The 111594-nt window shown below is 73.5% G+C and carries 110 protein-coding genes, 1 tRNA gene and 6 pseudogenes (2 of these 117 only partly in view); 59 read left to right on the forward strand and 58 right to left on the reverse strand.

The genetic code is table 11. From position 1 onward, the window contains the following. Nucleotides 1-326, forward strand: partial view of an NAD(P)H-binding protein gene (locus CP968_RS33240; protein WP_150522289.1) — the final stretch only. The gene continues 553 nt to the left of window position 1, outside the view; 326 of the gene's 879 nt are visible here — the last part of the coding sequence; its start codon lies beyond the left edge, outside the window; its stop codon occupies nt 324-326. 49 nt (nt 327-375) lie between these two features. Here the strand turns inward: CP968_RS33240 and CP968_RS33245 are convergent, their stop codons facing one another. The 3 genes from CP968_RS33245 to CP968_RS33255 all read right to left on the reverse strand — a co-directional run bounded on the left by CP968_RS33245 (nt 376) and on the right by CP968_RS33255 (nt 2851). Then, complete coding sequence (locus CP968_RS33245; protein WP_150521500.1) at nt 376-972, reverse strand: cadmium resistance transporter; 597 nt, start codon at nt 970-972, stop codon at nt 376-378. A gap of 346 nt (nt 973-1318) precedes the next feature. Then, entirely contained in the window at nt 1319-1726 is a 408-nt protein-coding gene (locus CP968_RS33250; protein ID WP_150521501.1) for a PPOX class F420-dependent oxidoreductase, read from the reverse strand. A 270-nt stretch (nt 1727-1996) separates the two neighbouring features. After that, nucleotides 1997-2851 carry a DMT family transporter gene (locus tag CP968_RS33255; RefSeq protein ID WP_244330590.1) on the reverse strand — a complete coding sequence of 285 codons (855 nt, stop codon included), beginning with the start codon at nt 2849-2851 and terminating at the stop codon, nt 1997-1999. Nucleotides 2852-2952: 101 nt separating this feature from the next. Here CP968_RS33255 and CP968_RS33260 point away from each other — a divergent pair, with 101 nt between their 5' ends. Beyond that, nucleotides 2953-3801, forward strand: coding sequence for a MurR/RpiR family transcriptional regulator (locus CP968_RS33260; protein ID WP_150521503.1), 849 nt, complete (start codon nt 2953-2955; stop codon nt 3799-3801). Between the two features lie 34 nt (nt 3802-3835). On the opposite strand, the gene CP968_RS33265 is transcribed toward CP968_RS33260, so the two are convergent. Together CP968_RS33265 and CP968_RS33270 are read right to left on the reverse strand one after the other, a co-directional pair. Next, a complete protein-coding gene (locus tag CP968_RS33265) occupies nt 3836-4207 on the reverse strand; it encodes a hypothetical protein (RefSeq protein ID WP_150521504.1) in 372 nt (123 codons plus the stop codon). 124 nt (nt 4208-4331) lie between these two features. Continuing rightward, nucleotides 4332-4967, reverse strand: coding sequence for a TetR/AcrR family transcriptional regulator (locus tag CP968_RS33270; RefSeq protein ID WP_150521505.1), 636 nt, complete (start codon nt 4965-4967; stop codon nt 4332-4334). Nucleotides 4968-5059: 92 nt separating this feature from the next. On the opposite strand from CP968_RS33270, the gene CP968_RS33275 reads away from it, so the two are divergent. The 3 genes from CP968_RS33275 (at nt 5060) to CP968_RS33285 (ending at nt 8035) form a co-directional block, all read left to right on the forward strand. Beyond that, complete coding sequence (locus tag CP968_RS33275) at nt 5060-6667, forward strand: FAD-dependent monooxygenase (RefSeq protein WP_150521506.1); 1608 nt, start codon at nt 5060-5062, stop codon at nt 6665-6667. A 176-nt stretch (nt 6668-6843) separates the two neighbouring features. Further along, nucleotides 6844-7281 (forward strand): type III secretion system chaperone family protein, encoded by a 438-nt coding sequence (locus CP968_RS33280; RefSeq protein ID WP_150521507.1) that lies wholly within the window; start codon nt 6844-6846, stop codon nt 7279-7281. A 79-nt stretch (nt 7282-7360) separates the two neighbouring features. After that, nucleotides 7361-8035 carry a hypothetical protein gene (locus CP968_RS33285; protein ID WP_150521508.1) on the forward strand — a complete coding sequence of 225 codons (675 nt, stop codon included), beginning with the start codon at nt 7361-7363 and terminating at the stop codon, nt 8033-8035. Nucleotides 8036-8182: 147 nt separating this feature from the next. Here CP968_RS33285 and CP968_RS33290 read toward each other — a convergent pair whose 3' ends face one another. Continuing rightward, nucleotides 8183-9397: an ROK family transcriptional regulator gene (locus CP968_RS33290; RefSeq protein ID WP_150521509.1), complete on the reverse strand. Its 1215-nt coding sequence runs from the start codon at nt 9395-9397 to the stop codon at nt 8183-8185. Nucleotides 9398-10203: 806 nt separating this feature from the next. On the opposite strand from CP968_RS33290, the gene CP968_RS35475 reads away from it, so the two are divergent. Continuing rightward, a complete protein-coding gene (locus CP968_RS35475; protein ID WP_150521510.1) occupies nt 10204-11667 on the forward strand; it encodes a cellulose binding domain-containing protein in 1464 nt (487 codons plus the stop codon). A gap of 62 nt (nt 11668-11729) precedes the next feature. Here the strand turns inward: CP968_RS35475 and CP968_RS33300 are convergent, their stop codons facing one another. After that, nucleotides 11730-12017 (reverse strand): hypothetical protein, encoded by a 288-nt coding sequence (locus CP968_RS33300; protein ID WP_150521511.1) that lies wholly within the window; start codon nt 12015-12017, stop codon nt 11730-11732. Nucleotides 12018-12683: 666 nt separating this feature from the next. Continuing rightward, the gene (locus CP968_RS33310) at nt 12684-13058 is read right to left on the reverse strand and encodes a VOC family protein (RefSeq protein WP_150521513.1); all 375 of its coding nucleotides are present in this window, start codon (nt 13056-13058) and stop codon (nt 12684-12686) included. Between the two features lie 268 nt (nt 13059-13326). On the opposite strand from CP968_RS33310, the gene CP968_RS33315 reads away from it, so the two are divergent. Together CP968_RS33315 and CP968_RS33320 are read left to right on the forward strand one after the other, a co-directional pair. Next, nucleotides 13327-13590 (forward strand): UBP-type zinc finger domain-containing protein, encoded by a 264-nt coding sequence (locus tag CP968_RS33315; protein WP_150521514.1) that lies wholly within the window; start codon nt 13327-13329, stop codon nt 13588-13590. A gap of 219 nt (nt 13591-13809) precedes the next feature. Then, complete coding sequence (locus CP968_RS33320; RefSeq protein WP_150521515.1) at nt 13810-15027, forward strand: hypothetical protein; 1218 nt, start codon at nt 13810-13812, stop codon at nt 15025-15027. Nucleotides 15028-15111: 84 nt separating this feature from the next. Here CP968_RS33320 and CP968_RS33325 read toward each other — a convergent pair. Both CP968_RS33325 and CP968_RS33330 read right to left on the reverse strand, forming a co-directional pair. Beyond that, nucleotides 15112-15185 (reverse strand) — tRNA-Met (locus tag CP968_RS33325). Between the two features lie 61 nt (nt 15186-15246). Continuing rightward, nucleotides 15247-16143, reverse strand: coding sequence for an NmrA family NAD(P)-binding protein (locus CP968_RS33330; protein WP_150521516.1), 897 nt, complete (start codon nt 16141-16143; stop codon nt 15247-15249). Between the two features lie 134 nt (nt 16144-16277). On the opposite strand from CP968_RS33330, the gene CP968_RS33335 reads away from it, so the two are divergent. Then, a complete protein-coding gene (locus CP968_RS33335; RefSeq protein ID WP_150521517.1) occupies nt 16278-16853 on the forward strand; it encodes a TetR/AcrR family transcriptional regulator in 576 nt (191 codons plus the stop codon). A gap of 22 nt (nt 16854-16875) precedes the next feature. On the opposite strand, the gene CP968_RS33340 is transcribed toward CP968_RS33335, so the two are convergent. The 12 genes from CP968_RS33340 to CP968_RS33395 all read right to left on the reverse strand — a co-directional run bounded on the left by CP968_RS33340 (nt 16876) and on the right by CP968_RS33395 (nt 29106). Further along, entirely contained in the window at nt 16876-17907 is a 1032-nt protein-coding gene (locus CP968_RS33340; RefSeq protein ID WP_208836004.1) for an ABC transporter permease, read from the reverse strand. After that, nucleotides 17904-19508 carry a sugar ABC transporter ATP-binding protein gene (locus CP968_RS33345; protein WP_150521518.1) on the reverse strand — a complete coding sequence of 535 codons (1605 nt, stop codon included), beginning with the start codon at nt 19506-19508 and terminating at the stop codon, nt 17904-17906. The genes CP968_RS33340 and CP968_RS33345 overlap by 4 nt, the downstream gene beginning before the upstream one ends. A gap of 15 nt (nt 19509-19523) precedes the next feature. Then, nucleotides 19524-20495, reverse strand: a complete 972-nt coding sequence (locus tag CP968_RS33350) for a sugar ABC transporter substrate-binding protein (protein ID WP_150521519.1) — start codon at nt 20493-20495, stop codon at nt 19524-19526. Nucleotides 20496-20612: 117 nt separating this feature from the next. Beyond that, on the reverse strand, nt 20613-21002 hold the full coding sequence (gene rbsD / locus CP968_RS33355; protein WP_150521520.1) for a D-ribose pyranase: 390 nt from the start codon (nt 21000-21002) through the stop codon (nt 20613-20615). Next, nucleotides 20992-21939, reverse strand: coding sequence for a ribokinase (locus CP968_RS33360; protein WP_150521521.1), 948 nt, complete (start codon nt 21937-21939; stop codon nt 20992-20994). The genes rbsD and CP968_RS33360 overlap by 11 nt, the downstream gene beginning before the upstream one ends. After that, nucleotides 21932-23044, reverse strand: coding sequence for a LacI family DNA-binding transcriptional regulator (locus CP968_RS33365; RefSeq protein WP_150521522.1), 1113 nt, complete (start codon nt 23042-23044; stop codon nt 21932-21934). Before CP968_RS33365 ends, CP968_RS33360 begins: the two co-directional genes overlap by 8 nt. Nucleotides 23045-23185: 141 nt before the next feature. Continuing rightward, a complete protein-coding gene (locus tag CP968_RS33370) occupies nt 23186-24304 on the reverse strand; it encodes a nucleoside hydrolase (RefSeq protein ID WP_150521523.1) in 1119 nt (372 codons plus the stop codon). 123 nt (nt 24305-24427) lie between these two features. Then, nucleotides 24428-25072 carry a dihydrofolate reductase family protein gene (locus tag CP968_RS33375; RefSeq protein WP_150521524.1) on the reverse strand — a complete coding sequence of 215 codons (645 nt, stop codon included), beginning with the start codon at nt 25070-25072 and terminating at the stop codon, nt 24428-24430. 133 nt (nt 25073-25205) lie between these two features. After that, nucleotides 25206-25748, reverse strand: coding sequence for a heme-binding beta-barrel domain-containing protein (locus tag CP968_RS33380; protein WP_150521525.1), 543 nt, complete (start codon nt 25746-25748; stop codon nt 25206-25208). A gap of 177 nt (nt 25749-25925) precedes the next feature. Continuing rightward, on the reverse strand, nt 25926-27401 hold the full coding sequence (locus CP968_RS33385) for an MFS transporter (RefSeq protein ID WP_150521526.1): 1476 nt from the start codon (nt 27399-27401) through the stop codon (nt 25926-25928). 395 nt (nt 27402-27796) lie between these two features. Further along, on the reverse strand, nt 27797-28567 hold the full coding sequence (locus CP968_RS33390; protein WP_150521527.1) for a hypothetical protein: 771 nt from the start codon (nt 28565-28567) through the stop codon (nt 27797-27799). Beyond that, nucleotides 28564-29106 (reverse strand): hypothetical protein, encoded by a 543-nt coding sequence (locus CP968_RS33395; RefSeq protein WP_150521528.1) that lies wholly within the window; start codon nt 29104-29106, stop codon nt 28564-28566. Before CP968_RS33395 ends, CP968_RS33390 begins: the two co-directional genes overlap by 4 nt. 277 nt (nt 29107-29383) lie before the next feature. On the opposite strand from CP968_RS33395, the gene CP968_RS33400 reads away from it, so the two are divergent. The 3 genes from CP968_RS33400 to CP968_RS33410 all read left to right on the forward strand — a co-directional run bounded on the left by CP968_RS33400 (nt 29384) and on the right by CP968_RS33410 (nt 31446). Continuing rightward, a complete protein-coding gene (locus CP968_RS33400) occupies nt 29384-29887 on the forward strand; it encodes a hemerythrin domain-containing protein (protein WP_150521529.1) in 504 nt (167 codons plus the stop codon). Nucleotides 29888-30058: 171 nt separating this feature from the next. Further along, on the forward strand, nt 30059-30589 hold the full coding sequence (locus tag CP968_RS33405; protein ID WP_150521530.1) for a DUF4383 domain-containing protein: 531 nt from the start codon (nt 30059-30061) through the stop codon (nt 30587-30589). Continuing rightward, a complete protein-coding gene (locus CP968_RS33410) occupies nt 30586-31446 on the forward strand; it encodes an oxygenase MpaB family protein (RefSeq protein WP_150521531.1) in 861 nt (286 codons plus the stop codon). The genes CP968_RS33405 and CP968_RS33410 overlap by 4 nt, the downstream gene beginning before the upstream one ends. 9 nt (nt 31447-31455) lie before the next feature. On the opposite strand, the gene CP968_RS33415 is transcribed toward CP968_RS33410, so the two are convergent. Further along, the gene (locus CP968_RS33415) at nt 31456-32619 is read right to left on the reverse strand and encodes a carboxylate-amine ligase (RefSeq protein ID WP_150521532.1); all 1164 of its coding nucleotides are present in this window, start codon (nt 32617-32619) and stop codon (nt 31456-31458) included. 105 nt (nt 32620-32724) lie between these two features. After that, entirely contained in the window at nt 32725-33558 is an 834-nt protein-coding gene (locus CP968_RS33420) for a class II glutamine amidotransferase (RefSeq protein ID WP_150521533.1), read from the reverse strand. 321 nt (nt 33559-33879) lie between these two features. On the opposite strand from CP968_RS33420, the gene CP968_RS33425 reads away from it, so the two are divergent. Continuing rightward, nucleotides 33880-34176, forward strand: coding sequence for a hypothetical protein (locus CP968_RS33425; protein ID WP_167536906.1), 297 nt, complete (start codon nt 33880-33882; stop codon nt 34174-34176). Between the two features lie 12 nt (nt 34177-34188). On the opposite strand, the gene CP968_RS33430 is transcribed toward CP968_RS33425, so the two are convergent. The 9 genes and pseudogenes from CP968_RS33430 to CP968_RS33470 all read right to left on the reverse strand — a co-directional run bounded on the left by CP968_RS33430 (nt 34189) and on the right by CP968_RS33470 (nt 41417). Further along, nucleotides 34189-34854: a hypothetical protein gene (locus CP968_RS33430; RefSeq protein ID WP_306419924.1), complete on the reverse strand. Its 666-nt coding sequence runs from the start codon at nt 34852-34854 to the stop codon at nt 34189-34191. Between the two features lie 318 nt (nt 34855-35172). Continuing rightward, nucleotides 35173-35682 (reverse strand): hypothetical protein, encoded by a 510-nt coding sequence (locus CP968_RS33435; RefSeq protein WP_150521536.1) that lies wholly within the window; start codon nt 35680-35682, stop codon nt 35173-35175. 205 nt (nt 35683-35887) lie between these two features. Then, nucleotides 35888-37426: a glutamate synthase subunit beta gene (locus CP968_RS33440; RefSeq protein ID WP_150521537.1), complete on the reverse strand. Its 1539-nt coding sequence runs from the start codon at nt 37424-37426 to the stop codon at nt 35888-35890. A 179-nt stretch (nt 37427-37605) separates the two neighbouring features. Beyond that, nucleotides 37606-38031 carry a hypothetical protein gene (locus CP968_RS33445; RefSeq protein WP_229886716.1) on the reverse strand — a complete coding sequence of 142 codons (426 nt, stop codon included), beginning with the start codon at nt 38029-38031 and terminating at the stop codon, nt 37606-37608. A 417-nt stretch (nt 38032-38448) separates the two neighbouring features. Beyond that, nucleotides 38449-39213 (reverse strand): ABC transporter ATP-binding protein, encoded by a 765-nt coding sequence (locus CP968_RS33450; protein WP_150521539.1) that lies wholly within the window; start codon nt 39211-39213, stop codon nt 38449-38451. A gap of 145 nt (nt 39214-39358) precedes the next feature. After that, the gene (locus CP968_RS33455; protein WP_150521540.1) at nt 39359-39976 is read right to left on the reverse strand and encodes a dihydrofolate reductase family protein; all 618 of its coding nucleotides are present in this window, start codon (nt 39974-39976) and stop codon (nt 39359-39361) included. A gap of 104 nt (nt 39977-40080) precedes the next feature. Further along, nucleotides 40081-40338, reverse strand: a complete 258-nt coding sequence (locus CP968_RS33460) for a hypothetical protein (protein WP_150521541.1) — start codon at nt 40336-40338, stop codon at nt 40081-40083. Then, complete coding sequence (locus tag CP968_RS33465; protein ID WP_150521542.1) at nt 40325-40621, reverse strand: DUF6400 family protein; 297 nt, start codon at nt 40619-40621, stop codon at nt 40325-40327. Before CP968_RS33465 ends, CP968_RS33460 begins: the two co-directional genes overlap by 14 nt. 186 nt (nt 40622-40807) lie before the next feature. Next, a pseudogene (locus tag CP968_RS33470) lies at nt 40808-41417 on the reverse strand (sensor histidine kinase). A 140-nt stretch (nt 41418-41557) separates the two neighbouring features. On the opposite strand from CP968_RS33470, the gene CP968_RS33475 reads away from it, so the two are divergent. Together CP968_RS33475 and CP968_RS33480 are read left to right on the forward strand one after the other, a co-directional pair. Next, entirely contained in the window at nt 41558-42106 is a 549-nt protein-coding gene (locus CP968_RS33475; RefSeq protein ID WP_150521543.1) for a hypothetical protein, read from the forward strand. A 237-nt stretch (nt 42107-42343) separates the two neighbouring features. Further along, complete coding sequence (locus CP968_RS33480) at nt 42344-43042, forward strand: maltokinase N-terminal cap-like domain-containing protein (RefSeq protein ID WP_150521544.1); 699 nt, start codon at nt 42344-42346, stop codon at nt 43040-43042. A 35-nt stretch (nt 43043-43077) separates the two neighbouring features. Here the strand turns inward: CP968_RS33480 and CP968_RS33485 are convergent, their stop codons facing one another. The 4 genes from CP968_RS33485 to CP968_RS33495 form a co-directional block, all read right to left on the reverse strand. Continuing rightward, nucleotides 43078-44511: a CehA/McbA family metallohydrolase gene (locus CP968_RS33485; RefSeq protein ID WP_229886720.1), complete on the reverse strand. Its 1434-nt coding sequence runs from the start codon at nt 44509-44511 to the stop codon at nt 43078-43080. 202 nt (nt 44512-44713) lie between these two features. Beyond that, nucleotides 44714-44836 carry a hypothetical protein gene (locus CP968_RS35480; protein WP_268253295.1) on the reverse strand — a complete coding sequence of 41 codons (123 nt, stop codon included), beginning with the start codon at nt 44834-44836 and terminating at the stop codon, nt 44714-44716. A gap of 200 nt (nt 44837-45036) precedes the next feature. Then, on the reverse strand, nt 45037-45354 hold the full coding sequence (locus CP968_RS33490; RefSeq protein ID WP_150521546.1) for an SH3 domain-containing protein: 318 nt from the start codon (nt 45352-45354) through the stop codon (nt 45037-45039). Nucleotides 45355-45531: 177 nt separating this feature from the next. After that, nucleotides 45532-46878, reverse strand: coding sequence for a radical SAM protein (locus CP968_RS33495; RefSeq protein WP_150521547.1), 1347 nt, complete (start codon nt 46876-46878; stop codon nt 45532-45534). 188 nt (nt 46879-47066) lie between these two features. Here CP968_RS33495 and CP968_RS35485 point away from each other — a divergent pair, with 188 nt between their 5' ends. The 10 genes from CP968_RS35485 to CP968_RS33545 all read left to right on the forward strand — a co-directional run bounded on the left by CP968_RS35485 (nt 47067) and on the right by CP968_RS33545 (nt 57268). Continuing rightward, nucleotides 47067-48641, forward strand: coding sequence for a glycosyltransferase (locus CP968_RS35485; RefSeq protein ID WP_150521548.1), 1575 nt, complete (start codon nt 47067-47069; stop codon nt 48639-48641). Between the two features lie 80 nt (nt 48642-48721). Next, complete coding sequence (locus CP968_RS33505; RefSeq protein ID WP_150521549.1) at nt 48722-49273, forward strand: PadR family transcriptional regulator; 552 nt, start codon at nt 48722-48724, stop codon at nt 49271-49273. A 71-nt stretch (nt 49274-49344) separates the two neighbouring features. Further along, nucleotides 49345-51069, forward strand: coding sequence for an acyl-CoA dehydrogenase family protein (locus tag CP968_RS33510; protein ID WP_150521550.1), 1725 nt, complete (start codon nt 49345-49347; stop codon nt 51067-51069). 163 nt (nt 51070-51232) lie between these two features. Beyond that, the gene (locus tag CP968_RS33515; RefSeq protein WP_150521551.1) at nt 51233-51892 is read left to right on the forward strand and encodes a hypothetical protein; all 660 of its coding nucleotides are present in this window, start codon (nt 51233-51235) and stop codon (nt 51890-51892) included. Between the two features lie 136 nt (nt 51893-52028). Further along, the gene (locus tag CP968_RS33520) at nt 52029-52895 is read left to right on the forward strand and encodes an AraC family transcriptional regulator (protein WP_150521552.1); all 867 of its coding nucleotides are present in this window, start codon (nt 52029-52031) and stop codon (nt 52893-52895) included. Nucleotides 52896-53122: 227 nt separating this feature from the next. Continuing rightward, nucleotides 53123-53524 carry a DUF6153 family protein gene (locus CP968_RS33525; RefSeq protein WP_150522291.1) on the forward strand — a complete coding sequence of 134 codons (402 nt, stop codon included), beginning with the start codon at nt 53123-53125 and terminating at the stop codon, nt 53522-53524. A gap of 133 nt (nt 53525-53657) precedes the next feature. Beyond that, complete coding sequence (locus CP968_RS33530) at nt 53658-54290, forward strand: DUF305 domain-containing protein (protein WP_150521553.1); 633 nt, start codon at nt 53658-53660, stop codon at nt 54288-54290. Between the two features lie 238 nt (nt 54291-54528). After that, nucleotides 54529-55422 (forward strand): NAD(P)-dependent oxidoreductase, encoded by an 894-nt coding sequence (locus tag CP968_RS33535; RefSeq protein WP_150521554.1) that lies wholly within the window; start codon nt 54529-54531, stop codon nt 55420-55422. 62 nt (nt 55423-55484) lie between these two features. After that, nucleotides 55485-56318: an MEDS domain-containing protein gene (locus CP968_RS33540; protein ID WP_268253296.1), complete on the forward strand. Its 834-nt coding sequence runs from the start codon at nt 55485-55487 to the stop codon at nt 56316-56318. Next, complete coding sequence (locus CP968_RS33545) at nt 56315-57268, forward strand: sensor histidine kinase (RefSeq protein ID WP_150521555.1); 954 nt, start codon at nt 56315-56317, stop codon at nt 57266-57268. Before CP968_RS33540 ends, CP968_RS33545 begins: the two co-directional genes overlap by 4 nt. Before the next feature lie 117 nt (nt 57269-57385). Here the strand turns inward: CP968_RS33545 and CP968_RS33550 are convergent, their stop codons facing one another. Next, nucleotides 57386-58282 carry a SigB/SigF/SigG family RNA polymerase sigma factor gene (locus tag CP968_RS33550; protein ID WP_373304096.1) on the reverse strand — a complete coding sequence of 299 codons (897 nt, stop codon included), beginning with the start codon at nt 58280-58282 and terminating at the stop codon, nt 57386-57388. 314 nt (nt 58283-58596) lie between these two features. On the opposite strand from CP968_RS33550, the gene CP968_RS33555 reads away from it, so the two are divergent. Beyond that, nucleotides 58597-59100: a hypothetical protein gene (locus tag CP968_RS33555; RefSeq protein WP_150521557.1), complete on the forward strand. Its 504-nt coding sequence runs from the start codon at nt 58597-58599 to the stop codon at nt 59098-59100. Between the two features lie 118 nt (nt 59101-59218). Next, a complete protein-coding gene (locus CP968_RS33560; protein ID WP_150521558.1) occupies nt 59219-60064 on the forward strand; it encodes an alpha/beta fold hydrolase in 846 nt (281 codons plus the stop codon). Between the two features lie 32 nt (nt 60065-60096). On the opposite strand, the gene CP968_RS33565 is transcribed toward CP968_RS33560, so the two are convergent. The 3 genes from CP968_RS33565 to CP968_RS33575 all read right to left on the reverse strand — a co-directional run bounded on the left by CP968_RS33565 (nt 60097) and on the right by CP968_RS33575 (nt 62973). Continuing rightward, nucleotides 60097-60480, reverse strand: coding sequence for an STAS domain-containing protein (locus CP968_RS33565; RefSeq protein ID WP_150521559.1), 384 nt, complete (start codon nt 60478-60480; stop codon nt 60097-60099). Nucleotides 60481-60601: 121 nt separating this feature from the next. Then, nucleotides 60602-62287 carry a PP2C family protein-serine/threonine phosphatase gene (locus CP968_RS33570; protein WP_150521560.1) on the reverse strand — a complete coding sequence of 562 codons (1686 nt, stop codon included), beginning with the start codon at nt 62285-62287 and terminating at the stop codon, nt 60602-60604. Nucleotides 62288-62472: 185 nt separating this feature from the next. Further along, entirely contained in the window at nt 62473-62973 is a 501-nt protein-coding gene (locus tag CP968_RS33575) for a MarR family winged helix-turn-helix transcriptional regulator (protein ID WP_229886722.1), read from the reverse strand. Between the two features lie 103 nt (nt 62974-63076). On the opposite strand from CP968_RS33575, the gene CP968_RS33580 reads away from it, so the two are divergent. The 8 genes and pseudogenes from CP968_RS33580 to CP968_RS33615 all read left to right on the forward strand — a co-directional run. Further along, the gene (locus CP968_RS33580; protein ID WP_150521561.1) at nt 63077-64276 is read left to right on the forward strand and encodes a PP2C family protein-serine/threonine phosphatase; all 1200 of its coding nucleotides are present in this window, start codon (nt 63077-63079) and stop codon (nt 64274-64276) included. A 141-nt stretch (nt 64277-64417) separates the two neighbouring features. Then, a pseudogene (locus CP968_RS33585) lies at nt 64418-64858 on the forward strand (MarR family winged helix-turn-helix transcriptional regulator); the annotation flags it as partial. A gap of 381 nt (nt 64859-65239) precedes the next feature. Then, on the forward strand, nt 65240-66523 hold the full coding sequence (locus CP968_RS33590; RefSeq protein ID WP_150521562.1) for a PP2C family protein-serine/threonine phosphatase: 1284 nt from the start codon (nt 65240-65242) through the stop codon (nt 66521-66523). 134 nt (nt 66524-66657) lie between these two features. Further along, nucleotides 66658-68238, forward strand: a complete 1581-nt coding sequence (locus CP968_RS33595) for a sensor histidine kinase (protein WP_425282251.1) — start codon at nt 66658-66660, stop codon at nt 68236-68238. A gap of 2 nt (nt 68239-68240) precedes the next feature. Further along, nucleotides 68241-68693: a response regulator gene (locus CP968_RS33600; RefSeq protein WP_150522294.1), complete on the forward strand. Its 453-nt coding sequence runs from the start codon at nt 68241-68243 to the stop codon at nt 68691-68693. A gap of 29 nt (nt 68694-68722) precedes the next feature. Further along, nucleotides 68723-69085, forward strand: coding sequence for an STAS domain-containing protein (locus tag CP968_RS33605; protein ID WP_150521564.1), 363 nt, complete (start codon nt 68723-68725; stop codon nt 69083-69085). A gap of 212 nt (nt 69086-69297) precedes the next feature. After that, nucleotides 69298-69669 (forward strand): ATP-binding protein, encoded by a 372-nt coding sequence (locus CP968_RS33610; protein ID WP_229886726.1) that lies wholly within the window; start codon nt 69298-69300, stop codon nt 69667-69669. Between the two features lie 123 nt (nt 69670-69792). Then, a pseudogene (locus tag CP968_RS33615) lies at nt 69793-70071 on the forward strand (DUF4291 family protein); the annotation flags it as partial. 37 nt (nt 70072-70108) lie between these two features. On the opposite strand, the gene CP968_RS33620 reads toward CP968_RS33615, so the two are convergent. After that, complete coding sequence (locus CP968_RS33620) at nt 70109-71416, reverse strand: pyroglutamyl peptidase (protein WP_244330591.1); 1308 nt, start codon at nt 71414-71416, stop codon at nt 70109-70111. A gap of 427 nt (nt 71417-71843) precedes the next feature. Here CP968_RS33620 and CP968_RS33625 point away from each other — a divergent pair, with 427 nt between their 5' ends. Together CP968_RS33625 and CP968_RS33630 are read left to right on the forward strand one after the other, a co-directional pair. Next, entirely contained in the window at nt 71844-72299 is a 456-nt protein-coding gene (locus CP968_RS33625) for a DoxX family protein (protein ID WP_150521567.1), read from the forward strand. Between the two features lie 153 nt (nt 72300-72452). Further along, entirely contained in the window at nt 72453-73082 is a 630-nt protein-coding gene (locus CP968_RS33630; RefSeq protein ID WP_150521568.1) for a nucleoside/nucleotide kinase family protein, read from the forward strand. Nucleotides 73083-73122: 40 nt separating this feature from the next. Here CP968_RS33630 and CP968_RS33635 read toward each other — a convergent pair whose 3' ends face one another. Continuing rightward, nucleotides 73123-73971 carry an aldo/keto reductase gene (locus CP968_RS33635; protein ID WP_150521569.1) on the reverse strand — a complete coding sequence of 283 codons (849 nt, stop codon included), beginning with the start codon at nt 73969-73971 and terminating at the stop codon, nt 73123-73125. A 233-nt stretch (nt 73972-74204) separates the two neighbouring features. Beyond that, complete coding sequence (locus tag CP968_RS33640; protein ID WP_189828975.1) at nt 74205-74609, reverse strand: hypothetical protein; 405 nt, start codon at nt 74607-74609, stop codon at nt 74205-74207. A 318-nt stretch (nt 74610-74927) separates the two neighbouring features. Here CP968_RS33640 and CP968_RS33645 point away from each other — a divergent pair, with 318 nt between their 5' ends. The 3 genes from CP968_RS33645 to CP968_RS33655 all read left to right on the forward strand — a co-directional run bounded on the left by CP968_RS33645 (nt 74928) and on the right by CP968_RS33655 (nt 76816). Continuing rightward, on the forward strand, nt 74928-75659 hold the full coding sequence (locus CP968_RS33645; protein WP_150521570.1) for a dioxygenase family protein: 732 nt from the start codon (nt 74928-74930) through the stop codon (nt 75657-75659). A gap of 170 nt (nt 75660-75829) precedes the next feature. After that, a complete protein-coding gene (locus CP968_RS33650) occupies nt 75830-76204 on the forward strand; it encodes a hypothetical protein (RefSeq protein ID WP_150521571.1) in 375 nt (124 codons plus the stop codon). Between the two features lie 171 nt (nt 76205-76375). Further along, on the forward strand, nt 76376-76816 hold the full coding sequence (locus tag CP968_RS33655) for an ArsR/SmtB family transcription factor (RefSeq protein WP_150522296.1): 441 nt from the start codon (nt 76376-76378) through the stop codon (nt 76814-76816). A 117-nt stretch (nt 76817-76933) separates the two neighbouring features. Here CP968_RS33655 and CP968_RS33660 read toward each other — a convergent pair. Continuing rightward, nucleotides 76934-77236, reverse strand: a pseudogene (locus CP968_RS33660) (class II fructose-bisphosphate aldolase); the annotation flags it as partial. A 424-nt stretch (nt 77237-77660) separates the two neighbouring features. Between CP968_RS33660 and CP968_RS33670 the strand changes: the two are divergent. After that, entirely contained in the window at nt 77661-78461 is an 801-nt protein-coding gene (locus CP968_RS33670; protein ID WP_150521573.1) for a DeoR/GlpR family DNA-binding transcription regulator, read from the forward strand. A gap of 154 nt (nt 78462-78615) precedes the next feature. On the opposite strand, the pseudogene CP968_RS33675 reads toward CP968_RS33670, so the two are convergent. Continuing rightward, nucleotides 78616-79143, reverse strand: a pseudogene (locus CP968_RS33675) (cellulose binding domain-containing protein); the annotation flags it as partial. A gap of 282 nt (nt 79144-79425) precedes the next feature. After that, nucleotides 79426-79866, reverse strand: coding sequence for a MarR family winged helix-turn-helix transcriptional regulator (locus CP968_RS33680; RefSeq protein ID WP_150521575.1), 441 nt, complete (start codon nt 79864-79866; stop codon nt 79426-79428). A 67-nt stretch (nt 79867-79933) separates the two neighbouring features. On the opposite strand from CP968_RS33680, the gene CP968_RS33685 reads away from it, so the two are divergent. Both CP968_RS33685 and CP968_RS33690 read left to right on the forward strand, forming a co-directional pair. After that, nucleotides 79934-80308 carry a cupin domain-containing protein gene (locus CP968_RS33685; RefSeq protein ID WP_150521576.1) on the forward strand — a complete coding sequence of 125 codons (375 nt, stop codon included), beginning with the start codon at nt 79934-79936 and terminating at the stop codon, nt 80306-80308. Nucleotides 80309-81061: 753 nt separating this feature from the next. Then, complete coding sequence (locus CP968_RS33690) at nt 81062-81433, forward strand: DUF3592 domain-containing protein (RefSeq protein ID WP_150521577.1); 372 nt, start codon at nt 81062-81064, stop codon at nt 81431-81433. Nucleotides 81434-81643: 210 nt separating this feature from the next. On the opposite strand, the gene CP968_RS33695 is transcribed toward CP968_RS33690, so the two are convergent. From CP968_RS33695 to CP968_RS33730, 9 genes are all read right to left on the reverse strand, one after another. Beyond that, nucleotides 81644-81940, reverse strand: coding sequence for a DUF2188 domain-containing protein (locus CP968_RS33695; protein ID WP_150521578.1), 297 nt, complete (start codon nt 81938-81940; stop codon nt 81644-81646). 302 nt (nt 81941-82242) lie between these two features. Further along, the gene (locus CP968_RS34455; protein WP_208836006.1) at nt 82243-82947 is read right to left on the reverse strand and encodes a CocE/NonD family hydrolase C-terminal non-catalytic domain-containing protein; all 705 of its coding nucleotides are present in this window, start codon (nt 82945-82947) and stop codon (nt 82243-82245) included. Then, nucleotides 82908-83948 (reverse strand): CocE/NonD family hydrolase, encoded by a 1041-nt coding sequence (locus CP968_RS34460; protein WP_208836007.1) that lies wholly within the window; start codon nt 83946-83948, stop codon nt 82908-82910. The genes CP968_RS34455 and CP968_RS34460 overlap by 40 nt, the downstream gene beginning before the upstream one ends. Nucleotides 83949-84201: 253 nt before the next feature. Further along, nucleotides 84202-84483 carry a hypothetical protein gene (locus CP968_RS33705; RefSeq protein ID WP_150521579.1) on the reverse strand — a complete coding sequence of 94 codons (282 nt, stop codon included), beginning with the start codon at nt 84481-84483 and terminating at the stop codon, nt 84202-84204. A 356-nt stretch (nt 84484-84839) separates the two neighbouring features. After that, nucleotides 84840-87215 (reverse strand): FG-GAP-like repeat-containing protein, encoded by a 2376-nt coding sequence (locus CP968_RS33710; protein WP_167536908.1) that lies wholly within the window; start codon nt 87213-87215, stop codon nt 84840-84842. A gap of 50 nt (nt 87216-87265) precedes the next feature. After that, on the reverse strand, nt 87266-88273 hold the full coding sequence (locus CP968_RS33715) for an FG-GAP repeat domain-containing protein (RefSeq protein ID WP_150521581.1): 1008 nt from the start codon (nt 88271-88273) through the stop codon (nt 87266-87268). Nucleotides 88274-88710: 437 nt separating this feature from the next. Then, nucleotides 88711-89316, reverse strand: a complete 606-nt coding sequence (locus tag CP968_RS33720; protein WP_150521582.1) for a GNAT family N-acetyltransferase — start codon at nt 89314-89316, stop codon at nt 88711-88713. Continuing rightward, nucleotides 89313-90485: a ThiF family adenylyltransferase gene (locus CP968_RS33725; protein WP_189828976.1), complete on the reverse strand. Its 1173-nt coding sequence runs from the start codon at nt 90483-90485 to the stop codon at nt 89313-89315. Before CP968_RS33725 ends, CP968_RS33720 begins: the two co-directional genes overlap by 4 nt. A gap of 136 nt (nt 90486-90621) precedes the next feature. Beyond that, on the reverse strand, nt 90622-91302 hold the full coding sequence (locus CP968_RS33730) for a GntR family transcriptional regulator (protein ID WP_150521583.1): 681 nt from the start codon (nt 91300-91302) through the stop codon (nt 90622-90624). A 182-nt stretch (nt 91303-91484) separates the two neighbouring features. Between CP968_RS33730 and CP968_RS33735 the strand changes: the two genes are divergently transcribed. The 12 genes and pseudogenes from CP968_RS33735 to CP968_RS33790 all read left to right on the forward strand — a co-directional run bounded on the left by CP968_RS33735 (nt 91485) and on the right by CP968_RS33790 (nt 102763). Beyond that, on the forward strand, nt 91485-92462 hold the full coding sequence (locus tag CP968_RS33735) for a phosphoglycerate dehydrogenase (RefSeq protein WP_244330593.1): 978 nt from the start codon (nt 91485-91487) through the stop codon (nt 92460-92462). Next, nucleotides 92462-93289 (forward strand): hydroxypyruvate isomerase family protein, encoded by an 828-nt coding sequence (locus CP968_RS33740; RefSeq protein ID WP_150521585.1) that lies wholly within the window; start codon nt 92462-92464, stop codon nt 93287-93289. The genes CP968_RS33735 and CP968_RS33740 overlap by 1 nt, the downstream gene beginning before the upstream one ends. Further along, complete coding sequence (locus CP968_RS33745) at nt 93286-93984, forward strand: aspartate/glutamate racemase family protein (protein WP_150521586.1); 699 nt, start codon at nt 93286-93288, stop codon at nt 93982-93984. The genes CP968_RS33740 and CP968_RS33745 overlap by 4 nt, the downstream gene beginning before the upstream one ends. Beyond that, nucleotides 93981-95378, forward strand: a complete 1398-nt coding sequence (gene otnK / locus CP968_RS33750; RefSeq protein WP_150521587.1) for a 3-oxo-tetronate kinase — start codon at nt 93981-93983, stop codon at nt 95376-95378. The genes CP968_RS33745 and otnK overlap by 4 nt, the downstream gene beginning before the upstream one ends. Continuing rightward, the gene (locus CP968_RS33755) at nt 95375-96013 is read left to right on the forward strand and encodes a class II aldolase/adducin family protein (protein ID WP_150521588.1); all 639 of its coding nucleotides are present in this window, start codon (nt 95375-95377) and stop codon (nt 96011-96013) included. The genes otnK and CP968_RS33755 overlap by 4 nt, the downstream gene beginning before the upstream one ends. 93 nt (nt 96014-96106) lie before the next feature. Further along, nucleotides 96107-96820: a molybdate ABC transporter substrate-binding protein gene (locus CP968_RS33760; protein ID WP_150521589.1), complete on the forward strand. Its 714-nt coding sequence runs from the start codon at nt 96107-96109 to the stop codon at nt 96818-96820. Nucleotides 96821-96880: 60 nt separating this feature from the next. Continuing rightward, on the forward strand, nt 96881-98230 hold the full coding sequence (locus CP968_RS33765) for a TRAP transporter large permease subunit (RefSeq protein WP_150521590.1): 1350 nt from the start codon (nt 96881-96883) through the stop codon (nt 98228-98230). Then, nucleotides 98227-98481 carry a hypothetical protein gene (locus CP968_RS33770; protein WP_208836008.1) on the forward strand — a complete coding sequence of 85 codons (255 nt, stop codon included), beginning with the start codon at nt 98227-98229 and terminating at the stop codon, nt 98479-98481. Before CP968_RS33765 ends, CP968_RS33770 begins: the two co-directional genes overlap by 4 nt. A 441-nt stretch (nt 98482-98922) precedes the next feature. Further along, nucleotides 98923-99453, forward strand: coding sequence for a GNAT family N-acetyltransferase (locus CP968_RS33775; RefSeq protein ID WP_150521591.1), 531 nt, complete (start codon nt 98923-98925; stop codon nt 99451-99453). Nucleotides 99454-99700: 247 nt separating this feature from the next. After that, nucleotides 99701-100347, forward strand: a pseudogene (locus CP968_RS33780) (LysE family translocator). 883 nt (nt 100348-101230) lie between these two features. Further along, nucleotides 101231-102121: an SDR family NAD(P)-dependent oxidoreductase gene (locus CP968_RS33785; protein ID WP_150521592.1), complete on the forward strand. Its 891-nt coding sequence runs from the start codon at nt 101231-101233 to the stop codon at nt 102119-102121. A 63-nt stretch (nt 102122-102184) separates the two neighbouring features. Next, the gene (locus tag CP968_RS33790) at nt 102185-102763 is read left to right on the forward strand and encodes a TetR/AcrR family transcriptional regulator (protein WP_150521593.1); all 579 of its coding nucleotides are present in this window, start codon (nt 102185-102187) and stop codon (nt 102761-102763) included. A 541-nt stretch (nt 102764-103304) separates the two neighbouring features. Here CP968_RS33790 and CP968_RS33795 read toward each other — a convergent pair. After that, nucleotides 103305-104615 carry an MFS transporter gene (locus CP968_RS33795; protein ID WP_208836023.1) on the reverse strand — a complete coding sequence of 437 codons (1311 nt, stop codon included), beginning with the start codon at nt 104613-104615 and terminating at the stop codon, nt 103305-103307. Nucleotides 104616-104717: 102 nt separating this feature from the next. Here CP968_RS33795 and CP968_RS33800 point away from each other — a divergent pair, with 102 nt between their 5' ends. Beyond that, a complete protein-coding gene (locus tag CP968_RS33800) occupies nt 104718-105170 on the forward strand; it encodes a winged helix-turn-helix transcriptional regulator (protein ID WP_150521595.1) in 453 nt (150 codons plus the stop codon). Between the two features lie 912 nt (nt 105171-106082). Here CP968_RS33800 and CP968_RS35490 read toward each other — a convergent pair. Beyond that, nucleotides 106083-107051, reverse strand: coding sequence for a ScbA/BarX family gamma-butyrolactone biosynthesis protein (locus CP968_RS35490; RefSeq protein WP_229886923.1), 969 nt, complete (start codon nt 107049-107051; stop codon nt 106083-106085). Between the two features lie 520 nt (nt 107052-107571). Between CP968_RS35490 and CP968_RS35225 the strand changes: the two genes are divergently transcribed. From CP968_RS35225 to CP968_RS33820, 3 genes are all read left to right on the forward strand, one after another. Further along, nucleotides 107572-109497: a cytochrome P450 family protein gene (locus tag CP968_RS35225; RefSeq protein WP_268253313.1), complete on the forward strand. Its 1926-nt coding sequence runs from the start codon at nt 107572-107574 to the stop codon at nt 109495-109497. Between the two features lie 140 nt (nt 109498-109637). Next, nucleotides 109638-110354, forward strand: coding sequence for a ScbR family autoregulator-binding transcription factor (locus CP968_RS33815; protein WP_341873719.1), 717 nt, complete (start codon nt 109638-109640; stop codon nt 110352-110354). A gap of 440 nt (nt 110355-110794) precedes the next feature. Beyond that, on the forward strand, nt 110795-111594 hold the 5' portion of the coding sequence (locus CP968_RS33820) for a TetR/AcrR family transcriptional regulator (protein ID WP_189829168.1). Its footprint extends 211 nt past the window's final position; only the first 800 of its 1011 coding nucleotides appear in the window; it begins with the start codon at nt 110795-110797; its stop codon lies beyond the right edge, outside the window.

Consider the following 111594-nt stretch of genomic DNA (forward strand, 5'->3'; position numbering starts at 1 on the left):
CCCGCCTCCTCCTCGACGACTCCTGGAGCGGCCGGGAGACCGTCCCCGTGATCGGCCCCGACGACCTGACCCCCGAGGAGATGGCACAGGTCATGTCCGAGGTGCTGGAGCGCCCGGTCCGCGCCCGACAGGTCGCGCTGGAGGACTACGCGGCGACGATGGCCCGGTACGGGGCGAGCGGCGCCTGGGCCCGGGGACTGGCCGACATGGCCGCCGCCCAGAACGACGGCATCTACGACGCCGAACGGAAGGCCCTGGCCGCTCCCGCGCCCACCGGCTTCCGCCAGTGGTGCCGGGACGTCCTGAAGCCGGCCGTCCCCGGGTGAGCCCGCCCCCGGCCGCGCACCGGCCTCCCCGTCCGCTCGCCGGACGCCCTCACAGGCCGAACGCTCCGCCCTCGACCAGGATGAGCAGGCCGATCGCGATCAGCACGGCGGGCAGCAGCACGTGGCCCCAGCGGGCCAGGGCCGCGGCGACGACGGGCCGGGTGGCGAAGTACCGGCCGGCCGCGAGCCACACGGCGAGCAGGATCAGGAACACGACGGCGTACAGGCTCATGGCGCCGATGCCCGCCGTGGCGAAGACGGGGACGTACACCCCGATGTTGTCACCGCCGTTGGCGAAGGTGACCGCGGCGACCTCCAAGGCCGTCGGGCCGCCCCCGCGGGCGTCCTTCTCCTCCTCCGGGTCGTTGCGGTGTCCGAAGGCCTGCACGGCGGACTTGACGCCGAGCACGAGCGGCAGGAGGCCGAGGTACGGGACGGCCGAGGCGGGCAGGAACGTGGCGCCGAACGCCGCGGCCACCGCCACGGCGAGGACGGCCGTGAAGCCGAGGTACTGGCCGATGACGATCCGCCGCGCCGAGCCCCTGTCGCCCGCGCCCCGGGCGAAGAACAGGGCCAGGACGAGGACGTCGTCGACATTGGTGACGGCGAACAGCCCCACCGCCTGCCCGATGACGCCCAGGCTCATCCGCGGGCCGTCAGGTCGTGGTCGGCGCGCACCGGCGGCGGTGGGCACGGGTGAGGGGTGAGGCCGAGTATGCGGCCGTGCGGGCAGGTCATCGGCAGGTCCCGTGGGGTCGTGAGAACGAATCGATATCGGGAGGACGATATCGATCACCAGGACCTCGGAGGGGCCGACCGCAGCGCTCCGACGACGGCCACGGCGCACCGGCGACCGTGCGGTGCGCGCACGGTGCCGACGGGGACGGCGCCGGCCCTCGGCGGGTGGCGCCGGCGGGTGCGCGGGAGGGGGCGTGGCGGGCCGTGCCCGCGGGCCCCGTCCCGCGCGCGGCGCCGGCGGGCGACGAGGAGCGTCAGAGCGAGCCGACGACCTTGCGCGGAGTGACGCGGACGACGACGCGTTCGGCGTCGTCCTTCGACGCCGGGTTGAACTCCGCGTAGTCCTTGCCCGTGTACTTCCGTGACAGCGCGTCGATCAGTTCCTGCCCGCCCTCCGTGGTGAGCGTGGCCGAGCCGCGGACCTCGGCGTAGGTATAGGGCGCGTTCGCCGGGTTGATCATGACCGTGATCCGCGGGTCGGCCCGCAGGTTCTTCTCCTTGCGGCGGCCCACGGTCGTGGAGACCAGCAGGTCGTCCCCGTCCCGGGTGAGCCAGGTGATCGACAGCTGCGGGCTGCCGTCCGGCTGGATCGTGGCCACGGTCGCGAAGACCGGGCTGTCGTCGATGAGCTTCTTGAGGTCGTCGGAGAGTTCGGCGGACACGGAGCGGTTTCCTTCCCTCGGCGGACTGCCGTCCCCGGCCCGACTACCCGTCAGTGGGGACCGGCAACGGACAGCCTGCAAAACCGGGACCGTTCGCGGCAAGTCGTCGTGTCCGCGCGCGGCCGCGCCCGCCGGTGCCCGGTCGACGCCGATCGGGCCTCGTGGCCAGGCCCGGCCCGTTCCGTACGCGAGTGCGGCGCGCCCCGGCGGATGCACCCGTCCGGCCGAACCCGCGCACCTCCGCGTGCCTTCCGCGGCCCCGACCGGGAGTTACCGGCCGGTGAGCTGGAGCACCGCGATGCCCGCCAGGACGGCGGCGCTGGCGGTGATGCGGCGCCGGCCGAGGCGTTCGCGGAAGACGACCGCGCCGATCAGGGCGCCGAAGACGATGCTGGTCTCGCGCAGGGCGGCGATGGTGGACAGGCTGCCGCGGGACTGCGCCCACACGACGAGCCCGTACGCCAGCAGGGAGAGCAGTCCGCCGGCCAGCCCGCGGCCGCACAGCGGGCGCAGCGCGGTGAGCAGGGCCCGACCCCGGCGGGCCCAGGCGATCAGCGGAAGGACCAGGCCCTGGCAGAGGAAGAGCCAGGCGATGTAGCCGAAGACGCTGCCGGACACCCGTACGCCGCTGCCGTCGACGAGGGTGTAGGAGGCGATCATCACGCCGGTGCCGAGCGCGGCGGCGAGGGCGGGGAGCTGGGCGCGGCCGGGCAGGCCGTCGGCGAGGGCGAGACCGGCCAGGCCGCAGGAGATCACCGCGATGCCGAAGGCCTGGCCGACGGGCAGCGAGTGCCCGAGGAAGGCGGTGGAGACCAGGGCCACCACGACGGGCGACGTGCCGCGGGCGGTCGGGTACATCTGGCCGAAGTCGCCGAGCTGGTAGGCGCGCAGGAGCAGCAGCTGGTACGCGACCTGGAGCGCGGCGGAGACGGCTATGTACGGCCAGGCCGCCCGGTCGGGCAGCGGGGCGAAGCACACGAGGACGGCTCCGCACCCGGCCGAGGCGAGGCTGATCAGGGTGAAACCGGCCAGTTTGTCGCGCAGGCCGTGCGTGAGCGCGTTCCAGACGGCGTGCAGTACGGCCGAGGCGAGGACGACGGCGGGCACGGCGGCCCCGCCCGTCACGAAAGGCTCCCGGACACGTGCGCTCACGCTCCCTGCGCGGCGGCCCGCCCAGGGGGTGGCCGCCATGGGTGTGGAATGAATTTCCCCCGTACTCTAGTCCCATGGAAATTCATTCCGCAGCGGGGGTCGGGCTCGCCGCGCACATCCGGGCCCACCTGTCCGACCTGCGCGATACCGAGGCCCGCGTGGCCCGGGTCGTCCTGGACCAGGGCGCGCAGCTGGTGCACCTCAGCGTCAGCGACGTCGCCGTGCTCGCCGGAACCGCGCCCTCCTCGGTGGTGCGGGCGTGCCAGCGACTCGGGTTCCGCGGGTACCAGGAGCTGAAGATCGCCGCGGCCCGGCAGGCACCCGCGCCGGAACCCTCGCACGACCGGGACCCGGCCGCCCGCGCCCTGGCCGACACGGTCCGTGCCGCTCAGGAGGCGCTGAGCGGGCTCGCGGCCACGGTGACCCCGGAGCGGCTGCGGGCGGCGGCCGGACTGGTCGACGCGGCACCCCGGGTGCTGCTGGTCGGTGCCGGGCTGTCCGGCGCGGTCGCGCTGGACGCCGCCTACCGGCTGCGCGCGCTGGGCTGTGCGGTCGACGCCCCGGCCGACCCGCTGACCGCGCAACTGGCCGCCTCACAGCTGGGGTCCGCCGCCGTCTGCCTGGCCATCAGCCACACGGGCGCCACGCGCACCACGGTGGACACCGCGCGGTGTGCCCGGCGGGCCGGGGCCCAGGTGGTCGCCCTCACGAGCTACGCGCGCTCGCCGCTGAGCGAGACCAGCGACTGCACGCTGGTCGCGGGAGGGCAGGACCTGGTGTTCGGTCTGGAGACCGTCGCCAGTCGGCTGGCCCACCTCGCCGTGATCGACGCACTCACGCTGACCCTGCTGGGGCTGCGCGGGGCGCCGGCGGAGGAGGCGCTGCGGCTGTCGGCCGATGTGACGGTCGACCACTCGTACTGACCGGCGGGGCCGTCGGTACCGGGAGGGCCCGCGGTCACCCGCCGGTGGAGCCCCCGCCGGGTGACGCGCCGGCCCCGCCCTGTCCGGTGACCCGTTTCAGGGCGTCGTAGTAGGCCTGCAGGTAGGTGGCGTCCTCCAGTCCCTCGCAGCCCGCGGGCCGGGGTTCCGTCCGCAGTCGCCCGGGATCCTCCGCGGCCTGGCCGGCGATGACCGCGACGCACGCTTCCACCTGCCCGCTCGCACTCGCGCCGGTCCTCGGGCCCGTGCCCGCGGCCGGTGGGGTGCCGGGCGTCGCCGTCCGCGGTGGCGACGGTCGCGGTTTCGGATCGGAGCCGCTGCCGGAACAGCCGGACAGGGCCGCGGCCACGACGAATGCCGCGAGCAGGGTGCGTACTGCGGTGCGCATGGTCCCCCCAGGGGTCGGTGGGCGGCATCATGCCGTGCGCACGACCGGTCTGGCGAGAGCGCCGTGACCCCGCTTGCTCCTCACCCCTGCCGGGACGCCGTCCCACGGCGTCCCGGTGCGCGGCTCAGGAGGGCAGGGCGCCGGCCAGGCCCGTGCCGAGCAGCAGGAAGGCGCGGTCGGTCGCGGCGACGGCCTCGGGGTACACCTCGTCGGCCGGGCGGCCGTTCTGGACCTGGGCGCTGTTGCGCCGGGCCAGCGTCCGCAGCACGGAGACGATCTGGACGGCGGCGATCCGGGCCGTCAGTTCGTCCGCGCCCGCTTCCTCCAGAGCTTCGGCCAGGGCCGCGATGCCGCGGCCCTCGTAGCGCATCAGCCGCTCGGCCAGGCTGGGCGTCGAGCTGAGCAGGCGGGCGAAGTCCACGGCCTCAGGGTCGGAGGTGAGCCCGGTGACCGGGTCCCGCCGGGAGAGGGCGTCGAGCTCGTGCGCGTGCAGGGCGGTCAGCGGTCCGGTGCCGGCCGGCCGGGCGCGGACCACACGGGCCGCCTCGTCCTCGTGGTCGGCGAACCGGTCCAGGACCAGGTCCTCCTTGGTGGGGAAGTACGCGAACAGCGTGCGCTTGGAAACCTCCGCCGCCTCGGCGATCTCCACGATCGAGACGTCGTCGAAGCTCCGGCTGAGGAACAGCCGCAGCGCCGTGTCGGAGATCACCTGGCGGGTGCGCTGCTTCTTCCGTTCCCGCAATCCGAGTGGTTCAGCCATGGGGAACACCATACCAATTGGATACCCAGGAGAAAAATGCACCGAGTATAGTTATAGTCCTGGTGAACGATTCTTCTCGGGGAGGCTGCTCCATGAACACACACGTCGCCGACATCACCGCCGGGGCCGACGGGTCGACCGAGTCGGCCGAGGTCATCGTCGTCGGGGCGGGCGGCGCCGGGCTCACGCTCGCCGCCGAACTCGCCCTGGCCGGCGTGCGCGCCGTCGTGCTGGACCGGTTGCCCGGACGCAACCTCCAGTCCCGCGCCGGGGCCATCCAGCCGCGGACCGCCGAACTGCTGGACCTGCGCGGCCTGCTCGACGGCGCGATGGAACGGTCGATCGACTACCGACTGCTCGGCGGGCACTTCGCGGGTCTGCCGGTGCCGCTGGACTACGCGGCCTGGGACACCCGCTACCCGTACCCGGTCCTCCTCCCGCAGGACCAGCTGGAGGCGGTCCTGGAGGACCGGCTCACCGTGCTCGGCGGGCACGTACTGCGGGAGCACCGCCTCACGGACCTGCGCCAGGACGCCGACGGGGTCACGGTCACCGCGGTCGGACCGGCCGGCCCGCGGTCGTACCGGGGGCGCTACCTCGTGGCGTGCGACGGCGCGCACAGCAGCGTGCGCAAGCTCGTCGGCGCCGCCTTCCCCGGCCAGGCCGGCACCGTGCGCTGCGCCACCGCCGACCTCGTGCTGACCGGCTGCGCCGACCAGAGCACGACGGGCCACATCAGCACCAGGATCCGGACCTCGCCCCAGGGCCACTTCGCCATGCTCACGCCCCTGGCGAACGGGCTGCACAAGCTCATCTTCAGCGGCCCGCGGACCGCCTTCGCCGAACGGGACGCGCCGGTGACGGTCGAGGAGGTCCGGGAGGTGCTGCGCGCCACCCAGGACACCGAGCTCGACGTGGCCGAGATCCGCTACGCGTCCCGGTTCAGCGACGCCAGCCGACAGCTGGAGCACTACCGCCACGGCCGCGTCCTCTTCGCCGGCGACGCCGCCCACATCCACTCGCCGGCCGGCGGCCAAGGGCTCAACCTCGGCGTCCAGGACGCCTTCAACCTCGGCTGGAAGCTCGCCGGCGTCCTGCGCGACGGCACGGACGAGCAGGTGCTGGACACCTACCACGCCGAGCGCCACCCGGTCGCGGCCCGGGTCCTCACCCTCACCCGCGCCCAGGGCGTGATCATCGGACCGGCGCGCGACGGCGGACTCGCCGAGCTCCGCGACGTCCTCACCGACCTGCTCCGCCTGCCCGAGGCCAACCGCCACATGGCCGGCGCGATGTCCGGCCTCGACCTCCACCACCCCGCCCCCGACGCCGCCGCGCACCCCCTGCTCGGCCTGCGGATGCCCGACCTCGACCTGCACGTCGACGGCGGGACGGTCCGGTACGCCGAACTGGCCCGCACCGGCCGCGGCGTCCTGCTCGACCTCACCGGCGCCCCGCTCACCGCCGCCGACCCCTGGAACGGGCGCATCACGCGCGTGCGGGCCCGGGCGGAAGCCGGCGCGATCGACGCCGACGCCGTCCTCGTGCGCCCGGACGGACACATCTGCTGGGCCGGCGGCGCGGGCCTGAGCGAGACGCTGACCCGCTGGTTCGGCCCGGCCGAAGCCGGCCCGCGCACCGGACCCCGCCGGGCGGCGGCGGCCGTCGGCGGCCCGGGACCGGAGGCGTACCGGGCCTGAGCGCGCGCCCGTACGCGCAGGGGCGGCGCGACCCCCGGCACGGGGAGTTCCCGCCGGGCGGCGCCCCGGTACGGCGAAGGGGTGGAAAGCCCGTGCACCCTGATGGGATGGTGGGCCGGGGCTCCCGTACGGAGCCCCGCTGGCCAGTCCCAGCCTGCCGAGTGGAGGAACCGCGTATGCCGCAGAACCCGACCGTGCTGGCCCAAGGCCTGCTGAACCGGATGGGACTCGGCGCGGCCGGCGCCGAGCTCGACGCCGGCTCGCCGGTCACCCTCGCCGTCGGCGGGGACCGCCTGATCACGATCATGCGGGTGGAGGACACGCTCGTCCTCGGCGCGGCCTTCGCCGACCACGACGGGGAGGCCCTGCTGCGCGAGGCCGCCCCGCAGTTGCAGGAGATCGTCGAGAACACCCCGCTGCCCGCCGCCTTCGCCGCGGGCTCCCTCGTCCTGGACACGGACAGCAGGCCCCCGCGGCTCGGCGGGCACCTGGACCCCGAGGCCGTGACCACGTCCGAGGACGTCGCCGAAGCGCTCGGCTTCCTCATCAACCTGCTGGACCACACCAGCACGCAACTGGCCCCGGCCCGCCACGATCCCGGACGTGCCGTCTGAAGGGAGTGTCGGTGCCGGGTCGTAGGGTCGTGCCGACCGGACGCCCGATCCGGCGCTCCCGGAAGGACTTTCAGGACCCGTGACCTCGCCGACCGCCGCCACCGACCACGGCATCGCGCTCACCGAACGCGCCATCGTCGCCGTACGGGCCGCCCCACACCGGCTCGTACTGGACTACAACCGGTTCGCGGGGCCGTGGGTGGACGGGCAGCCGGAGCCCGTCCCCGCCGAGCTCCTCGCCGGGGCGGTCTTCCCCAGCGGCCGACCGCTGCCGCCCAGCCTGCGGCGTTGGCTGGCGTACGACAGCAGCCTGCTGCGCCGCTCCGGCTGGTTCCGGCCGGCCGAAGGGCCGTCGCGGTCCTGGGAGTTCGCGCCCCTGCCGCTCGGCGAGCTGGCCGCCGCGGCCCTCGGCGAGGGGTGGGGCGCGCCGTTCGGAGCGCTGTCGGAGCGCTTCGACGAGTGCTTCCTGCTGCCCGGCGGATCGGACTCCCGGCGCGTGCTGGCCACCGGCGAGCCCGACGCGTACGGCGAGTACCCGGTGTTCGCGCTCGACGTGGACGACCTGCCCTGCATCGAGTTGATGTACCCGGGGCTGGACGTCTACCTGGCGGACACCGCCGGGGTGATCGGCCGCTCGGACAACGGCTATTCCGCGCTGGCCGGGGATCCGCGCTACAGCCGGCGGATGCTCACCCACGCGCGGCACTACCTGGCGGGCGAGCTGCACGCAGTGTGCCTGGACTGGCCGGAGTAGCGCGGCGGCGCGGCGGCGGACGGAAACCGCGGCCGCACGGCCCGCACGGCATCCGACGGTTCACGACGGCGCACCACAACCACCCTGCCCGTCCCGGCGAGGACAGTGGTGAGGGCCACCCCCGGCCGCGCTCCGTACGGACAGGTCCTACGCGCGGCGCTCGAACGTGAGGTCGCGGGCCGATTCCAGGGCCGTGGCCAAGGCGCCCAGCAGGACCGCGTCGTCGCCCAGCGCGCTGGCCACCACCGGCGTACGCAGCGGGGTGATGGCCCGCAGGGTGTCCTGGAGGGGGCGCAGCAACAGATCGGCGCTGCGCCCGATGCCGCCGCCGAGCACCACCAGGTCGGGGTCGAACAGGGCGGCGACCACGGCCACCGCGTGGGCCAGGCGGGCGGCTTCGAGCTCGACCGCCGCGACGGCGGCCGGATCGCCCGCGCGGGCGGCCTCGAAGACCCGCCGCGCGGTGAGCGCGCCGGTCATCCCGTGCGCCCGGGCCGACTCGACGACCGCGTGGCCGGACGCCGCGCCCTCCAGGGACCCGGACCCGTCGCGGCCCGTGCCGTCGCCGATGCCGGGAGCCGCCTGCCACGGCACGAACCCGATCTCGCCGGCGCCGCCGTGGGCGCCCTTGAACAGCCGCCCCCCGGACACCACTCCGACCCCGAGACCCGTGCCGACCAGCAGGTAGGCGAAGAGCCGGCTGCCCGCTCCGATGCCCGAGGTGTACTCGCCGAGGGCCGCGAGGTTGGCGTCGTTGTGCACCGACAGCGGCAGGTCCAGCCCCTGCCGCATCCGGTCGAACAGCCCCGACTTGCCCCAGCCCGGCAGCTGGTTCGCGTACCTGACCTGGCCGGTCTCCTCGTCGTACACACCGGGCGTGCCCACCGCGGCCTGGGCCACGCGCGCCGCGGGCACCCCAGAACCGGCGATCAGACCGCGGGCCGTGGCGACCACCAGATCGGCCATGGCGCCCGAGGTGCGCGCCCGGTTGCGCACGTCGGAACGGGCGACGACCGTACCGGCGAGGTCGGCGAGCGCCACCCGCAGCCAGGAACGTCCGATGTCGATGCCGAGAACGTACCCGGCCGTCGGGTCCGGCTCGTAGAGCACGGCGGTCCGACCGCGTCCGGGCGCGATCCGCCCCGCCTCACGGACCAGGCCCGCCTGTTCGAGGGAGGCCAGCGCGCTGGACACGGTGGGCTTCGACAGGCCCGTCAGGCGGGCCAGTTCGGCGCGCGAGTTCGATCCCGTGGCGCGCAGCCGGTCGAGCAGGAGCCGTTCGTTGGTGCTGCGCAGGAGCGGGGGGTTCCAGGGGCGGCGGGCGGCGTCGTCTCTGCTGGTCACCGGCTCATTGTCGGTCATGGGGCGGGTGACCGGAGGGCGGCGGCCCCATGGACGGGTGCCGACGCGACCCGGGCACCCCTGCCCGGGCACGGGTGTATGGGTGCACGGGGCCGTCGGCGGAGCAGCCGCCGTTGACGGCGAGAGGGGCGGGGCGGCGAGGCTCAGGAGCAGGAGCAGGGCGACCGTGCGGGGTCGTGGCAGCGGTGCGGCAGCGGGCCGGATACGTGGGGCGTGCACGGTTGTCTCCATCCCGTTGACGTTCCGGCGTCCGTAAGGAAAGTTTCCTAACGACATGGAACAACAGCGTCCACCGGAGGTGCACAAGGGCCGCGCAAGCACGCGACCAAGGCGGACCGATAGGTGAGTCCGAGACGGTCATCGCAGGCCCGGACGCGCGTCAGCGTGATGTGTCCGGGCCGCCCCCCACCCCCACTCCTCATTCCTCCCCCCCCCACAGATTTCAGGAGCTTCGTTGTCCCCACGATGGAGAGCCGCCGCCCCGGGCAGCGCCACGACCGTGCCGCCGGGCCCGGGCGACGCGGACGCCCGCCCCGCCGGCCCCTTCCCCCCACCTCCCGTCACCGCGTCCGCCGCCAACCGCCGGGCCCCGGTGCGGGGTGACGCCCCGTGGCGGCCTGACCTCCGCCTCCGCGCGATCGGGACCGAGATCACGGGCTCGCACCCGATCGTCACCTCCGGCCTGCCGGCCGGAGCCGAGGTCTCCCGCGGTCTCGCCCGGTGCCGGGAGCGGTCCTCCGGTTCCCACGCCACGGGCCTGGGACTTCCGTCCCGCCTCACCATCCGACAGCGATAGGAGGACCACCATGCGCAGAGCGATACCGGGTGCCCTGACGGCCGCACTCGCCGCCCTCGTCATCGCGGTACTGCCGGGCCTGCCGGCCCACGCGGCCGCGCCCCGGCTCACCGCGACGACCGTGCAGACGTCGGTGTGGAGCACCGGCTACGGCGCCGACGTCGTGGTGTCGAACGGCGGGGACGCCGCGTCCGCGAGCTGGGTCGTCTCGTTCGACCTGCCCGTCGGCACGGCGGTCGCCGGACACTGGTCGGCGGTGAAGACGCAGGACGGGCAGCACTACACCTTCACCAACGCCGGCTACAACGGTGACGTCGCCCCCGGCGGCCGGGAGACCTTCGGGTTCAACGCCAGCGGTCCGGGACTCCCGCTCAACTGCACGGTCAACGGCTCCCCGTGCGCCGGCGCCCCCACCACTCCGACGCCCACCCCGACTCCGCCCACGCCGACCCCGAGCCCGACTGTTCCCACCCCCACCCCCACCCCCACCGTCCCCGCAGGCCCGGTGGTCGAGGTCGCGACCGCCGCCCAGCTGACGAGCGCGCTCGCCGCTGCCGTGCCCGGGCAGACCATCCGGCTCGCCCCGGGGGAGTACCGCGGCGCCTTCGCGGCCGTCCGGGCCGGCACCGCGGCCAAGCCGATCACGCTCACCGGCCCGCGCACCGCCGTGCTCGTCAACGACGGCCCGTCCGGCGAGGCCCCCTCCTGCCCGGTCCCCACGGTCGGCTGGGACCCGGGGTACGGGCTGTGGCTCTACGGGGCCCCGTACTGGAACCTCAGCGGCTTCACCGTCAAGGACTCCAAGAAGGGAGTCGTCCTGGACGACGCGCACCACGTCACGATCGACGGGCTGTACGTCCACCACGTCGAGGAGGAGGGCGTGCACTTCCGGCGCTCCTCGGCCGACGGCGTCCTGCGCAACTCCGTCGTCGAGTACACCGGCCTGGTCCAGCCCGGGTACGGCGAGGGCGTCTACCTCGGCTCCGCCGGCTCCAACTGGGGCTGCCACGGCAACTCCGGCGGCGTGGACCGCTCCGACCGGGTGCTGGTGGAGAACAACCGGATCGGGCCGTACGTCGCGGCCGAGGCCGTCGACGTCAAGGAGGGCACCTTCGGCGGGACGATCCGGGGCAACACCTTCGACGGCCGGGGGATCAGCGGCCAGAACTCCGCCGACTCGTGGATCGACGTCAAGGGCGTCGACTACCTGATCCAGGGCAACAGGGGGACCTTCGCCCCGCCCGGAACCTTCGCCAACGGCTACGAGACGCACAACCCGGCCACCACCCCCGCCTTCCCCAACGGGTGCGGCACGGTGTGGCGGGACAACGCCTCGGACCTGGGCGGCGTCGGCGCGTACGCGGTCAAGGTCACCTCCACCTCGAAGTGCGCCGGCCGGCCCAACGTCGTGCACTCCTCCAACACGGTGACGGGAGCGGTGAGCGGACTGACCAACGTCCCCGTCACGCCGTAGCACGGGCGCGACACCCGCTACGGCCCGGTCCCCGTCCACTGCGAGGACGGGGCCGGAGCGGGTCAGCCGACGGCCCGGTCCGGCATGTGCTGCTCGGTGCCGTCGACCTCCCAGCTGCACCACAGCGCGGACGGCACGATGTGAGCCTGGCGGACCATGACCCGGAAGGGGCGGCCGGGATCCGACGGCAGGGTGCCGGTCAGCACGGTCGTCCCGGCGGCGTGCTCCTTCGCGTAGGCCACGACCTCGCCGTCGACGAGGAGCTCGATCTCGCCGGCCGAGCCCGGCCCGACGTTCACGGCGATCGAGTGGGCCCCGTGGTCCACACGGAAGTGGTGGCTGCGGTTCATGGGGCACCTCCACGGTGTCGCGACGGCCGCGCGGCCACCGCGTCCGGTGTGGTCCGGCGCCGTCTTCACGTCCGGCTCACTCCCAGTGTGCGGGCGGGTCGAGGGTGTCGGCCATTTCTGAACCCGCCTTCAGGTTGCTTCAGGGACGGTTCAGGCACCGCTCGCAGAGTGGAGGCAGCGCAGGCCGCGGACGCGGCGGGCGGCACGATCCACACGGGAGAACACGATGACCCCAGCCGTGCAGCGTTCACCGGCCGCCGCCGGAGCCTGATGGCCGCCACGACGGCCGAGGCCGCCCTGACGCTCGGCCTGGCCGCGTACGGCTCCGGCGCCGCTCCGCGCCCGGACGCCGCGAGCGCCACAGGGTGGACGTCGACGCGACGACCGGCAAGGTCACCCGGTACGTCCGCGGCACGGTCGGCTCCCCCGACGCCGACGCCGACGCCGACGCCGACGCCGACGCCGACGCCGACGCCGACGCCGGACGCACCGGTGACCGCGACCGGCTGACCAAGGGGGAGGTCCGCAGGCCGTCGGGCAACTTCGGCCGCGACTTCCACCCCTGGTCCCAGCTCGTATCGTCGACCTCCCGTCTGCGCCGGCGGGGTCTCGACACGACGTCGACGACACTCCCCAGGACGACCCCGCGGTGCGGACACCGGCCGGTCACCCCGCGCGCTCGGCGGCGCTCCGCTCCACGCAGAACTCGTTGCCCTCCGGGTCCGCCAGGGTGACCCAGCCGGTGCCGTCGGGCCTGCGGTGGTCCCCGACCACCGTGGCCCCGAGGGCGACGATCCGTTCGACCTCCTCGTCCCGCGTGCGGTCCTGGGGCTGGAGGTCCACGTGCACCCGGTTCTTGACGGTCTTCGCGTCGGCGACCGTGACGAACAGCAGCGCGGTGCCCGGCGCGGTGACCGTGGCCTCGGGGTCGCCGGGGAAGTCGTCGTCGGCGAGCGCCCCGTCCAGCACGCCGGCCCAGAAGCGGGCCAGACCGTAGGCGTCGGAGGAGTCGATGGTGAGGTGTCGTACGAGGGATGCCATGCGCCGCACTATCGGACAGGCCCACGGCCCCTGTCCAACGAGATCCGGGCCACGACGGCCTGGCGACTACGGCTCGCCGACCACGGCCCGCCACCGGCGGCCCGGTGACTACGGCCGGGCCACTACGCCCGGGCCACGACGGCCGGGTGACGGGCCAGGGCTGTTCGGCCGCCCTCCCGGCACCGCCCCCGGCCGTGTGTGATGGTCTGGAGCCGCGACGCACGCCCGGGCACGGGCCCGGCTCGCCCGACGGCCCCCGGAGGCTGCGATGACCACACCGCCCGATCCCCACCTCGCGCTCGTCCGGCCCGTGGTCCCCGCGACCCCCGAAGGGTGCGAGGACTGCCTGCGCCTGGGCACCCCGTGGGTCCACCTCAGGCTCTGCCTCACCTGCGGCCACGTCGGCTGCTGCGACTCCTCGCCGCTGCGGCACGCGCGGGGCCACGCGGCGAGCGCCGCGCATCCGATCGTGCGGTCCTTCGAACCGGGCGAGGACTGGCGCTGGTGCTTCGTCCACGAGGCCCTGGCCTGAGCACGAGCGGCCCGGGGCGGCCCACCCCCGCCGCATCGTCGCCGGGGCAAGGCCGTTCAGCGGCCCGTCGTCCACCGCGCGCACGTTCCGGACCGTCAAGTCCCCCTCCCCTCTGCGGGGATGCGCCGCGCAGGACGGCCGACGGCAACGCGCCGTCCGGGCGGGCGGGCCGGTCTCCCGGTTTTCCCCGGGCACCGCGTGCAGCGGTACGGTCTCCTCATGCAGACCAGAGGGCCGGGGCAGCAGCGGGGCCACGTGCTCCTCATAGCGGGGGACGCGGCCGTGCGCCGTCGCGCGGTACAGGTCGCGCCGAGCGCCAATCTGGCCGCGCTCGCGATGGTGCCCGTACGGATGCTGCTCAACAGCGACGTGCCGTGCGACACCACCTACCTCGACGGCGCCCGGGACCCGAACACCGTGCTGATGCGACTGCGCACGGCGGCGGCCACCCCGGGACCGCTGCTCGTCTACCTGTCGGGCCGGCTCACGGTCGACCGGCGCGGCAGCCGCCTCCACCTCGCCCTGGCGGGGACGACCGCGGCCTCCGTGCGCTACACCGCCCTGCCCTGGGAGTGGCTCGGCACCGAACTGCGGCGCCGGCCCGCGGGGCTGACGACCGTCCTGCTCGACCTGGCGGCGGACCGGGCGGCCTGGCCGCTGCTCCAGGAGGTCGGCAGCCTGCCCGCATCCCCCTCCGCCGAGGTGTACGGGGTGGTCTCACCGCCCGGATACGCGGGCGGCGGCAACACCGTGAGCAGCTACACCCGCCAGTGGATCGAGCAACTGAGCCGCAGTACCCACCGGCCCGCCAACCTCCAACTGCACGCGCTCACGGCGGGAGCGGCGGCGCTGCCGCCCGGGGCACTCGTCCTGCCCACGGCCCGGGAGCTCGGGATGCGCGCGACCCCCGCACCGTCCGCCGGCCCGGTGTCCGCACCGACCAGCGCCCCTGCGCCCGTACCCGTCCCCGTCCGCGTACCGGCGCGGCCGCGCCCGGACGCGTCCGGGCGGGACCCGCGGCCCCACATCCACGACCTGGCCACCTCCGGCCGCCACCTGGAGGCGGCCACGCTCGCCCAGGCGTGGGAGCAGTACGTGCTGCAGACCTTCGGCTACGCCTCGCCGGAGGCGACCGAGTGGGAGGAGATCCGCGCCGATCTGGCCCGGATGGCGGGCAATTTCCGGCTGGCGACGCAGCTGTGGACCAGCGCGGGCCTGACCCGGCTCACCCGCCAGCCCTCCGACGCCCCCGAGGTCAGGGCGGCCGCCGCGGGCGCCCTCTTCTGCTGGACGCAGCTCAAGGAACCGGCCGCGGCCCTCGGCGCGGGGCCCGAACTCATCCGTCTGCTGCGGCTGCTGCCCGGTTTCGACCCGAGCCACCTGAAACAGGCCCAGCAGCGCCTGGAGTTCCTGCACCGGACGCCGAGCCGACGCTGAGGACGAGGGGTCCGGTGCCGTCCGCGGACGGCACCGGACACGACCGTGGCCCGAGTCGAAAGGGACTCGGGCCACAGTGCACAGTAGCGGGGACAGGATTTGAACCTGCGACCTCTGGGTTATGAGCCCAGCGAGCTACCGAGCTGCTCCACCCCGCGTCGGTGACGTCAGCCTACGCCATGCGGGGCGCCCCGCCGACCACCCCGTGCCGCCGACGCCTCACGGCCGCGGGGCGAGGGCCCGCGCGTGGGCCCTCGCGTGCTCGGCGAAGGAGCGGGCGGCGCGCCCGGTCACGACTTCCACGCAGTCCGTGACCCGGTCCTCCGCGCCCCCGGCGACGAGTCCGTCCAGGCCCGCGAGCAGGGCGGCGAAGCCGTCGGGCACCTGCCGTGCGTAGCGCCGCCGCATCTCCTGCGCGTCCACCGCGCGGTGGCGCACGGGTCGACCGGTGACCCGGGTGAGCGTGGCGGCGACGTCGTCGTACGAGAGGGCCTGCGGCCCCGTGACGATCCAGTCCCGGTCGTGCGGGGCCGCATCGGTCAGGGCGCGGGCCGCCACCGCGGCGATGTCGTCCGCGTCGACGAAGCCCACCCGGCCCCGGCCCGTCGCCGTGGTGATCAGCCCCTCGGCGCGGATGTCGTCGGCGTGTTGGTGGGCTCCGGTGAAGTTCTGCATGAACCAGGAGGGGCGCAGCACCGCCCATTCGCCGAAGGCTCCGGGCAGCGCGGCGTGGACGGCCCCGGCGCCGGGGCCGCCGGACGCGATCTGGGAGGAGCTGAGCAGGACCGCCCGGCGCACGCCCGCCCGGACGGCGCGGTCCAGGAAGGGCAGCATGACGCGGGCCGGGTGCGTGGCGCCGACGGGCGGTACGAGGTAGACGGCGTCGGCGCCTTCGAGGGCGGCGTCGTGGGTGGCGGGCTCGTGCCAGTCGAACACCACCGGGGCCACGGTGCCCGGTGCGGCGCTGCCGCCGTGGGCGCCGGCGCCGCGCGCGAGGTCCCTGGTGGCCGCCCTGACGCGGTGGCCGTCGCGCGCCAGGAGGTGCACGAGGGGGCGGCCGGTGTTGCCGGTGGAGCCGGTCACCAGGAGGGTGCGGGTGGCGGGGGAGGCGGTCATGGGAGCCCTTTGCGAGTCGCGGCACCGGCCGGGGGCGCTCGGGATCAGGGCGGCCGGCGACGGCTATGATGTGGACCGACGGTCCGGTAGTGACGATACGGACCGCTGGTCCGTATCGCAAGGAGAGGCCACCGATGCCCGAGCCCAGACGGCGCGCCGACGCCGTGCGCAACCGCGAGGCCGTCCTGGACGCCGCCGAGGCGCTCTTCACGAGCGCCGGCCCGGCGGAGGTGAGCATGAACTCCGTCGCCGCGGCCGCCGGAGTCGGAAAGGGTACGGTCTTCCGCGCGTTCACCGACCGGACCGGCCTGCTCCAGGCCCTGGCCGAGCGCCGCTCCGCGCCCCTGCGCGAGGCCGTCACCGCGGGCCCGGCCCCCCTGGGCCCCTCGACCCCGCCCCGCGACCGCGTCCCGGCCCTGCTCGACGCCCTCGCCGGCTTCAAGCTGGACAACCGGAGCCTCTACCTGGCGCTGGAGGACGACGGCGCCGCCAGCCCGTACCGCAGCGCGTCGTACGCCTGGTGGCACCACACCCTGTGCGAGGCCCTCGGCGAGCTCACCGACCCCGCGCACGCCTCCTATCTCGCCCACCTGCTGCTGGCCGCCGTACGGGCCGACCTCGTCAGCCACCTCGCCGCCACCGAACACCTCACCGGCGACGAGATCCGCACCCGCCTGCGCGCCCACGTCGAGGCCGTGCTCCCCGGGTAGCGCGGCGGACGCGGACGCGCCGTCAGCCCAGCGGCGTGAGGCGCCGGGCCAGCCGACCGCGGTAGTGGTCCACCACCACCGCCACCACGATGACCGCGCCGGTGATGATCTGCCGCTGGAAGTCGGACACCCCCATCAGCAGCAGCCCGTTCGTGAGCACCCCGAGCAGGCAGGCCCCCAGCAGGGTGCCCACCATCGAGCCCTTGCCGCCGGACAGCGAGGCCCCGCCGATGACCACCGCCGCGATCGCGCTCAGCTCGTAGCCCCCGCCGATGATCGGGCTCGCGATCGACAGCCGGGCCATGTACGTCACCGCCGCGATGCCCACCGCGAACCCGGCGATCACGAAGACGGCCACCTTCACCACGCCGGTCCGGTGCCCGGAGAGCCGTACGGCCTCCTCGTTGCCGCCGATCGCGAAGACCAGCCGCCCGAAGACGGTACGGGTGAGGACGACATGGCCCACCGCGACCATCGACAGCGCGATCCAGAACAGCGCCGGCACGCCCAGCAGGGTCGCGGTCCCGAACCGGCCGAAGCCGGGCGGGAAGTCGTAGAGGGTCTTGGCGTCGGTGTACTGGAGGGCCGCGCCCCGGGCCATGTTCAGCATGCCGAGCGTGACGATGAACGACGGCACCTTCCAGTGCTCCGACACGAAGCCGTTCACCAGCCCGCAGACCATCCCGACGGCCGCCGCCACCAGCACGGCCAGCAGGACCGCCACCGACGGCGACAGGCCGCCGGACGTCAGCACCTCGCCCGAGACCACCGCGGACAGGGCCATCACCGCGCCCACCGACAGGTCGATACCGCCGACGAGGATGACGAACGTCATGCCGACCGCGAGCATCGTGTTCAAGGTGATCTCGGTGGCGATGTGGGTGAGGTTCGCCCGGGTCGCGAAGTGCGGTGCGGCCAGTGCGAACACGGCCACCAGGGCCAGCAGCGCCACCCCGATTCCCGCCTCGCCCATCACCTGCCGGGCGAACGAGGAGGCGGCCGGGGTGCGCCGCACCGCCGGAGCGGCCTGCGCGGAGGACGTGGACGTGGTCACGGGGTGTCACCTTTCGTTGCGGGGGCCGGCCGCGGGACCGCGTCCGGTGGCGGCGGGTCCTCACCGCCCGGGGCGCCCACGTAGCCGGAGTACGCGAGCGCGAGGATGCGGGCACTGTCGAAGTCCGCGCGGGCCACCTCGCCGGCGAGGCCGCCGCGCGAGAAGACGAGGATCCGGTCGCAGACGCCCATCAGTTCGGGCAGGTCGGAGGAGACCACCAGCAGGGCCCGCCCCCCGGCGGCCAGTGCGACGAGCTGTTGGTGGATCTCGTAGCGGGCGCCGACGTCGATGCCGCGCGTGGGTTCGTCCACCATCAGGACGTCGGCGCCGGCGAGAAGCCAGCGGCCCAGCACGACCTTCTGCTGGTTGCCGCCCGAGAGGGTTCCGACGGCCGTCCGCACGCCCGGCGTGCGCACCGCGAGCGCGGCCACCGCCTCCCGCGCGTGCCGCTCCTCCTCGCCCCGGCGCAGCAGGCCGCCGCGGGAGACCGCGCCGGTCGCGGCCAGGGTGACGTTCGCCGCGACCGGCATCCCCAGCACCAGCCCCTGCCCCTTGCGGTCCTCGGTCAGCAGCCCCAGCCCGCGGCGGACCGCGTCCCGGGGCGAGCGGATGCGCACCTGGCGCCCCCGCAGCAGCACCCGGCCGCCGGTGGCGCGGTCGGCGCCGAACAGGGCGCGCACCGTCTCCGTGCGCCCGGACCCCACCAGGCCCGCCACCCCGACGACCTCGCCCGCGCGCAACGCGAAGGAGACGGGCCGGCCGCCGGGCGCGGTCAGCCCCTCGACGCGCAACAGTTCGGGACCCGGTTCGCGCGGGACGTGCGGCGGGTACTCGCGCTCCATGTCGCGGCCGACCATCAGCCGGATCACCTCGGCGGTGTCCGTGCCGGCCAGGTCCTCGGTGACGACGTGCCGGCCGTTGCGCAGCACCGTCATCCGGTCCCCGATCTCGAACACCTCCTCCAGGTGGTGGGAGATGTAGAGCACGGCCGTGCCCCGCGCGGTCAGCCGGCGCAGCAGGGCGAACAGCCGCCCGGTCTCCCGCGGGGTGAGAGTGGCCGTCGGTTCGTCCATGACCAGCACCCGGCAGTCCTGCCACAGGGTCCTGGCGATCTCCAGCAGTTGCGCCTGGGCGATGCCGAGGCGGTCCGCGCGGATACCGGGGGAGACCTCCAGCCCCACCTCGGCCAGCAGTCCGGCCGCCCTGCGGTGCAGGGTGCGCCGGTCCACCAGGCCGAGCCGGCGCGGCAGCCGCTGCAGGAAGAGGTTCTCCGCCACCGACAGGTTCGGCAGCAGGTTCAGCTCCTGGTGCACCACCTGGACGCCCGCGCGCATCGCCGAGGCCGCGTCCGCCGGGGCGTACGGGAGCCCCGCGAGCCGCATGGTGCCGGAGTCGGGGGCCTGGACTCCGCCGAGGATCTTCACCAGGGTGGACTTCCCGGCGCCGTTCTCCCCGAGCAGCGCGTGCACTTCGCCCGCCCGCAGGTCGAGCCGTACGCCGTCGAGGGCGACGACCCCGGGGAAGGCCTTGGCTATGCCGGAGGCCTCGAAGAGGGGTTCGGGGGCGCCGGGCGCTGCCGGACGCGGGGCGGCGCCGTTCACGGTGCGGTCCACCGGTCAGCCGAGGTCGGCCGCGGTGACGACCTTGATCGTGGTCTTGACCCAGCCCTTCGGCGGCTCCTCGCCCTTGACCGCCTTCATGGCCTGGTCGATGCCGTCGCCCGCCTGCTGGGCCGCGTACTGGTCCACCGTCGCCACCACCGTGCCGTCCTTCACGTAGGGGCGGACGGCCTCGATGTTGTCGAAGGACGCGATCTTGACCTTGCTCTGCTTGGCCTGGACCGCCTTGACCGCGCCGAGCGCCATCGAGTCGTTGGACGCGAGGACGCCCCGCACGTCCGGATGGGTGGTCAGCCAGTTGCCGACCACCGTGTACGCCTCGTCCGTCTCCCAGTGGGCGGTCTTGGAGTCCACCACCTCCAGACCGGCCGCCCGCGCCGCCGCCTCGAAACCGGCCTTGCGCTGCTGGGCGTTGGCCGCACCGGGGTTGCCCTCCAGGATGACGACCTTGGCGCCCCTGCCCAGGGCCTTGCCCAGCACCTCGCCCGACAGCCGGGCGCCCTCGGTGTTGTCCGGGCCGACGAACGGGATCTCCAGGCCGGCCGCCGCGAGCGCCCTGTCGTCGAGCTTCACGTCGATGTTCACCACCTTCACGCCCGCCTTCACGGCGCGGCCCAGCGGGGCCACCAGGGCCCGGGAGTCGGCCGGAGCGACGACGATGGCGTCGGCCCGGTCGGTGATGCAGCCGTTGATGGCCGCGACCTGGCCGTCGATGTCGGTCTCGTTCTGGATGCCGCTGGCCCTGAGCACGAGGTCGCCGCGCTGCTTCGCGTGCTCCTCGGCCCCCTTCTGCATGGTCTGGAAGTACTCGTTGCCGAGCGACTTCATGACCAGGCAGACGGTGGGCCGGGCGCTCGCCTTCCGGTCGGCGGCGCCCTCGCCCTCCTGCCCGCACGCGGTGAGCGCGGAGGCCAGCAGGAGGGTGGTGCAGGAGGCGATAAGGAATGATCTATTCCGGTTGACTGACATGACAATCTCCTCGGCTGGAAGCGAAGTCGGAGAAAACGGAAGGGGAGAGAGGGACGGACGGAGACGGAGGGAAGGGGCGGGGGAGCGGCGTGCCGCCGGGGTGCCCGGAGGGCCCCGTCAGAAGGGGACCCCGGCCCGCAGCACCACGTTGGCGTACGGGGTCGCCTCCCCGGTCCGGACCACCGCGCGGGCCCGGCCGGTCAGTTCCTTGAGCTCGGCGTGCGCGACCCGGTCCACGGGCAGCCCGGCCAACTCCCGCGCGAACACCGCCAGCAGCCCCGGATCGGCGGCCTCCGCCGCGACCGTCGCCCGCTCCGCGGCCAGCTCGCCCAGCACGCAGGCCAGCACCGGACCCAGCGGCGGATCCCCGCGCCGCCACACCAGGTCCACGCACTCCACCCCGGCCGGTACGGGCAGCCCCGGATCGGCCACGACCAGCAGCTCCCCGTGCCCCAGCGAGGCCACCAGGTGCAGCAGCCGCGGATGCCACAGCCCCTCAGCGCGCACGGCCCGCCACCCCCGCTCCGGAGCGCACCAGCAGACCGTCCACCTCGGCCCGGGTCGGCAGCGCCGCCTGGGCTCCGCGCCGGGTGGTCGCCAGCGCCCCCGCCGCGCAGGAGCGCCGTACGGCTTGCGCGAGCGGAACCCCGGCGCCCAGGGCCAGCGCCAACTGCGCGCAGAAGGCGTCCCCCGCGCCCACCGTGTCCACCGCGGCGACCGGGAACCCGTCCTCGGCCACCGGACCGTCCGGACCCGCCGCCACCGCACCCGCCGCGCCCAGGGTGATCACCACGGTGTCCGGGCCCAGCGCCCGCAGCCGCCGCGCGTGCGTCGCCCAGTCGGGCTCCGGACCGGGCGCCAGCAGCCCCGCGGCCTCGGTCTCGTTGACCACCAGGACGTCGACCGCCGCCAGCAGCTCCGAGGGCAGCGGCAGGGCCGGCAGCGGCGCCGCGTTCAGCACCGTCAGCGCCCCCGCCGCGCGCGCCGAACGGGCGGCGGCCAGGACCGTCTCGACCGGGACCTCCAGCTGGAGCAGCAGGGTCTCACCCGGACCGGCCGGCTCCGCCAGCTCCTCCAGCGCGGGCACGTCCAGCCGGTGGTTGGCACCGGGGGAGAGGGTGATGGTGTTCTCCCCGTCCCGCTGGACGACGATGAGCGCCAGGCCCGTCGACACCCCGGGAAGCTGGGCGATCCCCCCGGCGTCCACGCCCTCGGCCAGCAGCCCGGCCCGCAGTTCACCGCCCAGCGTGTCCTCGCCGAGCAGGCCCACCATCCGTACGCCGGCGCCGAGCCGGGCGGCGGCCACGGCCTGGTTGGCGCCCTTGCCGCCGGCCCCGCGCACCACATCGGCCCCGGAGACCGTCTCGCCCGGCCGTGGCAGCCGGGACACGGTGACCGACAGGTCCATGTTGAGGCTGCCGATCACGACCAATCGCTCATCCATCGCTGCGGGACTCCTCCGCCTCGTACGGGGTGGAGGCGGGGGCGTGTTCGCCGCCCGCCGGGTCGAGGCAGCCGCAGGAGCCCCGGGCGAGCAGGGACACCGGCAGCACGTCCCGGGTCGGCGGCAGGTCCGGGTCCCTCATCCGGCCCAGCAGCCGTCGTACGGCGGTCCGCGCGAGCCCCTCGAAGGGCTGGCGCATGGTGGACAGCGCCGGACAGGTGTAGGCCCCGGCCGCGATCCCGTCGAAGGACACCAGCGCCAGGTCCTCCGGCACCCGGATGCCCAGCTCGGTGGCGGCCCGCAGCACCCCGAACGCCTGCTCGTCCGAGGTGACGAACAAGGCGTCCACCGACCGGTCCAGCGACAGCAGCGCCCGCCCGGAGCGGTAGCCGTCGAGCCGCCCGAACTGGCCGTGCAGCAGCGGGGCCGCCTCGGGCAGGGCCTCCCAGCCGGTGGTCCCGCCCGAGCCGGACCCCGCCCGCAGGCCCGCCGCCTCCAGGGCGGTGCGCCAGCCCACCACCCGGTCCACCGTGGGGTGGATGCCGACCGGGCCGGCGATGCAGCCGACCCGGCGCCGGCCGTGGGCCAGCAGGTGCTCGGTGGCGGCCCGCGCCCCGCCCGCGTTGTCGACCACGACGTGGGAGGCGGCGACGCCGGTCAGTTCGCGGTCGAAGACGATGCTCGGGACGGCGGAGCGGGCCAGCTCGGCCCGCCACGGCCGGTCGCCCTGGGAGGGGATGAGCACCAGCCCGTCCACCTGGCGGTCCACGAAGGTCCGGATGTAGCCGGCCTCGCGGCCCGGATCGTCGACCGTGTTGCCCACCAGCAGGGTGTAGCCGGCGGCCCAGGCGTGGTCCTCCAGGGAGCGGGCCAGCTCCGCGAAGAACGGGTTGGCCGCGTCCGGCACGACCAGCCCGAGCGTCATGGTCTGGCTCATCCGCAGCGAGCGGGCGACCGCGTTGGGCCGGTAGTCGAGGGTGCGCACCGCCGCCAAGACCCGCTCCTTGGTGGCCGGGGCCACCGACCGGGGCCCGTTGTTGAGCACGTAGCTGACGACCGCGGGGGAGGTGCCCGCGAGCCGTGCCACGTCCTGCCGTGTAGCCATGCCGAACACTCCCGGAGATGGGGACGAATGCCACGTGTCGCTCCTGCAACACGAGTTGGCAACTCGTGTTGCGCGGAGTATGGGAAGCAACCGTGGCAACCGCAAGACCCCGGATGCGGTCGATTGACACGCTTCACCACGTCAGGCGCGGCGCAGCAGACCCACGTACAGCGACCAGAACCGGGCGGTGTCGATCCCCGTCACCACCGTCGCCTTCCGGGTCCCCGCCGGGTTGCGGGGCGCCGAGAACTCGTCGAGCCGGTAGCCGAGCGAACGCCCGTAGTCCGGACCGAAGTCCGCGTCCACGTCCACGTACCGCTCCTCGGGCGCGACGGCGACGGCCGGGTCCAGCAGGACGGCCGCCGTCAGCGCGTCCCACACGTACGTGAAGTGCTGCGGGTCCTTCGCGAACTCCGGGCCCTGGAGGTCCTTGAACATCTTCTTCACCGGGGTCGAGGGGCCCGCGGTGACGGCCTCGTACTGCGTCCTGGTGTACTTCACGTGCTGGGCCGCGTCGTCCGGCAGCACCGTCTGCCGGGGGAACGGCGTACGGACGGCGATCCGCGCGGACTCCGGGTCGAACCACCAGTTGAACTCGGCCGCCGGGGTGATGTTGCCCGGCTTGTCGAAGGCGCCGCCCATGTAGACGACCTCCTTGAACAGCGGCACGATCTCCGGATGGCTGCGCACCGCGAGCGCCAGGTTGGTGGCCGGTCCCGCCGCGATGAAGGTGATCTGGTGCGGGTGCCGCCTGACCTGCTCCACGATGAAGTCGACGGCGCCGGAGCGGACCGGCCGCGTCTTCGCGTACCCGCCGTACGGGGGCTCCGCGAGCCGGTCGTGGGCGGGCGGACGCGCGGACTCGAAGGCGCCCGTCCAGGGCGCGGTGCCGTAGAGCGCGTTCTCGGCGGCCAGCCGCTCCCGGCGGCCGGGCATCAGCGGCTCCCCGGCCCCGGCGGCCACCGGGACGTCGGAGCGGCCGGCCAGCTCCAACTGGCGCAGCGCGTACGCGGTGCCCTCCTCGACCCAGGTGTTGCCGGAGACGACCGTGACGCCGAGGAGGTCGACCTGCGGGGACGCGGCGAGCATGAACATGGTGACGGCGTCGTCGTTCAGCTCGCCCATGTCGGCGTCGAGGATGACCTTGCGGACCGGCCCGGAGGCGGCGGCCTCCGGATCGGCCGCGGCGGTGGACGCGGTGACGAGGGGGACCGCCAGGACGGCGGCGAGCACGGACGACAGCAGGGCGTTCCTGCGCATGGGGAAACCTCCACGACGGCGGTGACGGGCCGCGCGAGTATGGGAAGCAACCCGCTCAACGGCAAGAGCCGCGCACCACCGCACGCACCGGCGCACGCACGGCCCCCGCCGCAGGCCGCCGGGTCACCTGCGCCAGAACAAGTGGTGCGTCACCCCGCTCGGGCTGGGCACGACGTCGAGGTGGAAGCGGTCGAGCAGTTCGTCGGGGGACTCCCAGAGCCGCAGCCCGGACCCGAGCTCCACCGGTGAGACCGCCACGTGCAGGGTGTCGACGAGGTCGGCGTCGAGGAACTGCCGGATCGTGGTGACCCCGCCGCCGAGCCGCACGTCCTTGCCCCGCGCCGCCTCCTTCGCCCGGGCGAGCACATCGGCCGGGTCGCCCGCGACGAAGTGGAAGGTCGTGTCGGAGAGCGTGAAGGACGGCCGCTCGTGGTGCGTCAGGACGAACACCGGCGTGCGGAACGGGGGCTCGTCCCCCCACCAGCCGCACCACTCGTGGTCCTCCCAGGGCCCGCGCTGCGGCCCGAACTTGTTGCGGCCCATGATCTCGGCGCCGATGTTGCGCGGGTAGTCCCGCGTGAGGTAGTCGTCCAGGCCCCGGCTGCCCCCGGGATCGGTGCGCATGGGCCAGCTCGCCGTGGCGCCGGCCCAGGCGAACAGCCGCCCGGGATCGACGTGGCCGAACGGCCGCTCCAGGCTCTGGTCCTCGCCCGCGCCGATCCCGTCGCTGGATACGTTGAAGTTCTGCACTCTCAGGAGCTGGGTCATGGGTTCCTCCCGTGTCGTCCGACCGTGAAGGACATGACTGCCCGGGCCGGGAAAACTCATCGGTGCCCGCGACACCGCCCGGAAACCGGGTGCGTGCGCGCGGCCGGCACGCCACCCGGTCCCCGGGACGCGTTCAGGACGGGCGCAGCCGCAGGTGGGTCGTGAGGTGGTGCTGGAGCGGCTGCCCCACGGCGGCCATGTCGTGGACCACCGTCATCCGGCCCTCGTCCACGGTGTAGTGGCGCCGGGTGCCGGTGACCTCCTTGGCCAGCGGCGTCAGCGACACCTCCTTCGTCCCGATCTCGAACTCGGTGCCGGCCGCCCGTCCCACGTACGTCTCGACGATGCCGGTCGGGTGGGCCAGCACCACCTCCAGGGTGGCGTCCGGCGTCACCCGCCACCACCCGGACTCGCGCCCCGCCGGCCGCACCGGGACCCCGTCGCCGTCGACCAGCCAGGCGCGGGCCTCATAGCGCAGGAAGGGGCGGCCGTCGTGGCTGAAGGTGATCTCCTGCTCGTACCGGAAGTCCTGCGGGAGGGTCGGATACTCGCCCCGGCCCCGTCCGTGCCAGCGCCCCAGCAGCGGCAGCACCGGCCCCAGCAGGGGATGCGGCTCGGGGCCCTCGCCGAGGACGTGGCTGTCGGGGTAGGGGTTGTCCCGTACCGGTTCGAACATGGTTCACCCTGCTTGTCTGTGTCGGTTCTCGTGCCGCGCGAGGACAACTATGGCCCAGAACGCGCGCCTTCCCCGGCGCGCACCGCTGTGCGCCGGGGAAGGCGGGGGTCGGTCGTGGCCGGTCGCAGGCCGCTTCGTGGCGCGCGGACCGTCGGCGGGACTGCGCTCGCGCCGTCGTCAGGCGGCCGGAGCGTCGGCGGCCTCGCGCGCGGAGAGGGGGGTGGCGATCTGCTCCAGGGAACGCCCCTCGGCGGCGACCGCGAAGAAGACCGCCACCACCCCGGCCGCCACCATCAGCGAGGCCCCGATGCAGAAGGCGATCACGGCGTCGCCCACCACCCCGCTCGACGTGAGGCCCGCGAAGATCAGCGGACCGGAGATGCCGCCCGCCGCGGTGCCGATCGCGTAGAAGAAGGCGATCGCCATCGCGCGCGTCTCCATCGGGAAGATCTCGCTGACGGTCAGGTACGCCGAACTGGCCCCTGCCGAGGCGAAGAAGAGCACCACGCACCAGCAGGCGGTCATCGTCACGGCGGACAGCTTGCCCGCCCCGAAGAGCCACGCGGTCCCGAAGAGCAGCAGCCCGGACAGGATGTACGTCCCCGAGATCATGGGCCGCCGGCCCACGGTGTCGAACATGCGGCCCAGCAACAGCGGGCCGAGGAAGTTGCCGAAGGCGATGACGGCGAAGTAGTAGCCGGTCACCCCGCTGGAGACGTCGAAGAACGTGACGAGGATGGAACCGAAGCCGAAGGTGATGGCGTTGTACAGGAAGGCCTGGCCGACGAAGAGGGACAGTCCCAGCACGGCCCGGCGCGGATAGGAGCGGAACACGGTCTTCGCGATCTCGCCGAAGCCGATGCTGCGGTGCTGCACCACGGTGATGGACTCGTCCGGCTCCGGCAGCCGTACCCCCTTCTCCGCCTCCACCTGCCGTTCCACGTCGGCGACCAGCGCATCCGCCTCCTCGGCCCGGCCGTGGATGAACATCCACCGCGGACTCTCGGGCACGTGGCGCCGTACGAGCAGGATGACCAGGCCGAGCACGACGCCCAGGGCGAAGGTCAGCCGCCAGCCCACCGAGGCCGGGAACAGGTCGGTGTTGAGCGCGACGACCGACAGCAGCGACCCCGCCACCGCGCCCAGCCAGAAGCTGCCGTTGATGATGAGGTCGACCCGGCCGCGGTACTTGCTGGGGATCAGCTCGTCGATCGCCGAGTTGATGGCGGCGTACTCACCGCCGATGCCGAAGCCGGTGAGGAAGCGGAACAGGAAGAACCACCAGGCGGAGAAGGACAGCGCCGTCATGGCCGTGGCCGCCAGGTAGACCGCCAGTGTGATCAGGAACAGCTTCTTGCGGCCGTAGAGGTCGGTCAGCCGGCCGAAGAACAGGGCCCCGAAGCAGGCGCCCGCCACGTAGAGGGCGGCCGCGACGCCGGTGACCTGGGCGTCGGTGATCGAGAGGCCGCTGCCGTCCTCCGAGAGCCGGCTCGCGATGTTGCCGACGATGGTCACCTCGAGGCCGTCCAGCACCCACACGGTGCCCAGCCCGATCACGATCATCCAATGCCAACGGGACCAGGGGAGCTGGTCCAACCGTGCCGGGACCTTGGTCGTGACCGTCCCGCTCTTCGATTCATCAGGTTCGGACATGCACCGGCGTCTGCCCGGCCCGGAGCGCGGGCAAACGGGCCGTCAGGGGGACGTCCGCCCGTGCGCCGCCCTGCCCGCCGTGCCGAGCACGCTCAACACCCTGCTGCCGCACACGGCTTCGGACCCTTCGGGCGCGACCGCCACCATGGCTCTACACGGACGGACTCGTCGAAGAGCCGGGCGAGGACCTCGAAGAGGGTCTCGCCCGGCTCGCCGGGACCGCGGTGCGGTTGGTGCGGGGACGGCCGCGAGAAGGCCCCGGCCCGGACGCCGGCCGCGCTGCGTCCGGACGACCGGGACGACATGTGCGTCCTGGACGTCCACGTGCCCCGGGACCCGTGAGGCGGCCCGGGGCACGTGGACGTCTCCGGCGGCCGCCCGGTGGACCTGACGGATCAGGTGTCGAGCAGCCGGTTGACGAGCGACCGGTACGCCCGCAGGGCCAGCCGCAGGTCTTCGGTGGCCACTTCCTCGCCGCTGTCCCACTGCTTCTCCAGCCGGCTCCGGTGCTCGGCCAGGGTGCCCGCGAAGGCCTGCATGACCTCTGCGACCAGGGTGTCGGCGGACCGCACGGCTTCGCGCGGGTCGTCCACGAAGCGTCCCTGGATCTCGCTCCACGTCGTGCGGTACGACTCCGCCTCGGCCGCGCCGAGGAGCGGCTCGCCGTCGGTGTCCCCGGCGTGGGCGCCCGTCACCGCACCCGTTCCCGTGCCTTCCGGACGGCCGCCGTCGCCCGGAGGACCGCCGTCAGCGGTCCGCCCGGTGCCGTTGCGGCCGGGTCCGTCCAGGTCGCGGGTGGCCTCGCCCGGGAAGACGGCTGCGTCGGCGTCGGCGCCCGCGCCGGGGCCCGTCCCGGGCTCCGGCTGGCGGTAGGGGTCCACACCCTGGTCCACGCCCTGGCCCAGCCCGGCGTCCGGGTCGTTCTGCAGCCCCGCGTGCGGGCCGGACTCCCGGCCCAGGGCGGGGTCGGTGGCCGGGTCGGTCGCGTGGCCGCCCTCTGTTCCGGGTACCCAGCGGGCCTCGCGCCCGGCCTCGTGCTCCGCTCCGCGGTCGATGCGCGGGTCGGCGGCGCGCTCGGCGTGTATGCCGGGACGCGCGAGGTCCTCGGTCGTCAGGACGGGCTCGTCCGCCCGCTCGGCCTTCTCGTCGCGGTTGCGCATGCTCATCGGCTCCTCTGGTCGCCGAGCAGCTCCTCGAAGAGGGCGCGGTAGTGCACCATCGCCCCTCGGAGCTCCTCTGTCGTCACTTGTCCCTCACCGGAGCGCACCTTCACCGCGTGGGCGGCCCGGTACTGCTCCAGCGTGTGTCCGTGCTCCACCGACAGGTCGCGTAGCTGTCCGCGGTAGCCGTCGGTGGGGTATCCGCGCTCGCCCATCAGGCGGGTGACCAGCTCGTCGGCCTCGGCCACGGAACCCTCCGGCCGGTCGACGAACCGCTGCTGGACCCCGCTCCACTCTTCCGCGTACTGGTGCCGGCGCTCGGCCGGCAGCTCCTTGATCTCAAGCTCGTCGTGCCGGCTCTCGCGGGCCCGCAGCTCACGTTCGGCGGCCATCCTGCCGCCCTCGTCCTCGACCGTGCGCTCGTACTCCGGCCCGAAGCGCTCCCGCAGGTGGCGCCGGCGTGACAGCGTCCACAGGAGCGCCGTGAGCGCGATGACCACGACCGCCGCGACGACGATCACGGCTATCAGCGTGCTGGTTGACATCTCCGCCCTCCATTCAGGCCATTCAGGGGGCTCGTCCGATTCGTTGACGCGGCTGCCCGCCCGGCCGCAGGTCAAACCCGTCGGGAGGACGCGCATGGTCGCATCTTCTCCGGGCACGTGCCTCACGTGGCCCCCGGTTTCACGGACCCGGCCCGGGGCCCTCGCACGGGCCGACGGGCCGCCCGTGCACGACCGCCGGGGCCCGCACGCCAGCACGGGGGATCCCGTATCAACGGACGATCCCGTACCAGAAGAACCCGTACCGGAGGGAAGCGACATGGCCGCGGCCGAACAGCAGGAGCAGGACGTCGTCGCGGTGATCCTCAAGGACCACCGCACCATGGAGGACCTGTTCCGGCGGATGCGGAGCGTCGAGTCGGACCGGGCGGCCGCGCTCGCGACGTTCTCCGCCCTGCTCATCGCGCACGGCGAGGCGGAGGAGTCCGAGGTCTACGGAGCGCTCAAGCGCTTCAAGAACGTTGACAACGAGGAAGTGGAACACGGTGCGGAGGAGCACGCCGAGGGCAACGAGGCCCTGCTCGCGCTGCTCGAAGTGTCCGAGGTCGGCTCCGACGCCTGGGACGCGCGTCTGGAGGACCTCGTCAAGGCGGTCTCCCACCACCTCGACGAGGAGGAGCGGACGATCCTCAACGGAGCCCGCGAGAACGTGCCCGACGAGCGCAGGGCCGAGCTCGCCGCGGCCTTCCTGAAGGAGCGCGAACGGCACCTGGCCGCCGATTGCGGGAGCGTCGAGAACGTGCGGAGCATCGTCCGAGGCTGACCGGGGAAACCCTGACCGGGAGCGCGGCCGCGGGGCCCGGGGCATCGGCCCCGGGCCCCGCGGCGCACGGCCGATTCGACGCGCGAACGCTGCAAGATGCGCCAGGCCGGCGCCCTGCCCAGACTGGAGCCGCACCGCAGGACCATCCGAGGAGCACCCAAGGAGCACGCCGTGAACCTGCGTGACGAACTTCCCGTGGACCACCGCCTGACCCTGGTCTACCGCATCGGCGCCGCCGGCTGCGGCGTCCTCCTCCTGGCCTTCGGCTGCCTGGGATTCACCAACGAACTCGGCTTCTTCTCGACCGAGGGCGCCCGGGTCGCCGGCCTGTCCACCAACGGCCTGCTGAGCCTGGTCTCCCTCGTCGTCGGAGCCGTCCTCGTCGTCGCCGCCTGCGTCGGGGGCAACGTGGCCTCGACCGTGAACATGGTGGTCGGCGGATTGTTCGTGCTCAGCGGCTTCGTCAACCTCTTCCTGATCGGCAAGTCCGCCAACCTCCTCGACTTCAGCATGTCGAACGTCATCTTCAGCTTCGTCATGGGGCTGCTGATCCTCACGTTCGGGATGTACGGCCGGGTGACCGGCGGACTGCCGCACGACAATCCGTACTGGCGCCGCCGCCACCCCGAGCAGGCCGCCCGCGAGGACGCCCGCGCCGGAGCGGTGCACCGCTCCCCGGCCACCGCGCTCACCCGGCGGTGAGCGGCGGTCCGGACCTCCGGGGCCGACTGGGCAGCGCGCTGTTCCGCCGCGTGGCGGGCCCGGCCGGCCCCGCGAACCGCGCCCGCATCCACGGCACGCCGGGACCCCGCTGGTTCGGCCCCGAGCGGCCGATCCGTACGGTCCACGGCGACGCCTCGATGTTCGTCGGGGGCCTGAGCGCCCTGCTGCTGCAGTCGCTGCACCCGCGCGCCATGGCCGCCGTCGCCGCGCACTCCGGCTTCCGGGGCGACCCCTGGGGGCGGCTCCAGCGCACCAGCACCTTCCTCGCCGCCACCACCTACGCCACCGCCGAGGACGCGCAACGCGCCGTCGACCGGGTCCGCGCGGTGCACGACCGGATCCGGGGCGCCACCGCCGAGGGGGAGCCCTACCACGCGGCCGACCCCCACCTGCTGGGCTGGGTGCACGCGGCCGAGGTCGACAGCTTCCTGCGGGCCCACCAGCGCTTCGGCGCGCACCCGCTGGACGCGACGGGCTGCGACGAGTACGTGGCCGACACCGCCCGGGTCGCCGCCGCCCTCGGGGTCGAGGACCCGCCCCGCGACCGTGCCGCACTGGCCGCCCGACTGGCCCAGTACCGGCCCGCACTGAGCGCGACCCCCGAAGCGCTGGACGCCGCCCGCTTCGTCCTGCGCGAACCGCCGCTCCCGTGGCCCGCCCGCCCGCCGTACGCGCTGCTCGCCGCCAACGCGGTCGCGCTGCTGCCGCCGTGGGCCCGCGGCATGCTGGGCCTGCGCTCGCCGACCGGCCCGGGTGAGAGGTGCCTACGGCTGTCCGGCCGCGCCCTCACCCGGACCATCCGATGGGCGATGACACCGCCCCCGCCCGCCGGGTGACGCGCGGCCTCAGGCGGCGGCCGTGCTCCGGGCCAGGCTGTCCACCACGTCGCCCAGGCGTCCCCGGCGGCGGTGGGCGGCGCGCTGTCGGTCGGCGCCGCCGCCCCGCTCCCGCAGCCGGCCCAGCAGCTCGTCGGCGCGCCCCAGGTCACCGGAGGCCGCCAGCCCCGGCGCCGCCCGCTCGCGCAGCCGCCATACCAGCTCCCAGGCCGGCACCCGGCGCCCGGCGGCCAGGTCCAGGCCGTCGCCGGCCAACCCGTGCACGGCCGCGAGCCGGTGCGCCTCCCGCAGGGCGCGGTAGCCGAGCGACGGGGGCGGCCCGCCGCGGGCCGGCTCCTCCCGCAGCGTGGCCGCGAGCCCGCGGACCAGCACGGCCAGCAGGACGACGGTGTCGAGGTCGGAGTTGGTGTCGGCGACCCGGATCTCCAGGGTCGGCACGTGCTCCGAAGGCCGGGCGAACCAGTAGATCATCCGCCGGTCCAGCACCGCCCCGCTGCGCACCAGGGTGTCGGCGACCCGCTCGTACCCCGCCTCGTCCAGCACCGGAGCCGGACCCACCGTGGGCCAGCGGGCGTGCTCGACCGAGCGCCAGCTCGCGTACCCGCTGTCGCGACCGCGGTCGAAGGGCGAGTTGGCGGCGACGGCCTGCAGGGTCGGCAGCCAGGGCCGCATCCGGTTCGCCAGCCTGAGCGCCTCCGCGTGGCCGCTCACTCCGACATGCACGTGGCAGCCGGACACCACCTGGTCGCAGGCCCCGACGGCCGACGCGAAGTCCGCCGCCATGCGCCGGTAGCGCGCCTCGGGCGTGACGGTGAGCGGTCGCTCGGGCGGGATCACCGGCGTCCCGGAGGCGAGGAGCAGGCACCCCTCGTCGTCCGCGGCCCGCACCAGCGCGGCCCGCAACCCGGCCAGGTCGGCGCGGAGCGCCGAGGTGTCCGACGTCGGGCTGGTGCACACCTCCACCTGGGCGGTGAAGAACTCGGGCTGGACGAACGGCCCGAGCGTCCGCGCGGCCGCCTCGATCACGCGCGGGCCGCGGCCCACGGGGGCGCGGCTGGTGCGGTCGACGAGGAGGAACTCCTCCTCCACACCCATGGTCATCAACGGGGCGGTGGCGGGCGGCGGCTCCTCGGCCGCACCGCCGGCGGGCGACGTGGACAGGGTCAGTGCCATGGGGCCCCCTGGGGCACGCGGGTTGGTGAAGGGCGCATACCCCCCTAATCGCTCATTACGCCGTAAACCATCCCCTATCGGTCGGACGACGCCGGTCGTCTGCCGTCACTCGGGAATGAACGGCAGGTAGTCCGTGTCGGGGCCGGAGGGGATCACGGTGTAGCTGGCCTCGGGGAGTTCGTTCCACACGCCGGGCAGGTTCCCCAGCGGCTCGGAGACCACCATCCGGGTCTCGTCGGAGACCTCCTTGAGGTAGGGCACCTCCGGGTAGAGGTGCCGTACGGTCTCGGCCCTGCTGCTGTAGAACAGCGACCGGGACCTGCCCTGGCTGGAGTAGCGGAAGGCCCACACGCGCTGCCCGTCGCTCACCGCCACGGTCATCTGCAGGGGGTCGGCGACCCCGTGCTCCTTGCCGGTGCGCTCCACGAGGCCCGCCATGCGCGCCACCGCGCCCGGCACGTCCTGATCCAGACCGAAGGTGACGGCCAGGTAGAACATCACCTCGGAGTCCGTGGACCCCTCGATGGACGGGAAGAGCGCGGGATCGACGGCCATGCAGAGGTCGCGCTGCAGCCGGTGGAAGTCCGCGATGGCCCCGTTGTGCATCCACAGCCAGCGGCCGTGGCGAAACGGATGGCAGTTGGTCTGCTGGATCGCCGAGCCGGTGGAGGCGCGGACGTGCGCGAAGAACAGCGGCGACCGGACGTGTGCGGAGAGCTCCTGCAGGTTGCGGTTGTTCCAGGCCGGGCCGATGTCCCGGAAGATGGCCGGGGTGCCGTCGCCGTCCGCGCTGTACCAGCCGATGCCGAAACCGTCCCCGTTGGTCGACTCCACACCCATCCTGGCGTGCAGGCTCTGATTGATCAGCGAGTGTTCCGGGCGGTAGAGCAGGGCGTCCAGCAGCATCGGCGAACCCAGATAGGCGAGCCAGCGGCACATGCGCATCCATCCCTTCCCGGCCTCCCCCGAGCGTAACTCCGCCGGGGGCGCCCTTCCTCCCGACCGGCCGGGCAGCCCGGAATCCGGGCCTGGGCGCGACCCGGCGGCCGGTGACGCACAGCGTCCGGCCGGGTGCGGAAGGTGACATCCGGGAGGGCCTGCCGGCCGGTCAACCCGCCTGCCGGACGACCGCCCGCCGGTGAACCGGTGCGCCCGGGCGGGTGACGCACCGGCCGTACGCGGCCCCCGGGCCGGCCTGGGGCGCTAGACCGGCGGCAGCGACCGCGCCCGCAACGGGCCTGGCTGGAAAGAGGCATGCGCATGATGCGACGTACGACGACGGCGTTGGGGGCGGTGGCGGCCGCCGCGGCGCTCGCGTTCGCGGCGCCCGGAACCGCGTACGCGGCCCACGGGTTCCTGATCGTGGACGGAACGGTCCACCACGACCCCGGCGGCTGCTACCCGCTGGGCGACTACGCACCGCCGGTGGTGACGAACGGGACCGACTCCGTCGTCGCGGTCTGGTCCGGGACCTTCTGCACGGGTCGGGTGGAGTGGCTGATCGGTCCCGGCGAGACCTACCGCCCGAACGGCAACCGGAGCGTCTTCGTCCCCTGACGGGCGCGCCCGTCAGCCGAGGGGCTGCCGGGCTTCCTCGCGCACCTTGAGGGTGGTCGCGGCCACCTTCGCGAGGTCGACGGAGCGGGGCTTCTGCCGAGCCGTCTCGGGGGTCACGACGGCGACCGAAGCGCCGGTGTTCCCGTCGGCCCAGGCGCACATCGGCAGCGTGGTCGTCGCACCGGCCTGTGTCGAGGTGAGGACCTGACAGGTCAGCGTGATGTCCGACCCGGCGGGCGTGATCTCCTTCGCCGGAACCGCGACGGTCGCACCGTCCGCCGTAGCGGCGCCTTCCATCATCGTGGCGCGCGCGCCCGCCGGATCCTTGAACTGGCCGTACATGCCCGAGAACACCAGGGCGCTCGTACCGGCGGCCTTGCCCGACGTGTACTGGCCCACGGCGGGCTTCGGGTCGCGGATCTTCGCGTCGTAGGCCCCGTCGAGCGCCGCCTTGCCCTGGGTCTGCGACAGGTCCTGCGCCAGCGTGTACGTGCCGTCGAGCAGGGACTTGGGCACCGTCAGCCGGTACTCGGCCTCGGGGAAGCCGGCGCCGGTGGCCACGTCCCCCGCCTCGGTGAGCACCTTCACGGAGAAGCCGACGAGGCCGAGCCCCGCCACCGAGGCCGCCACGATCCCGACCACCAGGCCGGTCCGCTTCCTGCGCGGCGGCGGCTCCACCGGCGGCTGTCCCCAGCCCCCTTGGCCGGGAGCGGGCTGCTGCGGGAAGGGCGGCTGCGGGAGGGGCTGCGGAGGATGCGGAGGCTGTGCGGACTGCGGCGGCGGGGGCTGGTGCGGTCCGCCGTACTGCGGTCCGCCATAGTGCGGTCCCCCGTACTGCGGGGCACCGTACGGCGATCCGCCGTACTGCTCTCCGCCGTACGGACTCGGGGGCTGCGGGGGCCCGTACGGGCCCGGGGACTGAGGCGGCGGCGTGGTCATGACCGGAACGCTACTTCAGCCCCGGACGGCCGCACCGCCCGGCCCCGCGGTCCGCGCTCAGCAGCCGCCGCAGTTGTAGTAGAGGACGTCCCAGTGGTTGCCCTCGTCGGCGTAGACGTTGCCCGAGCCGGACTGCCACTGGGGTGCGCCGTCACCGCGAACCCCGATGTAAGTGAACGTGTTCTTGATGTAGTTGGTGACGCACGCGGCCTTGGCGAAGTCCAGCTTGTACCCGTTCCAGTGCGAGTACGTGCCGCTCGCGTGCCCCGTCTCCGTCCCGCCCGTGATCGTGAGCGCGCAGCCGGTGGCGCGCTTCAGGGTCTGGGCCCCCTGCGCCGTGGCGAGGTTGAGCTGGTCGAAGGAGGTGCAGGTGCCGTTGGACCGGTCGGAGCAGTTGCCGGAGGACGACCAGGTGACACCGGCCTGTCGGAACATCGACGTCGCGGTGGCGTGGCTGACCTTGGTGGCCGCCTGGGCGTCGCTCGACCCGGCCAGCGCTCCGAAGCCGGGTGCGAAGAGCGCACCGAGGACGAGGGAGAGGGCGGTCATGACGGAACGGGACTTCACGGATCTGCCTCCTGCGGGTGGCCGCTTGCTCGGGCGTCGGGCTGGGTCGGGCAGGTGGAGCACAGTGATGGTGCACGAGGTCCGCGCGCGGCCGCCAGAGGGCCTCGTCCCGCACCCGCCGTGCGACGGCCGACGCACGGGGAACGGTTCGGGGACGGCCCACCGGAGTCCGTCCATCGGAGAGGCGGCCCACCGGAGAGACGGTCTAGTCGTCGCCGTACCGCATCCGTCCCAGCGCCGTGAGGGGCCGGTCGTCTGCGGCGACGGGGGAGGGGAGGGCGGTGGAGCCGGTCAGGTAGCGGTCCACGGCCGCCGCCGCCGACCGGCCCTCGGCGATGGCCCACACCACCAGGGACTGCCCGCGGCCCGCGTCGCCCGCCACGAACACGCCCGGCGCCGCCCGACCGCCGCCCGCCGCGAACGAGGCGTCGCGTACGACGTTCCCCTGCTCGTCCAGGGCCAGCCCCAACTGCTCGTACAGCCCGCCCGCCCGCTCGGCGCCGGTGAAACCCAGCGCCAGCAGGACCAGCGCGGCCGGCAGGACGCGTTCGGTCCCGGCGACGGGAGCGCGGGCCGGCGGCTCCACCGAGGTCAGCCGCAGCGCCCGGACCCGGCCCGAGGCGTCCCCCTCGAAGTGCAGGGTCGCGCAGGAGAACAGCCGCGGGTCGAGGCCCGCCTGTCCGCGGGCCTCCTCGTGCGCGTGGGAGATCCGGTACACCCTCGGGTAGACCGGCCACGGTTCGCCGTCGGTCCGCGCGGCGCCCGGTTCCGGGTTGATGTCGAGTTGGACCACGGACAGCGCGCCCTGCCGCAGGGCCGTGCCGAGGCAGTCCGAGCCGGTGTCCCCGCCGCCCACGATCACCACGTGCCGGCCCGCCGCCGTCACGGGCGATGCGGCCAGGTCCCCCTCCCGCACCCGGTTGGCCAGGGTCAGGTACTCCATGGCCTGGTGGATGCCGGACAACCCGCGCCCGGGCACCGGCAGTTCCCTGCGCTCGCCCGCGCCGGTCGCCACGACCACCGCGTCGGCCCCCTCGCGCAGCGCGGACGCGCTGGCCGCGCCGGGCGTGCCCGGCGAACCCCCGACGTCGCTGCCCGTCACGAAGGCGGTGCCCTCGGCCCGCATCTGCTCTATGCGGCGGTCCAGGTGCGCCTTCTCCAGCTTGAACTCCGGGATGCCGTAGCGCAGCAGGCCGCCGATCCGGTCGGCCCGCTCGTGGACGGTGACGCGGTGACCGGCCCGGGTCAGCTGCTGGGCCGCGGCCAGTCCGGCCGGTCCCGAGCCGATGACGTCCACGACCGCACCCGCGCCCCGGCCGCACCGCTCCGCGGGACGCGGCGCCATGTAGCCGCGCCGCATGCCCTCGTCCGCGATGGTCTGCTCGACGTTCTTGATGGTCACCGGAGCCGCGTTGATCGTCAGTACGCAGGCGTCCTCGCACGGGGCCGGGCAGAGCCGGCCGGTGAACTCCGGGAAGTTGTTGGTCGCGTGCAGCCGCTCGTACGCCGCCCGCCAGTCGCCGTGCGCGGCGTACGCGTTCCACTCGGGGATGAGGTTTCCCAGCGGGCACCCGGTGTGGCAGAACGGGACGCCGCAGTCCATGCAGCGGTCGGCCTGCCGGGAGACGAGCGGTAGCAGCGCCTGGCCCGCGTACACCTCGCGCCAGTCGCCGAGGCGCTCGGTCACGGCGCGGGCCGCGACGGCCTCGCGCGGAATCCTGAGGAAGCCGAACGGATCGGTCACGCGCCGCCTCCCTGGATCGTCCCCGGCGGGTACCGAGCGCGCACGGGGCGGTCCGTACGCACCTTCTATGGCGGTTCGACCAGATTACGCCGACCGGTGCCGACCGTCCCACGTGGAGCGGACGGTGACCGCCGCGGCACGGAACGTGGCGCGGGGCCCCGGTGCGCTGGTGGCCCGCCTCAACCCCACCGGGGCGGCGGGACGGCACCGTCGTCGCCGTACGCGCAGGGGCGCGGGCGGGTGTCCAGCAGGGCCCACACCCGGCGGCCGTCGGCGGCGGCGTCGCTGCCGCAGCCCGCCGTGCCGGTGACCGCGGCGATCCGGGTCAGCAGCGCCTCGTCGTCGGGGGCCGGTCCGGCGCGATGGCTCAGGGCGACGATCAGGAGCAGGTCGTCCTGGTCGGCCACGTGCACGCTGATGCGCCGCCCGCCGTCGGCGAGGGCGGCGCCGACCAGGAGCGTCGTGGAGCGGTCGAGCACGTCGTCGCCCGGATGCGCGTACCCCCAGCCGCGCACGGCCGCCACGACCCGCGCGGCGGCCTTGGCGCTGGTCCAGCGGTCGCCGGGCAGGGTCCAGCTGGCGGCCCGCCGGTTGCGCACGGTCATCCGCACCCGGTCCCGCGTCGCGGGGCGCGCCCCGTGCGGGGCCGGGAGCAGGTCCGCGTCCGGCTCCGCCCCGGACCGCGCCTTCGGGCGGGGCGCTTCGGCCGGCCGTTTCGGCGGAGGGGGCGTCTTCGGCGGGTAGTCCGGCGGGACCCTCGGGCCCTTCGCGCTGCCCGGTCCGTCCACCCTGGCCCTCCCTCGCTCCGGAGCACGGCGCGCGCCGCAGCCCGGCCGCCCATGATGGCAGCCGCAAACGGACGCGACGGCCGGATCCAGAACATCCGCGCCCGCTTTCCCGACCGGTGCGCCCCCGCAACGGCGCGGAGCAGCGGCGGCCGTGACGCAACCCGCACCCGCCGGAGGATGCCGCCGACGCAACCGCCCTCGACGCGCCCGTACTCCGATCAGCCCGCCCCTACGTCATCGCGCCACGGCCCCCGCGCCCACCCCTGCGGCCGCGTCGTCGGCCGGGTCGGCGACCCGGCCGTCCCGCAGTTCCACGACCCGGTCGGCCAGCTCCATCAGCGTGGGGTCGTGGGTGGCGACCAGGGCGGTGACGCCCTCGCTGCGCACGACCGCCCTCAGCAGCTCCATGATCTGCCGGCCCGTCTCCGAGTCGAGCTGGCCGGTCGGCTCGTCCGCGATGATCAGGTCCGGTTCGTTGGCCAGGGCGCGCGCCACGGCCACGCGCTGCTGCTGGCCGCCGGAGAGCTCGCCCGGACGCTGCTCGGCGTGGTCGCTCAGACCGACCAGGGCGAGCAGGGTGCGGGCCCGCTCCTCGCGCTGCCTGGCCGGCACCTTGCGCAACCGCATCGGCACCCCGACGTTCTCGGCCGCCGTCAGCACCGGAATCAGCCCGAACGACTGGAACACGAAGCCGATCCGGTCCCGCCGCAGCTCCAGCAGCCCCGCCTCGTCCAGCCCCGACAGATCGGTCCCGTCGAGCTCGACCGCGCCCCGGGACGGGGCGTCGAGACCTCCGACCACGTTCAGCAGGGTGGTCTTGCCCGAACCGGAGCGCCCCTTGAGCGCGGTGAGTTCACCGCGGCGCACCTCGAACGAGACCCCGCGCAGGGCATGTACGGCCTGCGCCCCGCTGCCGAAACTGCGGTGGACCTCCCGCACCCGCAGCATGGGCTCCTGCGCACCGGTCCGGTCCTGCGTGGCCCGCGTGGTCTGTGTCATGGCCGTTCCCCCTCGAATCGCACGGCGCGCTCTCCCGGGAGCGCCGCTGGTGGCATTTGCTCATCCGGCACGGGGTTCACGCAAGTCCCCCCGGCTCCCGCCTCCTCCGCACACGCTCCAGGACGCCGCCGCAGCCGGTCCGGGGCTACTGCGCGGGCCGGGGCAGGTGGGTCTTGGCTTCGTCGTACGAGGCCGGTGCGGCCGGGCCGGCGGGCGCGTAGAAGAGGTTGAGCACGCCGGTCTCGAAGGTCTGCGCGGAGAGCAGCTCCAGGGGGACCGGGGGCGCGCCCTCCGGGAACAGCCGCATGCCCTTGCCCACCACGATCGGATGGACGAGCAGCTGCAGCTCGTCCAGCAGGCCGGCGGCCAGCAGCTGCCGGACGACCGAGACGGAGCCGCTGATGGCGATGGGCGTGCCGCCCGGCTCGCGCTTCAAGGCGGTCACGGCCTCCACGAGGTCACCCGTGAGCCGTTCGGAGTTCCGCCAGGGCAGCTCCAGCGGCCGGCTCGACACGACGATCTTGCGGGCGTCCCCGAGGGTCGCCGCGAAGGGCGCGTCCTCGCCGCCGGCCGCCTCGCGCCCGGGCCAGACCCCGGCGAAACCCTCGTAGGTGCTCCGTCCGAGGAGCAGCGTGTCCGCGCGGCCCAGGACGGCGTCCACGGCCGCCCCCATCTCGGCGTTGTAGTAGGGGAAGTGCCACTGGTCGGGCGCCTCCACCACTCCGTCCAGCGAGATGAACAGTTCTGCGACGATCTTCCTCATGCCGGCCTCCACAGCTGCCTCCGGTACGTCCTCGTCCCGGCTCTCGTCGGTAGACGACGGAGAACGACCGAACTCATCGGTGGCGTCGGAGGCGGAGGGGCGGTTCAGCGCCGCTGCAGTCCGCTGGTGACGCGGCTCCACAGGGAGCGGGTCGCGCCGAAGCCGCTCTCGTGCACCCAGACGTGGGTGCAGCCGGGGCACTGGAGGTGGAGCAGGCTGCCGGTGTTGGAGAGCAGGTAGCGCCAGTGCGCGGAGCACGTCCGGCGTTCCTCGCACGGTGCGCAGCCGCGGGCGTCGTCACAGCTCGGACAGGCGATCCAGGCGCGCCGCCCGATGTCGGCCTGCGGATCAAGCGGCAGCACGGCCGCCCCCGCCCCCGTCACCGCGGTCCGGGAGCACGCCGGCCGCGACCAGATCGTCGTAGAAGCGCTGCTGCTGCGGATCGAGACCGGAGTAGAGCAGGTCGTACGCGGCCTCCTCGCCGCGCAGCACCTCGATCGGGTCCCAGTCGGGGCCGAGCGCGGCCATCACCTGAGCGCGCCGGAGCACTTCCTGCGCGCTGAGGTCGACGTCGAAGCCGGTCAGCGCACCGGGCGGACGCGAGCCGTCCGGCGTCGGGGAGTGAGCGGAAGAGTGGGGGGTCATGCCGTCGAAGTTAGGTAACCCTTCCTTGTGTGGTCAAGGGGAGGTGGGCGGAGTCACAGCAGGTGCACGGGGTGAGCGGTGGCCGCCGGTGGGCCCGTGGCGACCGGCGCGGACGCGGTTCGCCGGCTCGAAGGCGGGGACCGCCGGGCCGCCCGGATCTAGGCCGGCGGCAGGCGGTCTAGGCGTCTAGGCGGGCGCGGCCGGGAGGCGGACGGTCAGGTGGGCGCCGTGCGGGGCCGGATCGGCGGTGACCCGGCCGCCGTGGTGGGCCGCGAGGTCGCGGGCGATGGCCAGACCCAGGCCGGCCCCGCCGTGGTCGGCTGCGGGAGTCGTCGAGACGGCTGAAGCGTTCGAAGACCCGCTCCCGCTCCGCGTCGTGAATGCCCGGGCCGTCGTCGAAGACCTCCAGTGCGGCCGTGCCGGGGCCGGGGTGCTCCGCTTCCGTACGCAGGACGACCTGCACGCGGCGGTCGGCGAAGCGCTGCGCGTTGTCGAGGAGGTTGGTGACGATCCGGGTCAGCCACAGCTCGTCGCCCGCCACCCGCGCCCCCGGCGCCCGGTCGGTGCGGACGGCGACCCGGTCGCCCACCCGGGCCGCGACCGTCTCCCGGACCAGGTCCGTCAGGTCGAGCGGCCGGACCGGCACCGGCTGGGCGGCGTCGATGCGGGCGAGCAGCAGCAGGTCGGCCGCCAGGTGCTGGAGCCGTTCGACGTCCTCCAGCGCACCGCCGATCAGCTCGGGCCACAGCTCCGGATCGCGCACGGCCAGCGCCACCTCCAGCTGGGTCCGCAGCACGCTGATCGGGCTGCGCAGCTCGTGCGAGGCGTCGGCGATGAACCGCGCTGCCGGATCCCCGACGCCTCCAGCCGGTCCAGCGTCGCGTTCACGGTCCGGGCCGGCCGCGCGACCTCGTCCCGGAGAACTCCGCGTACGCCGTGCCGGCCGAGGGCGGGCCGGAGTTCCGCCCCACGTCCCCCGTCAAGGGCGCCGGGCCGGCCCGCCCGCTGCCCGGGAGCCGGGGCGCCCGCTGGGCGGCGCTCGGTGCGGCGGTGGTGATCGTCGGCGGTGGCGTCGCCGTCGCCGTCGCCGACCACCACGACGGCGGGCCCGCCCGCTCCCGTGCCCTCGGACCCGGACCGGTGGGACCGGGGGAGCACCGGGCCGCCGAACGGCCCGGGGCCCGGAGCGCGGCGCGACGAAGCCGCGCGAAGGGCGCGGGGGAGCGCGACGACACGGGGGAGCGCGGGGGCGCGGCGAGGCAGGCTCCGGCGCCGCTCCCGTCGCTCGCCATCGGCGCGGCGGCCGACAAGGCGGCGGGAGCGGTCACCGGGGGCACGGTGGAGAGCCTGCGCGTGATCGGCCAGGAAGGCGGCGGCAGCGCGTGGCTGGCGGTGGTCGTGGGACCGGACGGAGTACGTCACCGGGTCACCCTCTCGGGTGCGGACGGCGCGGTCACGGGCAACACGACGGTGCCCGGCCGGTAGGCCGACCCCGGCCCAGGGGCCGGACCCCCGCCCCGGCCCCCGGCCCCGGCATCGGGCCCGGCCCGGCCGTAGAGGTCGGCGACGGAGGCGGTACCTGCTCCGCCACCCGGAGAAGCACCACCGGACGTTCCAGCTGTGCCTACCGCTCTCCCGGGGGCGGGGCGAACTCGCCGGTCAGGACGGGCGGATGGCACAGTACGAGGGCCCGCGTCCGCACAATCGAGGAGACATACCGGCATGGCCGTCATCCACAACACCTCGCTCAAGCCGACCAAGCTGGAACTGCTCACCGCCTGGCTGCCCGGCCGGCCGTGGTACCGGGGCGAGGGCGGACCCGTGCTCGCGAAGGCCGGCGGGTTCCGGCTGGACGACCCGGCGGGCGAGGTCGGGATCGAGGTCATCGTGGTCACCGACACCGCGGGCCCGCGGGCGACCACGTACCTCGTACCCCTCACCTACCGCGGCGCCCCGCTCGACGGCGCGCGGGACGCCCTCGTCGGCACGATGGAGCACGGTGTACTGGGACGTCGGTGGGCCTACGACGCCGGCCACGACCCCGTGTTCGCGGCCCAGTTGCTGGCGCTGGTCGAAGGCCGGGTCCAGGCGCAGGACCAGAACGCCAGCGACCGCCCGGACCCGGAGGTCACCCGCGCCCACACCGGCCACGGCGACCCGGCCGCGGACGCGATCGTGCCCACCGCGCCCGGCCCGGTCGGGACGGCCGCCGACGACCGGGACGGGACCCGGCTGCCCGCGCCGCAGGGCGCGGGCCTGCGCCTGCACCGGGTCCTGGAACCGTCCCCGGTCACCGCCGCCGATCGCTCCACCACCCTCCCGCCGGGCGCGACGGGGTACGTCGCGGGCGCGTGGCAGGCGCCGGACGGCTCGCGCGTACGGGGCCTGTTCGCGGTCCTGAGCGCCGACGGCACGGCCTGAGCCACTCCGTCCGCGCCCGGGACCGCGGCCCCGGGTCAAGGCCCGCCGAGCCAGATCGGGTTGGTGAGGGCGGCCGGCTGCCCGGGCAGTGGCGGGGCCGCGTCCGGGTGGCGGACCTCGGCCCGGACGTAGGACGTACGGGCCGCCGTGGTGCGCCACTGGAGCGGCCGGTCGGCCGCGGCGGTGAGGGCCGGGCCCTGGTCGGTGACCAGCCGCAGTTCGCAGCCGTCGGCCCCGGTGCAGGAGAGGCGGACCAGCACCTCCGTGTCCTCGGGGGTGTGCAGTCGGCCGCCGATGCCCGCGTGCGCGCCCCGAGCGGTCACCGCATCGAAGGTGACGGAGACGGCCGAGGACTCCGCGCCGTACGAACGGCCCGCCCGCAGGCCGGCCAGGACCGCCTCGCGGGACAGCTCGTCCGCCAGCACCACGGTCTGCGGGAACCCCACCCGGTCGGGGTCGCGGTGGTAGTCGCTGCCCGCGACGAGCGGCAGCCACCGCTCCCCGCCCCCGCGCAGGGCCGCGTCCCAGGACGCGAGCGCGACCTCGTCGTCCGGGGTCCACGGGCCGTTCCACACCTCCACCGCGTCGGCCTCCGCGAACCCGAACTTCCATGCGCAGCCGATGCAGTTCGCGTGCGGGTGCGCGGGCACCACCAGGCCTCCCGCTCCGCGGATGCGGCGGGCGAACCGGTCGAAGCGCCGGTCGCGGGCGCGGTAGCGCCAGTCGACGAACGTGCCGGGGTCGGTGCCGACCGCGAGGACGTGACCGGTGCGCGTCGTGACCTCCTCCCCGGTGAGCACCAGCAGCTCCGGATGGGCCGCGGCCACGGGCCCCCAGACCCCGTGCGCCGCGTGCGTGTTGTGGTCGGAGGAGTTGATGAAGTCCAGGCCCGCCGCACGGGCGAGCGCGGCGAGCTCGGCCGGTTCGCGGCGGCCGTCGGAATGGACGGAGTGCAGGTGGCAGTCGCCGCGGTACCAGGCCCGGCCGCGTCCCCGGGCCCGCTGCGGCGGGTACGCCGGCGCCGCGGCCGGCGCCGGATCGCCGTACACGAAGGTGGCGGTGACCTCGTAGGCCAGGCCCTGGGGCGCCACCGTGTACGGGCCGAGGGCCAGGAACCAGCGGCCGGGGCCGGTCGGACCGGGCAGGTAGCCGGGGGTGGCGGCGTCGGCCCGTACGAAGAACCCGCCGCGGGCGCCGCCCGACCAGCCCCGGAACCCGGAACCGCCGAGCGCGGTGCCGCGCTGGTCGAAGAGGCCGATGTCCAGGGCGTTGCCCGGGGTGCCCGGGGGGACGGGAGGCTTGTCGTAGGTGTAGGAGACGCGCAGTTCGCGGACGGCCGGCGGCACGTCCAGCGGTACGTACACCCAGTCCGGAGCACCGGGCGGGATCGTGCCGCGCAGCGTGCGGGTGGCGGTGGCGGGGCCGGCGGGGGTCGTGGGACCGGCCGCGACGGCCGCCCCCGATGCCATTAGTTCTCGTCTACCGAGGGGCATGAGGCCATCCTGACGGCCGCGGGTGAATCCGGCGTGAAGCCCCGGCCACGGCCCGGCCCCGGCTCGATCCCCTTCCGCGACCCGGGCCCCCGTCTCCGCGGGACGAGGGGGTGGAGGCGGGGGAGGTGGGGGAGGAGTCGGTGCCGGGGAGGGCCGTGGCCGGGGCCGAAACCGCGCGCTACCGGTCCGCGGCCGTGCCCAGCACCTCGCGGAGGGTGTCGGCGAACTCCTCCGGCGCCCCCTGGCGGCCGAACGCGCCGGGACCGGCGGCCGAGCCGGGGATCATCGGTGCGGCGCCCACCGCTTTCCGTGCGGCACCGCGCGCCTCCTGCCGTGCCCGCCCCCGTCCGTGCGCGCGGCCCATGGCCCGGAGACGAGGACAGGACCCGGCCGGAGGGGGGGTGTCCGGCCGAGCCCTGGTCTGGGGGGTGGGAGGGGCGCCGGGCCTCCGGCGGGCCCCTCCGCGGTTCGATCAGCCGTGGTGCCGCGCGCCGCGCGGGCTCAGCACCATTCGACGACCGTGTAGTTGTGCACGTACCGGGCGGAGACCCAGCCGGGCTGACCGTGCAGCCGGTACCAGATGTTGTTGCCCTCGACCCACTTGGCCTGCACCTGGCAGGACAGCCGGACCTTCTCCCACGGCCCGAGCGAACCGACCACGCGGGACGTCGTCGTCGCGTTGGCGCGGACCTTCACCCCGGACGAGCTGACGACCAGGCCCTCGGCGTACGACGGCGCCGCCAGCGCGGTCCCGGCGAAGAGCACCGTCGACACGGCCGCCGCCGTACCCGCTACCGCGATCTTCCTGAACATGCGCATCTGCGCCTCCCCATCTCCACGGCTGAACTGGTGCGCACCGGACGCCGCACTGGGGTAGAGACTGCGCCGTCGCCCGCCCCGCGCCCGACCGGCGCACCGCACGGTCACTCGAACGGCGCAAGGCGGGGCGGGGAACACGGCGGAGGGCCGAGGAGGGCCGCGCGGGGCGCGAGTCGGTCAGGCGTCCGCGGCTTCGAGGCCCTCCAAGCTGTCCATGAACGAGCTGACCGAGAAGACGGCCCGCCCAGGACCGGCCGGCCCGTAGCCGGGCGGGGAGCTCAGGCCGTACTCCTCCAGCGTCGCCCGGTAGGCCTCCAGCAGGCGGATGTGGTACTCCAGCGGCGCGCCCAGGGGGTTGGCCTTGCCCAGCGGCGTGGTCGGCTCCGGGCACCAGGTGGTGAAGCGCGGCACGACGCCGTTCGACATGAAGAACCGCAGTCCTTCCGTGGTCGAGTCGATCGCCTCGCTCACCTTCGTGAAACCGAAGGGCTCGGCCATCTCGATGCCCGCCACGAAATTGGGGATCACGTTGCGCGGCCCGAAGACCTCCGCGGACTCCAGGATCCTGCGGTGCCATTCGTCACGGCCGACGTAGCGCTCCTTGCCCGGGCAGTGCAGCTCGAACAGCCGCCGGTCCCACACCTCGAAGTTCGGGTGGTAGATGCGGACGCCGTAGTCGTGGAAGCGCTGGACGTCGTCGCGCGGCAGCGCCTGGGCGACGACCTTGCCGATCCAGCGGCCCGGGAAGCGCTCCTCGATGGCCTTGGCGTAGTGGCCGTAGAAGTCGGCCTCGTCGCGGCCCGCGACCTGCGAGGTGATCGAACCGCCGGTGAGGGTGTAGGCGCGCGAGGTGCCCGCCGTGTCGTACCGGTCGATGATCTCCAGCGCCTCCAGCACCTCCTCCACCGGCTTCACACCGGTGTACGGCCGGCCGGCGGCCTTGTGCTGGCGCCAGTTGTGGTTGATGTCGCAGAACTGGCACTCCTCCTTGGCCCCGAAGTACTGGCACACCCGGAAGACCGTCAGGTAGATGAGGTAGCCCCACTGGATCGTCGGCGCCACCTCCATCACCGACTTGCCGTTCGACAGCTTGTGCCGGTAGTACTCCGGCATCGGCGGCAGGCCGACGTCCGAGATGCGCGCGCCGTCCAGGTACAGGCCCAGCGTGCCGTCCTCGCCGCCCCGCACCACGTACGGGGAGTCCGGATTGACCCGCACGGACACCACGGTCCGGCGCAGGTCGTACGGGCCGCCGGTGAGCACGATCTCCTCCGGGGGCCGGTTGAGCGCGGCCGCGCCGAGCTCCGGCAGGGTGCGGTGGTCGAAGGAGAAGATGAAGTACGACTTCGGCTTGACGTCCCCGGACCCGCCGTCGGCGGTGCCGCTGAGCGCGGACTCGTCGAACGCCATGCCGCCCCGCAGCAGGTCCTCCTTGATCACGGCCTCCCTCGGGACGTGCGGGAAGCGCCCCATCAGACCCTCGACCAGCGCGGTACGGCTCGGGCTGTCCACGTGTTGCTCCATCCATCGATGCTCGGCGTCACCGCCATGACACCCCGCCGAGCGCGAACGTGACAAGTCCGGCGGACCGCGGCGCGGGCCCGCCCCGGGGTACGGCCGGCTGCGGAGGCGTACGGGAGCCGCGGTCGCCCGGGCGCCGAGCGGCCCCCCGGCTGGTCTGCCGAGGCGCGGCGGTGTTCATAATCTCCTGCATGTCCCGTGAACGTGTACCCGACATATCCGTGATCATCGCCGCCTACAACGCGATGCCCTACCTGATCGAGTGCCTGGACTCGATCGCAGGCCAGAGCCTGGGCATGGACCGCCTGGAGGTCGTCGCGGTCGACGACGGGTCCACGGACGGCACCGGCGCGGAGCTGGACCGCTTCGCCGCCCTCCACCCCCGGGTGCGCGTCGTGCACCAGGCGAACTCGGGCGGGCCGGGCGGCCCCCGCAACACGGCCCTCGACCTGGCGCGGGGCCGGTACGTGTTCACCCTGGACGCCGACGACTACCTCGGCCCGGAGTCCCTGGAGCGGCTGTTGAAGATGGCCGAGGCCCAAGGCAGCGACGTGGTCCTCGGCCGCCAGGTCGGACTCGGCCGGACCGTCTCGGAGAAGGCGTACCGGCACGCCGAGTCCGCCGACCTCTACACGTCGGAGGTCTACCGGTCGCTGCACTGCGCCAAGCTCGTCCGGCGACGGACCATCGAAGCCGGGCCCCTCCGCTACCCGGACGACCTCTGGTACGGCGAGGACCAGGTCTTCGTCACCGAGGTCTACCTGGCCGCCGGCCGGATCTCCGTGGTCGGCGACTACGACTGCTACTACCTGAGGCTGCGGGACGACGGCCGGAACCTCACCTCCCGCAGCCGGACGGCGGACGAGACGGTGCGCCACATCGAGCGCGTCATGCAGCTGGTGTCCGGCCGCGTGCAGGACCCCGTGGGGCGCCGGCGCATGCTGGGCCGCCACTTCCGCAGCCTCATCCGCACGGCCCTGCTCCCGGCCGTGAACGCCCGCCGCACGGACCCGGCGCTCACCGCCGAGGTGTACGCCCGGGGCCGGGCGCTCGTCCAGGCCTACTGGACCCCGGACATGGGCCAGGAGCTGTCCCGGATCGACTGGATCCGGTTGTACGCCTTCGTCAGCTGCCCCCCGGGCGCCTTCGAGCAGCTCATGGAGTACGACCCGGCGGCGCAGCCGCCCGCGGACCTGGCGGAGGACGGCCGCGTGTACCGGTGCTACCCGCTGTTCCGGGACCCGTCGGCGGGCCTGCCGGACGTCCTGTTCGACGTCACCTCGCAACTGCGCGCGCAGCACCACCTCGCGTCCATGGCGTGGAAGGGCGGCCGGGTGGTCCTGACGGGCCACGGGTACGTGGAGTCGCTGGTCACCGACCGGCTGACCGGCGACCTCGTGCTCCGGGAACGCGACAGCGGCCGGGAGCACACCACCGAGGTGACCGCGGTCGCCTCACCGGACCTGGGGGAGGGCCGGGAGGCGGCGGGCTTCCACGTGGAGGCGAACCTGGCCGTGGTGGACGGGGGCGGTCCCATCGCACCGGGCGTGTGGGACGCGTTCCTCGACGTACGGGACGGCGGCGTGACCCGCCGGGTGCGACTGGGCCGCAAGCACGCGCCGGACCTCGACCGCACGGCCCGCCGCGCCCGGATCGTGGCCAGGGACGCGGCGAGCGGCACGGAACTGGCCGCCTGCCCGTTCTTCACGATCCACGACAACCTCAGCATCGAGGTGGTTCGCCGCTTCCCCCTGACGAGCGGCTGAGCGGCCCGGCCCGGGTGAGCCGTGTCTCACCCGGGCGGCGCCGCTTGTGTATGCAACGAGTTGCATAAGAGGATCGGGGCATGGCGCTCGAACACGCGATCCTCGTCTCCCTGCTGGAGAAGCCCGGCTCGGGCTACGAGCTGGCCCGCCGTTTCGACCGGTCCATCGGCTACTTCTGGACCGCCAGCCACCAGCAGATCTACCGCGTGCTCAAACACATGGAAGGCGACGGCTGGGTCGACGTCCACGAGGTCCCGCAACAGGCCAGACCGGACAGGAAGGACTACCGGGTCTCCCCGGCCGGCCGGGCCGCGCTGGCCGCCTGGCTGCACGAGCCGGTCCAGCCCGACAGCGTGCGGCACGAACTCGCCGTCAAGATCCGCGCCGCCGCCTTCGACGACCCCGCCGCGCTGATCGCGGAGGTCGAGCGGCACCATCGCGCGCACAGCGACCGCCTCACCCACTACCTGGCGGGCGAGCTGCGCGACTTCACCGGTCCCGAGGCACCCGCGTCCGACGCCGGACGGGAACTCCAGCACGTCGTGCTCCGCGGCGGCGTCGCCTACGAGCGGATGACGCTGGCCTGGCTCCAGGACGTCCTCACCACCCTCCGCGGCCTCGCCGCGCCCTGAGACGCCGCCGCGCCCGGACCACCATCCCTCGCCGCCCGCCCGCGGCTCCCCGACCCGAAAGGCGATCCGTCATGAGCGACCCGCTCCTGTTCAACCCGCGCACCTACGACCCCGCCCACTTCGACCCCGAGACCCGCCGGCTGCTGCGCGCCACCGTCGACTGGTTCGAGGACCGCGGCAAGCGCAGGCTGATCGAGGACTACCGCTCCCGCGCCTGGCTGGCGGACTTCCTCGCCTTCTCCGCCGAGGAGGGGCTCTTCGCGACCTTCCTGACCCCCGCGGCCGCGGCCGGACCCGACGCCGGTGACCGGCGCTGGGACACCGCGCGGATCGCCGCCCTCAACGAGGTCTTCGGCTTCTACGGCCTCGACTACTGGTACGCGTGGCAGGTCACCGTCCTCGGCCTCGGCCCGGTCTGGCAGAGCGACAACGCCGCCGCCCGCGGCCGCGCCGCCGAGCTCCTCGCCCAGGGCGAGGTGTTCGCCTTCGGCCTCTCCGAGAAGACCCACGGCGCGGACATCTACTCCACCGACATGCTGCTGCGGCCCGACGCCGACGGCGGCTTCCGCGCCACCGGCTCCAAGTACTACATCGGCAACGGCAACGCCGCCGGCCTCGTCTCCGTCTTCGGCCGCCGCGCCGACGTCGAGGGTCCCGACGGCTACGTCTTCTTCGCCGCCGACAGCCGCCACCCCGCGTACCGCCTCGTCAAGAACGTCGTCGACTCCTCCAAGTACGTCAGCGAGTTCCGCCTGGAGGACTACCCGGTCGCCGCCGCCGACGTCCTGCACACCGGCCGCGCCGCCTTCGACGCCGCCCTCAACACCGTCAACGTCGGCAAGTTCAACCTCTGCACCGCGTCCATCGGCATCTGCGAGCACGCGATGTACGAGGCCGTCACGCACGCCAGCGGCCGCATCCTCTACGGCCGCCCCGTCACCGCCTTCCCGCACGTGCGCCGTGAACTGACCGACGCCTACGTCCGGCTCGTCGGGATGAAGCTGTTCAGCGACCGCGCCGTCGACTACTTCCGCTCCGCCGGGCCCGACGACCGCCGGTACCTGCTGTTCAACCCGATGACCAAGATGAAGGTGACCACGGAGGGCGAGAAGGTCATCGACCTGATGTGGGACGTCATCGCGGCCAAGGGCTTCGAGAAGGACACCTACTTCGCCCAGGCCGCCGTGGAGATCCGCGGGCTGCCCAAGCTGGAGGGCACGGTCCACGTCAACCTGGCGCTGATCCTCAAGTTCATGCGCAACCACCTGCTGGAGCCCGCCGACTACCCGCCGGTGCCGACCCGGCTGGACGCGGCCGACGACGCGTTCCTCTTCCGGCAGGGCCCCGCCCGCGGTCTCGGCTCCGTACGCTTCCACGACTGGCGCACCGCCTACGACGCGTACGCCGCCGTGCCCAACGTGGCCCGGCTGCGCGAACAGGCCGACGCGCTCTGCACGTTCGTCCGCACCGCCGCCCCGGACGAGGAGCAGAGCCGCGACCTCGACCTGCTCCTCGCGGTGGGCCAGCTGTTCGCCCTGGTGGTGCACGGCCAGCTGATCCTGGAGCAGGCCCGCCTCACCGGCCTCGACGAGGACGTGCTCGGCGAGCTCTTCGGCGTCCTGGTCCGCGACTTCTCCGCGCACGCCGTCGAGCTCCACGGCAAGGACTCCGCCACCCCCCTGCAGCAGGAGTGGGCGCTCGGCGCCGTCCGCCGCCCGGTCGTCGACGACGAGCGCTCCGCGCGCGTGTGGACGCGGGTGGAAGCCCTGGCCGGGGCGTACGAGATGGCCCCCTGACCCCGGAGCCCCCCGGTAACTGGACAAGCCCTCGGCGGGCGGACGACGATGAACCGTCAAGAGTGCCGCGGGCAGTGCCGGGGGGCGGCGGACCGCGATGCGCGGTGCTCTCCTCCGTGCGCGTGCCGTGCGTCCCCGCACGTCCACGGAGGAACACCCCACCATGAGCTTCGGCGACCCGAACAACCCGTACGGACAACAGCCGCCGGCCCAGCCCGGCTACGGCTACCCGCAGCAGCCTCCCCGGGGAGTCCCGCCGCAGGGCGGCTACGGCTACCCGCAGCAGGCCTACCCGCAGCAGGCATATCCCGGGGGCCCGAGCGGGTATCCCGGCGGATACCCGGGCGCCGACGTCGAGATGCCCGGCGGTGCGAAGGCCGCCCGGGTGATCCTCTTCGTCCTCGGCGGCCTGCAACTGCTGGGCGGCCTGCTCGTCCTCCTCGGAGGCGCCCTCTTCACCGCCTCCTTCTCGGAGTCGAACAACTCGTCGGCGAGCGACGTCGGCACCTTCGCCGGCGGCTTCCTGGTCGTCCTGGGCATCGTCCTCGTCGCCGTGGCCCTCTGGCCGATCCTCACGGCGGCCAAGCTGCGCAAGGGACGAGGCGGCGTGCGGGTCTCCGGCATCGTCTACGGCTCGGTGCAGGCCTTCTTCGCCGCCCTCGGCGGGATACTCAACCTGGCCACGATCGGCTCCGCCGATGCCGGCCCGGCCGCCGCCAACGCCTTCTCCCTGGTCCTGACCCTGATCTCGCTCGGCCTCGGCATCTGGATCGTGGTCGGCCTCGCCAAGGCCGGCGACTACTTCAAGCGCCCCCGCTACTGACCCCACCCCGCACCCCGATCCCCGCGCCGCCGCACGCCCCCCCCCGCGACCCACCCGACCGCACCGGGCACGAGATGTCGGGTCGGCGGGGCGTCCCGGTTCGTAGCGTGAGGCATCGAAAGGGAAGGAGTCCGCCGTGCTGGACGGGCTGAACCGGGCCATGGAGCACATCGAGGAGCACCTCGACCGGCCGATCGACATCGCCGACCTGGCGCGGATCGCGGTGACCTCGGAGTACCACTTCCGCAGGCTCTTCTCGGCGCTGGCCGGGATGCCTCTGTCGGAGTACGTCCGGCGCCGGAGGCTCACCGTCGCCGGCGCCGGGGTACTGGCCGGCGACCGGACGCTGCTGGAGGTCGCGGTGCGCTACGGCTACTCCTCGGGCGAGGCGTTCGCCCGGGCCTTCCGGGGCCTGCACGGGGTGGGACCCGGCGAGGCGAGGCGGGACGGCGCGCGGTTGCGGTCCCAGCCGCGGATGTCCTTCCGACTGGTCGTCGAAGGGAGCAACAGCATGCAGTACAGGATCGTGGAGAAGGACGCCTTCCGGGTGGCCGGCAAGAGGGCGCGGGTGCCGCTCGTCCACGAGGGGATGAACCCGGCCATCGCCACCTTCATCCGGGGGATCGGCGCGGACACCCTCCGGCGGATCGGCGAGCTGTCCGACCAGGAACCGGAGGGGATCGTCTCGGCGAGCGACAACCTGGCCGACAGCCGCGCCGAGGGAACCGAACTCGACTACTACCACGGCGTGGTGACCGGCGCGGCCGTCCCCCCGGGCCTGGACGCGCTCACCGTCCCGGCCGGGACGTGGGCGGTCTTCGAGAGCTCCGGACCCTTCCCGCAGACCCTCCAGTACCTCTGGCGGGACGTCTTCACCGAGTGGTTCCCGTCCAACCCCTACCGGAGCCGTCCGGGGCCCGAGATCCTGCGGACCCGGCTCGCGCAGGACGGCTCGCGGGCCGACGCGGAACTGTGGATCCCGGTGGAGCGGAACACCGGCTGAGCCGCCGGGGAGGCCGCGGGCGGACGCACGGCCCCGCCCGCGGCCTCCCCGGCGCTACGGCACCGGCCCGTACGGCACGGTCCGGCATACGCGCACCGGGCCCGGGCCCACAGCCGTACGCCGTGTCCCCAGGCCCTCAAGCACCCCGGGCCCCGCACCCGCACCGGCCGTGGAGCGAGGTCCCCGGCGGTCCCGCGAGCGGCCCGGGACCGTACGATGGGACCGTGATCACCGCCACGCGGCCCGCGAGCCGCCGCCCCGTCGGGCGCGGCTTCGTGCTGCTGGTGCTCGCGGTGCTCGCCGGAGTGGTCGCCATGCACGGCCTGGGACCCGGACCGGCCCTCGCGCCGGCCCCGTCCGCCACCGCGTCCCACGCGATGCCGATGGCCCCGACCGCGGCCGCAGGCCCCGCCGACTGCTCCCACACGACCGGCGGCACGGGCCACGTCCACCACGCGGACGCCACCTGCGCGGCCGCCGGAGTCGGCGCCCCGTACGCGCCGCCCGCCCCGGCCGCCGCCCTCGCGGACGCGGACGCCCCCGCCGCGCGGCCCACGAGCGCCGTCGGGCAGCCGGGCGGCGGCCGGGCCCCGCCCGACCTGGCCGAGCTGCAACTCCTGCGGATATAGGACCGCCCGCGCGGCACTCCCACGTCCCGGCCCGGCCGGCGCCGTGGCCGAGGTGCCGCGCCGACGCACGTCCTCTTCCGCCCTCCGCGCCCGATCCACGATCCGTGGCCGCGCACCAAGGAGTCGCACCACCATGAACCAGCACGTCCTCCGCCGTACCCGCATCGCCGTCACCGCCGGCGCGGCCGCCCTCCTCCTGGCCGCGTGCGGCTCGGACGGCGACGCGGCCGGGGGCCACGGCGGACACCCGTCGACGCCCTCGTCGGCCCCGTCCTCGCCGTCCGACCCCGCAGCGCAGGGCGGCCACAACGCCGCGGACGTCTCCTTCGCCCAGGGGATGATCCCGCACCACCGCCAGGCCGTCGACATGGCCGACCTCGCCGCCACCCGCGCCGGATCGGCCGAGGTGAAGCAGCTCGCCGAGGAGATCAAGAAGGCCCAGGACCCGGAGATCCGGACCCTCTCCGGCTGGCTGACCGGCTGGGGGCAGCAGGTTCCGGCCGCGGGCGCCGCGGACCACTCCGCGCACGGAGCCGGCGGCATGATGACCGCCGAGGAGATGGACGCCCTCGGCAAGGCCTCGGGCAGGGCCTTCGACACCGCCTTCACCAGGCTGATGATCAAGCATCACGAGGGCGCGGTCGCGATGGCCCGGACGGAGCGGACCGAAGGCGCCTCCCCCGAGGCCCGGCGCATGGCCGAGGCCGTCATCGCCTCGCAGGGCGCCGAGATCGCCCGGATGAAGGCCCTGCTCGGTACGGGCTGATCCCCGGAGGGCGGGGGTGCGGCCCGACCGGCCGCACCCCCGCCCGACCTGCCCCGGCCGCCGCGCCGTCCCGCTCCCGCGCCGGACGCACGCACCGGGCGGACACCGCCTCGGGCAATCGCCGCGGCATCGCGGGCGCGGCCCTCTACGATCTTCGGACGACGCCGACCGGGCCGCGGTGCGGATCGACGTCAGTACCGAACCGTGCCCCGCACCGTCCGAGCAGAAAGCCGACACCATGACTGCCAAACCCACCGTGAGCGTCCTCGGCACCGGGATCATGGGCGCCGCGATGGCCCGCAACCTCCTGCGGGCCGGCCACGCCGTCCGCGCCTGGAACCGCACGCCGGACAAGGCCGAACCGCTGGCCGCGGACGGCGCGTACCTCGCCGCGACGCCCGCCCACGCCGTCCGCGACGCCGACGTCGTCCTCACCATGCTCCACGACGGACCGGCCGCCCTGGAGGTCATGCGGCAGGCGGCGCCCGCCCTGCGCCCCGGCACCGCATGGGTGCAGTCCACGACGGCCGGGATCGACGGCGTCCGCGAGCTGGCCGACTTCGCGGGGCAGCACGGGCTGGCCTTCTACGACGCCCCCGTCCTCGGCACCCGTGATCCGGCCGAGGCAGGGCAGCTCGTCGTCCTGGCCGCCGGACCCGAGCAGGGCCGGGACACCGTGACCCCGGTGTTCGAAGCGGTCGGCTCCCGCACCGTGTGGACCGGAGAGGACGGCGGAGCGGGCAGTGCCACCCGCCTCAAGCTGGTGGCCAACAGCTGGGTCCTCGCCGCCACCACCGCGACCGGCGAGGTGCTCGCCCTGTCCGAGGGGCTCGGTGTGGACCCGCAGGACTTCTTCGGCCTCATCGCGGGAGGCCCGCTCGACATGGGCTACCTCCGCGCCAAGGCCGCCCTCGTCCTGGAGGACCGTCTGACCCCGGCCAGTTTCGCGGTCACCACCGCGGAGAAGGACGCCCGGCTGATCGTCGAGGCCGGAGAGCGGCACGGCGTCCGGCTCGACGTGGCGGCCGCGGGCGCCGAGCGCTTCCGGCGCGCCGCGGCCCAGGGCCACGGCGACGAGGACATGGCCGCCGCCTACTACGCCAGCTTCGCCGACCCGCACGGGACGGCGTAGCGCCGCGGTCGCGCCGGCGGGGGCCGTCCGTGATCAACAGGGGGCCCGGGGGAGTGGGTAAGGTGGACAACGGCTGGGAGGAGGCCAGGTTGAGGGCGGCGCGTGCGCTGGCGACGCTGGACGAGGTCGAAGCGGGAGACCACGTCTGCTGGGTGATGGACGGGGCCCGGCGGTTCTCCGCGGACGCCGACGCGTTCATCGCGGACGGAGCCCTCTTCGGTGACAAGGTGGTGGTCGTCGGATCACCGGCCTCGGTGGCCGGAGTCCGGCAGCTGAGCACCTTCCCCCCGTCCGCCGTGCTGATCGACCCCGTCCGCACCCGCGGATCCGTCGTCGCGGCGGTCCAGCAGGAGGCCAAGCGCGCCAGCAGCGAGGGGTACCGCTCGCTGCGGGTCCTCGCGTGCCGCCAGTCCGGGGCGGGCTCCGCCCCGGAGACCGCCACCCTGCTCGACGGCGAACTCGGGCTGGAGGAGATGGCGGCCCTCGGCGGCGCCACCGTGGTGTGCGCCTATCTTCCCGGCCCGTGGGCGGCGTCCGCGCTGGAGCAGATCATGTGCGTACACCCGCAGACACTGGGCAGACGGCCCGCACTGCCCGGATTCCACATGCTCAGATCGGGAAGCGAGGGCTGGAGGGTGACCGGCGTGATCGATTCGGACGGGGCGCAGGCCTTCGGCTCCGTCCTGCGGGCCGCCGCACTGCACACCTCCGCCGTCCGGCTGCGCTTCGACGAGGTCGACCTGATCGACGCCGCCGGGATGCGCGCCCTGGTCGACGCCGCGCTGCACCTCCCCGACCGCTCCGTCATCGTCGAAGGCGCCAACCGCACGGTCAGGCTGTCCTGGGAACTGTCCGGCTTCGCCGTGCCCGACGTACCGGTGGAGGTGCTCGGATGACCACCATGCGCCGACCGGAACAGCCGCAGGACGGATTCCGGCACGAGCTGTACCCCTACGCGGGAGAGGACGACTTCCTCGGCGGAGCCCTGGGCTTCATCCAGGAGGCGCTGGACGCCCAGGAGGGCGTCATCGTCTCCGTCCCCAGGGACCGCGAGGCGCTGCTGCGCGCCGAGCTGCCCGACTCCAAGTCGGTGACCTTCGTCGACGCCGCGGCGCCCGGCCGCAACCCCGGGCGGCTGCTCGCCGTCTGGCAGGACGAGATCGCCCGGCACGCCGTCGAGGGCCGGCCGCTGCGCGGCATCGGCGAATCGGCGTGGCGCCAGGCCCGCACGGCATCCGACGTCGCCGAACTGCGCTACCACGAGTGGCTCCTGAACCTCGCGTTCGCGGACAGCGCCGCCTGGTGGCTGCTGTGCCCCTACGACACCGCCGGCGACGACACCGCCGCGCTCCAGGCGGTGGAGCGCTGCCACCCCCTCGTCCGCCGCGACGGAGCGCCCCTGCCCAACGACGACTTCCTGCGCGACGCCCCCTACCCGTTCGAGGACCTCGCCGATCCGTGCGGCCCGCAGGAGGAACTGGAGTTCACCCGGGGTGAACTGGCCGCCGTACGCGCCAAGATCACTACCTGCGCCGCCGAACAGGACCTCACCGGGCACCGGCTGCGCGAACTGCTGCTCGCCGCCACCGAGGTCGCGACCAACAGCATCCGCCACGGCGGCGGCCGCGGCACGCTGCGCACCTGGACCCAGGACGGGGCCTTCGTCTGCGAGTTCCGGGACGCCGGCCACATCGCGAACCCCCTCGCCGGACGTGTCCGCCCGACCCACCAGCAGCCCGGCGGCCGCGGCCTGTGGCTGGTGCACCAGCTGTGCGACCTGGTGGAGATCCGCTCCACCGCGCGCGCGGGCACGGCGATCCGCCTGCACACCCAGCTCGCACCGTAGCGCGCGCCGGCCGCGACGGCCGGGCCCGGGGCCCCGTACGAAGAACGCCCCGACCGCCGGGAAGGCGGTCGGGGCGTTCTTCGTACGGGGTGTGCGGCCGGCGCGGCCGGCGCCCGGTCAGTTGCCGGCGAGCATGCCCTCGCGCAGGCGGCCGAGGGTGCGGGTCAGCAGCCGGGAGACCTGCATCTGGGAGATGCCGAGCCGCTCGCCGATCTGGGCCTGCGTCATCTCCTGGCCGAAGCGCATGTGCAGGATCAGCCGGTCGCGTCCGTCGAGCTGCTCCAGCAGGGGGGCCAGGGTGTGGAGGTCCTCGAAGAGCTCCATGGCCGGGTCGTCCTCGCCGAGGGTGTCCGCCAGCGCCCGGGTCGGGGAGTCCGAGGTGTCGTTCTGGTCGGTGTCCAGGGGCTGGCTGGAGTGCCCGTTGGCGGCGACCAGGCCCTCGATGACGGCGTCCTCGTCGAGCTCCAGGTGGGCGGCCAGCTCCTTGACCGTGGGGGCGCGGTCGAGGACGGCGCTGAGCTCTTCCTTGCCGCGCGCCAGTTCGATGCGCAGCTCCTGGAGGCGCCGCGGGACGCGGACCGCCCAGGTGGTGTCACGGAAGTGTCGCTTGATCTCGCCCGTGATGTAGGGGAGGGCCAGCGTGGCGAACTCGTTGCCCAGCGAGGGGTCGAAACGGTCGATCGCCTTGATGAGCCCGATCGTGCCGACCTGGACGAGGTCCTCCATGTCCGTGCCGTCCGTGCGGTTGCGGAAGCGGCGCACCGCGAACTGGACGAGGGAGAGGTTCATCTCGATCAGGGTGTTGCGGACGTACTGGCGCTCGGGGGTGCCCTCCTCAAGCGTCGCCAGCCGCTCGAAGAACGACTTCGACAGACCGCGGGCGTCCGACGGTGCCACCTCGCGGGCGTTGACGATTCTCGGCAGCTCCACCGGGGCGGGGGCGGCCGGGACGCTCGTGGAGGGGCTCTGGGCGAGGACCGTCTCGGTGGAAGCCTGTGCGGTGAGGACGTTCACTTGTTCGCTCCTTGGAGGTCCCGACCGGATGACCGGTGGCTGTGATCTCTTCCGGCGGGGGCCGGTACGGCGCCGCGGGGGCGGCGTCGCAGGTCGAGCATGTCCTCTCGACATGACACACGTCAAGGAATACGTGAAAAGTATTTCGCGAGTTTGGTTGCCTCTCAGGGAAACTGGGTACACAATGCGCCGCAAAAACGCCCATATGGTCGCACTGGCCTGCCGTCACCCCAGCGGGTGCGAGGTCCGCCCGAATGGGGGAAGCTGGGCGTGGCCGCACCCTCGGCGGCCGTTCCCCCAGGTGAGGAGGGCTCGTGGACGCTTCAGGAAACGGGCGGCGCGCTCGCGCACCCCGGACCGGACTGCGGACGGCAACCCTGCTGTGCGCGGCGGCGGCCCTCGCGGCCACCGTCGTCGCCCCCGCTTCCGCGCAGAGCACCCAGAGCGCGCGGAACACTGCGGCGCGGGCCCCCGAGCCCGAAGTGCTCGTGGTCGTCGACTGCTCCTCGCAGGCGCAGGTGCGCCCGGGTGAGTACGTACTGGCCTGCGGAGACGGCAACAACCAGCTCATCGGGCTCGACTGGGAGAACTGGGGCCCGAAGACCGCCACGGCCACCGGCACGGACATGGTCAACGACTGCCGCCCCTACTGCGCGGCCGGCCGCTTCCGCCCGCACCCGGTGACGGTGACCCTCGCCAACCCGCGCCCCTGGCCCGGCCACCCCGGTGTCCACCGCTTCACCACGGTCCGGCTCCTCTACACCCACACCACGCCGGGCCCCGTCCCCCACGACGTGACCTACAAGCTCGTCTACTGACGCCGCCCCGCGCCCGAGGCCTCTGCGCACCGCGGCGCGGACCCGTGCAGCCCCGGCCCCGGCCGGGGCTGCGTAGGATTCCGGCGACGGGTGCGGCGGCGGGGAACCGGGGTGCGCGATGAAGGAGACCGATCTGGAGCTCGGCGACGGCCGCGTCCTCCACGTCTACGACACCGGGCACGGCCCGCGCGAGGACGGCCCCGCCGTCTTCTGGCACCACGGCACCCCCAACACCGGCGCACCCCCCGCACCGCTCCTGCCCGCCGCCCGCCGGCTCGGCGTCCGCTGGGTCTCCTACGACCGCCCCGGCTACGGCGGGTCGACCCCGCACCCCGGCCGCGACATCGCCTCGGCCGCCGGGGACGCCGCCGCCGTCGCCGACGCGCTGCACATCGACCGCTTCGCCGTCATGGGCCACTCCGGCGGCGGCCCGCACGCGCTGGCCTGCGCCGCCCTGCTGCCGGACCGGGTGCTCGGGGCCGTCGGCGTCGCCGGGCTCGCCCCCTTCGGGGCCGACGGCCTGGACTGGTACGCCGGCATGACGCCCGGGGGAGCCGCCTCCCTGAGGGCCGCCGCCGAGGGGCGGGCGACCAAGGAACTCCACGAGGCACAGGCGGAGTTCGACCCGGAGATGTTCACGCCGGCCGATCACGCAGCGCTCGACGGGGAGTGGTCCTGGTTCGGCGAGGTCGTCGGCCCGGCCGTCGCCGCGGGCCCCGGTCCGCTGATCGACGACGACCTCGCGTACGTGGCCCCGTGGGGCTTCGACCCGGCGCTGATCGCCGCGCCCGTCCTCGTCCTGCACGGCGGCGCCGACCGCGTGGTGCCGGCCGCGCACGGCGTGTGGCTCGCGGACCGGTGTCCTGCGGGCGAACTGTGGCTGCGGCCGGACGAGGGGCACATCTCCGTCCTCGGCGACGCGGCGGCCGCCCTGGAGTGGCTCGTCCGCCACGGCGGGCACTGAGCGCACCGGACCGCGTCAGCGGGGCGCCGGCTTCAGCGTCCCGTCTGGTCCTCGGAACGCTCGCGCACCGCGGCCGGCGGGCCCGTCAGGTGCTCCAGGGTGCCGGTCAGCATCAGCAGCCGGTCCAGCGGCAGCGTCCGGTGGTCGAGATACAGCCGCACGCCCGCCCCGCTCGCGCGCCTACGCACCATCAGCAGCGCGGCCAGTCCCATCGAGTCGCACGCGAGGAGCCCCGCGCAGTCGAGGTGGAGGTGGACCATGTCCGGCCGGTCGGTCAACTGCCCCTCCACCAGGGACAGCAGGAGGTCGCAGGTCTCGTGGTCGAGGTCGCCGGACAGGGCGATGCGCACCGTGTGCGCGTCCGGCGCCACGGGAGTCAGGATCAGGGGCGGCGGGAGGTCCGCTGGAAGGTTCATGAGTGCGTTTCCGGGGCGGTGGGGGACGGGACGGAGGGACGGCGGGGGACTCGGGCCCCGCGGAACGACCGGGGGTCGGGCCGTCCGTGCGCGACGGGGATCCGGGTGGGGTACGAGAGGCTCATGCGGTGTACCTACCCGGACCGTGCCCTCCCACCGCACTCAGATGGTTGGTCCGCGGGGCGGTGATCGCCACGACGGCCATGTCGTCGTGCCGGCCGGTGCCGATCCATTGGGCGGCCAGCATCTGCAGCCGTTCCACGACGGCCGCCGCCGCCATGCCCGCACACTCCGCGAGCGCCCGCCTCAGCCGCGCGTCGCCGAACTGCTCCCGCCCGAGCGGGCCGCCCCGGGCCTCGGTGAACCCGTCCGTGAACAGGACACAGGTCTCCCCGGGCCCCAGTACGGTCCGTACGGTCACCGACTCGACCTCGACCAGCGCCCCCACCAGCGTGCCGCGGGTCTCCACCTCCTCCACCTGCCCGTCCGCGCGCACGACCAGCGGGGGCGGATGGCCGGCGCTGGTCAGCCGCAGCACCACCTTCCCGTCCTTGCGGGACGCCGACGCGAGGACGAGCGTCGCGAAACGGGTGTGGTGCGAGTTCAGCAGCGCGCCGTTGAGCAGCCGGAGCATGCGCTGGTGGTCGGGGGCCATGGGAAGCAGGGCGTGCAGGGTGTTGCGGATCTTTCCGGTGAGCACGGCGGCGTCCAGGCCCTTGCCGCACACGTCGCCCAGGACGACGAAGGACTCCGCGCCCTCGGCCGGGACGGGCGCGGCGTGCACGTCGTAGAAGTCGCCCCCGATCCGGTCGCCTTCGCCCGAAGGCCGGTAGCCGCCGGCGAACTCGACCCCGTCGATCTGCCGCAGCACCGGCGGCAGCAGCTCGCGCATGAGCGTCTCGGTGATCGAACTCTGCTCCGCGTAGAGGCGCGCGGCCGACAGCGCGGCGCCCGAGCGCGCCGCGAACAGCCGCGCGAACACCTCCTCGTTGTCGGTGAAGGCCGCCTCGTCCGAATAGCGCAGCAGTACCAGCGCGCCCGCCGGAACCCCGTGGCCGGGCAGGGGGGTCACCACCATCGACCCGACCGTGCCGAACCCCTCGGGCACCAGCCAGTCCGGAGCCGCCGCCGGATCGACCCAGCGGGAGGGGACCGGCGGGAACCCCTGGAGGGCCTCGGCCAGTCCCGGCACCCGCGCGGGGTCGACGTTGACCCGGGTCCCTTCGGGCCGGTGGCCGCGGCGGCAGGAGACGACCGGGGTGGCGCGGCCCGTGACCGGCCCGATCACGACGGCGGCGTCGGCGAGGTGTTCGGCCGCGAGCTGGGCGGTGACGCTCATGCAGCGGTCGACGTTGAGCGAGGACAGCAGCGCGTTGGAGGCCTGCCCGAGGAAGGCGGTCCGGCTGCGCTCCAGGGCCAGTTCGTCCTTGGCCAGGCGCATTTCGGTGTCGTCCACGAACCACCACGCGATGTCGCCGTCGTCGAGCAGGGCCGGGTGCGCCTCGAAGCTCCGCGCGCCGACCCGTCCCCCCGCGGGGTCGAGCGGCGGGCCGGCGCCCGTCCCGCCCGAGGGGCCCGCCGCCCCGCCGGCCTCCACCCGCCGGTGGGCGGCGGCCAGCCAGAGCGGCACCGCGGAGGTCAGCACCGCACCGATGTGGGCGTCGGGGAAGAGGCGGGTGGCCGCCTGGTTGACCAGCGACAGCGATCCGTGGGGATCGACCACCAGAACGGGGCAGGGAGCTGTTGCGAAGGCGAATCCAGTGGCGGGATGGTTCGTTGGGGCGGAACCCCCTGGGGAACTGGCCATAGACAAGGACACGCTGCGCGGGCCCCTCACCTCTTCACTTCGGACGGCAGAATAGTTTCCCTTCGGCAACTATCACCCATGCGCGGTCGCCGACGCAATGCCGCACGGCGGACCCCGGGCTTCATCACCCCCGCTCGCGACGACCCGTACTGGCGTACGCCAACGGGCCCCCCGGAAAGGGCCGCTCAGGCCGTGCGGGACTCCGGACCGGCCTGCCGCGGCAGCCGCAGCGGCTCCGTCACGACCTCGCGGAGCGCGGCCAGTCCCGCGGCCAGCCCGGCGCGCGCCTCGGGCGGCAGGGCGGCCATCGCCTCCGTCAGGACCTGCTGGCGACGCACCCGCAGGTCCGCCAGGTACCCGACCCCCTGGGCGGTCAGCCGCAGGTGCAGCTCACGGCGGTCGTCGGGGCTCGGGGTGCGCTCCAGGAATCCGATCGCCTGCAGCCGGTCACACAGCCGGGTGACCGAGGGCGGAGCCGCACTCAGCAGCTTCCCGAGCGTGCGCAGGTTGATCTCCGCGTTCTTCTCTATGAGGAAGAGGACCCGGGCCTGGGCCGAGGAGACCGGGGGAGCGCTCACCGTGTCCCGGCCCCGCTCCCAGACGATCTCCAGCAGTTCGATCAGCTCACTGACCTCGACGACCGCGGACGCGGCCGCCCCGGTGGAGTGGATCGGCATCTGACGCATGTGACACTCCCTACCGGATGGATGCGGGCCGTCTCCACCGCCGGGTCGGCGGCCTCGCGGCCTCCCCATAGTGACAGTTTCGAGAGAGGCAGGACCCAGGCCGGTGGCCAGACCCGAGGGAGTGGAGCGCATTCTGCGGAATGCGGCCCCGCACGAGCTGTTCGACAAGATCCGCGACGTACTCGCCCAGCGCTACGGTGCGCACGCGGTCGAACTGCTGATGGTTGACTACGCGATGACCCGGCTCCAGCCGGTGACCGAGCTGCCGAGCACCGCCGAACCGCTGTCGGTGCACACCAGCGCCCCCGGCCGGGCCTTCGGCTCGCAGGAGGCGTACGTGGTCGCGGAAGGCTCCGGAGTGACCGCGCACCTGCCGGTCAGCGTCCGGGGCGACCGGATCGCCGTACTGAGCGTGGGACTGCCGAGCGAGGAGTACGCGGCGAGCGTCCTGCCCGAGCTGCAGGACGTCGCCGACGCCCTGGCACACGAGATCGTCGTCGCCGAGCGCGACACCGACGTGTTCCTCCGGGCCCGGAGGGCCACCCGGCTCACCCTGGCCGCCGAAATGCAGTGGCAGCTGCTGCCGGGACGCTCCTGCGCCCGCCCCGAATACGCCCTCGGGGGACAGCTGGAGCCCGCCTACGCCATCTACGGCGACAGCTTCGACTGGTCCGCCTCCGCCGAACACCTCACGCTGACCGTCAACAACGGCATGGGCGAGGGCATCGACGCGGCCCTGCTGACCAACCTCGCCGTGAGCGCCCTGCGCAACGCCCGCCGGGCCGGCCTGGGCCTCGTGGACCAGGCCAGCCTCGCCGACCAGGCCGTCTACGGGCAGTACCAGGGCCGCCAGCACCTGGCCATGCTCCTGCTGCGCTTCAGCCTGGGCACCGGCGAGGTGGACGTGATCGACGCCGGCTCGCCGCGGATCTGGCGGCTGCGCCAAGGCGCGGTGGAGCAGATCGAGCTGGAGGCGCAGCTGCCGCTGGGCATGTTCGAGGACACCATCTACACCTGCCAGCGCTTCCACGTCGAACCCGGCGACCGGCTCTTCTTCCTGAGCGACGGCGTCTACGACGTGGCCTCGCCCGGCGGCGAGCCCTACAGCCGGCACGCGCTGAGCCGGGCCATCACCAACACCCGGCTGCTGCCGCCCTCGCAGGTGCCGCGGGCGATCCTGGAGGAGCTCGCCGGGCACCGCGGCCAGATCGAGGCGGCCGACGACGCGATGGTGGTCTGCCTCGACTGGCGCGGACGCCCGGACCCCGGGGCCGACGCGGACCCGTCCGGGTCCGGGGTCTAGGCCGCCGCCCGCGGTCCTGCCCGTGGCCCCGGCCCGGTCCCGGCGCGACCCGCCGGGGAGGGGGAGGTACCGGCCCGGCCGCGGGCGGCCGGGCCGGTACGGCGACGACATCCGGGGGCGGTCGGTGGCAGAGTGGGCCGTATGGCGCCCCACATCGCTCCAAACGCCGCGGAGGGAGACCCCTCCGCGGCCGTCAGTGCCGCGGTGGAGCTGCTGGAGGTCCTCAGGGCCCGCGGGCAGGACGGCGCGGGCACGGCCGTGTCCCCCTCGCAGCTGAGGGCCCTGCTGGTCGTCGAGGAAGCGGAGGGGATCAACCTGCGCTCGCTCGGCGCCGTGCTCGGCTCCCGGCCACCCTCGGTCACCAGGCTCTGCGACCGGATGGCGGCCATGGGACTGCTGGAGCGCACGCCGAGCCGGACCAGCCGCCGCGAGGTCGAGCTGCGGCTCACCGCGCAGGGCAGGGCGCTGCTGGACGAGCAGCGGGTCATCCGGCTGCGGGAGATGTCGGCGGTGCTCGCCCGGATGGAGCCGGCCGCGATCGATGCCCTGGTCGCCGGGCTGAGCGGGTTCCGTGAGGCCGCGGGCGGGGTGTTCGCCCACGGAGACGCGGCGGCCGGGCCGTCGGGAGCGGGGCCGGGCGGGTCCGGCCCCCCCGGCGGCGGTCCCGGCGGCGGGCGGGCTCCCGTACCGGGCGCGACCGGGCCGCACCGGGCCGGGGGAGGGCCCGCGGCACGGGACGGCGGGCCGGGCGCGGACCCGAGCCGGGTGCGGGCTCCCGCACCCGTCTCCGACAGTGCTTAGATGCGCGCGGTACCGTCGACCCGGCACCCCCGTGGCCGGGGATGGTAATTGACCAGTTAAAATATTGCCTAACGGCAAATGATCACTCTAAGCTCGCCCCGGACGCAAGAGGCGCCCGCCGGGCGTTCCGCGCGCTCTGTGGCGAGAAGGGAAACGAACGCCATGGAGAGCGCGCTGGGCCTGGGGTCGCAGAACTCCGCCGAGCACGGCGGCGTGCCCGCCGCGCGGCAGCCCCGGCAGGCGTCCGCGTTCGAACGGGACCCGCTCCAGAGCCTGTGGAGCGGCCGCCCGCCCCACGTCCTGCTCATCGAGGACGACGAGGGCGACGCCCTGCTCGTCGAGGAGCTGGTCGAGGACAGCGGGGTCGACGTACGCCTCGGCCGGGCCCGCAGCCTCGCCGACGCCCTGTCCCTGCTCGACACCGACACGCCCCAGTGCGTCCTGCTCGACCTGCACCTGCCCGACGCGCAGGGCCTCGACGCCCTCAACCGGGTGCTCGCCCGGTCCGCGGAGGCCGCCGTCGTGGTCCTGACCGGCCTCTCCGAGGAGCAGGCCGGCCTCACCGCCGTCGCCGCCGGAGCCCAGGACTACCTGGTGAAGGGCCGGCTGGAGCCCGACGTCTTCATGCGGGCCATCCGCTACGCGATGCAGCGCAAGCAGACCGAGCTCGCCGCCGCCGCCCTGCAGACGGGCCGCCTCCGGGCGGAGGAGAACGCCCGTCTCGAACGCGGCCTGCTCCCCACCCCGCTCCTGCTGGACGACACCGTCTCGGTGTGCGCCCGCTACCGGCCCGGCCGCGCTCAGGCCCTCCTGGGCGGTGACTTCTACGACGTCGTCCAGACCCCCGACGGGGCCACCCACGCGGTCGTCGGCGACGTCTCCGGGCACGGACCGGACGAAGCGGCCCTCGGCGTGTGCCTGCGCGTGGCGTGGCGCGCGTTCGTCATGGCCGGCGCCCGCGGGCAGGACCTGCTCGACCTCCTGGAGAAGATCCTGGTGGCGGAGCGGTCCGGACCCGAGATCTTCGCCACCCTCATCGCCCTGACCCGTACCGCGGGCGCCGACCACATCGCCGTGCAGCGCGCCGGCCACCCCGGATTCCTGGTCCGCTCCCCGTCAGGGGTCCGGCTGGAGGCCGTGCCCGGCGGCCCGGCCCTCGGGATCATGCCGGACTGGGACTCGTCCTGGCCCGTGACCGAGGTGCCGGTGGAGCCGGGCGGCGCCGTGATGTTCTTCACCGACGGACTGATCGAGGGACGCATCGCCTCGGGCTCCGACCGCCTCGACGAGGGCGGCCTGCTCGACATCGCCCGCAAGCACGCCGATCTGCCCGCCGACCCGTTCGTCGACACGCTGATCCACACCGCGGAGAGCCTGGCCGCGGAGTGGGGCGGCCTGGCCGACGACGTCGCCGTACTCCACCTCGAATGGAACACCTCTCCGTGACACCCCGGGAACAAGCAGAACCCCGCCCTGCCCGTACGCCGTCCTCCGCCGGCGCGGTCAGAGCGGCCGGTTCCGCCGTCCGCGGACTGAGCGTGCAGGCCTGGTTCGCCACGGTCCTCGCGCTGCTCGCCGTCATGGTCCTCGGCACCGCCGCGGTGGGCGCTGCGCTGCTGTCGAACACCACCGCGGCCGGCGACCGGATCGTCTACGGCATCGCCCCGGCCCAGCGTGACGCCCTGCGGATGGAATCAGCGCTCCTCGACCAGGAGACCGGGGTCCGCGGCTACCTCCTGACCCAGGAGCCGGACCTGCTCGAACCGTACGAGCGAGGCCGCACCAACGAGGCCGCCGCGGCCCGCACGCTCTTCGTCGAGCTCGCCGGCGAGGACGGCGCGACCGCGGACGTACGGGCCGTCGAAGAGGCCGCGCGCGTCTGGCGCGACGAGTTCGCGACCCCCGCCGTCGAGGCCGTGCGCAGCGGCGCCGCCGTCCCGTCCGTCCAGGAGGGCAAGGCGCGCTTCGACGAGGTGCGCCGGAAGATCGACGCGCAGCAGACCCGGCTGAACACGATGCAGGCCGACGCGCGGGCCACCTTCGCCGACGCCCGCTCCGAGCGCGACCACATCCTCCTGGCGATCCTCGCGGCGTTCCTGCTGGCGGGCGTCTGCCTCGCGGTCCTGCTCCAGGTCGGCGTCGTACGCCCGCTGGGCGTCGTACGGGCCGCGTCCCGGCGGGTGGCCGACGGGCGGTTCGACGAGGAGATCCCCCAGCGCGGACCCGCCGACCTGCGCTCGCTCGCCCTCGCGGTGGAAGCCATGCGCCGGCGCACGGTCGAGGAGCTCGCGGCCTCGCTGCGCAATGCCGAGGAGCTGAAGCGCACGGCCGCCGACCTCGACGCCCAGGCCGTGGAGCTGCGCCGGTCCAACGCCGAGCTGGAGCAGTTCGCGTACGTGGCCTCGCACGACCTCCAGGAGCCGCTGCGCAAGGTCGCCTCCTTCTGCCAGCTCCTGGAGAAGCGCTACGGCGACCGGCTCGACGACCGCGGAGCCCAGTACATCGGCTTCGCCGTCGACGGCGCCAAGCGGATGCAGGTGCTGATCAACGACCTGCTGACCTTCTCCCGGGTCGGCCGCGTCCAGGACGCCCGCGAGTCCGTGGCCCTCGACGGGACGCTCGACCGCGCCCTGCGCAACCTCGCGACCGCGGTGGAGGAGAGCGAGGCCGAGGTCACACGGCCGCAGACGCTTCCCGCGGTGGAGGGCGACCCGACGCTGCTCACCATGCTCTGGCAGAACCTCGTGGCCAACGCGGTCAAGTTCCGGGCGCCCGGTCGCACCCCGCGCGTGGACATCGCGCACCGCACCGACACCGAGGCGGACCCCGGCTTCCACACCTTCACCGTCACGGACAACGGGATCGGCATCGACCCCGAGTTCGCGGAGAAGGTGTTCGTGATCTTCCAGCGGCTGCACGGCCGGGAGGCGTACGGCGGCACCGGGATCGGCCTGTCGCTCTGCAAGAAGATCGTCGAGCACGCGGGCGGCCGCATCTGGATCGACACCACGCACACCGGCGGGACGCGGCTGGTGTTCACCCTGCCCGTCCAGGACGCCGACCCGGCCGGGTCGGACGCACCGTCCGCCCCGCCCGTTCCCCAGACCCGTACGTCACCCGAGAGCGCCGGAGCCACGGCCGCGGAAGGAACCACCCCATGACCATGGCGACCCCCCAGCCCCAGGCTCAGCCCGCGGAAGTGCTGCTCGTCGAGGACGACGCCGGCGACGAGCTCATGACGCGCGAGGCGTTCGAGGACAACAAGATCGGCAACAACCTGCACGTGGTGCGGGACGGCCTCGAAGCGCTGGACTTCCTCTACCGGCGCGGCGAGTACGCCGAGGCCCCGCGTCCGGACCTGATCCTCCTCGACCTGAACCTGCCCAAGTACGACGGCAGGCAGGTCCTCGAACAGATCAAGACCGACCCGGAGCTGAGCCACATCCCCGTGGTGGTGCTCACCACGTCGGCGGCCGAGGAGGACATCCTGCGCAGCTACAAGCTGCACGCCAACGCGTACGTGACGAAGCCGGTCGACCTCGACCAGTTCATCCGGGCGATCCAGCAGATCGACGACTTCTTCGTGACCGTGGTGAAGCTGCCGCGGTCCGTCTGACAGCAGCACAAGAGAAGGTGGGGAAAGACATGGCCGTGCACCACTCCGGCGCGCACAACAGCGTCGAGGCGCGTTCCGAGGGGGACGTGCGCATCGTCGTGATGGCGGGCGAGTTCGACATGGACAGCGTGGGCGAGCTGCGGACGGCGCTGGACCCCGAGGCGGCCGGCGTCACCCGGTTCGTCCTGGACGTCTCCGGCGTGACCTTCGCCGACTCGACCGCGCTCAGCATCATGCTGCAGCCCGCGCTCGACCGGCCCGTCGTGCTGGCGGGACAGGTCCCCGACCGGCTGGCACGGCTCCTCGAAGTCACCGGCGCCGACCGGGCCTTCGTGGCCGCGCCGACGCTGGCCGAGGCGATCGTCGTCGCGGTGCCGCCGAGGCGGCGCTGAGCGCACGGCGAGCCGACGGCGCGGAGGGACCGGGCCGGAGGGAACCGGGGAGGGCGGGGGCGCGTGTTTGCCCCTGTGATTGCGGAGCCGTGTTCGGGGCAAACGGACACGGTCCGGCCATGACGACACCGCCGAGGAGGTGAACGGTGCACCACGTGGAGTACGGACCGACGCACCCGGTACCCCGCACCGCCATGCAGGCGAGGGACCGTGTGCGATCGCTCATCGAGTCTTCCGGCCTGCTGCCGGCGGGTGCCGGAGGCGGCGCCGAACCCGAGGAGGGCGCCCTGACCGACGCGCTGCTCGTGACCTCGGAACTGGCGACGAACGCCATCCGCCACGGCGGCGGCATCACCGGCTTCAGCGCCTCCCTGTCGGCGGACGGGCTGCGGCTCGCGATCGCCGACGCGAGCGGTGACAGCCCGGTGACGCTGGCGCGCGTCCCCGGCACGTTCCCCGTGGGAGGCTTCGGCTGGCCCCTGATCTGCCGGCTCACCCACAGCGTGTCGATCAGCCCGACACCGCAGGGCGGCAAGCGCATCGAGATCGTCATGCCCCTGGCCCCCACCCCACGACCGGCCTGAACCCCGGCGGGCCCCTCGCCCGTACGGCGGTGGACCTATTCGGTGGCGCCCGGCGCACGTACGCCGATCCTGGTCGGCATGGGGGAATCCACATACCGGCTCCGTGCCGTCCGCACGGCTTCGCGGGAGCTGAAGTGCGCCCCGGCGCGGGTGCAGTGGGATCCCGAACGCGATCTGCAGCTGCGACCGCTCGCCCACCGCTCCCTGCAACTCGGCCTGGCCGGTGAGGCCGCCGAACGCTACGCCGACGAGTGGACCGTCGGGATCACGGACGTCACCCCGCTCGCGCACGCGGTGCACGCCCACGTGAAGGACGGGGACCTGGAGGCGGCCCGCCGGCTGCTGCCCGACGAACGCCCCTACCCCGCGGGCGACCGGCTCCTGGCCCCGCTGCGCGGTTGAACCGCCCGGCCCGGGGCCGGCCCGCGTGCCCGCGCCGTCAGCGCGCCGCGCCGGAGCTGCGCAGCACGGCCACCACCTGCGCCGTGATCTCGCGTTCGGTGCGCTCGAAGTCCGCGCCGGTCAGCTGCGCCGGATCGGCGGGCAGTCCGGTGAGGACGGGGGTGTGGAGGTGGCCGCCCGGCAGGGCGGGCCGGAGCTCCAGACGGAGCCGGTTCGAGCGGTAGGCGACCTCGTTGGAAAGGTAGCCGCCGCCCCCGCCGGCGACGGCGCGCGACCCGGCGGTCGGTCCGTCCGGCCGGTCCACGGGGGTCCGCTGCCCGGCCGGGATCTCGGAGACGGCCGTGTTCAGGCGCACCGGGTACGGCGTCTGCACGGCGGTCATCGCGTCCGTGGGCAGGCTGGTGCGCAGGAACTCGGCCCCGGGCCCGAGCCCCGGAGCGGTCACCGGGTGCGCGTACGTGCCGCCCGAGAGGGCGTCGGCGTTGTCCGGGTACGGGTCGGCCGATCGGTTGCGGCCCGCCCAGGCCTCCAGGGTGAACAGCCCCGGGTACCCCTGGCTGATGCTGGTGATCATGTCCGCTGCCCGCGGACCGGACGCCAGACGCGGGCCGTACGCCCGCTCGACGATGCCCGCGTCGAAGTCGGCGTAGCGCACGGGCAGGACGACGGCTCGGAACTCGGCCTTCGTGCCGTCGGCCAGGGTGATCCGTCGGCCGTTGAGCTGGAGCGCGGCCGAGCCGGAGGGGTTGGCGCGGCGCAGTTCGGCATCCAACCCGAACGGGTCGAACCCGCTGACGAAGATCCTCCGCACCCCCGGTGTGCCACGGAAGTCATTGGCGGTCAGACCGCGCGAGGCGTCCTCGAAGCGGGACTTCAGGGCGGCCCGGTCGACCGCGAAGTCCGGTGTCCAGCGCTCCAGTTGTACGGTCATCGCCAGCCTGGCCCAGTACAGCGGCCGGTCGTCCCCGGCGGCCAGGTCGCCACCGGACCGGCGTCCCTGCGCCCGGTCGACGGCGGCCCGCCACAGGCTCTCGCCCCAGGTGTCGAGGAGCCGCCGCGCCTCGGCGGCGTCGCGCGCGCCGCACAGGGCGGCGGGGAACCGCCGCACGAAGGCGTCGAAGCCGCCGCGCCCGGTGAGCGCGGCGGTCCTCGGGTCGGCGAGGCGACGCTGTTCGGGGTCCGGCGCAACCGGGGCGGTGCGTGCGGAGACGGCGGCGTCGGCGCCGGAGCAGCCGGGCGGCAGCGCGGTGTCCGCGCGGGCCACGGCGGGGGGCAGGACGGCGGTGACGCCGAGGAGTGCGGCGGCGAGTGCCGCACGGCGTAAGAACATCATGCGATGTGACATTACATAGGGTGTCAGTTTCTGTCAGGGCACGGGATCACCGGGCGACCCGACCCCGCTCCGGGCCCACCGGTCCGTCACGGCGCGCCGCACGGAACCGCTGATCTGGCCCGAAGCCCCCGCAGCCCGCATCTATCGAGCCGCGCGCGGACCGCTGCCGCAGGGGCGCGGGGAGGGGAGAGAACAAGCCGTTTGTGCGCCGGTCCGCGGCGCGCCGCCGGTCGGCGTAACGGGTATTTCCCCACGCAACCCCCGCCCGACGCGCCTGATGTCGGCGAACGGCTTGTTGCTGTCTCATGACGTCATGCGGGACGGGCTTGCCAGCATTTTTAGGCATACCTAACCTAGGTCTCCGGCCGACCCCGAACCAACCACCGGCCGCCCGCACGTACGCACTTCGGATCCCTCCCCCCACCGAAGGAGCCCTTTGATGACCGGTCGCTTCGACAGAGCCCAGCCCTACGCACTCGGTCTGTTCCGCATCGTCACCGGACTGCTCTTCGCCTGCCACGGCGCCGCGTCCCTCTTCGGTGTCCTCGGCGGCGCCCACGGCGGCGGTACCGTCCCCGCCGGCGCGTGGCCCGGCTGGTACGCCGCCGCGATCCAGCTCGGCGCCGGAGTCCTGGTCCTGTTCGGCCTCGGCACGCGCTCCGCCGCCTTCGTCGCGTCCGGCTCGATGGCCTACGCCTACTTCTCCGTCCACCAGTCGGTGTCGCTCTGGCCGCTGCAGAACGGCGGCGAGGCCTCCGCCATGTTCTGCTGGGCGTTCCTGCTGCTCGTGTTCACCGGGCCCGGCGCGTTCGCCGTGGACCGGGTGTTCGGTGCCCGCGCGGTGCACGGCCGTCAAGAGGAGCAGCACCAGGCCAAGGCCCCCGTACCCGCCTGACCGGACCGGCCCCGGACGGGCCGCGCGCCGTACACGGCCCGGCCCGGCCGCCCCGCCCAGTGCCCGCTCGCCCACTGCCCGCCCGCCCGCCGGCCTTGACGGCCGGGCCGGGGCGGGTGTGCGCGGGGCCGGGGTCGCGGGCAGGATACGGGGGTGGACACGACGGAACTGGTGGAGCGGGCCCGCGCACTGGCCGCGCGGGACGGCGGCGGCCGGCGCATCCTCGGGATCGCCGGGCCGCCGGGCGCGGGCAAGTCGACCCTGGCCGCACGGCTCGCCGAGGCACTGGGGCCGGCGGTGGCCGTGGTGGTGCCCATGGACGGATTCCACCTCGCCCGTGCCGAACTGGAACGCCTGGGCCGGGCGGACCGCAAAGGGGCCGAGGACACCTTCGACACGGCCGGCTACGTGGCTCTGCTGCGCCGCCTGCGCGCCACCCCCAACGCCACCGCTCCCGTCTACGCGCCCGCCTTCGACCGGTCCCTGGAGGAGCCGATCGCCGGGAGCGTGCCGGTCGGCCCGGCCGTCCCCCTGGTGATCACGGAGGGAAACTACCTGCTCCACGACGCGGGGGAGTGGGCGCACGTACGGCCCCTGCTCGACGAGTCCTGGTACCTGGCCCCCGACGACGGGCTGCGGGTCGGCCGACTGGTCGAGAGGCACGTACGGCACGGCAAGGACCCCGCGCAGGCGCGTGCCTGGGTGGCCCGCTCGGACGAGGCCAACGCCCGTCTGATCGCACGCGGTCGCGACCGCGCGGACCTGGTCCTGGACTGCGGCTGACCCCTGAGCGGGGCCGCCCGCGGGCGGCCGCCGTGCTACCTCAGTCGTCGAAGCGGGCGTTGCCGATCCGGCTGACGAACACCGGATCCCGGTGTGAGAAGAACTGCGACTCCCCGGTGTCCAGGTCGGCGATGCGCGCCATCTCGGCGTCGGTGAGCTCGAAGTCGAAGACGTCCAGGTTCTCCGCCATGCGGTCGGCGCGGACGGACTTGGGGATGACGACGACCTGCCGCTGGACCAGCCAGCGCAGCACGACCTGTGCCACGGACTTCCCGTACACCGCACCGATCGCGCCGAGGACCGGGTGGGAGAAGAGGTTGTTCCTGCCCTCCGCGAACGGTCCCCACGATTCGATCTGCACGCCCCGCTCGCGCATCAGCTCCTGGTCGGCGATGCGCTGGTGGAACGGGTGGGTCTCGATCTGGTTGACCGCCGGTGTGACCTCGTTGTGGTCGATGAGGTCGACGAGACGGTCGGGATGGAAGTTGGAGACGCCGATCGCCTTGACCCGGCCCTCCCGGTACAGCTTCTGCATGGCCCGCCACGACCCGTACACGTCGCCGAAGGGCTGGTGGATCAGGTACAGGTCGAGGTGGTCCAGCCCGAGCTTGCGCAGCGAGGTGTCGAAGGCGCGCCGGGCGTTCTCCTCGCCGGCGTCCTGGACCCACAGCTTGGTCGTGATGAACAGTTCCTCGCGGGGAATCCCGCTGTGCCTGACGGCGCGGCCCACGGCCTCCTCGTTGCGGTAGGCGGCCGCGGTGTCGAGCAGCCGGTAGCCGCGGGCGAGGGCGTCGGAGACGGCCCGCTCGGTCTGGTCGGGCGGGATCTGGTAGACGCCGAAGCCGAGGAGGGGCATCTGGACGCCGTTGTTCAGCGTGACGGTCTGCATGCGTGGAGCCCTTCGCTGTCGTCCCCGGGCCGGTGGTTCGGATTGGCCCGCGCGTGCCCGGGGCCGGTCGCGCGGTGTGCGGTGCCGGGCGCTGCGGCCCGCGGCGCCGTGCCGTTGCCGGCGGCGCCGGCCGTTCCTGCGCCACGTTCCCGCGCCCGGGCCCTTCGCGCGAGCCGGAAGCGGCCGGGTGCGGGCGTGTCGGCCGGCCGGGGCGCCCGTACCCGGCGCCCGGTTCAGAGCTCCGCGCGCGTCGCGGACTGGGCCGCCCGGACCGCGACGTTGGCCGCGTCCTCCAGGAGCGGCGCCGCTCCGCGGGCGCCACCGGTCAGCGTCAACCCGCTGAGTGCCGCCCAGCCCAGCGCGGCCGAAGCCGCCTTGGCGCGTTCGGTACGGCCGGGCAGGAAGGTCCCGAACAGCAGCGCGTCGCCCGCGTCGACCGCGACCCGGCACAGGACCGCCGTACGGAGCGCCGGGCCTTCGGGTACCGCCAGCATCGCGGCGCCGATCACCGCGTCCCGGACTCCCAGGGCGCGGATCAGCAGGGCCGGGGAGCCCTGCTCCGGCAGGCCGCAGGGACGGGCCAGGACCTGCGGACGGCAGGCGACCGCCACGCCGTATCCAAGGGTGGCGACGCCCATGACTCGGGCCGCAAGGGTACGCATTCAGATCACTCCGCTCGTTGGGCCGCGCCCACGGTCCGGGCTGCGAGCACTGCCCGCCTACCCGCGCCGCTCCGGCCGAACCGTGGACCGTCGGCCGCGTCACCGGGGCGACGGGCCCGACGTCCGCCCGGCGCCCGGTCGGCATACGCGGGGCTCGGCAACGCCGCCGGCGTGAGGCGCGGCGTCGGCCGGGTGCGGTCGTACGGGTGGTCCTTCGAGTGCGGCTGAGCGGTCCGGCGCCGGCGCCGGGGCAGGGTGGAACCGTCCACGCCGCCGTTCACCCAGGGGTGTCCCATGGCTGTTCCCGATCCGTCCCCGACCAGCCGGCGCACGGTCCTGCGGGCCGCCGGTTCCGCCGGAATCGCGGCCCTCGCCCTGACCTCGGGCTGCGCGGGCGGCGCATCGGGCGCCGGGGCGGGGGAGCGGACCGGCGCCGTGCCCGCCACGGCGAGGACGGGTACGGGGACCGCACCGGTCCCGGTGCCCGTGCCGGCCTGCGTGTTGGCGCCGAAGACCGGCGACGGCCCGTACTACGTTCCGCACGCCCGGCTCCGCTCGGACATCGTCGAGGACCGGGGCGGGGTCCCGCTGCGCCTGGACCTGACCGTGGTCCGCGCCGCGCGGGGGTGCCGGCCCCTGGCCGGTATCGCCGTGGACGTCTGGCATGCGGACGCCCTCGGGACCTACTCGGCCGACGGAGCCGCCTTCCTGCGCGGCACCCAGCTCACCGACGCCACGGGCACGGTGTCCTTCCGGACGATCGTGCCCGGCTGGTACGCGCACGTCGCCCCGCACGTCCACGTCAAGGTGCACCCCGACGCGCACACCGAGGCCGCCACCCAGGTGTTCCTGCCCGAGGAACTGCTGCGGCAGGTGTTCCGGCGGGACCCGTACTCCCGCCGCAGGGCCCCGGCGCACCCCAACACCCGCGACGACCGCTTCGCGGCGAAGGGCGCGCTCATGACCCTCGGGCCCGTCGCGTACGGGGCGGGCTACCGGGCGGCGTTCACGGTGGGGGTGGAGTGAGGCGGGCCGCCACCGGTCGGACCGGGCCGTGGATTTCACGCCAAACGCTTCCGTTCCCCTCCCCGCGCCGATCGCGATCACTAGCGTGGGAGCGCAAACGGCCCGGCACCGCGGCCAGCAGGCGACGCGGCTGCCGGCGTCGACGGAGAGCAGTGAGGGAGTGGGCGTCGATGGCGAATGTGGAAGTTTCCCTGAAGGAGACGATGACCTCGATCGAGGGCGCGCTGGGGGTGGCGCTGGTCGACTACACCAGCGGCATGGCGCTGGGAACCCTCGGGGGCGGAAAGCACCTCGACCTGGCGGTCGCCGCAGCGGGGAACACCGACGTGATCCGGGCGAAGGCTCGGACCATGGAGATGCTGGGCCTGCAGGACGAGATCGAGGACCTGCTGATCACCCTCGGCAGCCAGTACCACCTGATCCGGCTGCTGAAGAGCCGCGGAAGCAGCGGACTGTTCCTGTACGTGGTCCTCGACAAGGCCAACTCCAACCTGGCCATGGCCCGGCACCAGCTCAAGCGCATCGAAGAGGCGCTGGAGCTCTGACCGCCGCGCTTCCGGGCCCACGTGTGCCCACGAGTTGAAGAAGTCTTCAACTCGGCACATCCGAAACTGTTCATACGCGGCGCGCGTGGGCCCGCCGGGCGGAAGGCTGGTGTTCCGACGGCTGCTCCGCCGCAGCACTCCGTCCTCTCATCAGCAGGAGCACGCGTGGGAATGCAGGTCCCCCTCTACCAGGCGAAGGCCGAGTTCTTCCGGATGCTCGGGCATCCCGTGCGCATCCGTGTCCTGGAACTGCTGCAGAGCGGACCCATGCCCGTACGGGACCTCCTGGCGGAGATCGACATCGAGGCGTCCAACCTCTCGCAGCAACTGGGGGTCCTGCGTCGCGCCGGCATCGTGGTCTCCCTGCGCGACGGGTCGACGGTGAGCTACGCCCTGGCCGGCGGCGACGTGGCCGACCTGCTGCGCGCGGCGCGCCGCATCCTGACGGAGCTGCTGGCCGGCCAGAGCGAACTGCTGGCGGAACTGCGCCAGGCGGGGCCGGAGTCCGATCGTCGTGCGGATACGGATACGGATACGGATACGGATACGGATACGCGGGCGGGGAGCGGCGGCCGCGCCGTGGAGCGGGCGGAGGCGTGCGGGGAACGGTGACGCTGCCCGTTCCCCGCACCGCACCGCACGGCGCGACGGCCGGGGCGCGGCACGGGTGTCCGCCGTTGCCGCGCCCCGGCCGCCCCGCTCCGCTCGCCGGAGCCGACGGCCGCGCGGTCAGGCGCCCGCGAGGGTCCGCAGGAGCCGGGCCACTTCATGAGCCACCGCGTCCCGGGCGGGGCCGAGGTGCGCCCGGGGGGCGGCGACGCCGGTGAAGATCTTGTTGAGGTGGGTGGAGACGTTGACCTTGGTCATGCCGGCGCCGACGGCTTCGGCCAGGTGCTCGTCGTCCACTCCCGAGGAGCCGTGGAGCACGAGGGGCAATTCGAGGCGGTCCTTGAGCCGGGCGATGAGGTCCAGGTCGAGTAAGGCGTCGCGGGTGAGCTCGGCGTGCGAGCAGCCGACCGTCAGGCCGGCGGCCAGCGCAGCCCACAGGCGTCCCCCGCACCCGTAGGGTTGCCGGAGAGCCGCTCGGGAGGCTCCGCCCGCCAACGGCCGTCGGGCGCCAGCGCGTACGGGCCGTCGGGCCGGCGGATGCGACGACGGCCCGCGCGCCCCGCTCCCGCACGAGGGCCGCAGCCGCCACGAGATCGGCGCACCCCGTGGCCGCCGTGATTCCGGACGATGGTGTGCGGCAGGGGCTTTCGGCGGGCGGGGTACGTCGCGTCGTGGCGGGCGATCCCTTTGCGGGGCAAGGGATCGGGTCCGGGGGCCGGCCCGCGGTCACCCCCGATGGGGGCCGGAACGCGCGGCCCCTGACGGGCGCGAGCTGCCCGAAGCTACGATCCAACGTGCGCGACCGGCGAGGGACGCGACGGGTACCGGGATCAGAGGGATGTGTCGCATGTCCAAGCACGAGCGGTGGAGCAGGCTGCTGGAGCTGCTCGCGGTCGACGGAAAGCTGGAGGTCGAGGAAGCGGCGGCAGCGGTGGCGGTCTCGCCGGCGACCATCCGGCGGGACCTCGACGAGCTGGCCGAGCAGCGACTGCTCGTCCGTACGCACGGCGGCGCCCTTCCGCACGGCGTCGCGTACGAACTCCCGCTGCGCTACAAGTCCTCGCGCCGGGCCTCCGAGAAGCGGCGGATCGCGCACGCCGTCGTCGGGCTGCTGTCGCGGGGGGACGTCGTCGGGCTCAACGGCGGCACCACCACCACCGAGGTGGCACGGGCCATGGCGCTCGGTACGGGGGGCGGTACCACGGAGCGGGCAGAGCCTTCCGAGGTTCCGCTGTACACGGTGGTCACGAACGCGTTGAACATCGCCGGCGAGCTGACCGTACGCCCGCACTTCAAGATCGTGATGACGGGTGGGGTGGCCCGCGGACAGACCTACGAGCTGGTCGGCCCGCTCGCCGAGGGCGTGCTCAACCAGGTGGTCCTCGACATCGCCGTCCTCGGCGTCGACGGGGTGGACCCGCAGCTGGGGGTGATGACGCGCCACGAGGACGAGGCGGCCGTCAGCAGGCTCTTCGCCGAACGGGCCCGCAAGGTCGTCGTCGTGACCGACTCCTCGAAGATGGGCCAGCGTGCCTTCGCGCGCATCTGCGGCCTCGACCGGATCGACCTACTCGTCACCGACACCGGCCTGGCCCCCGACATGGCCGCGCGTCTGGCCGAGTCCGGCATCGAGGTCATCACGGCCTGAAGGCCGGTGCGCACCGGCCCGCTGGCACGGGCGGCGCGTGCTCCCGCCGTGCGGTGGGGACGCGCGCCGCCCCCTTCGGCGGTCGGCTTCTCATGCGTCGCGGGTGTGCGGTCAGCCGGCGGTGCAGGTCACCGGGGGCAGGGGCGACGAGACGTCACCGGAGGCCATGAACCCGAGGGCCTTGACGGCTCCCGGGGCGATGGCGCCGTTGGCGGCGCTGCCGGTCGCCGTGAGGGCCGGTCGCCGTGACGGCCGGTCCGGTCTGCGTGAGCTGCGCGTCCCGGAAGTCCGTGACCTTGTCGTTCCCGGGCCAGGTCCACGTGACCTTCCAGGAGCGGGTGGCCGCGCCCGTGTTCTCCACCCTGATCTCGGCGTCGAAGGCGCCGGTCCAGGAGTCGGTCACGACGAAGGCGGCGGTGCAACCGCTCTGCGCACCACCGCTCGCCGTCGCCTTGCCGAGGGTGTCGGAGGTCGCCGAGGTGTTGCCGGCCCTGTCCCTCGCCTTGACCTGGTACCGGTAGGTGGTGGCCGCTGCCGGACCGGAGTCCGTGTACGAGGTGCCCGACGCCGTGCCGACCTTGGTCCCGTTGCGGTACACGTCGTAGCCGCTGACGCCGGTGTTGTCCGTCGAGGCCGACCAGGACAGCGAAACGGAGTTGCTGGTGGAGGCGGTCGCGCAGAGGCGCGAGGGAGCGCCCGGTGCCTGCGTGTCGGGGGGGAAGAAGCACTACGCGAGCAGGTCTTGCGCAGGCCGCCCGGCGTCCCTGGAGGTCTCGCTGCACGATGCCGAAGACGCCGGAAGAGGCGGCACACGCCCGCTCCAGGCCCGCGTCGGCGTACTCGATGTCGATGATGCGGTTGCCGAACGGGGCACGGTACTGCGGGCACTCGGGCTCGGTCGCTCCCTCCCAGACCACGCCGCACTCCTCGACGACGGCGAAGTCCAGGCCAGTGACGTACCGGCTCACCAGGCGGGGCGGATCGGCCCCCGTGGCGTCAGCCGGGTCAGATCGGCGACGAGCTCACCGAAGCGCGCCTCGCCCAGCGCTTCTCGCCAGGGTGCGACGGCAGCCCGGGCCGCCTGGTCGGCGGCCCGCGTGGCGGCCAAGCCGGCCTCGGTCAGCCCCAAGAGCCGGGCGCGGGCGTCGTGGGGGTGTGGATGGCGCACCACGTATCCCTTGCGGACGAGCTCCTCGACCAGCTGGGCGGCGGCCTGCTTGCTCACCCCCAGGTGCTCGGCCAGGTCGGCGGTGGTGGCGTCGCCCGAGGAGATGCGGGCGAAGGCGAAGCCGTGTGCGGGCCGTAGATCCTCGAATCCCTGCAGCGACACGCGAGCGTGGATCTCCTGCACCAACTGTCCGGAGAGTGCCAGCACGAGCGCGGAGAAGGCCAGAGCGTCATCCATGAGTTGACTATAACTCGGCAAGCTGCTTGTCTTCATAGACAAGTTCCTTGTCTATAGGGAGGCTGGCATGCCCTTCATCCGCAGTGACGAAGCCGTCACGCACGAGATCCACGGTGTTCGGTTCGTTTCCTTCGTCCGTCCAGGTACGGGCAGCCGCGACCTGGCCGCCTGGCGCGGCGAAGTCCCGGCCGGAACGGCGGCGCCGGCTCACGTGATCAGCCACGAGGAAACGTTCTACGTGCTGTCCGGTCGCCTCCGGCTCACCATCGGCGGCGAGAGCGCCGAACTCGACGCCGGTGACGCGGCGGTGGCTCCGGCAGGCTCCGAGCTGGCCGTCGCCAACACCACCGACCAGCCCGCGCACATGTGGGTCACCACACGGGCCGGCCTCAGCGCCGTGCTGCCCGACGGCAGCACCATCACGCCGCCCTGGACTCACTGAGCCCACTTCACCGTTGATGAAGGTCAACGAACGTTCGGAAACGGCCGGGACGGGCTGCGTATCCGCCTGACGATCCAGTTCCCCGCGGATACTGCGGAGCACGTCGTCACCGGGCACACGTGGCACTTCGCATGCGAGTTCCTCAACCGGCTGGAGGCCGCGCACGCGGCACGGTGACAACGAGCGGACGGCGGCGGGGAACGTCTTCGCATCCCGGCCCCCGCCGCACCCCTCAGCCATCCACCACCCACCACAGAGGTCATCTCTCTCCGGCGACAGCCAGCTCCCCTCAGGAGTGAGCCGAGAGCGTGTTCCTGACCGCCGACCGCGGCCTGTTCGGTCCCGGCGGACAGAGCCTCCACGGTTCCTCCGGCGCTGCCCCCGACGACCCGATCGACGTGAAGGCAGGCCGAACCGGACCGGGAAGTCGGCGACAGCGCCCTGGCCGTCCCGTCCCGGCCGGCCCGGGAGCACGAGAACCTGCGCCCTGCGCCCTGCGCTCCGGCGACACAGAGCGGCTCGCCTCCGTACGGCAGCGCTGCGCGCCGCTCGACCACGAGGTCCGGGACGGCATCGCCTGACCCGTCCGGAGAAGGCCGCGCGCGGTACGGCCTCCAACGCGCCGGACGACGACACTGCCGAGACGGAGCGTCGCCCACGCTCTCGTCGGGCGCTGCCCGGTGCCGGGCAGCGGCTATTGTCGGGTGGCCCCGATCGGCGGTCCGACAGCAGGTTGCCGTGAAGGGGGCACCCATGGAGTTGTCACGTGGGGATGGCCACCTGTTGCTGCTGGTTTCCCTGGGCCTCGTCGTGGCGCTGGTCGCCGTCGCCCTCGCGGTGCGGACCTTCCTGCGATGGCTGCTCATCCGCAGGATGTTCACGCAGGGGCTACTCGCCACGGGCACGGTGGTCGATGCCTACGTGCTACCGGGAGACCAGGGCCGGGCAGGCCTGCAGCACGCCATCGTGGGCTTCCGCGCGGCCGACGGGCGCGCGTACCGGCTCGACTTCGACACCGGGCGGCGATGGCCCCTCGGTGCGCAGGTGCGGTTGCGCTATTTCCCGTCGAGCCCGGAACGAGCGGTCCTCGCCGAACCGGGCCGGGGCACGTGCGCACGACGCTGACCCTCGTGCTCCTGGTGTGCCTCGGACTGGCGGGGGTCCTCGTCACGGTGCTGGGCCTGTTCCACTGGAGGGTGGTGTAGGACGGGTGGCGTGACCCGGGTCGCCCATGGTCGGCAGCCGGCCCGGTTCGGTCTCTCGGCGCGGGCCTCGGTCGTCCGGCGTGCTCCGTGAGGTACGCCGCCCGCCGCAGACAGGCGAGGACGGGACGCCTCAGAAGAGGCCTCCGCGCTCTCCAGCCCTGCGGCCGCGCTCGCCAGGGCGCGTGGCGGGTGAGTCGCCGTAGGTGTACGCGGTGCGCACGTGCCCATCGCGCGCGTGGACGATGACCTGCGCGGGCTCGTGACTCTTGGCGTGCTGGCGGGCGGCATCGATCGCGTCCTTCTGGGTGCGGTGCGGCTCGTGGAGCAGGCGGCGCCCTTCTCTGCCCTCGACCTGCCACTTCACGCCCGCGGCGGCCGCCCGCTCGCCGGACGGCGACACGTGGTAGACGGTGAGTTTCGCTGCCATGATCCTTCTCCTCGCAGTCGGGCGGACTGCCCGGCGAGCCCTGCTGCCCTCGGCGACGCGGCTTCACCTGCGGCCTGTGCGAGACCTCGCGGAGGGACACCACGTCGACATCCACCTGCGGGGCGTCTGCCCGCACCGGCAGCCCCCAACCAGTCCCACCCCCGCGGAGCCGCCCCACGGAGCCGCCACGGACGCGCCCGCGCCACGATCGTCACGGTGTCGAGCGCCTGTCGGCCCGGGCAGGGCGTGGACCGCCGGGTCGGTGTCCGCGGGTGGCCCCGGGCCCGGCAGCCCCTCCGCGGCTACGGGCGGGTCTGCAGTACGGGCAGGAGCAGGCGGGACGAGGAGTGCACCGTGTTGATGGACTCCACGCCCACGACGGCATGGGTGAAGCCCAGCATGGCGGGGAAGTCGGGCCGGGTGTCGTCGGTGGTGAGGGTGAGGCGGATGCGGTGTCCGCGCCGGAACCGGCGGGCGTTCGCCACGAGGGGGACGCGGTAGTCGACCGTCTCGCCCGGCGGTACGGGGGCGGGGTGTCGCTGTGGCAGCACGGGCCGGCCCGGCCGGCTCGCCTCCTCGTCGACCTCGCGCAGCGCTCCTCTCAGCCAGCCCTGGGTGACCTCCGTGGCGGATCCGTCGGGGGCCACGTCCTGGAGCAGCGCGATCCAGCCGATGTCCGTGCCGGTCGTCGCGGCGGTGAGGCGCAGCTCCAGGTGGCCGACCATGTCCAGGTCCGCTTCGAGGGGGGCGGTCGACCAGCTGAGCCGGACGGGCAGCGCGTGCCGGTTGTCACCGGCGTACTGCCGTGCCCCGGGGGTCTCGTGCGGGTCGAGGCTGCCGTCTGCCCCGAGGGCGTACGCGGCGTATTCGGCGGGCGGCGGCCAGGTCGCGCTGGTGCGCCACTCGTCGGCCCCGGCCGGCCAGTACCTGACGGGCGGCCCTTCGAGCGTGCCGGTGTCCCTGCCCCTCAGCCAGTGGTCGAACCAGGCCAGCGCTTCGACGTGCATGCTCTCCCACGGCCAGGGCAGGCCGCCCGCTCCCAGCAGGGCCATCCGGACGTGCGGGGTGCTCCGCAGCCCGTCCCAGGCCTCGAAGGCGCCCGGCAGGTGCAGGACGACGTTGGTCCACTCCGAGCCGATGTACACGGGGACGTCGACCCTCCGAGCAGCGGTCGCAGGTCCCGCTCGTCCCACCAGGCGTCCCGCGTGGGGTGCTCGGTCCGGACGGCGCGCAGCAGGTCGTCCCAGGGGTGGGCGGCGTGCGGTGCCCGGCTGATCAGTTGCAGGCCGCGGACCATGTCCGCGCCGCCCGCGTCCGCGAAGCGCCGGTGAACGGAGGGCGCGGCCAGGATCCTGCGCACCAGGCGGGAAGGGCCCCGGCGGAGCAGCCGGTCGCCGCGTGCCGCGAGCACGGCCACGGTCCGCAGCCACAGCGTGGCGAAACGCTCGTTGAGCAGCCCGTTGTGGTTGGCGGCCTCCCAGGCCGACACGGAGACGTCGTACGGGAACACCGCCTTGAGGTGGGGCGGCCTCTGGGTGGCCGCGGCCAGCTGCGCCATCGCGTAGTAGCTGATGCCGATCATGCCGACGTTCCCGTCGCACCAGGGTTGCGCCGCCGTCCATTCGACGAGGTCGTACAGGTCGCGCCGCTCCTGGCCGTCGAAGAAGCCCCACGAGCCGCCGGAGCCGTTCGTGCCCCGCAGGTTGGCGATCACGTGGGCGTAGCCGCGCGGGACCCAGAAATCGCCGGCCCCCGCCTCGATCACCCCGACGGGCGCGCCGAGGTCCTGGAGCTGCCGCGGGTAGGGGGACGCGGCCAGCAGGGCGGGGACGGGGGACCGGGTGTCGGGGCGGAACACGTCGGCGCGCAGAACCGTTCCGGCCCGCAGGGTGACGGCCGTGTCGTCCTCGCGGCGCACGCCGTACACCGCCTGGGAGAGGTTGCGATAGGTCCGCCCCGTCGTCTGCGGCCCGTTGAGCCGTCGCTGTCCGGGTTCGAGTCCTGCCACGCGTGGCCGCGCCATGTCCGTGCCCCGCTTCCGCCGCTCACCGAGGTCCCTTCCACCGTACGGCGAAGGCCCCCCACCGCGCGCGGGACCCCGCGTGCGGCGTCCGGACGAGCCCTGAGCACGTCAAGCCCGAGCGGCGGCGTCGAGGACGGCGACGCCGGCAGCGGAGGCGCGAACGCCGGCCCGGCAGACCTGCCCACCGACCGGGCCGGTCGGCAGGCCTGCCCAGCGGCCCGGTCGGCACCCCCGCCCCCTACCGGCTCCGGGCCCCGGGCGTCCCCTGCCCGGCCGTCGAAGCGATCCGCATCCGGGACCCGTCCCACTCCACGGTCTCCGCCGGCAGAATCAGCAGCCCTGCCTCACCATCCGCCCAACCCGCCCCGATCCGCCGCACCTGCACCGCCGCGCCCCCCGCTCCGGCCATGTACACCGTCGGGTCGACCTCCCAGCCGTGCCCGGCGAGCCACGCCTCCAGCCGGACCATGTCGGACGGCGTCGCCCCGCGCGGCCACGCATAGGTGCTTTCGATGCCCATGTCCATCCCCCCGTCGCGGCCGGGTCTCCGGCCACCGGAGATCCTTCCACCCGGCACTGACAAGTTCCCGCGGATGCGAACGTGGTGGGGGCCGGCCCCTGGTGGGGCCGGCCCCCAGGCGGGTGGCACGCGCGCTGCTGCTCCTGTTCCGTCCGTGGGGTCGACTGCGCTTGCGAGCGCGTCGTGGCCGGACCGGGTGGAGCGACGCTTCGTCGAGCTCGCGGCGGAGGAGTCCGGGCGCGGCCGCCGGAACGAGCGCGCGCCGGCCCTTCATCCGGGCCGAGCACAGCCGCCGAGACGATCGACGAGACGATCGACGAGCCCGCCGGCCGCCGGCACCGGACCTCCGGCTCAGGTCACTTGTCGCCGCCCTTGTTGATCCACGCGTCCAGGGCGCCGTTGCGAGCGATCTTGACCCAGTCGGCCCGGTCGTCGCCGTCCAGGTCAGGCAGGGCGACCACCCCGCCGGTGCCCTGGGCGATCTTGCCTCGCTCGGTCCAGTCGGCGCGCCCGGTGTTGAACCAGGCGTGGGGAACGCCGTCGGCGTCGAGGGAGACGTAGTCGTCCTTGCCGTCCCCGTTGAGGTCCGCGAACTCGATCTGCTTGTTGGAACGGGCCGTGAGGTTGGTCAGGATCGCACCCCCGGGCTCCCAGCCGTCGTGCCCCGGGGTGTCGCCGCCCCGGTTGTAGAAGACGTCGACCTTCGTCCCGAAGTCGAGCAGCCGTACGTAGTCCGCGTGGCCGTCGCCGTCGACGTCGGCGAACCTGATCCGGTCCACCGGCGTGTCCGTCCCCCGGCCGTAGTTCGGGCGCGGCTCCCAGCCGGGCTTCCACCCGTCGGAACCCACGGTGTCGCCACCCCGGTTGATGTAGGCGTCGATGGTGTGGTCGGGGCGGATGACGAGGTAGTCGTCCTTGCCGTCGCCGTCGAGGTCCGCGAAGAAGACCCGATCGGGTCCCTGCCCGGTTCCCATCGCGAACTCGCCGCGGTACGTCCAGGCGGTCTTGCCGTTGTCGTTGCGGTTCAGCCAGACGGTCGCCGCGCCGGTGGGGGAGACCCAGACGATGTCGCTGCGGCCGTCCCCGTCGAGGTCGGGGTACTTCATGGCACCTGCGACGTCCGGGTCGCCCGGCAGCCCGTCCCAGATCCTGCCCTTCGGCTCGTACCCCCCGCGCGGGTCGGGGTCGCCCGGCGGGGCCGCCTCGCGCACCCAGCCGTTGTTGAGAGCGGAGCTGATACCGGCGACATAGGCGTCGGCGATCTTGCGGTAGCCGGCATCGGTGGGGTGCACCTCGTCGGCCAGGTCCCCGGTCGTCACCGCGCTCAGGTCGACCCTGACCATGTGGTCGCCCTTGGCGATCCGCGTGTCCAGCATCTCCGCGATGGACGCGTTGTACGAGGTGATCCGCTGTTGGATCGCCGGGTTCTTCGAGGGCGTCAGCAGGCCCACCACGATCGTCACGCCCGGAGACCCCTTGTAGATCTGGTCGATCAGCCTGCTCAGCCGGGCCGGTGCGTCGGCGACGTCCACGTTGCGCACCATGTCGTTCGTCCCGGCGAGCAGGGTCACCACGTTGGGCCGCATCTGCGGAACGGCGTCGGACGCCTCCGCGGCGATCTGGTCGATGGTGTAGCCGGGCCAGCCCTCGTGGTCGGGATCGGGGATGCCGATCCCGTTCCTGCGCTCGCCGACCATGTCCCGCTTGGCGGGCAGGTCCCACATGGGGGAGAGGATGTCGTTGCCGAACAGCTCGTTCTGGCTGATCTTGCCGAGGTCTGCCTGGATCTCGTCGCGCGCGCCCGATTCGTTGGCGCTGCCGAGGCCCTGGGTGATCGAGTCACCCACGGGCATCAGTCTGATGGACGAGGGGGGCTCGGCAGCCGCGCGCAGGTGCCCGATGGTGGTGGGCAGGTGGTCGGAGGGCGGCGCCCACTGCACGACGTGCGCGTGACCGATCTGCTGCGCGGCGGCGACGTCGCTGCTCACGAAGTAGTCCAGGCGCCCGCCGTCGCGGTGGGTCGGTACGGTGGTGTGCATGGTCCGGGCGGGCGGGAAGCCGCCCCGATCGATGATGACGTTCGGCTCGACGTTGAAGTCGCCTCCGACCGTCCACTCGTATTCCACGCGTTGCTGCCTCCCCCAGGCTTCGACCTGGGTGTCGATGGCGTCGAGCAGCGGCGCCGAGTCGCTCCCGTTGCTGCCGGCCAGACCGTGCACGGTGAAGTACCAATGGGAGCCGTACCGCACGCCGAGCGCGGTGCGGCCCGCCTCGACCGGGTTCTGGACGACGTTCACCTCGTCCGGTTCGCCGTTGACGACGATCGCGAGGTTCACCCGGCCGCCCTCGCCGTTCTGCGTCAGCAGGAAGTAGACGTGACGGTTGTCCGGGTAGGCCTCCGTGTGCAGGTTCCACCGGTAGTGCCGTACCGCATGGGTGGTGGCCTGCCCGTTGCGGTCGACCGTGGTGCGGTTCAGGTCGGCCAGGCGGGTCGAGCTGTCCGCGGGAATCGCTCCGGCCTCCTGGAGCATCACGATCTGGTACTGCCGTGCGTAGTTGCGCACGTTGTTGAACCACTTGTTGGTGTTGGGCCCCGACTCGTTGGCGCCCTGCATGTTCCAGGTGAGCAGCGGGGTGGTGGCCAACGGCCGCTGCTCGGCGGCGGCCGGCGACGCAGGGAGGACCACGAGGAGCCCGGCCAGCAGGAGGAACAGGGCGCCCAGGACACCCACGTCTCGGAAACGGTGCCGGCGAAACGCGCGGTCGGTGGTGGCGGCCTCGGTCATCGGTCGCCCCCGTCGTTGAGGTATCCGGTGATCGCGCCGCTCCCGCTCATGGTGAGGTAGTCGATCCGCCCGTCGCCGTTGAGTTCGGCGAGCATGATGCGCTCCGCCGGATCGCTCGTGCCGTTGGCGCCGCCGGCATGGCCGTCGCGGAGCACACCGTCCTCGATCCCCGCGTTGGCGAGGCTGAGGAGCGTGCTGTCGGGGTACAGGAACAGCCGGTCGTCGCGGCCGTCGCAGTCGAAGTCGCCGAACTCGGGGCGGGAGGTCGCCAGCAGCGCCTTCCCCTCGGATATCCTGCCCCAGGCCACCCATCCGCCCTGGCCGGGCCGGTCGCCGCCCTCGTTGCGCCAGGCGAGCAGGTCGTCCTGCGCGGCGGACTGCGTGAGGTAGTCGTCGTCGCCGTCACCGTCGAGGTCGGCGAAGTACACCTGTCCGGGCGGTGCGCCGGTGCCCCGGGCGATCTGCCCCGCGGGCTTCCATCCGGGTTCGATTCCCGACGGGGTGGTGAGGTCGCCGCCCTCGTTGATCCACCCGTCGACGGCGCCGTCGCCCTTCACGGCCAGGTAGTCGTCCTTGCCGTCGCCGTCGAGGTCGGCGAACTTGACGCGGTCGGGGGTGTATCCGGTGCCCAGGGCGATCCGGCCGCGGTAGGACCACGTGCCGTTGCGGTCGTTGCGCCATTCGCGGATGCCGCCGATCTCGTCGAGCAGCAGTCGGTCGTCGTCACCGTCGCCGTCCATGTCGGCGAAGCGGATCAGGCCAGGATCGGTGATCCCCGGGATCGCGGGGGCGACCTCCCCTTGGGGCACCCAGCCGTTCCGCTCGCCGCAGGGCCCCAGGGCCGCCGCCTCCTGGGGCGCGGCGAACGACGGGACGACGGCGGCGAGGAGGGCCAGCGCGGCGGTGACGACGAGGGAACGGCTGCGCGGGACCCGAAGGCTTCTTCCTCTCCCGTCGAAGCCGTTCCTGCCGAAGCGGGGGCGGGCGCGGACGGTTGGTTGCATCAAGTGCTCCTTGGCGTGGACGAGTCGAGCGAACGCGCCGGAACGGTCGGTCCGGGGCCGTGGTCCGGACCCGGACGCGAGAACCCGGGCGCGAGGCTTCGGCAGGGCGCGTCCGCACACGGTTCGCCGGACGCACCCGTACGTCCAGGGAAAACCCGGTTGCCCGTGCACTGCCAAACGGAGCGATCATTCTCGGCCTCGCGAAACGAGGCGGGGTTCACCGTGTTCCGCGCGGCGGCGGCCGTGTGGCGGGCGGCCCGCTGGGGCTTCGAACGCTTGGGCCCATTGGTATCCACGGAGCCCCGGACCGTGCAGGTCACCCGCCGGACACCGGGCGGGGTGCGTGGGGCGGGGCTCGGCAGGTAGGCCGTAATCATGCGGCCCGCGACACTGCCCGGGGGGCGGATCGGGACCGGGGCCGTGACCGTGGAGAGGGTTCAGACCCGGTCGAGGCGGGGTGCTCCGTCGAGGATGGCCAGTTCGGTGGTGCTGGCCTGGCGTTTCCATTCGGGGGCGACGGTGGCGTAGGTGGTGACGTCGTGCCAGCGGCCCTGGGTGTGGAAGAGCTGGCGGAGGGTGGCTTCGGGGCGCAGACCTGCGGCGTGCATCACCTTCGGCATGTGGTGGTGGTCGCTGCGGTGGCCGGCCCAGATGCGGTGCAGGCCGAGGTGTCCGAAACCGTAGGCCATCAGCAGGCGCCCGGCCTCGTGGCCGTGGCCGCGTACGGGGGCGCCGGGCAGCAGGATGAGGCTGGTGAGCATGGCGTTGCTGCCGTAGTCCTCCACGAGCAGCCCCATGGTGCCGACGAGGGTGTCGTCGTCGGGGGCGCAGACGGCGAGGGTGTATTTGCGGCGCGGTCGGGCGTGGGGCTGGGCGAGGGACTGGGTGAAGGTGTCGTGGGCCTGGCCGGCGTTCATCTGGTCGATGCCCAGGTAGCGGGTGAGTACGCGGTGGGTGAGGATCCGCGCGAACGTGTCGTGGTCGCTCGCGTGGAGCTCCCGCAGCCACAGGTGCTCGCCGTGCAGGTCGGGGACCCGGCTCACCGGCCGGCTCCGTGGCGGACGGGCACGGCGGCCGGGGCGGGGACCAGCGTTTCGAGGTCGATGGAGTGGCGGCCCGAGGGGAGCGGTTCGCCCAGCAGGATGCGGCGCGCGGTGTCGGTGACGAGGGCGGCTCCGAGCATGACGCCGCTGGCGAGCTGAGGCCAGCTGGAGAGGGTGTGGCCGACACGGGTGAGGGCGTCACGCATGGCGGGGCTCAGCCGCTGTTCGTCGACGACGTCGAGGAGGAAGCCGAGGGCCTCGTCCCGGCCGAGGTCCCGCACGTCGGCGGCGGTCGTGGCTCCGACGCGGCCGTGGAAGAGCGGACGATCCGGTTCCAGGTCGAACCGCTCGACGTCCAGCACGCCCCGGTCGTTGGTGTCCATGAGCACGGGGATCCTCAGGCTGCGCGCGTGTTCACGGGAGGCGACCTTGACCCAGGGGGCATCGGCCTCCTCGATGAGCAGGTCCAGCCTGTGGCCGCCCCCTTCGCCGCCGAAGAAGTCCTCGATGTTCTCCTCGTCGATGCCGCCGCGGTGGACCTCGATGTCCAGATAGGGGTCGAGCTCGTACATGCGGCGCGCGCACAACACGCTCTTCTCGCGACCGATTTCGTGAACGCCGGCTCGCAGTCGGTTGAGGTTCGAGAGGCCGAGGCGGTCGGAGTCCGCCAGCCGGAAGGCCCCGCCGACGCCCTCCATGGCGCAGGTCAGCGCGGCGCTGCTGCCGACCGACAGCCCGATGACGCCGATCCGCCGCCCCAGGAGGCCCCGCTGCTGCTCGCGGGTGATTTTGTCGCGGTTGCGGTCGGTGCGGACCAGGCGGAACTCGGCCTCCGGCAGCACGTGGACCAGGCGCCCGGACCACGGATACCAGGCCCACCTGCCGTACGCATCGGGGTGCGGGCCCACGGTGTCGGCGACGGCGCGGGACCGGGAGCGCCCGCCGAAGGGGTCGTGGGGGGCCACGCAACCGAGGAGCTCCTCGACCTGGTCCTCGATCCGGTCGTGGACCTCGTGCAGACGGTTCGAATCCCGCAGTTCGGCCAAGGCGGCCGCGCCGGCCGGCCGGGACGGATCCAGCAGGACCGGGCGAAACGATTCGCTGGTCCCGCGGGGCCCGGGCAGCGCAAGGTGGTCCGGCTCAAGGCCGGACGGCGAGGGGTGCGTCATGGCCAGGACGCTAGCAACCGGAAGATCTTGCTCCAGTCTGCGTCACCCGAGGGGGCGCACTCGAATTGATCTTCTACCCGGATGCGCCTCTTCGCGCCCTTCGCGCCTCCGGGGCGCCGTGCCGGCCGCGCCCGCCTCAGCCGCCGGTAACGGCCTGACGGTCTTTCAGCGCGCGTGCCTTGGCGTTCTCGATGTGCCGGCGCATCCGGTCGGCGGCGCCCTCGGCATCGCCTGCGGCCAGCGCGTCGTAGACGGCGGCGTGGTCGCGGGCGGGGGACTGCGCGTCGGAGGAGCCGAGTTCGGCGAAGAGCCGGAAGCGCTGGACATGGCCGCTGAGCGAGCGGTACGCCGACTCCAGGAAGGGGTTGGCGGACTGCTTGGCGATCAGGAAGTGGAAGCGCTCGTCGGCCGACAGGTAGGCGCGGACCGACTTCGAGCCGTCCCCCGCCGCGCAGTTCCGCAGTTCCTCGATGCTGTCGGCGACGTCCTGGAGGAACTCGGGGGTGGTTCTGCGGCCCGCCTCGTAGGTGAGGGTCGGTTCCAGCACCAGGCGCGCGTCCATCAGCTTGATCAGTTCGGTCTCGCTGAAGAGCGGGGCCACGCGGTACCCCTTGAGCGCCTCGCGGCGCACCAGGCCGGTGTGTTCGAGCCGGGCGAGCGCCTCGCGCAGCGGGGTCTGGCTGACGTTCAGTTCGCGGGAAAGCGCGCCGATGTTGAGCGGCCGGCCCGGTGACCACAGCCCGTCCATGAACTGGTCGAGCAGTACTTCGTACATCTGGTCGGCCAAGGGCTGCCGATCGGACGGGCGCGTCGCCATGCGGATCTCCTTTGTCGCTCGATGGTAGCGCGGCGCCTTCCGTGCCGATCATCCGCCCGTGACAACGCTATAGTATTTTGAAAAATCCTATACTATATTCATGCTTCGTTGGTCGTGCCGCAGCAGAACGCAGAGGATCCCCCATGACACAGCCCCCCAAGGAACGTGCGCCCCGTGTACTCGTGACGACTCCCTACCTCGAACCCGGCGGTGAGGTCGACCGGATGCTCCGGGAGGCCGGCCTGGAACCGGTCTTCGCCCGGCGCGCCGACCGGGAGGCCGCCGGGACCACGCTGGCCCGGTGCGTCACCGACGTGGCGGCCGCCGTCGCCGGCACCGACCCCTTCTCAGCCGAGGTCATCGCGGCGGCACCCCGACTGAGGATCCTCAGCCGCTGCGGCGTCGGCTACGACAACATCGACCTCGCGGCGGCGACCCGGCACGGCGTCGCGGTCACCATCACGCCCGGGACCAACCGGGTGTCCGTCGCCGAACACGTCCTGGCGCTGATGCTGAACTGCGCCCGGCGCATCCCGCAGAACCTCACCGCCGTGCGCGGCGGTGGCTGGACGCAGGAGAGCGGGCGGGAACTGCACGGCGCGACGCTCGGCGTCGTCGGCCTCGGCTCCATCGGCAAAACCGTCGCCCGCGCGGCACTCGCCCTCGGCATGCGGGTCGTCGCCCACGACCCCTGGCTGGACGAGGACTTCCTGAAGGAGACCGGAGTCCAGGCACGCCCCCTCGCCGGGGTGCTGGCCGAGGCCGACTTCCTCACCCTGCACATCTCCCTGGACGAGACCACCCGGCACCTGATCGACGCCGCCGCACTGCGCCGGATGAAGCCCGACGCCTACCTGATCAACACCGCCCGGGGCGGAGTCGTCGACGAGGACGCGCTCGCCGACGCCGTCGAGGAGGGCCGGCTGGCGGGCGCGGCACTGGACGTGACCGAGCACGAACCACTGCCCGACGACAGCAGGCTGCGCGCGCTCGACAGCGTCCTGGTGACCGCCCACATCGGGGCCGCCACGGTCGAGGCCCGGGCCCGGTCCGGCGCCATGGCCGCCCGCCACGTGATCGACCTGCTCGCCGGCCGCACCCCGGAGCACCTGGTCAACCCCGGCTACGCGCACGCCGTGTCCGCCGCAGGGGCCCGCTGATGCACGCGCCGAACGGGCTGCGCTTCGACGCCAACCTCAAGTGGCTGTTCACCGAAGTCCCCTTCGAGGAGCGCTTCGACGCCGCGTCAGCCGCCGGCTTCACCGCCGTCGAGTACGCCGACCCCTACCCGTACCCCGCCGCACGGCTGCGCCGACGCCTCACCGACGCGGGACTGCACCAGGTACTGATCAACGCGCCGGTGGGCGAACCCGGTTCACCGGAACGGGCGGGCGCGGCCTGCCTGCCCGGACGCACCGACCGGTTCCGCAGCGACCTGCAGCGCGGCCTCGACTACGCCGTCGAGCTGGGCTGCGACGTCCTGCACGTGCTCGGCGGCATACGGCCGGACGGCATCAGCCACGACCGCGCCTTCGCCACGTTCGTCACCAACCTCGCCTGGGCCGTCGACCAGGCCCGGGACACGGGGATCTGCCTGGTCCTGGAAGCACAGAACAGCCGCGATGCGCCCGGCTACCTGCTGGACACCCAGGCGAGGGCCGCCGCGGTCGTGGAGGCGCTCGGCGGGAACGGCATCGGACTGCTCCTGGACCTCTACCACGTACAGGTCCAGGAGGGCGACCTCATCTCGGCCCTGCGCGAGCAACTGCCCCGGATCCGGCACGTCCAGATAGCCGACCCGCCCGACCGGACGGAGCCGGGCAGCGGCGAAATCGCCTGGCCACGCGTCTTCGACACCCTGCTGGACGCCTCGTACCAAGGCTGGATCGGCTGTGAGTACCGCCCGGCCGACGGCACGGTGAACGGCCTCTCCTGGCTCGCCGAGCAGGCCGCCGCACCGGCGACCGCAGCAGAGGCCGCCCGATGAGCGGGGGAGCGGCGGACCGGGTCCCCGCACCACGGATCGCGCTGATCAGCGCCACCCCCACGGCCGTCGGCCCGGCGGTCGCGGGACTGGCCGAAGGATTCCCGGCGGCCCAGCCCTGGAACCTGCTGGACGACCGGCTGCTGGCCGACGCGCCGCACGACGGACCGCCCACCGCGCAGCTCATGGAACGCATGCGTCGGCTGATCGGCTACGCAGTGGCCGGCGGGGCCGACGCAGTGCTGCTGACCTGCTCGCTCTACGGCCCCATCACCGACACGATCGAGTCGCCGGTCCCCGTGCTGGCACCCGATACGGCGGCCTTCGCCCGGACGCTGGCATTGTCTTCGGGCTCCGGCCGGATACTGGTCCTCGCCTCGCTCGAAGCCGCGATGCGGGACTCGGCGGCCCGCTTCTCGGCCGCCGCCGCAGCGGCCGGCTCGGCGGCGCTCCCCGTCGGCGTGGTCGCCCCCGACGCCTTCGGCGCGGCCCGTGACGGGGACGTCCCCGCCCTGTCCGAGGCGCTGCGCGCCGCGTGCCTGCCCCACCTCACCGGCGCCGACGCGGTACTGCTCGCCCAGTACTCCCTGGCGCCCGCCGCCGCGACGCTGTCCACCGCACTGGGCGTGCCCGTCGTCGCCGGCCCGCAGGCCGCGGCCCTCGCCCTGCGCTCCGCCCTCACCGGGAGACCCCTATGAACGAGCACACGGACAACCGCCGCCCGGCGGACCCGCCCCGCGGCCCCGCACCGCTCGGCGTCATCGCCGACGACTTCACCGGCGCGACGGACGTCGCGGTGGCACTGCGCCGCGCCGGACTGCGGACCCTGCTCTTCTTCGGCGTGCCGAACGGCCCGGACGAGGCGGACGACGGGGCCCACGGCCCGCACCCCGCCCGGCTGCCCGAGCACGATGCGCTGGTCATCGCACTGAAGAGCCGGATGATCCCCGCGGCCGACGCGGTCGCCTCGTCCACGGGCGCACTGGAGTGGCTGCGCGGACAGGGCGCCGGGCAGATCTACTTCAAGTTCTGCTCGACCTTCGACTCGACCCCGCGCGGCAACATCGGCCCGGTTCTGGACCGGCTGGCCGAGGCCACGGGCGCCGGCACCGTACCGCTGACGCCGAGCTCGCCGGAACACCTGCGGACCCAGTACCAGGGCTGCCTCTTCGTGGACGACGTCCTGCTCGGCGAGTCACACATGCGCGACCACCCGGTGACGCCCATGACGGACTCGTACCTGCCCAGGGTCCTGCGCGCCCAGACCCGCGAGCAGGTGACCCTGATCGGACTGGCAACCGTACGACAGGGAGAAGCGGCGGTACGCGCCGCGCTGACGGGCGCCGCGGCGCGCGGCACCCGCTACGTGCTGGCCGACGGCATCGACGAGAGCGATCTGCGCACGCTCGGCCGCGCCGTCCTCGACGCACCGCTCGTCGCGGGCGCCGCCGGCCTGGCCGCCGGCCTGGCACACGCACACGCCGAACAGCGCGGCCTCACGCCGGACACCTGGCGGGACGAGACCGACCCCGCGCGGAAGGCGGCCTCGGAGGCGCCGGGCGGACCGGCCGCCGTGCTGAGCGGGAGCTGCTCCCGCCGCACCCTGGAGCAGCTCGCGGCGCTCGCCGACGCGGGCAGGCCCGCGTACCGCCTCGACCCGGTGGCCGCACCGGACCCGGTGGTGCTCGCCGACGCCGCACTCACCTGGTACGACACGCTGCCCGCAGGCGGCAGCGCACCCGTCCTGTACTCCTCGGCCACCCCCGACAGGCTGCGCGAGGTACAACGCGTGCTCGGCGTGGAGCAGTCGGCCGCCGTGCTGGAGGAGGCGACCGGACTCATCGCGGCCGGCCTCGTCGAACGGGGCGTCCGCAGGCTGGTCGCGGCCGGGGGCGAGACCTCCGGCGCCGTCGTCGCCGCGCTCGGGATCACCGGCGCCCACGTCGGCGCGGAAGCCGCACGCGGGGTGCCGTGGATCCACCCGCTGGGGGACCGCCCGCCGGCGCTGCTCCTCAAGTCCGGCAACTTCGGCGGCTCCCACCTGCTCCTCGACGCCTCCGCGTCCCCCGCGGAGCCGGCGGACCGCACATGAGCGGGCGACGCGACCAAGCCGAGCGGGACCGCCTCATCACCACCGCGCGGGCCATCGCCGCCCGTTCGCTGACGCACGGCAGCACCGGCAACGTCTCCGTGCGCGCCGGCGCACACATCCTGGTGACGCCCACGGGATCGAGCCTGGCCACGGTGCGCGCCGAGGAACTGTCCGTCATCGACGCCGACGGGGCCCACGTGTCCGGCGCCAAGCCCTCCAAAGAGGCGTTCCTGCACGCCGCCGTGCTGCGCGCCAGGCCGGACGCGGGCGCCGTGGTCCACACCCACTCCACGCACGCGGCGGCCGTCTCGTGCCTGGCCGAGGTGGACCGGCACGACGTGCTGCCGCCGCTGACCGCCTACTACGCGATGCGGGTCGCCAGCCTCCCGATGCTGCCCTACTTCGCCCCCGGCGACAGCCGGATGGCCGCCGCCGTCGAGGAGCTGGCCCGCGGGCACGCGGCACTCCTCCTGAGCAACCACGGGCCCGTCGCGGCCGCCCGCGACCTGGACCGCGCGCTGGAGATGGCCGAGGAGATCGAAGAGACGGCGAAGCTCCACCTGCTGCTGCGCGGAGCCCGCACCAGCCCCCTGACCTGGGTCCAGCGCGGCGCGCTGCGCCCGGTCTCCCACTGACCCACCCCCCTAGGCAACCCGGGGGGAGCCGAACGGACACCACGGGAGAATTCCCGTCGAAGCCCGCTCCCCCCACCCTGTGAAAGGACGAAGATGTCCGCGGAAAAACCGCACACCGTGTCGCTCTTCAGCGCGCTGGCGGTGAAGAAGGCCCTCGACGACGTCATCCTCACGGCGTTCACCGAGCAGACGGGGACCGAGGTCGACGGGATCTACGACCCCACGAACGTCCTGTTGCGCAGGATCGAGGAGGGCGCCCGGCCGGACGTCATGATCGGGGTGACCGGCGCCTTCCCGGCACTCTGCGACGCGGGGGTGATCGACCGGGCTTCGGTGCGGGACATCGCCCGGGTCGGCATCGGCCTGGCCGTGCCGCCCGGCGCCCGGCCGCCCGCCATCGACACGGTCGACGCACTGGTCACCGCGCTCCGCTCGGCCCGTTCGGTGGCCTACTCGCGCACCGGGGCAAGCGGCGTCCACTTCGCCGCGCTGCTGGACCGGCTCGGCATAGCGGACGAGGTGAACGCGCGGGCCACCGTCGTGGAGAAGGGATTCACGGCGCTGGCCGTGACAGACGGCCGGGCCGACCTGGCCGTCCAGCAGATGAGCGAGCTGCTGTTCGTGCCCGAGGCCCGGGTTGCGGGCCCGCTGCCGGACGGGGCCCAGCACTTCACCGAGCTCTCGGCGGCGCTGGGCACCGCGGCCGTCGCACACGCCGGGGCCCGTGCCCTGCACGCCTTCCTCACCGGGAAGGAGGCGGGAGATGCGTACCGGAGAGCCGGACTGGAAGCGCTGCCGCGGAACTGAACCCCCCGCGGCCGACCGCCCGACCGCCCGCCCCCGCCACGCCGACAGGGGGCGGTGCCGGTGAACGCGATACTCGCCCTGGTCGCCTTCATCGGGGCCATCATCGTGTGGAACGTGGTGGTCAAGCGCAACATCGGCGAGGCCATGGTCATCGGCTTCCTCGTCAGCGCCGCGTTCGCCGGCGCCGACGCGCCCCGCGTCGCCTGGGAGAGCCTCGTGGAGGGGCTGAAGTCGGAGATCACCTTCGCCGCCCTGGCCTTCGTCTTCGTCAGCGAACTGCTGACGAGAACGGGGCTCGTGCAGCGGATGATCGACATCCTCAGCTCGATGCTCGGCCGCCGCGAAGGAGGCTCCGCCTACGCGGCGACGGTCTCGGCCGGCCTCTTCGGCGCCGTCGCCCACAACGGCGCGGCGATCGTGGCCACCATCGGCTCCATCACCATCCCCTGGATGAAGCGCTCCAAAGCGAGCGGCGAGACCGCGGCACTTGTCCTCGCCGGAAACGCGGGCGTCGGCGCCACGTTCCCGTTCAGCGGAGCCTTCTTCATCCTGCTCGCGGCGCCGACCGTACTGCCCGTCCTCCAGGCGAAGGACGTCGTCGGCACGATCTTCGTGGTGGGCGCCTGGATGGTCGCGATGCGACTGGTCATCGCCTACGTCATCGTCAAACGGCGCGGCGTCGGAGCCATGGCGCCCGAAGACATCCATCCGCTGCGCCGGTCCTTCGCCGCCGGCTGGACCTCGCTGGTCGTCCTGGCCGCCATCGCGGTGCCGATCGTGCTGACGGCCTCACCGACCAGCGACCTCATCGGCGACCGGCTCGGAGGCCTGGACGTCTCCGACGCCGTGCCCCTGCTGGTCTGGCTGCCGGTGGTGATGCTGATCGCCGGGCTGGTGGTCGAGCGCCGGGCGCTGCCACGAGGCGGCGGGCAGTGGTGGAGCCTGCTGTCGGAGATCAGCCCCCGACTCGGGCTGATCGGCGTCACGATGATCTCGGCCTTCGCCGCCTCCAACGTGCTGAACACCCTCGGGATCGGCGAACAGCTCGCCCCCTACCTGAAGCAGCTGGAGGACGTACCGCAGATCGTCGCGGCGCTCGTCGTCGGACTGATCGTGGTGATCGTCGCAGGCCCCCTCAACACGACGTCCACGCTCGCGGCCGTCGGCCCCGTCGCCTTCGCCGCCCTGACGGCAGCCGACGTACCGCCGTACGTCGCCTTCGCCGCCATCATCGTGTGGGCCTCGTCCGAGGGCTGCTCGCCACCGGGCGCCGCACCGTTGTACGTGGCCGCGAGCATCGCCTCCATCAACCCGGTGCGGATCTTCGTCCCGGTCACGCTGTACTACCTGCTGCCCTCCTACGTCATGGGCGTACTGATGGTGATGGGCGCGATATGGATCCCCGGATGAGGAGCATGACGATGTACACGATCTGCCTGAACGCATCCCGAGGTCTCGTCGCGCTGTTCCTGATCGGCGGAATCGGCGTGGTCCTGGGCCAGACGCTCGCCATCGCCATCGGCTCGGCCGGATTGATGACCACCTTCGGCACCGACGTCGCCGAGGTCGTCTGCATCCTGGCCGGTCTGGCCGGCATCTTCTCCTTCTTCCTGCTCTATACGAGGGAAGGGAAGGAGAAGGCGGGGGAGTGGGAGGAGTGACACGACCGGCGCTGCCCGCCGGGCAGCGCCGGGGTGGGGCCCGTCACGGAGCCGCGGCACCCGAGCCGCGCAGGCGGCCCGCGCCCAGCGGTCCCGGTGCGCACGTGCGGGGGCGGGGGCGAGCGCGGGTTCGGTCCTGCGGCCCCGGAACCGCACCCGCACCGCGGCCGTGCCCGCCCCACGTGACGGACCCTTCCCGGCCGCGCGGCCCGGGGCAGCCGGGCGGCATCGGGTCAGGCGAGACGGGAGCCGACCCGATCCCGCACGCCACCGGCCGCTCCGCCGGACTTGCTCGGGCTGCCCGCGACGCGCCGTCGAGCAGCCGAGGAGGTCCGGTGTGCCCGAGGAGCCCGAGGAGCACCGCCCAGGGCCACGCCTCCACGCGGTGCCCGGTCGGGAATTCGCTGGTCGCTGCTTGTCGGTGGTGGTCATACTGCCGCGATGGATCCAGTGACGCTCAAGACCGACCGTCTGCTGCTGCGGGCGTTCGCACCTGCCGACGTGGACGCGGTGTACGAGGCCTGCCAGGACGTAGACATCCAGTTCTACACCCCGGTACCGGTGCCGTACCGGCGTGCGGACGCGGAGAAACTCGTCGGCGAGAAGCTGCCCGCACAGTGGGCCGAGGACCAGGACTACACCCTCGGCGCGTTCCGCAAGGACACCGGCGCCCTTGTCGGCTCGTACTGCCTGACCCTCATCAGCCGCGGCGTCTGGGAGCTCGGCTACTGGGCGGTCAAGGAGCAGCGCGGACGCGGGTACTCGGTCGAGGCCGCCCGGGCCCTGTGCGACTGGGGCTGGGCCACGCTCGACGTGCACCGCATCGAGTGGTGGGCCATGACCGGGAACACCGGCTCGCGCGCCGTCGCCGAAAAACTCGGCTTCACCGTCGAAGGGACACTGCGCAATCGCAGCATCGCCAACGATGGCAAGCCGCACGACTGGTGGGTGGGCGCGCTCCTGAGGCCCTGATGCTCGGGCAGGACCCCGGCGGTCAACGGCGGTCGCCTGCGCCGACCGGCACGGCATGCGCGGCGGCTTGTCGCGCACACGACGCATCGCTTGTCCGCCGGAGGGCCGTACGCAGAACCGAGGTGCCTGCGGACCCTGAGCGGCAGGGGCGGAGCCTGCGGTAACCGATTCGGAGACTGGTGATTCGTCGCAACCGTCTCCCGGACGATGAGGTGTCAGACCCCAGGGGTGTTCGGGAGGTTGACCGGTGATCAGTCTGGCCGCAGTGGGAAGCGTGGTCCTGGTCGACTGGGCATGGCCCTGACTCCGGGACCGCACATGGTTCACCTCGCCACACGCGCGATCGCCCAAGGCCGCAGGGCCGGACTGGTCAGCCTCGGCGGGACCCGCCGTCGGCTTCCTGTGCCACCTGCTGGCCGAGGCTGCAGGCCTGTCGGCGCTGTTCGCCTCCGTGCCCGTGGTGTTCACCGTGGTCAAGCCTGCCGGCGCCGCCTACCTGGCCTACTTCGCCTGGGTCATGCTCAAGCCCGGCTGTCGCTCACCTTTCGTCCCGGACCAGGCCTTGCCCCCGGTCTCCGACACCCGCCTGTTTTCGACGGGGTTGCTGACCAACCTGCTCAACCCCAAGATCGCTCCGATGTACGCCGCCCTGCTGCCCCAGTTTCTCGACCCGCACGCGAGCCCGGTATGTGGACGCAACTGCTCCAGCTCGGCGGCGTGCAGATCGTCGTGGCGGTCACTGTGAACGCGCTGATCATGCTGGGCGCAGCACGGGTCTCGGGATTTCCGGCCGCCCGGCCCCGCGTCATGGCCGCCCAGCGGTTCACGGCAGGAGTCCTGCTCGGCGTCTTCGCGCCGCGCACCGCGCTCACCCGCACTCCCGGCGCCGCCTGACCCACCCGCCCGATGCGCCGAGCTGCCATTCACGCTGGTGCAGTCGACTGGTCGCCGACGTAGGCCAGTGTGCGACGGCGCCCAGCCGATCACCACCGACCGCAGCCGACTCTCGGTGGCGACCCGCGCTTTCATGCCGGGCAGCATGGTGGGGGCCGCGATCGTGCTCGCTTCTTGTTGACGCGCTGGGATGGTCGCAAGAGACGGACCCTCGTGAACCCCGCCGGCTGTGCCTCACGGGGCTCGTCGGCCGTACCCGCGTTCGCGCGCTGCCGCATCACGCCGGGCGGGCCAGGCCCGGAGCGGCGGTGAAGGAGGCCGGAGCCGAGTGGCTCTGTTCCCTCCCTTCGAGCCCAGGTCGCCCAGGTCGCCCAATCCGTCCCCGGCCCTGCGGCCTGGCGGTCGGCATGGCCGTCGAGCAGAGGCTCGACGGCCATCGCGCACCGGGCCTCTCGCCGCTGTCCGGCGCCGGCGGCCGGCCCGGCTTCGAGGCGCTGCGGCGCCGTGTCGCCGCCCGCAGCCGGACCGACCCGGCCCTGGCCGCCTCGCGGTCGGTCTCCCCTCCTACGTTCCGTGCGACGTCCTGTGTGGACGGTCACGGACTCCCCGGGGCGAACGTCAGCCACTCACCCCGGTGTCCGGTGGGCGTTGGCCCATGGCGTCGTCAACGGCCTGCGAGCCGTTGGCGCCGGGCCAGAGCGATGGGTGTCCGTGGCGTCCGGCGTCCGGAGTCCGGCGCCCTCGGGATCGGAGCGGCCTCATGTTGTCCGGCGGCACCTCCTCGGCCACCCTCCATTTCGCTATCCGGATAGTTCATCCGTTTCATGTGTTACGGTCATCAGTGAAGCGGATGGAGTATCCGTATGGCTGGGTGGAGGGGCGTATGACGAAGACAGCCGTGGTCACGGCGGGGACAGCCGGCATCGGGCTGGAGACGGCCCTGGGGCTGGCCGGCGCCGGATTCCGCGTCACCGTGGTCGGACGCGACGCCGATCGGGGCGCCCGGGCGATCGACCGGATCAACGGGACCGACCCGGCACGCCCCGCACGCTTCCTGCCCGCCGATCTCGGCTCGCTCGACCAGGTGCGCTCGCTCGCCGACCGGATCACCGCAGAGCACGCCGCCTCCGGCGAACCGCTGACCGTGCTGGTCAACAACGTCGGCGCGATGTTCCCGCAGCGACGGACCCTGGACGGGATCGAGGCGTCGTTCCTCGTCAACCACCTCTCGCCGTACCTGCTGACGGAACTGCTGCTGCCCACCCTGACGGGCGCGGCGCCGAGCAGGATCGTGAACGTGACCTCGGGCGCGGTCGGGCTCGCGAAGCGGTCCTTCGACGCGGTCGAGCCGACCGGCGGCTACTACGGCTTCCACTGGTACGGCCGCGCGAAGCTCGCCAACCTCGCCTACACCCTCGACCTGGCCGCCCGGCTCCAAGGCACTGCCGTCTCCGTCCTCGCTGCCGATCCCGGAGGTGCCGCGACCGACATGACCAACGGCACCATGACCGACCGGAAGATCGTCTCACCAGCCCTGCGACTGCTGTGGCCGCTGGTACGCCGCAAGTTCGAACGCTCCACCTCGGGTCCCGCGTCCCTGGCTGCCCGACCCTCGATCGTCGCCGCCACCGACGGCGCACTTGCAGGCCGGACCGGCATCGTCATCGGAGCCCGGACGCACCCCGTGGCGCCGCTGCGCGCAGCCACGGACCCCCGCGTCGCCCAAGACGTGCGCCGCCTCAGTGAACGGCACGCACCCCTCACGACCGCCTGATCCGCCAAGCGGTACGGCGACCGGCGGCATGATCCGGATGGGGCATCCGATTAGCATGGCCCCATGACGACGCCCCTGCGCAAGGACGCGGCCCGCAACTGGGACCGGATCGTCGCTGTCGCACGTGCCCTGCTCGACCAGGGCACACCGCTGCAGCTGAACGATGTCGCCGGCCGCGCCGGACTCGGAGTCGGCACCGTCTACCGGCACTTCGCCACCCCCGAAGCGCTGCTGGAGACCGTCGCCACTCCCTGCCTGGAAGCCCTGACAGCTGACGGCCGTCACGCGCTGGCCGACACCGACCCCTGGCGAGCGCTCGAAGGCTTCCTGTTCCGCACCGTCGAAGCCCAGGTCACCGACGCGTCCCTGGCCCCGGTCGCCGCCGCAGCCACCGACACCCTGCCGCGCACCACGGAACTCAAAGAGACGCTTCGCTCGGTCGGCACCGCACTCTTCGACCGGGCTCGTGAGGCCGGAGCGGTCCGGCCTGGCCTGGCCGCCGCCGACCTCGTCCCGCTCATGTGCGGCATCGCCTACGCCGCCACCGTCCAGGGCGGCGCACCCACCGACCGGATCGACACCGCGCACCGCTACCTGACCACACTCCTCGAAGGACTGCGCGCCGCCCCACAGCACGCGTGAGAACACCGCCCGCGCACCCCCGGGTGATCCGGTCCCCCCGCGGTGCCGGTAGGCCCGACCGTCGGCCGGAGAACTCCGTGACTCGGAACCGGTCGAAGACGGGGAATCACATCACCGCTGACATCCGGCCACTCGACGCGGTGGAACTGCTGAGCCGTCCCCAAGGGGAGCGTCGCCTGTTGCTGTGGGTCGCTGCCGTGCTGGAGCCCGTCCGCCCACCGGGGCGGGCCCTGTATCCGGGCGGGCCGGCCACGTCCCGGGACGCCACCCTCGACACCTGGCCGCTGCCGCCCGCGCCGTGCCGCCCCTGCGGCGGCTGCGCCTGCTGCCCCGCCTGCCGGGGGCCGAGTCGGCGACGTCTGCCGGGTCACCCCCGACCTCCCGCTGCCCGGCCAACCGAGCCCACCCGCCCGCGCGTCCGGTCCGTGTCGCCGCGGCCTGTTCGTACCCCGGCCAGGCCGTTCTGGGCGAGCCCGTCTCGTCCCGGGCAGGGCGTGCTCCCCGAAGGCGCCGCACGCTCCTGTGACGTGCGGCGTGCCCCTCACTCACCGTTCGGCGAGAAGGCTCGGGCTTCGCTCCGAGACGTCACCTTGGCGGCGGGGTCCGGGGTCCGGGGCCCGGAGTCCGGGGTGCTGTGCCGCGTGAACGCCCACAGCGCGAGTCCGAGGCAGCTGAACGCCGCACCCAGGGCGCATACGGCGCCCCAGCCAGCCACCTCGTAGAGGGACGTCGCGGCGATGGCGCCGGTGGCGCTGCCGATCGAGTAGAAGACCATGTACCCGCCGATCAGTCGGCTGCCCGCCTCCGGGTGCAACGTGTAGATGAGCGTCTGGTTGGTGACGTGGACCGCCTGCACGGCGAGATCAAGAAGAACCACCCCGACGACCAGCGCCCAGAGCGAACTGCGGGTGAAGGCCAACGGCAGCCACGAAGCGGCGAGCAGTGCCAGGGCAACGCCGGTGGTCCGCCGCGAGAGTCCGCGGTCGTTCAGACGGCCCGCTGTGGTCGCGGCCAGAGCGCCGGCAGCACCGATCAGCCCCAACGCCCCGATCGCGCTGTGGGACATGAAGTACGGGGCCTCGCTGAGCGGCAGTGCGATGCCGCTCCACAGGGTGCTGAAGGCGGCGAAGATCAGCAGACCGAACAGGGCCCGGAGTCGTAGCAGTCGTTCCCGTGCGAACAAGGTGATCGTGGAGCGCAGGAGCTGTCCGTAGCGCAGGGTTGTCGGCGGAGCGTCGCTGTGGCGTGGCAGCACGCGGTACAGGACCAGGGCGAGCAGAGCGGTGAGCGACGCCGAGGCGAGGTAGACGGAGCGCCAGCCCGCAAGATCGGCCATGAGGCCGGACGCGGTGCGGGCGAGCAGGATCCCGATGACCACACCGCTTGTGACCTGGCCGACGACCCGGCCGCGCCCGGCAGGAGGGGCCAGTGATGCCGCGAAGGCCACCAGCGTCTGCGTGACGACCGCAAGAAGCCCGGTGGCGGCCATGCCCGCGAGCAGGATCGCTGCCGTGTGGGCGGCGGATACCGCGGCCAGCGCCACCACCAGAAGCAGCAGCTGCGCAACGATCAGCCGTCTGCGGTCGGCCACGTCGCCCAGGGGTACGAGGAAGAAGAGTCCCAGCCCGTATCCGACGTGTGTGAGGGTGACCACGCTGCCGACGAGCGCCGGGCTCATGGCCAGGTCGTGCCCCATGGTCACCAGGAGCGGCTGGGAGAAGTAGACGTTGGCCACCGCGGCCCCACAGGCGACGGCGAACAGAATGAAGATGCCACGAGGCGGGACGGGCGCGGCGCCCTCCCCGCTTCGAGCCTCGGTTCGTCGGGTCGCAGTCTCACCGTCGCCGGACATCGGCATTCCTCACTCCTCAGCTCACTTCTGGTTTCATCTTGCTACCAGAGGTGACGGTACTCTATTGGTAGCATGTTGCAACCGTCATGAGAGAGGGACGCCATGGTGACCAGGACGCGCTTCGACGACAGTGAATGCCCCGTCGCCCGGTCGGTGGACGCGATCGGCGACTGGTGGTCCCTGCTGATCGTGCGGGACGCCTTCGACGGAAGCCGACGCTTCGGGGAGTTCCAGCGCAGCCTCGGAGTGGCGAAGAACATCCTCACCGCGCGACTGCGCACCCTGGTCGCCGGTGGTGTCCTCGAATCCGTCCCGGCCTCGGACGGCAGCGCCTACCGCGAGTACGTACTGACTCCGAAGGGGAAGGCGCTCTTCCCCGTCATCGTGGCGCTTCGGCAGTGGGGCGAACAGAACTTCTTCGCCCCCGACGAGCCGCGCTCAGAGTTGGTCGACCGCCGACAGGGACATCGCCTCCGCGAACTGGAAGTGCTGTCTGCGGACGGGCGGCGGCTGGACCCCGACGACACCACCGTCCACAAGGTCTCCACGAAGTGATCTGAGCCGGAGGCTCGGTGTCGCCGTGTCGCTGCGTCGTCAGGTCGAGGCCGGGTGGGATGACGGGCTGAAGGGTTCGGTGCGCGTTGTCGAAAGCGTCCGAGGCCACCGGTCAGTTGCCTCGTTGCGTCCCGTTGCTTGGCGCTGTGCTGGCCAGGATTTGTGCCGATTCTTGCCGTTCGGAAGGGCTGACGGCTCACGCATCCTCGGTCGGTGCCCGAGCGGTGCGGGGTCGGGCACGGTTGCCGCTGCGAGATCGAGGCGGGCGGCCATGGCGAGGTTCGCCCCGCCTGGAGGCGTACGTGGGACCAGGTCGGCCGTGTCAGATCGCGCCGATCGGTGTGGTGTGCGGGTGCCGTTGGGCCGGCATTCCTTGCCCGCTCGACTCGACTGGTAGTGGATCGGCGACTCCCGCGTCCACGACGACGAGCAGAGCCTCGCGTGCTTGGACTGTTGCGGGGGCGACTGGGGCGCGACTGCCATCGACGTTGGTAGGGCCCACGGGATGTTCCCGTTGGTAGGTGCCTGGTGCTGGGGTGTCGGTGTGTTCCCGCTGTTAGGCGCTCTGGCTGGGCGCCCCGGGTGCCTGGTGTCCGGTGTGCCCTGGGTGCCCTGGCGCTCTGGGCGCCGGGGTGCCGTGTTCGTGCGGGGTGCTGTGGGGGTGCTGTCCCGGTGTTTGTCTTCACCTCTCGGGCTCTGTGGCGGTCGTGTTTCGTGCTGTGTTCGTGCGGGGTGCTGTGGGGGTGCTGGGGGTGTGGTGGGTGTGGTGTGGGTGGGGTGGGGTGTTGTGGCTGGCTGTGGCGTGTATGGGGGTGGTGGTCTGTGGGGGTGGGTGGAGGGTGGTGGTGTTGGTGGTGTGGTGTTCCTTGGGGAGGGTTTGTTCGAGGGTTGGGGTGTTGGGGTGGGTGGGGTTTATGGGGTGGTGTGGGTGAGGGTGGTGGTGAAGATGGGGTTGTTGTTTTGGTGGGCGGTGATGTGGGTGTGGTGGGGGGTGGGGGTGGTGGCGGTGATGTAGCAGGGGGTGTGGAGTTCGGCGTATTGGTGGAATTGGGTGGTGAGGGTGGTGGGGGTGTAGGTGGGGTTGGTGGGGTGGTGGAGGGCGTGGGCGGCTTGGCGGGCGGCTTCGATGAGGACCATGCCTGGGTGGTGGTCGTTTGTGTGTTCGAAGAGGATGGGGTGGTTGAGGTCGGGGTTGAGTTGCCAGTGGTGGGGGTGGTTGGTGGGGGCGAGGACGACGTCGTGGGGGTGGTGGCGTCCGGCGGTGTGGGGGGGGATGGGGGTGAGGCGGGGGAGGGGTGGGTGGGGGGTGGTGTGGTGGGGGGTGCGGAGGCGTTGGTAGGTGGTGGGGGGGATGCAGGTGAAGCGGGCGGTGCCGGTGGCGATGGGGTGGTTGTTGCGGTGGATGGTGGTGTGGAGGGTGCCGGAGAAGCGGTTGCCTTTTTGGGTGGTGTTGGTGCAGTGGGCGGTGATGTGGAGGTCGGTGGGGGTGGTGCCGATGTGCATGTGGTGGGGGTGGGTGGTGAAGTCGAGGGTGTGGAGGAGGACGTTGTGGGTGAGGGGGACGTGGTAGAGGGCGTGGCAGAGGTAGAGGCCGGTTTGTCTGATGGTTTCGCCGGCTTGGACGGGGTCGTGGCGGGTGTGGTCGGGGGTGGTGAAGAAGGTGTGGGCGCGGGGCCATTGTCCGGTGAGGTGGAAGGTGTGTTCGCCGGTGCGGTGGCAGCCGGTGAGGAAGACCTCGGCGAGTGAGCTGCGGTGGACGTATTCGCGGGGGACGGTGGTGGTCAGGGCGGGGGTGGGGGTGGGGAGGGGGTTGCATCGGGTCAGGGGTGCTCCGGGTGGGGGGAGCAGGGGGGTGTTCTCGCGGATCGTGAGCATGGTCATGGACGTCTCCCGCAGAGCCGTTGGACGGATGGGTCGGGGTTCCTCACGCGTTCCGCAAGATACGGACTCTCCGGTTTTGTTTGCAAGGTCTTGACGGGGGGTGTGTGGTGGGCGGGGGGTGTCGTGTGGGGGGTGGGGGTGGGTGTCGTGGGGGTGTGGGGAGGGGGCGACCAGCGGATATCGGGGTGGGGGGTGGGTGGGGGTGGCGGGTGGGAGGGGGGTCAAAGTGGCAAGTGGTCTTCCGGTCGTGTGTGCCGGTCGGACAGGGTGGCGGCATGTGGTGTTCAGACGGGGGCGGTGGTGGGTGTGGGGTGGGTGGGGGTTGGGCTGTGGCCGTGTGGGGCGGGGGAGTTGTGGGCCTGGTGGGCCATTGGCAAGGGGGTGGGGCGGATGCCAGACTCGGGGCCGCCGCCGGTGAGTCGAGAACCGGATGGGCGGTTTGATTGGGCGGGTGTCCGTTCCGGGGCATGCCGTGTCGCCGTCCGTGGGGGAGTGCTGTGTGATGAACCGTCAGTGTCCTGTGGAGATCGATGTGTCCGGTGTCCGGATGCATGCCGAGGCGGAGTGGATCCGTGGGCGGGGTCCGGCGGTGCCGGTGGTGTTGCCGGGTGGGGTGCGGGGTTGGGCGGTGAATCGGCAGGCGGACATCCGGCGTCTGCTGGTGGATCCGCGGGTGTCGAAGGATGCCTACCGGCATTGGCCGGCGTGGGCGGGTGGGGAGGTGGACGATCGTTGGCCGTTGGCGATCTGGGTGTCGGTGCAGAACATGCACACCGCGTACGGGGAGGAGCACACGCGGTTGCGGCGGCCGTTGGCGGCCGCGTTCACGACCCGGCGGGTGAGTGATCTGCGGCCGCGGGTGGAGGCTGTCGTGGGGGAGTTGTTGGACGGGTTGGCCCGGGTGGGCGGGGAGGGTCGCGCGGTGGATCTGCGGGCGGCGCTGGCGCATGAGCTGCCGACTCGGATCGTGTTCGAGCTGTTCGGGATTCCGGAGCGGTCCTGGGCGCCTCTCCACAAGATCATCAAGGGGTTCTTCGACACGGCGATCTCTGCCGAGGACGCTCGTCGCAACACTGCCGATCTCAATGCGACGATGGCCGATCTGGTGGCGCATCGCCGGCGTAGTCCGGGGCCTGATCTGACGAGTGCGTTGATCACGGCTCGTGATGGTGCGCGGGGTGAGGCGCCGTTCAGTGAGAAGGAGCTCCTGGACAACCTGATTCTGCTGTTCACCGCGGGTTATGAGACCTCCGCCAATCTCATCAGCACCGCTCTGTATGAGCTGCTGCGTGCTCCGGATCAGTTGGCGCTGGTCCGGGCGGGGGTGGCGTCGTGGCAGGACGCGGTGGAGGAGTCGTTGCGGGTGGAGGCGCCGGCCGCGTACGGGCTGTTGCGGTTCGCGGTCGAGGACATCGACATGGGTGAGGGTGTGGTGATCGCGCAGGGTGACCCGATTCTGGTGTCCTTCGCGTCGGCCGGTCGTGATCCGGCCGTCCACGGCCCGGACGCCGCCCGTTTCGACGTCACCCGTTCCACCCGGGCGCAGCACCTGTCGTTCGGTCACGGGACCCACCACTGCCCCGGGGCGACGCTGGCCCGTCTGGAGTGCGTGGTGGCGTTGCGCCGGTTCTTCACCCGGTTCCCCGAGGCGGCTCTGGCGCCGGGGGTGGGGGGCGAGGGGCGCGGGCCGGCGCGGGTGGAGTCGTTCATCTCCAACGGGCTGCGTGAACTGCCGGTGGTCCTGGGCCGCCAGGCCGCCCCGCATCCCGACCCCGGCTCCGACCCCGGCCCCGGCCCCGGATACGGGGTGGAGGGCGGCTCCGGCCCCGGATACGGGGTGGAGGGCGGCCCCGGCCCCGAATACGGGGTGGAGGGCGGCTCCGGCTCCGGCTCCGGATACCGGGTGGGGGGCGGATCCGGCTCGGGCTCCGGCGTGGGGGGCGGTTCCGGTTCCGGCTTCGGTTCGGGAGGCGGTGTGGAGGGTGACGTCGGTTTTGGCGTCGGTGCGGGTGTGCGGGCAGGGGCCGGTGCGGGTGCCGGGGTGGGTGTGGCCGGGGGTGCGGGGGGTTCTGTGGTGCGGGTCGAGGTGCGGGGTGCGGGTGTGGTTGCCGGGCCGGTCGGGGAGCGGGTGCCGGGGGTGGTGCACGTGCGGGCTCCGGTGCCGGTCTCGGTGCAGGTGCCCGACACGGGTTCGGGCGCGGGGCCGGGCGCGGCGTCCGGTTCTGGTGCCGGTCCCGTATCCGGTCCCGGGGTCGTCGGCGTCGATGCCGGGGCCGGTGTCGGCGTCGAGGCCGTGGTCGAGGCCGGGGTCGGGGACGGTGTGGATGCCGGGGCCGGTGTCGGTGTCGGTGTGGATGCCGGGGACGTGGTCGGGGGTGGTGTCGTGGTGGACGGCGGGTCGGTTCGGGGTTCGGGCGGGGGGCGGTGTCCGGTGCGGGGTGTGTGAGGCGGGTGGGGGTGAAGGGGGTTGTGGGGAGGGTGGGTTGGGGGTGGTGGGTTGGGGGTGTGTGAGGGCGGGGCGGGGTGTGCCCGCTTGATAAAATACGGACCTTCTGGTTGGTTTTACTGAGGGTGGTGGATTCGTGTATGCGGGTCCGGCCGGAGTGGCCCTTGGACAACGGAGGCACCGTGGCACGGCAGGAGCGTGCGGTACGTACGCGTCGCGTGATCTTGGAGGCGGCTGCGGCGGTCTTCGACGAGCGGGGCTATGACGCGGCCACCATCGCCGACATCCTCTCCCGGGCGGGGGTCACCAAGGGGGCGTTGTACTTCCATTTCGCGTCGAAGCAGGAGTTGGCGCAGGGGGTGCTGGACGAGCAGTTCGGTGAGGGCGGGGTGCCGCAGCGGGAGAGCAAGCTGCAGGAGCTCGTGGACGTGGCGATGCTGTTGGCGTACCGGATGAAGCGGGAGCCGATGTTGAGCGCGGGGGCGCGGCTGTCGTTGGGGCCGGGGATGCGGGAGATCTTCGGCGGGGGTTCGGTGCCGGGGTGGATCGAGTTCACGCGGACCTTGCTGGTGCGGGCGAAGGAGCAGGGTGAGCTGCTGGTTCATGTGGATCCGGCGGAGACGGCCTGGATCCTGTCGGCCTGCTGGACGGGTGCGCAGATCTACTCGCAGGCGTTGAACGACCGTACGGACGTCGAGGAGCGGGTGGCCGCGGTCTACCAGCACATCTGTCCGAGCATCGCGACGCCGGCGATGCTGGCCCGGCTGGACATGGCGCCGGACCGCGGGCAGCGGGTGGCCGCGGAACTGGAGTCGGGTCGGGGCCCGGTGCGCGAGGCGGACCCGGCGTTCTCCTGAAAAAAGGGGGGTGCCGGGTGGGGGCGCGGCAGGCCCGGCCGGCGCGCGAGCCCCCGGGCGGGGGCGAGCCCTGGCGTGTGCGGCTCCGTGGGCCGGGTCCGGGGCTTGGGTTCGGGGAGGTCTCCGGGTCGGGGCCGGGTGGGCCGTGGGCGGGGGCTGGCTGCCGTGGCGGCGGGCCTGTGGCGCGGGTTGGGGGCCCGGTGGGGCTGTCGGCGGCCGAGGCCCGTGCCGGTGGCGCGGTGCCCGGCGCCTGGTGCCCGGTCCCTGGTGTCCGGTGTGTGGGGCGGGTGTGGGTGGTGGGGCGGGTGTGGTGGTTGCGGGGGTGGCCGGGGGGCGCTCCAGTGGGATGCGAGTGTGGCTCCGGTGGGGCGGCCGACTGTGACGCGAAGATCTTTTACCCCCTGAGGCAAACCGCGTTGGCGGTTTGTGGAGACATTTCCATGGTCAAGCAGGAGCGTGCGGCCCGCACTCGGGAATCGCTGGTGCGTGCGGCCGCGGAGGTGTTCGCCGAGCAGGGGTTCGTGACGGCGTCGATCGCGGTGATCAGCCGTCGGGCCGGGGTGAGCGCGGGCGGTCTGCATTTTCATTTCGAGAGCAAGACGGCGTTGGCGGAGGCGGTCGAGGAACGTGCGGCCGGTGCCCTGCGGCAGGTCACGGCCGCCGGTTTCCGGGCTTCCTCGCGTGGACGGCCGGTGGGGGAGCGGGACGCGTCGGGGGCGGCGGGGCGGGGGCCGGGTGGCGGGGCGTTGCAGGTGTTGGTGGACGCGACGCACGCGTTGATGGCGTTGCTGGCCGGGGATGTGGTGGTGCGGGCCGGGTACGGGCTGTGCGCGGATGCCTCGCGGGCGAGCGGGGTGGACCTGCGCCGGCAGTGGGCGCGGTGGGTCGAGGAGGCGGTACGGGCCGCCGCGCGGGAGGGGACGCTGGCCGAGGGGGTCGCGCCGCGGGACGCGGCGCGTGCGGTGGTGGCGTGGACGGTGGGGCTGGAGGTTCTGGGGTCCCGGGAGCGGGAGTTGATCGCCCCGAACGCCCTCACCCGGTTCTGGTCGCTGACCCTGCCCTGCCTCGCGGCGGCCGGCATCCTGGACGACCTGCTGCCCCAGGGATCACGGCCCCCGACCACCGCCGGGCCCTCGACGGCGGCCGGGCCCTCGACGGCGGCCGGGCCCTCGACGGCGGCCGGGCCTTCGACGACCGCCGGTTCGCCGACGGCTGCCGATTCCCCGATGCCCGCTGATTC

Origin of the sequence: Streptomyces subrutilus, from assembly GCF_008704535.1 — a bacterium.
Lineage (GTDB): Bacteria > Actinomycetota > Actinomycetes > Streptomycetales > Streptomycetaceae > Streptomyces > Streptomyces subrutilus.

Excerpts from the sequence above, each read along its gene's own strand:
- CP968_RS33245 (WP_150521500.1), bottom strand. The coding sequence starts at position 972 with ATGAGCCTGGGCGTCATCGGGCAGGCGGTGGGGCTGTTCGCCGTCACC.
- CP968_RS33260 (WP_150521503.1), top strand. The coding sequence starts at position 2,953 with ATGGAAATTCATTCCGCAGCGGGGGTCGGGCTCGCCGCGCACATCCGG.
- CP968_RS33265 (WP_150521504.1), bottom strand. The coding sequence starts at position 4,207 with ATGCGCACCGCAGTACGCACCCTGCTCGCGGCATTCGTCGTGGCCGCG.
- CP968_RS33270 (WP_150521505.1), bottom strand. The coding sequence starts at position 4,967 with ATGGCTGAACCACTCGGATTGCGGGAACGGAAGAAGCAGCGCACCCGC.
- CP968_RS33275 (WP_150521506.1), top strand. The coding sequence starts at position 5,060 with ATGAACACACACGTCGCCGACATCACCGCCGGGGCCGACGGGTCGACC.
- CP968_RS33280 (WP_150521507.1), top strand. The coding sequence starts at position 6,844 with ATGCCGCAGAACCCGACCGTGCTGGCCCAAGGCCTGCTGAACCGGATG.
- CP968_RS33290 (WP_150521509.1), bottom strand. The coding sequence starts at position 9,397 with ATGACCGACAATGAGCCGGTGACCAGCAGAGACGACGCCGCCCGCCGC.
- CP968_RS35475 (WP_150521510.1), top strand. The coding sequence starts at position 10,204 with ATGCGCAGAGCGATACCGGGTGCCCTGACGGCCGCACTCGCCGCCCTC.
- CP968_RS33300 (WP_150521511.1), bottom strand. The coding sequence starts at position 12,017 with ATGAACCGCAGCCACCACTTCCGTGTGGACCACGGGGCCCACTCGATC.
- CP968_RS33310 (WP_150521513.1), bottom strand. The coding sequence starts at position 13,058 with ATGGCATCCCTCGTACGACACCTCACCATCGACTCCTCCGACGCCTAC.
- CP968_RS33315 (WP_150521514.1), top strand. The coding sequence starts at position 13,327 with ATGACCACACCGCCCGATCCCCACCTCGCGCTCGTCCGGCCCGTGGTC.
- CP968_RS33320 (WP_150521515.1), top strand. The coding sequence starts at position 13,810 with ATGCAGACCAGAGGGCCGGGGCAGCAGCGGGGCCACGTGCTCCTCATA.
- CP968_RS33330 (WP_150521516.1), bottom strand. The coding sequence starts at position 16,143 with ATGACCGCCTCCCCCGCCACCCGCACCCTCCTGGTGACCGGCTCCACC.
- CP968_RS33335 (WP_150521517.1), top strand. The coding sequence starts at position 16,278 with ATGCCCGAGCCCAGACGGCGCGCCGACGCCGTGCGCAACCGCGAGGCC.
- CP968_RS33350 (WP_150521519.1), bottom strand. The coding sequence starts at position 20,495 with ATGTCAGTCAACCGGAATAGATCATTCCTTATCGCCTCCTGCACCACC.
- CP968_RS33360 (WP_150521521.1), bottom strand. The coding sequence starts at position 21,939 with ATGGATGAGCGATTGGTCGTGATCGGCAGCCTCAACATGGACCTGTCG.
- CP968_RS33365 (WP_150521522.1), bottom strand. The coding sequence starts at position 23,044 with ATGGCTACACGGCAGGACGTGGCACGGCTCGCGGGCACCTCCCCCGCG.
- CP968_RS33370 (WP_150521523.1), bottom strand. The coding sequence starts at position 24,304 with ATGCGCAGGAACGCCCTGCTGTCGTCCGTGCTCGCCGCCGTCCTGGCG.
- CP968_RS33375 (WP_150521524.1), bottom strand. The coding sequence starts at position 25,072 with ATGACCCAGCTCCTGAGAGTGCAGAACTTCAACGTATCCAGCGACGGG.
- CP968_RS33380 (WP_150521525.1), bottom strand. The coding sequence starts at position 25,748 with ATGTTCGAACCGGTACGGGACAACCCCTACCCCGACAGCCACGTCCTC.
- CP968_RS33385 (WP_150521526.1), bottom strand. The coding sequence starts at position 27,401 with ATGTCCGAACCTGATGAATCGAAGAGCGGGACGGTCACGACCAAGGTC.
- CP968_RS33390 (WP_150521527.1), bottom strand. The coding sequence starts at position 28,567 with ATGAGCATGCGCAACCGCGACGAGAAGGCCGAGCGGGCGGACGAGCCC.
- CP968_RS33395 (WP_150521528.1), bottom strand. The coding sequence starts at position 29,106 with ATGTCAACCAGCACGCTGATAGCCGTGATCGTCGTCGCGGCGGTCGTG.
- CP968_RS33400 (WP_150521529.1), top strand. The coding sequence starts at position 29,384 with ATGGCCGCGGCCGAACAGCAGGAGCAGGACGTCGTCGCGGTGATCCTC.
- CP968_RS33415 (WP_150521532.1), bottom strand. The coding sequence starts at position 32,619 with ATGGCACTGACCCTGTCCACGTCGCCCGCCGGCGGTGCGGCCGAGGAG.
- CP968_RS33420 (WP_150521533.1), bottom strand. The coding sequence starts at position 33,558 with ATGTGCCGCTGGCTCGCCTATCTGGGTTCGCCGATGCTGCTGGACGCC.
- CP968_RS33425 (WP_167536906.1), top strand. The coding sequence starts at position 33,880 with ATGATGCGACGTACGACGACGGCGTTGGGGGCGGTGGCGGCCGCCGCG.
- CP968_RS33445 (WP_229886716.1), bottom strand. The coding sequence starts at position 38,031 with ATGACCGTGCGCAACCGGCGGGCCGCCAGCTGGACCCTGCCCGGCGAC.
- CP968_RS33450 (WP_150521539.1), bottom strand. The coding sequence starts at position 39,213 with ATGACACAGACCACGCGGGCCACGCAGGACCGGACCGGTGCGCAGGAG.
- CP968_RS33455 (WP_150521540.1), bottom strand. The coding sequence starts at position 39,976 with ATGAGGAAGATCGTCGCAGAACTGTTCATCTCGCTGGACGGAGTGGTG.
- CP968_RS33465 (WP_150521542.1), bottom strand. The coding sequence starts at position 40,621 with ATGACCCCCCACTCTTCCGCTCACTCCCCGACGCCGGACGGCTCGCGT.
- CP968_RS33480 (WP_150521544.1), top strand. The coding sequence starts at position 42,344 with ATGGCCGTCATCCACAACACCTCGCTCAAGCCGACCAAGCTGGAACTG.
- CP968_RS33485 (WP_229886720.1), bottom strand. The coding sequence starts at position 44,511 with ATGGCATCGGGGGCGGCCGTCGCGGCCGGTCCCACGACCCCCGCCGGC.
- CP968_RS33490 (WP_150521546.1), bottom strand. The coding sequence starts at position 45,354 with ATGCGCATGTTCAGGAAGATCGCGGTAGCGGGTACGGCGGCGGCCGTG.
- CP968_RS33495 (WP_150521547.1), bottom strand. The coding sequence starts at position 46,878 with ATGGAGCAACACGTGGACAGCCCGAGCCGTACCGCGCTGGTCGAGGGT.
- CP968_RS35485 (WP_150521548.1), top strand. The coding sequence starts at position 47,067 with ATGTCCCGTGAACGTGTACCCGACATATCCGTGATCATCGCCGCCTAC.
- CP968_RS33505 (WP_150521549.1), top strand. The coding sequence starts at position 48,722 with ATGGCGCTCGAACACGCGATCCTCGTCTCCCTGCTGGAGAAGCCCGGC.
- CP968_RS33510 (WP_150521550.1), top strand. The coding sequence starts at position 49,345 with ATGAGCGACCCGCTCCTGTTCAACCCGCGCACCTACGACCCCGCCCAC.
- CP968_RS33515 (WP_150521551.1), top strand. The coding sequence starts at position 51,233 with ATGAGCTTCGGCGACCCGAACAACCCGTACGGACAACAGCCGCCGGCC.
- CP968_RS33530 (WP_150521553.1), top strand. The coding sequence starts at position 53,658 with ATGAACCAGCACGTCCTCCGCCGTACCCGCATCGCCGTCACCGCCGGC.
- CP968_RS33535 (WP_150521554.1), top strand. The coding sequence starts at position 54,529 with ATGACTGCCAAACCCACCGTGAGCGTCCTCGGCACCGGGATCATGGGC.
- CP968_RS33545 (WP_150521555.1), top strand. The coding sequence starts at position 56,315 with ATGACCACCATGCGCCGACCGGAACAGCCGCAGGACGGATTCCGGCAC.
- CP968_RS33560 (WP_150521558.1), top strand. The coding sequence starts at position 59,219 with ATGAAGGAGACCGATCTGGAGCTCGGCGACGGCCGCGTCCTCCACGTC.
- CP968_RS33565 (WP_150521559.1), bottom strand. The coding sequence starts at position 60,480 with ATGAACCTTCCAGCGGACCTCCCGCCGCCCCTGATCCTGACTCCCGTG.
- CP968_RS33570 (WP_150521560.1), bottom strand. The coding sequence starts at position 62,287 with ATGGCCAGTTCCCCAGGGGGTTCCGCCCCAACGAACCATCCCGCCACT.
- CP968_RS33575 (WP_229886722.1), bottom strand. The coding sequence starts at position 62,973 with ATGCGTCAGATGCCGATCCACTCCACCGGGGCGGCCGCGTCCGCGGTC.
- CP968_RS33590 (WP_150521562.1), top strand. The coding sequence starts at position 65,240 with ATGGAGAGCGCGCTGGGCCTGGGGTCGCAGAACTCCGCCGAGCACGGC.
- CP968_RS33595 (WP_425282251.1), top strand. The coding sequence starts at position 66,658 with ATGGTCCTCGGCACCGCCGCGGTGGGCGCTGCGCTGCTGTCGAACACC.
- CP968_RS33600 (WP_150522294.1), top strand. The coding sequence starts at position 68,241 with ATGGCGACCCCCCAGCCCCAGGCTCAGCCCGCGGAAGTGCTGCTCGTC.
- CP968_RS33605 (WP_150521564.1), top strand. The coding sequence starts at position 68,723 with ATGGCCGTGCACCACTCCGGCGCGCACAACAGCGTCGAGGCGCGTTCC.
- CP968_RS33620 (WP_244330591.1), bottom strand. The coding sequence starts at position 71,416 with ATGTCACATCGCATGATGTTCTTACGCCGTGCGGCACTCGCCGCCGCA.
- CP968_RS33625 (WP_150521567.1), top strand. The coding sequence starts at position 71,844 with ATGACCGGTCGCTTCGACAGAGCCCAGCCCTACGCACTCGGTCTGTTC.
- CP968_RS33635 (WP_150521569.1), bottom strand. The coding sequence starts at position 73,971 with ATGCAGACCGTCACGCTGAACAACGGCGTCCAGATGCCCCTCCTCGGC.
- CP968_RS33640 (WP_189828975.1), bottom strand. The coding sequence starts at position 74,609 with ATGGGCGTCGCCACCCTTGGATACGGCGTGGCGGTCGCCTGCCGTCCG.
- CP968_RS33645 (WP_150521570.1), top strand. The coding sequence starts at position 74,928 with ATGGCTGTTCCCGATCCGTCCCCGACCAGCCGGCGCACGGTCCTGCGG.
- CP968_RS33650 (WP_150521571.1), top strand. The coding sequence starts at position 75,830 with ATGGCGAATGTGGAAGTTTCCCTGAAGGAGACGATGACCTCGATCGAG.
- CP968_RS33655 (WP_150522296.1), top strand. The coding sequence starts at position 76,376 with ATGCAGGTCCCCCTCTACCAGGCGAAGGCCGAGTTCTTCCGGATGCTC.
- CP968_RS33670 (WP_150521573.1), top strand. The coding sequence starts at position 77,661 with ATGTCCAAGCACGAGCGGTGGAGCAGGCTGCTGGAGCTGCTCGCGGTC.
- CP968_RS33680 (WP_150521575.1), bottom strand. The coding sequence starts at position 79,866 with ATGGATGACGCTCTGGCCTTCTCCGCGCTCGTGCTGGCACTCTCCGGA.
- CP968_RS33685 (WP_150521576.1), top strand. The coding sequence starts at position 79,934 with ATGCCCTTCATCCGCAGTGACGAAGCCGTCACGCACGAGATCCACGGT.
- CP968_RS33690 (WP_150521577.1), top strand. The coding sequence starts at position 81,062 with ATGGAGTTGTCACGTGGGGATGGCCACCTGTTGCTGCTGGTTTCCCTG.
- CP968_RS33695 (WP_150521578.1), bottom strand. The coding sequence starts at position 81,940 with ATGGCAGCGAAACTCACCGTCTACCACGTGTCGCCGTCCGGCGAGCGG.
- CP968_RS34455 (WP_208836006.1), bottom strand. The coding sequence starts at position 82,947 with ATGCACGTCGAAGCGCTGGCCTGGTTCGACCACTGGCTGAGGGGCAGG.
- CP968_RS33705 (WP_150521579.1), bottom strand. The coding sequence starts at position 84,483 with ATGGGCATCGAAAGCACCTATGCGTGGCCGCGCGGGGCGACGCCGTCC.
- CP968_RS33715 (WP_150521581.1), bottom strand. The coding sequence starts at position 88,273 with ATGCAACCAACCGTCCGCGCCCGCCCCCGCTTCGGCAGGAACGGCTTC.
- CP968_RS33725 (WP_189828976.1), bottom strand. The coding sequence starts at position 90,485 with ATGACGCACCCCTCGCCGTCCGGCCTTGAGCCGGACCACCTTGCGCTG.
- CP968_RS33730 (WP_150521583.1), bottom strand. The coding sequence starts at position 91,302 with ATGGCGACGCGCCCGTCCGATCGGCAGCCCTTGGCCGACCAGATGTAC.
- CP968_RS33740 (WP_150521585.1), top strand. The coding sequence starts at position 92,462 with ATGCACGCGCCGAACGGGCTGCGCTTCGACGCCAACCTCAAGTGGCTG.
- CP968_RS33745 (WP_150521586.1), top strand. The coding sequence starts at position 93,286 with ATGAGCGGGGGAGCGGCGGACCGGGTCCCCGCACCACGGATCGCGCTG.
- otnK (WP_150521587.1), top strand. The coding sequence starts at position 93,981 with ATGAACGAGCACACGGACAACCGCCGCCCGGCGGACCCGCCCCGCGGC.
- CP968_RS33755 (WP_150521588.1), top strand. The coding sequence starts at position 95,375 with ATGAGCGGGCGACGCGACCAAGCCGAGCGGGACCGCCTCATCACCACC.
- CP968_RS33760 (WP_150521589.1), top strand. The coding sequence starts at position 96,107 with ATGTCCGCGGAAAAACCGCACACCGTGTCGCTCTTCAGCGCGCTGGCG.
- CP968_RS33770 (WP_208836008.1), top strand. The coding sequence starts at position 98,227 with ATGAGGAGCATGACGATGTACACGATCTGCCTGAACGCATCCCGAGGT.
- CP968_RS33775 (WP_150521591.1), top strand. The coding sequence starts at position 98,923 with ATGGATCCAGTGACGCTCAAGACCGACCGTCTGCTGCTGCGGGCGTTC.
- CP968_RS33785 (WP_150521592.1), top strand. The coding sequence starts at position 101,231 with ATGACGAAGACAGCCGTGGTCACGGCGGGGACAGCCGGCATCGGGCTG.
- CP968_RS33790 (WP_150521593.1), top strand. The coding sequence starts at position 102,185 with ATGACGACGCCCCTGCGCAAGGACGCGGCCCGCAACTGGGACCGGATC.
- CP968_RS33795 (WP_208836023.1), bottom strand. The coding sequence starts at position 104,615 with ATGTCCGGCGACGGTGAGACTGCGACCCGACGAACCGAGGCTCGAAGC.
- CP968_RS33800 (WP_150521595.1), top strand. The coding sequence starts at position 104,718 with ATGGTGACCAGGACGCGCTTCGACGACAGTGAATGCCCCGTCGCCCGG.
- CP968_RS35490 (WP_229886923.1), bottom strand. The coding sequence starts at position 107,051 with ATGACCATGCTCACGATCCGCGAGAACACCCCCCTGCTCCCCCCACCC.
- CP968_RS33815 (WP_341873719.1), top strand. The coding sequence starts at position 109,638 with ATGCGGGTCCGGCCGGAGTGGCCCTTGGACAACGGAGGCACCGTGGCA.